This is a genomic window from Collinsella sp. An271, assembly GCF_002159695.1.
Classification (GTDB): Bacteria; Actinomycetota; Coriobacteriia; order Coriobacteriales; family Coriobacteriaceae; genus Collinsella; species Collinsella ihumii.
Genome location: NZ_NFJE01000001.1, coordinates 57672 through 173014 on the forward strand (window position 1 = coordinate 57672; position 115343 = coordinate 173014).

Sequence of the window (115343 nt, forward strand, 5' to 3'; positions counted from 1 at the left end):
TGTTCTTTTGTCGATACGGTCCACCATTGATGCGGAAGACCTATTCTATGCAGTACCGCGTCGTCTACACCAGCAGAGATCGCGGCGTTCATCAAGATAGCGGCAAACGGGTCCTCGGAGCGGTCGTGACCGAGCAGGATCACGCCGCAGCCGCGAATGGCGAGGTCCTGGCAGACATGGTAGCCGCCCTCGCCGCACACGATAGCCTGGGCACCCCATCTCATGGCGTCCTCTCCGAACGAGCCGAGAGATCCGCCGAGGAAGGCGACGCGCTTAACCGCGACGTCGGGGTCGCCCCATACGCGCGGCGCTCCGCCGAATGCGCCCGCGCAGGCGGCGGCGAGCTCGCCCAAGGTGCGCGGAGCGCACGTGCAGACCGACCCCAGCCCGCGTGCGGTCGGGTCGCCGGGATGCTCAAGAGAGGAGGCGGCCTGCATCCCCACGAGGGAGGGCAGCAGCTCGCGCACCTCATACGAACGGTCGAGGTTCGTGTGGAATGACAGGATGCTCACGCCGAGCCGCGCCGCCGTGTAGATCGCCGCAGAGCTCGAGGGGCGCATCGCGTCGGCGGGCGTGAAGGCATCCGGCGCCTTGATGTAGACGGGATGGTGCGTAAGCAGCACGTTGGCTCCCCTGTCGGCGGCCGCGCGCACGTTTCGCTCGGTCGCGTCGAGGGCAACCGCGACTCCCGTGACGGCAGCCTCGGGGTCGCCGACCGAAAGCCCCACATGGTCCCAGGATTCGGCATCCTGTGCGGGAAAGCGGTCGAACAGCGCCCGCTCCAGGTCTCGTACCAGCATATCGATCACCCTATCAGCTCGTCGAAGGCGTCTGCGAATCGGGTCAGGTCATCGGGGTCCACGCGGTCGTCGAACGAGACCCGCAAGGACCCGAGCGCGCGCTCGCGCGCGATCCCCATGGCGCTCAGCACATGGCTGGCGTCGAGGCTCCCGCTCGAGCAAGCGGAGCCGCCCGAGACCTCGAACCCCGCGGCGTCGAGATGCAAGACGAGCTCCTCGGAATCCATTCCGTCCACCGTGACGGAGACGATGCCCGGAAGGCGGTCTACCGCCCGCCAGTCCCCCATCGTCGCCTTGACGCGCCCGTGGGCGCAGAGGCGCTCGTAGAGCGAATCGGACAGTGCGGACAGGCGCACACGGTCCTCCTCGATATGGGGGTAGACGCTGCGGGCCGCTGCAACGAGGGCGAGCACGGACCGCACGTCCTGCGTTCCGGCGCGTCGGCCCGATTCCTGCCCGCCGCCGAAGACGCGGGGTCTCAGCGGTGTGCGGGTCTTGAGGTACAGGGCGCCTGTGCAGACCGGGCCCCCGATCTTGTGGCCCGCGATGCTGAGCGCATCGACCCCGAGGTCGGCCACATCGAAGGGGATGTGGAGATATCCCTGGATGGCATCGGTGTGGAACGGGGAGCCATGGGCATGGGCGACGCGTGCAAGCTCGCTGATCGGCTGCACGACACCGGTCTCGTTGTTGGCGAGCATGATGGAGACGAGCGCGACGTCGGGTCCGAGCAGCCCCTCGAGGGCCTCGGGCTCGATGCGCCCCGCAGCGGTCGGCTTGACGAGATCGACGGAAAACCCCGCTGCGCGCAGCAGCGGAAGGTTATCGAGAATCGCGTCGTGCTCGATGGCGCTCACGACGACACGGGTGCGGGCTCGGTCGCGCTCGCGTGCCCCCTCGGCGATACCGAGCAGGGCGAGCTGATCGGATTCGGTTCCCCCGGCGGTGAAGATGACCTCGCTTGCGCGCACGCGGGCTCCGAGCGTGCGGGCGAGGTCGCGGCGCGCGCCCTCAAGGGCCAGGGCGGCCTCGCGGCCCAGGCGATGAAGCGAGTTGGGGTTCGCGCCCGCGATCGGAGACGCGTCGTAGGCCGCTTGGGCGGCAACCGCCTCGGGGCGCATGGGCGTCGAGGCGGCGTAATCGAGGTTGACGGGTTGGGCTGCGATCGTCGTCAATGCGTCAGCCTTCCCTCGCCTGCATGCCGATGGTGCCGAGCTCGCGCAGCTCGCGCACGATCATCGAGGGATCTTCCGCTTTGAATACGGCGGATCCCGCAACCAGGACCGTGGCGCCGGCCTCTCCGAGCGCGCGGGCGTTGGAGAGGGTCACGCCGCCATCGACCTCGATGAGCGGGTCGACACCGTGGCGCTCGCACATACGGCGCAGCTCGCGGACCTTGTCGTAGGTGCCTTCAATGAAGCTCTGCCCCCCGAATCCCGGATTCACGCTCATGATGAGCACGATGTCGACGAGGTCGATGATGCTCTCGAGCTCCTGCACGGGCGTGGGCGGGTTGATGACCACGCCGGCGAGGGCGCCGCGCTCGTGGAGGCGGTTGATGATCGCGGGAAGGTCGTCGGCAGCCTCGAGGTGCACGGACACGATGTCGGCGCCGGCGTCGACGTACCAGTCGATCACCTCATCGGGATTCGTGACCATGAGGTGGACGTCGAGCAACGCATCGGTGCTGCGCTTGACGGCCATGAGGATGTGGGGGCCGAACGAGTGGTTGGGGACGAAATGCCCGTCCATGACGTCGAAATGAATGTAGTCGGCATCGCTCAAGCGGTCGAGTTCGGCATGGAGCTGCGTGAAATCGGCTGCGAGCACGGAGGGGGAAACTTTGACGCGGTCGAGCATGGGCATGCCTTTCTAGTCGTCCATTCCGTAGAACTCTTCGGTCGGGAATCGGTCGATGAGCTCGTTGAAGACGGTCTCCTTGGAAACGCCTTGCCAGAGCACCTTTTCGAGCGCGAACGTGATGGGCGCGTCGACGCCGATATTGCGGGCGAGCTGCGCGACGCTTTTTGCGGCCGCAGCGCCCTCCACGACCATGTGCGTGCGCTTCTGGTACTCCTCGAGCGTGCCGCCGTGCGCCAGGGACTCGCCGAAGGTGCGGTTGCGCGAGTGGTGCGAGGTGCAGGTGACCACGAGGTCGCCCATCCCGGCGAGGCCCATGCAGGTGATCGGGGATCCGCCACGCGCATGGACGAGCCGGCTGATCTCGGCGATGCCGCGCGTCATGACGAGCGCGAGCGTGTTGTCGCCATAGCCCATGCCGGCCAGATAGCCGCAGACGATGGCGATGACGTTCTTGACGGCGGAGCACATCTCGACGCCGATGAGGTCGCTGCCGACATAGATGCGGAAGTGGTCGGACAGCAGCACGGACTTGAAGAACTCGGCGACAGCCGGGTCCTCGGCGGCGATCACGGCGGCGGAAAGGCAGCCGCGGCAGACCTCCTCGGCGTGATTCGGTCCGGCGAGCACGCCGATGCGTTCGGGCGCCCCGATGCAGTCGGCGACGAGCTCGCTCATGAGGTAGCCGGTGCCGTCCTCGATGCCCTTGGTCAGCGTGAGGACGGGGGTTTCGGGCTTGATGAAGGGGGCGGCGCCCTCGAGCACCGAGCGGAGGAAGGCCGAGGGGACCGCGAGGATGATCCCGTCGGCGCCTCCTATCGCCTCCTCATAGGACGCGGTCGCCCAGACATTGTCGGGAAGCACGTAGTCGGTCAGGTAGATGTTGTTGCGATGATGCCCGTTGATGCCCTCGACGGCCTCGCCGCCGAACGACCAGACGCAGACCTCATCGACGTGGGCGGCGGCTTGACCGGCGATGGCGGTGCCCCAGGAACCGGAACCGATGACGGTGATCTTCATGAGGAGCTAATCCTTCTTGTCGGCGCGCTTCGAAAACGAGAGCTTGTTCTCGTTGCCCGCGCGCAGCTTCTTGATGTTGGAACGGTGGGCCCACACGACGGTCCAGCCCAAAAGCGCCCAGACGGCGAGCGAGAGCGGGCTCATGGACGGGAAGGCAATAAACACCGTGACGGGCACGACGGCAGCCGTCGCGATGGAGCCCACGGACACGTACTTGGTGATCGCGACGAGCACGATGAAGATGGCGAGGTGCACGAGGGCGAGCGGCCAGAAGAAGCCGAACAGGATACCCACGCCGGTCGCGATACCCTTGCCGCCGTGGAACTTGAGGTAGGGAGAGAAGATGTGGCCGTACAGGCAGGCGAGCGCCACGAGCGCGACCATCCAGTCGGCACCTCCCCCCGCTTCAAGCGACGCCGTGCCGGCGAGCGCCGAGCCGATCACGCTGCGGGACGCGTTGATGCACACGACGCCCTTGAGCACGTCGAACAGAAGCGTCGCCGCGGCGACCTTGGGCCCTGCGACGCGCAGGGCGTTCGTCGTGCCGATGTTGCCCGACCCGGACTTGCGGATATCCACATGCCCCATGAAGCGGCCCAAGATGAGGCCGAAGGGGATGCCGCAGATGAAATATGAGACGACCATGCACGCGACGAGGGAGAACAAGGCGGCCTCGTCGCCAGCGGGCAGGTAGAGGGAACCGAACGATACGCCGCCCATCACTTCTCCCCCTTCTCGCGCTGCTCCTTGCTGCGGAAGCGCAGGCGGATGGGCGTGCCCTTGAAGCCGAAGGCGTCGCGCATGCGGTTCTCGATATAGCGGCGATAGGAGTCGCTCACCAGGTCGGGGTGATTCACGAAGAACGTGAAGGTCGGGGGCTCGATGCCGGTCTGGGTCACATAGTGCATGCGGAGGCGGCGCTTGCCGTCCACGACGGTGTGGCCGAACTCGCGCATGTCGGTCAGCAGCTTGTTGAGCGCGGAGGTGGTGATGCGCGTGGAGCGGGAGGCGGCCGCGGCGTCGGCGAGCGCCCAGATCTTCTCGACCGAGCGGCCGGTCAGCGCGGAGATGCGCAGGACGCTTGCCCACGGGGCGAGCGTCAGCCTGCGGTCGACGGATTCCATGACGTGCTCGCGCGCGTTGTCGTCGGTGAGAAGGTCCCACTTGTTGAGCAGGATCACGAGCGCGCAGCCGCGCTCGATGGCGAGGTTCGCGACCTTCTGGTCCTGCTCGGTCATGCCGGTGGACGAATCGATCACGAGCAGGGCGACGTCGGCGCGGTCGATCGCGCGCAGGCCGCGGACCATGGAGTAGTACTCGATGTTCTCGTAGACCGTGCTCTTCTTTCGGATGCCGGCGGTGTCGACCATGCGGTAGAACGTGCCGGAGCGCTCGACGACCGTGTCGATGGCGTCGCGCGTGGTGCCGGCGACGTCGGAGACGATGGAGCGGTCGGAGCCGATCATCTTGTTGAACAGCGAGGACTTTCCGGCGTTCGGACGGCCGATGATGGCGATGGAGAGCATGTTGTCGGGCTTCTCCTCGTCTTCGAGCTCGGATTCATCGGGGAACAGGGCGACGACCTCGTCGAGCAAATCGCCGGTTCCGTGTCCGTGCAGCGCGGAGATGGGCAGCGGGTCGCCCACGCCGAGCGAGTAGAACTCCCACAGGCGCTCTTCCTCGCGGTCGGGGTTATCGAGCTTGTTGACCAGCAGGAAGACGGGCTTCTTGGAGCGCTTGAGCATGCGCGCGACCGATTCGTCCTCCTCGGTGACGCCCGTGGTGCCGTCCACGACGAACAGCACGGCGCAGGCCTCCTCGGCGGCGGCGAGCGCCTGGTCGCGAATGGGTACGGAGAAGACGTCGTCGCTCTTGAGGGGCTCGATGCCGCCGGTGTCGACGAGGGTGAAATCGCGGCCGTTCCACTCGGCGTCGTAGTAGGAGCGATCGCGGGTGACGCCGCGGCTCTCGTGCACGATGGCGTCAGAGGTCTGGGCTATGCGGTTGACAAGGGTCGACTTGCCGACGTTGGGGCGGCCGACAACGGCAACTACAGGCTTCATAGGCGCTGCTCCTTGACACTTAGGGCTCGGAAGATTCGAGCGCGGTTTCGAGGGACCTCACGAGTTCGAACGGCATGGTCGAGGCGACAAGCACCTCTGCCCCGCGACGATCGAGCTCGCGTATCAACGTATCTTGATGATACCCGTCAAGCGTCATGCCGTCCGCGTTGAACATGACGCTTGGCAGAATCAGTATATCGCCGTCAAGCGAATCGGAGAGCTGTTCAAGCAGGTCACAGCCGCAGATCAGCCCGGTTACATCGACGTTGCCGCCGAAATACCTGTTCTTTATGGGTATGACGCGGCCGCCGAGGGCGGGATCCTCGACGAAGCCGCGGACGGTGTCGGCGGCAGACGTACCCGAAACGACGCGGAGCGTACGCGAGCGCTCGGCGAGCGCGCGGCGGATGCGGCCGAGCACATCGACGAGATCGCCCAGGGCCGCATCCGTGTCGTCGAGATAGCTTCGGATCATACCGATGCCGTCGTAGTACTGCGGGTAGCCGTCGTACCAGTCCGCCGCGGGCACCTCGACGCCGGCGTCCAGGTAGAACTCGTCTGACATCTGGAAGGTGTGCCGGCCGAAGCGTCCGAAGGCCCGCTCCTGGTAGGGGCGCACGTGCTCGATGACGGCGCGCGCGGCGTCCGGGTCGTCGGAGTACGACGTGGTGAAGCGGTTCTGATGCTTGGTGAAGCCGAGCGGCACGATGCCCAGGCTCGTGATCTGCGGGTGCTCCTCGCAAAACGCGAGGGTGCGGTCGAGCTCGTCGCCGTCGTTGATGCCGGGGCACAGCACGATCTGCGCATGGATCTCGATGCCCGCGTCCATGAGGCGCCCGAGCACCTCCATGCCGCGCGCGGCGTTCTTGCCCATGATGCGCCGGCGCACGTCGGGGGTCACCGCGTGGAGCGACACGTTCATGGGCGACAGGCAGCGGCCGATGACGTTTTCGACGTCGTCGTCGGTCATGTTCGTGAGCGTCACGAAATTGCCCTGCAGAAACGAGAGCCGGTAGTCGTCGTCACGGATCGACAGGCTCTTTCGGCTGTCGGCGGGCAGCATCGTCATGAAGCAGAACACGCAGGCGTTGACGCAGGTCCTCATGCCGTCGAACACCGCGCCGTCGAACTCGAGGCCCCAGTCCTCGCCTTCGAAGCGCTCGAGCGTGGTTGCGCACACGGTGTCGTCGCTCGGGTCGAGGACCGTGAGGTCGACCGCGTCGTCATCGGTCTCCCACATCCACACGATCATGTCGGTCAGGTCCTGGCCGTTGACCGTAAGCACGCGCATGCCGGGTTCGATGCCCGCGTCGTCTGCGGGCGACTCGGGCGCCACGGCGGTCACGAGGGCACCGCGGCCGTCCGCGTGCTCGGTGGGGGCGTAGTTGGCGACCGTGCCGGCGTAGTCCGCGACCGTCGGCGCCCCGGTGACCGGTTCTTGAGCGGTGCGCATCTCAGCGGGCATCGACGGCCCCCGTGGTCTCCATGATGGCCTTGACGGCGCGCTCGATATGGGAGGACGGGGTAGAGGCCCCGGCCGTGATGCCGATGAGCCCGGCGCCCGTTAACCACGCCGGGTCGATCTCGCAGGCATCCTCGACGTGATGCGTGCGCTCGCACCGCTCGGCGCAGATCTGGGCCAGGCGGCGCGTGTTGCCGGAGTTCTTGCCGCCGACGACGATCATGACGTCGGCGCGCGAGGCGAGCTCCGAGGCGGCCTGCTGCCGCTCCTGCGTGGCGCTGCAGATGGTGTTGATGACGCGGACCTCGGACGCTCTCGTCAGCAGAGCGCTGACGACGCCTGCGAGGGTGGCTTGGGTCTGGGTGGTCTGCACGACGACGCCCACGCGGCTGGAGATCTCGAGGCCGGCGAGGTCGTCGGCGCACGAGACGACGCGGGCGGCCCCGTCTGCATGGCCCATGATGCCCTCGACCTCGGGGTGGCCGCTCTCCCCCACGACGATGAGCTGGTAGCCCTCGCGCACGAGCTTCTCGGCAGCCGCGTGGACGCGCTTGACATAGGGGCAGGTGGCGTCCAGGACGGTCAGGTTGCGGGCGCGCGCCTGCTCGATGACCGCAGGGACGACGCCGTGCGCGCGGATGATGATGGAGCCGGACGCGGCGTCGTCGAGCGTCTCGGCGAGGCCAACGCCCTGGGCCTCGAGCTCTTTGACGACCAGCGGGTTGTGGATGAGCGGTCCCAGCGTGTGGACGGGGGCGGGAGCCGACGTCGCGGCGTCGGCGGCCATGGACAGGGCGCGCTCGACGCCGTAGCAGACGCCGGCGTGCGCGGCGATCTCGATGCGTGCCATGGCCTAGCGCCTCCCCGGATGCTCGCGGCGCAGGGTGTCCCGGATGGCGTACATGCGCTCGATGGCCGCGTCCTCGACCCACTGGGTGCGTTCGCGGCGCTTGAGCTCTTTCGGCGCGTCGTCAAGGGACAGGGCGTCCCCGGTGCGCATCCAGCACGTCACGGGGCGCATGAGGTGCTTGCCGTTGGGCGTGATGTCGCGGAAGCCGCATACCGCCATGGGGACGACTGGGGCCTTGGCCATCTGGGCGATGATGGCGAAGCCGCCGTGGACCTCGACCGGCTGGTCGTCGGTGCGGATGCGCGTGCCCTCCGGGAAGATGAGGATGTCCTCGCCGCGCTGGAGCGCATGGCTCGCGCGGCGCAGCGACTTCATGTCTGCGGTGCCGCGGTCGACGGGGATGCCGCCGACGCGGGCGAAGAACCAGCGCACGATGCCGTTATGGTTGAACTCGGACTTGAAGATGGGGCGCAGGCGGCGCTTGCGGGCCCAGTACCAGGTGACGATGACCACGACCTCGGCCATGGAGGTGTGGTTGCTGATCACCACCGACCCCGTATCGCGGCCGGACAGAACCTTCTCGGCGTTCTCCATGCGGGTGCGCCACATGACGCACGAGAACGCGTACAGGATTGCGAGGATCACGTTGTATCCCCCGCGCATGATGAGCGGGTAGTCGCGCATGGCGTTGTCGTAGTAGTCCTCGGTCTTATAGTCGAGAAGCTTCATCACTACCTCCTGGCGTCGGCGAGCGCGACGATCTTGTCGACGATCTGGTCGATGGTGTGGGCGGTCGAGTCGATGTGCACGGCGTCGGCTGCCGCCTTGAGCGGGGCTGTGGCCCGGTGGGAGTCGATCTCGTCGCGACGCAGCAGGTCGGCAAGGGTCTGCTCGACCTCTCGGTCGATATCGACCCCGCCGGTCCCCTCGGGATGGCGCTGGAGCACGCGGCGGCGGGCGCGTTCGCGCGGGTCGGCGGTCAGAAAGATCTTGAGGTCCGCATGGGGGAACACGACCGTCCCGATATCGCGGCCCTCGGCGACGACGTCGCGGCCCTCGGCGAAGGAGCGCTGGCAGCCGAGCAGGGCGCTGCGGACGCCCGGATACGCCGCGACCTTCGAGACGATGCGGTCCGTCTGGGGCGTGCGGATCTCACGGGTCACGTCGCGGCCGTCGGCGAGCACGCGCAGCGGGCACGAGTCGCCGGCAAACGCGATGTCGAGTTTCCCCGCCAGATGCTCGACCGCCGTCTCGTCATCGAGGTCGATGCCGCGGTCGGCGCAGGTGAACGCAACCGTGCGGTACATGGCGCCGGTGTCGAGCTTGGTGAAGCCGAAGCGCTCGGCGAGGATGTCGGCGATGGTCGATTTTCCCGAGCCTGCGGGCCCGTCGATCGCGATGATCATGCATGAACCTTTCTCGTGTTCTTTGCGCGTCCGCCAGACGCTTCGTTCGTGCCGGCGCCTGCCTTTCGGCGCTTGGAGCTGGCGTCGGTCAGCTTCTGGACCTCCTGGTCGGTCAAAAGGCGCCAGGATCCCGGTTGGATGTCCGTGAGCTCGAGCGGGCCGAAGCGCGAGCGGTGCAGGCGCAGCACGGGATGATGGATCTTGCCGAGCATGCGCTTCACCTGGTTCTTGCGGCCCTCTCGGATGATGACTTCGACGGCGGTCGTGCCGCGCGGGATGCCATCGGGCGCGACGACGAGCGCCTCGCGCCCGTCCAGGATGCGGCAGCGCGCCGGCTGGCACGGCCCGTCGTCGAGCATGATGCCGCGGCGCAGGGGGTTCAGCTGCACATCGCTCATCCGCCCGTCGACGAGGGCGAGGTAGGTCTTCTCTACGTGCATGGAGGGATGCAGCAGGCGCTGGCCCATATCCCCGTCGGTCGTGAACAGCAAAAGGCCGGTGGTGTCCTTGTCCAGCCGTCCGACCGGGTACAGTCCCGGGTAGCGCTCAGTCGGCACGAGCTCCTCCACGCATGGGCGGCCCTGCGGGTCGCTCATGGTCGTGAGGTAGCCGGCCGGCTTGTAGAGCATCAGGTAGGTCGGGCGCTCGTTGAGCGACACGCGCACGCCGTCGACCGCGACGACGTCGCGCGCGGGATCGACCTTGCTGCCGAGCTGCGTGACGACCTCCCCGTTCACCGTCACGCGGCCGGCGGTCATGAGGTCCTCCGATCCGCGGCGGCTCGCCACGCCCGAGCGCGCAAGGAAGCGCTGCAGGCGAATGGGGACGATCATCTCGCCGGTCTTGGGATCGATGGGTGGAAGCTCGCGGGTCTCAGTCATCGTAGTCGTCCGATGCGTTTCCGATGATGTACAGGTCGTCGTCCTCCGACTCCGCGTCCGGCTCCATGAGGTCGCGCTCCTCGTCGAGCTCCTCGGTCGCCTCCTCGAGCGTAGAGGAGATGGAGCGGCCCGACAGCCGCTCGCGGATGAACTGACGCGTCTGCTCGTCGGGGGCGAACTGCTCCAGGTCCGGAAGGTCGCGGATGCTGCGCAGGCCGAACTTCTCGAGAAACGCGGTGGTGGTTCCGTAGATGATCGCCTGGCCGCGCTGCGGGTCGCGCCCCATCTCGCGCACGAGCCCCTTGTCGACCAGCGATGAGATGACGCCGTCGGAGTTGACGCCGCGGATGCCCTTGACCATCTCGCGGGTGACCGGCTGGTGGTAGGCGATGACCGCGAGCGTCTCGAGGGCCGCCTGGGAGAGCTTCTGGGTGTCCCACGACATCACGAAGCTCTCGACCTGGTCATGGAAGGCGGGGTGCGTGAACAGGCGCCAGCCTCCTGCGACCTCGCGCAGCTGGAAGCCGCGGTTGGCCTCCTCGTATTCCACCTTGAGCTCGGCGAGAAGCGATGCGGCCTCGCCGGGCGTGATGCCGAGCGCGGAGCCCAGGGCGCTCGCGCTCACCGGATCGCTCGATACGAGCAGCAGCGCCTCGAGCGCGCCCTTCAGCGACGACGGCTCAAGCGTCTCAAGATCGTTCATGTCAGCCCTCCTCAATCATCAGGGCGTCTCCGGGATGATACGCCGGGGCGCCTTCGACGCGGTCGATGGTGATCGTGCCGAAGTTCTCATCTTGGGCGAGCTGGATGGAGCCGCGCTTGGCAAGCTCGAGGATCGCCAGGAACGTCGCGACGATCTGCTCGGCGGTGGCTTCGCCGTCGAGCAGATCCCGGAAGGTCATATGGGGTCGCGAGATGGTCACGCGGTCGACCGACGCGACGGTGAGCTCCAGGGGCACGCGATGGGGAGCCACATGCTCGGCCTCGAGCAGGAACGTCTCGCGCCGCCCGTCGAGGTCGGCGCAGATGACCGCGAGCCCGCGCAGCGTGATGCCCGCCAGATAGTCCGGCACGAGATTCAGAAACTCGGGGTCGGGTCCCGCCACGCGAGGGTGCATGCGGCTTTCGGCCTCCATGCGCGCGCCGAGGGCGGCTGCGGCGCTGCGGAACTGCTTGTATGCGATGAGCCGCGCGATCAGGACCTCGCGCATGGCGTCGCCGTCAAGGTCGGCATATTCGTCGAGCTCGTCGTCCTCTGAGGCGCGGCGCGGCGCGTCGTCTTCCGGGACGAGCGATGCGGCCTTGATGTCGAGCAGGGTCGCCGCGACGAGCAGAAAGTCGCTTGCCACATCGAGGTCGAGTGCCTGAAGGCGTTCGACCTCGGCGAGGTACTGTTCGGCGACCTCGGTGATGGAGATGGAGCCGATGTCCACCTTCTGGCGCGAAACGAGCTGAAGCAGCAGGTCGAAGGGGCCTGAATATGCCTGCGTGCTCACGCGGTACGACAATCCATCCCCCAATCCGACCAAACGACGCAGATGGATTCATTCTATCTCAGCCGGATAGACGGAGACAGTCCTCAATGTGAGCATCCTCGGGAAAAGCTGAAACCCGATCCACCGCGGTCGCGTCGGTCGTGATCTCGGTCATGATCCCAGCGCAAAGGACAGAAGCAGGTCGTAGACGGGGTATAGCGTCAGCCGGAAGTACATCGAGACCAAATCGATATGAAGCACCGTCGGCAGCACGTAGAGCACGATGAGGAGAATCGGCATGGCGTACTGCTGGATGCGGTAGTAGGTCTGCAGCGCGCGACCGCGCAGGAACAGCACGAGGACCGACGAGCCGTCGAGCGGCGGCAACGGGATGAGGTTGAAGAAGGCGAGCGACAGGTTGACCGACATGAACGTGGTCAGGAAGTTCGTGAGGTACAGCACGTTCTCCCCCATGAACCCGATCACCGCGTCACCGTTCGACACCACGAGGCGCAACAGTACCGCGCCGGCCCCGGCGAGCAACACGTTGGAGACGGGCCCCGCGAGCGCTACGGCGACCTCATCGCGCTTGGGATTCTTGAGGTTTCCCAGATAGACCGGCACCGGTTTGGCGAACGCGAAGATGGGACCGCCGGCGACGAGCATGATCAGCGGCAGCAGCACGGTGCCAAACGGGTCGATGTGGTTGAGCGGGTTGAGCGAGATGCGCCCCCGCGAACGGGCGGTCCTGTCACCCAGCAGATAGGCTGCCAGCGCATGGGCGCTCTCGTGGATCACGATGCCGATGATGAGGGCCGCAGCCGAGGTGAGCAGGTAGAAGATGTAGTTCAGGTTGAGCATGTGCGTCCTAGAGCCGAGTCTGAAGCGTATAGGCGATGCGCTGGCACGCGTAGTCGAGCACGAGCAGGCCGACCATGGCGAGTGCGAAATCGAGGCGGAACACGCCGCCGAACGGCGAGGTGACAAGCCCGTAGCCCTCGATGATGTCGGGGAGCGCGTGCGAAAGGTCGAGCACGAATCCTGCGATGTTCAGGCGCTGGGCCATGCTCGGAAAGCACAGAAGGACCGTGAGCGCCCCGAAGACGATGCCGAGAACCCTGAACGCCACAGCCATGACGTTCAGGGCGATTGCCGCGGCTCTACGCAGTTGCACGTGCGGTCTCCTCTTCGATCGTCGTCGAGAGTTCGAGCCACTCGTCCTCCAACGGCGGGATTTCCTTCTTCAGGGCATTGTATTCCGCAAGTGCGTCGGAGAATTTCGCCTGATCGGCATAAAGCTCCTCAGACGCCATCAACTCCATGAGCTCATCATAGCGTGCGCGCTTGGTGTCAAGGAGCTTCTCGACCTCGCGCAGGCGATCTTTGGTCTTCTTCAGGCGCTTGTTGAGCGCCGCGCGTGCCTCGGCCTCAGCGCGCTTCTGCTCGCGCGTCTTTTTGCCTGCCGCCTCCGGCTTGGCCTGCGTTGGCGCCTCGTGCGTGCGGCGCAGCGTTCGGCCGCCCTCATGGGAGGGTGTTTGGGACTTGGCCGCGGGGGCGGAAGCGGCTTCGGCCGCAAGGGCTGCACGCTGGGCAAGGTCTTCGCGCTTGTACAGGTAGTAGTCGTAATCTCCGTCGTAGACGGTCATCTTGCCGTCTCGGATATCGACCACGCGGTTCGCCACGGCGCGCACGAGATGCTCGTCGTGGCTGATGAGCACGATGGTGCCGGGGAAGTTCTTGAGCGCGTTCTCGAGCATGTCGACCGAGTCGATGTCGAGATGGTTCGTGGGCTCGTCCAGGCACAGAAGCGCCTCGGGCGCGACGAGCATCTTCGCGAGCGCCAGTCGCGCGCGCTCTCCGCCGGACAGCACGCCGACCCTCTTGTCGACATCCTCTCCGGAGAACAGGAAGGCTCCGAGCAGGCTGCGCTGCTGAGGGGTGGTCCACGTGGGGGCGACCGAGTCGATCTCTTGCAGGACGGTGTTGCTCTCCTTCAGGCCCTCGAGCTGGTGCTGGGCATAGTAGGCGACGCCGACGTGCAGACCGAGCTCACGGGTGCCTGACGTGGGCTGCTCAACGCCGGTGATCATCTTGAGCAGGGTCGACTTGCCGGCGCCGTTCGGGCCGACGAGCGCCACGTGGTCGCCGCGATACAGCTTGAGGTCGATGCCGTCGTAGACGTGCTTGTCCTCGTAGCTCTTCGAGACGTTCTCGAGCGCGGTGACCAGGTCGCCGGAGCGCGGGGGGTCGGGGAACTTGAAGTCCACGTGCTTATGTCCCTCGGGCAGGATGACGAGCTCGCTTTTGATCTGCTCGATGCGACGCATGCGCTCCTGGGCCTGTGCCGCCTTGGTCGGCTTGTAGCGGAACTTGTCCACGAAGACCTGCATATGGGCGATTTCGCGCTCCTGGGCGGCGCGCTTGGCGCGCATCTGCTCGAGGTTGTCCTCACGCTGCTTGAGGTAGGCGCTGTAGTTGCCGGTATAGGTCGTGACGCGGCGGTTCTCGAGGGCGGCCACGTGGTCGACGCAGGCGTCCATGAACGCGCGGTCGTGGGACACGATGAGGACGGCCCCCTCATAGGAGGCGATGAAGCCGCGGAGCCATTGGACGCTCTCGAGGTCGAGATGGTTGGTGGGCTCGTCGAGCAGCAGCAGGTCGGGGCGGCGCAGGAAGAGCTTGGCGAGCGCGATGCGCATCTGCCATCCGCCCGAAAAATCCGAGCAGGCGCGGCTGAAGTCCTCGGGCTTGAACCCGAGGCCCGCGAGAATCTGGCGCGCGTTGCTCTCGAGCTCGTACCCGCCGAGATGCTCGAAGCGGTCCTGGACCTGTCCGTATTCTGCGAGCATGGCCTCGAGGTTCTCGTCGTCGGGGTCGGCCTCGGCGATCTTCACCTGAAGCTCCTCGGCGCGCTCCCCCATCGCGCGGATCTCGATGGCAGCGTCCATGACCTCGTTGATGATGGGCTTGTCGGAAGCGAGCTTGGTCTCCTGCTCCAGGTAGCCCACGTTGACGTCCTTGGCATACGTGACGGTGCCCGTATCCGGTGAGTCGATGCCCATGATGATCTTGAGCATCGTGGTCTTGCCGGCGCCGTTGGGTCCGACAAGCGCGTAGCGCTCCCCCGCGTTGATCTGGAAGGATGCGCCCGAGAACAGCGTGTGGGCTCCGAAGCTCTTTTCGACCTTATCGACCAGAAGAATCATGCTCATGTCCTTTATGCAAAGCAAAAGGGCTGCAGTTGCCTGCAGCCCTTGAGATTCGATGGTGGGCGTTACAAGATTTGAACTTGTGACCCCATCCGTGTGAAGGATGTGCTCTACCCCTGAGCCAAACGCCCGTGTGCCTTTCGGCGAAGAAGATACTAACACACAATGTCGGCCTCGCCAACTATAATTTTGGTTGTTGGGTCGATTCGTCTCACAATTTGTTCATCTTCGCAGGTCGGAGGGTCTATGGGCGATATCAGGCGTTCGTGCATCGATTGCGCGGTCAAGAATTGCAGCAGGATGCAGGGCACCTACCCGCAATTCTGCCTCACGACCCATATGGACGAAGACGTGCTCGCCGATGCCATGGCCCAGTATGAGGACGAGCTCATCAACAAGGTCGCGGTGGCGTCCGCAGAGGTGGAGGCTGAGCACTACTGCCGCTACACGCGTATCGAGGAGACCATGGCGTTCGCCGAGAAGATCGGGGCCCGCAAGCTCGGTATCGCGACGTGCGTGGGGCTGCTTGCCGAGAGCCGCATCTTGGCCAGGATCCTGCGCCGACACGGCTTCGAGGTAGTGGGTGTGGCCTGCAAGGCGGGCGCCCAACCGAAGGAGTCGATTGGGATTCCCGCGTATTGCACCGAAGTCGGTCCGAACATGTGCAATCCCATCCTGCAGGCGAAGCTGCTCAATAAGGGGAAGACCGACCTTAATCTGGTCGTTGGGCTCTGCGTCGGGCATGACAGCCTGTTCTACCGCTATTCCGATGCGCTATGCACCACCGTCGTGGTCAAGGACCGCGTGCTCGGACACAATCCCGTCGCCGCCCTGTACACGGCGGATTCCTACTACCGAAAGCTTGGGGCCTAGAACCCTTTCTGTTGTTTTATGCTACTATGTCCCTTGCATTCACGGGCTCATGGCGCAACGGTTAGCGCAGGGGACTCATAATCCCTGGGTTGCAGGTTCGAATCCTGCTGGGCCCACCCATCAGGACTTACGCCCCGCACCTGCGGGGCTTTTCTTATGCCGGCTTATCCCCTCCTGCGAGGTTGCGTCTACGCCGAGCAGTCGGCTTGTCGCTCCGCGGTATGTCACCGGTGGGGAAACCTCACTATAAAACTGCAAGTACGAGGGGGTTACCATTTGCTGGATACGAATTTGGTATCAATTCGGGAAGTATGAATGGAAAACGGTCACATCTGACAAGGCTGTGATCTGCGGTTTCTTTGCGGTGCTGATTGCGGATGCCCCGAGATAGGCCATTGTTCCGCCCTCGAACGGTCCTTATTATCCGCGATTTGATACCAAATTCAAAACGGGGCTCCCGCGATCCTTGGTAAAACCTTTTATCGGGGCGCCGTTTTGCACGTGGGCGGATACTACGACTTCTTCATTCGTTTCGGACGCAACCTGCTGCGGTGCGGCGCTTTTCGTACATGAATTCATGGCCCTTCGGCGTGTGCTCAGGAGTCCTCTGCTCGATGCGCCAACTACCTCAAGAATGAACGCAGATGTAGGGGCGTACGAAAAAAGCGCCCGAGGGAAAGCCTCGGGCGCACATCGGTCAAACGGCCTGTATTCTCCTAGGCGTTATGCCTTTTCGGAGAGGTTCATCAGGAGCGCAGCCATCTCTGCGCGCGTGCAGGCCCGCAGCGGCTGAATCTCGCGCGTGCCGTCTTCGAGCTCGAAGCCGTGAAGGATGTCACTCGCTACCGCCCATGCAAGAGATTCCTCTGCCCATTCGGAAACCTCGTCCGCATCCGGATATCCAGACAAGTGGGCACGGGCTGATGTGTCGATACCGACCCTGTCGGCGGAGTTCTTGAGCACGCAGGCCGCCTGCTCGCGGGTGAGCGGGTCGTCGGGTCCGAACGTCGATCCGTCACCGTATCCATGGAACACCTCTTCGGAAAGCGCCCATGCGACCGCCTCTGCGTAAAACGCCTCGGGATCGCAGTCTTCCGGCAGGTCGTAGGCCCTCTGAGGCTCATCGGAGATGCGCCATAGCACGGTTGCCATCTCGGCGCGCGTGATGGGGTTGTCGGGACCGAACGTGCCGTCATCGTAACCGACAAGCGTTCCCGTGGTGACGGCCCAGTCGATAGACAGGTGGTACCACAGGCTCTGGTCGACATCTTCCAGATGGGCGGACGGGCACAAAGGGCCGCCGTCGCACACGAACGTCACGGTGATCGTCACCTGGTCTGCAGGCTGCACATAGGTCCACGTCCCGTCGCCGTTGTCGACGAGATCAATCGGCTCTCCGTCACGGTCCACGACGGTGACCTCGTCGACCGTCATCCCCTCGTCGGGCACGGGGGTGATGGTGACCTTGTCGCCTTCAATCGGATACCGGGGGTCGATGGTGACGGCGCCGCCTCCGCCGGGAATCTCGACGTCGGGTTCATAGGTCGGTGGAGGAACGACCTCCAGGGCGAGCCCGTCTCTTTGCGATGTCACATAATAGGATCCATTGTCGCTCGTAAAGCTTGCGAGCGCGTTTCGGGCGGTATCTGCGTCAGAATCGGCGAATTTGCCAGAGCCGTTCTCCATGGTCACGCCGATATTGGTTCCTGATACGGGTGCTCCTTTAAGGTCGATCGTTTTCTCTGCAGGTACGTAGAGGTTGTCGTTCCTGTTCGCAGAGACGATGATGGCTTGAGGGGAGGTCGCGTCTGCGTTGACGGTGACCATGCCGCCGGCATGCACGCCAGCGCCCACAGGAGCCTGGTTGTTTGAAATGGAGCCGCCGAACAGGTTGAATGTTCCATCTGAGCTGTCGAACGATGCGGTGCCCGGCGTGCTCATGAGGTCGATGTCGAGCGACATCTCAGCGGTGATGTCTCCGCCGTCGACAATCTCCCAATCGTTGATCTCGGCATCTTCGATCTTCATCGGGTTCGGTGCAGGGGTCGTATCGTCGGCCGAGCGCACCGCGACGCCGCCGCCGAATGTGGTTGAGGAGTTGCCAGAGATCTCTCCCCCGTACATGTTGAACGTGCCGCCACCAAAGACGTAGACGCCTCCGCCGTAGCCCTCATCGCCTGTTGCCGTGTTGTTGGCAATCGATCCGCCATGCATGTTGAACGTGCCGTAGACGCCCACGCCTCCTGCGTAGGTGTAGGTTTTGCCGTCCTGTGTGTACGAAAGGCCGGTTTTGCCACTGATGGTTCCTACGTGGGAGTCATCGCCCGTGGACGAACTGCCCGAATCGTACAGGTTGAGCGTCGAGTCCTCGGACACGATGATCGCGCAGGTATCGGAGTTAAGTGCGTATCCGTTAAGGTCGAGATTGACAGTCGCGGCTTGCGAGTCGGTACCGATGTACAAGGCGTTGGTCATAAGCTCGACGTTATGCTGTTGCGCGATGTTGGCGACTGACAGGTCTTCGGTAAGCTCGTACGTACCTGTTTTGAGCGATACGGCATCGATGCTTCCTTGGGCATCATCGAACGCTTTGTCGAGCTGGCCGTTCAAGTCCTTGTCGTCGACGTCCCCTCCCGTTTCCTTTTGCTTGAATGAAGCCGTTACGGTGACTTCGGATGCGGGCATCTGGAAGGTGAAGCTGCCGTCATCCTGTTTTGCCATCGTGACGGATGTCCCGTTTACATCGGTGACGTTGACGGAATCGAGCTCGTAGCCTTCAGCCGGCGAGGTTGTGATGGTAACGAGGGTGCCCTCTTGCGCCTTTGTGGGGCTGATAGCGATGGAACCGTTTTCTATTCCTTCGGCGATGTTTACCGTGTATTCGGGTTCTTCCGGTTCGGGGAGGTCGATTGATACCGCGTTAGAGATCGCCGAGGCATCGTGGTTGTACGAGGTCAGCTGGAGCGTGTAGCTTGCGCCTTGGGTGAGTCCCGTCAGCTGATAGCTCGATTGATCGGGATTGATGGCAAAGGGAGATCCCTCGACATGCAGTCCGTCATTGGATGTGACGGCCATAGAATAGCTGGTGATCACGGCGCCGTTGCCTGTCGACTGGGTCCAGGTGACGTCGATTGTGCCCGGCTCCTCCCCTACCTGAGCGCTCAAGGTCGGAGCGTCGGGGGTAATGGCGGTGAACGTGGCTACAATGCGCACGTCAGCATCGGGCATGGTGAAGGTATAGGTGCCGTCGGGATTGGGCGTTGCGGACACGTTGGTGCCGTTGCTCGTGATGGCGAGCGCGTCCAGATTAAAGCCTTGCGTTGGGCTCGGCTTCACGGTGATGGTTTCTCCGGCGGTGGCATTCTGCACGACGGATACCGTACCGTTTTCGGTCTGCTCGATGACGATGGTGTGCGAGGCCGGCTCGGGTGCGGTGTACGCGATCGCATACCACGCGGAAGACCCCGTCGCAACAAAGGCGACGGCAGTATCGGATTTCGTCGCGTCGATCTTAGTGGCATCGCCCGTCTCAGGATCGATACGGTGCACAGAATAGGTACCGGTTTTGGTACCCGAGTCTCCAGGCAGCGTAAACGTGATGGTCTGGTCTGCGGCATCGGTGGCCGTGGTTCCTCCGATAGGATCGGTCGGCGTGAGTGCAAAGGCAGCCTCGAGCGCCGTGTCGCCATTCTCCGCGATGCCGATTGCCTGCTCGATTTGCTCCTGTTGCTCGTTGGTCAATGTGGACCGGACCCACAGGGTGCCATCTTCAGATTCTGCAAGCGCATCAATCACTTCAAGCTTGAGGTCGAGGAAGAGGTGATCCCCCTCATTAGGTTGCTGAGCCTCGACGCGGATGCTGGCGGACTCCCCTGCCTCCGTGGTCCATAATTGCAGGTTGATGGCAGATTGATTTTGAGAGTCCATGCCGCAGTGTTTAAGAATTCTGCTCGCATCGTCTATTGTTTGCACAGAAGAGATGGTTGCGCCGTTCAGCAAGCTTGTCAGATCGTATTGGCGCGAAACGGATGGACCGGCAGGGACCACGATGCGTCCTGTTTCTTCTACCGCCTTTTTCGTTGTGATGTCACGAGTCGTCTCTGCGGCGAACGAGCCTTTCTTCCCGTCTGTTGCCTCTACGGCCTTGAGGCGCTTGTAGAGGGTGTACGATGTGTCAGGTTTAAGCCCTTCCCACGTGATGGTGATGCGGGTTTCATCAGAGGTCTGGCTTGCCGGTTCGACAGTGTTTTCTCCAAGCTTCAGCTCGTAGTCGGCACCGTCGCTCGCCCGGTCAACGATGCGGATGGAGTTGTACGAGATAGTCGGTCTGATGAGATCGTCAAGGGAGACCGAAGGACGATTCGGGATGTCGATCTGTGTTACGGCCTCGGTGTCGTTGCCGGCAGATTCGTAGCGGGCATAGAGGCTTTGCTGCCGCTCGGATGCACCTGAGATGTAGTTTGAGATCGACACGGTACGATCTGCGCCGAGAGCGAGCAGCTCGGTGCAAACCTCATTTGCATACAGGTTGACACCCTCAGGCACTGTGAGTGTTTCTGCGGCGTATCCGATGGTGAAGGCGCTCGGATCGGGCAGCAGGTTAGGCAGCGTGATGGTCGCCGTATTGGAATTAACGGTCTCAAGTTCTGTACCGCCGCCGGCTTTCCAATGTACTTGGAGGGTCATCTCGTAGGTTTGTCCGGGTACGAGAGCGGTGTTGTCTACAGTATTCATTTCGTAGATCGATTGATCGGCTGCGACGGTGGCAACCTCAATGGAGCTTCCCGTAGCGTCAGCCGGCTTGGCGATAATCGTATAACTATCGATAGCGGCGCCGTTAGTGTCGGCCAACGTCCACGAGAAGCCGACAGTAACCGATTCGTATCCTTCTCCGTCACGTCGTGCGCTGGCAGAGAGCGCGGGCGCCTCGGGAGCAGCAGCGGTCGTGGTGATATCGATCGAGGAGATGGCTGAACGGAAGCTTCCGCAACCAGCGTTGTTGGCCTCGCGGCGTGCCTGGAGCGTGTAGGTCGTAGAAGGCTCGAGGTTGTCGAACGTGATGGCAAGGGCTCCATCTGCATCGATGCGTTTGACTTCTGCGCCATTCGCTAGCAGGCGATATGATACGTCTGAATCGCCGGTGAAGGAGATGCTTGTCGAAGTGACCGTGATGCCTGCTGCGTCAAGAGTGGGCCCTTCTGGGCGCGCGGGAATGTCGACTTCGGTCACGGACTGCAAATCGGTAGGGTCCGCCGTCGCATACCGTGTATAGACGCTCGTTGGGGTGTCGCTGATCAGATCGGAGATGCTGATGCTGAGCTTGGACGAGTTCTCGTTCAGCTGATCGGTGCAATCTCTGTCTGCATAAAGGTTGACACCGGCGGGGAACGACAGGGTTTCGTTTACATAATCGATGGTGAAGTCAGACGCGTCGGGAGACTCAGAAACCGTCATGAAGGTGGCGGGGGCGCTGAGAAGGTCCGAGGCGTTCTTCTGGACAAAGACGTACGAGGTTCCCGACTTCAGGTTACTGAACGTGGTGTTCGTCTGCCAAGCGGAGTTCTCCCCTACGAGTTGGTACTCATAGCCTTCGCCAGCGTCCTGAAGCGTGATGCTGGTCGTGGTGCGGCTTGCGAGCTTCGGGGCGGCAACCGCCGTTTCGCCCGATACAACAACCGCCTCGCTCGTGACGCTGCCCTTAAAGAAACCTGTGCCGGAAACAACGCAGTTGATGATGGCGTCCTTGTCGCTATCAGTCAGCGAGTAGGTGTTCTTTAGCGCGCCGTTGATGGGCTGCCCATTGCGATACCACGTAAACGTCAGGCCATTATAAGATCCGTCATACGCAGTCTGCGCTGCTTGAGACGGTTTCAATCCGTTCGGGTCGACCTTAAGCGTCGTGCCAGGTGTGACGGTGCCCTCGAGCGCTAAACCACTGGAGTCCGTCAGCTCGATGCTGCCTGAGATGCTGAGCGTGGGTGTTGCGTAGAAGCTTTCGATGCCCGATCCGGTAATGGTGAAATCTTTGCTTCCAGTGTCGACATTCGTCAGCGCTTCACCTGCATAGTACAGAGCTCCAACCTGGGCGCCGATATCCGTTGTGGCCACAGACGCGTACCCGTAGCCGAGCTCACCGATCTTGCTTCCGTTTGAGGTCGTCACGGCCCCGGGCGTCTCCATCGCGTACGGCGCGTACGTTCCGGAGGCGTCTGCGAGTACCATCGTCGTCTGGACCACGTTGGTGTCGGGAGATGATACTGTGCCCGCATAGATGGCCATGGAACCCGACTTCGCGTTGATGATCGGCGTACCGGAAATGGTGACCGAGCACTCATCGCGCAGACCGGAAGCCTCAACGATATGGGTTTCAGCTTTCGACGCGCTGTTGATACCGAAGAGATCCAGCATCGAGCTGAGCAGGCTCAGGCTCGAAGTCCCTCCCCATGTGATATCTCCGGCGCCCACCTCAATCTCGACGCCGTCTTCAGGCACCTTGTTCGTATAAACTTCCGCCCCCGATCCGATGGCAGCGGATGCGATACTCGTCGCGGTGACGTTGCTCGATCCGGAGATAGAAATGCTGAGATGACACGCGTCGTCTATCGCTGTCGAATTGCTCGGATTGATCCAAGGCATGCCGATGGCTGAGCCATACGTGCTTGCCGCCTCGACAACGCTGTTCTCGATTATGATGGACGGGTTCTCGATGCCCATATCTTCATATCGGCCGTACAGCGAATCGCTCGGGCCTATTGCCGCGGATCTCTTGCTCTTTGCATGAACCTCAGAGTCTTTGATGATGATCTCCTGGAAGGTTCCTCCGAGGCATCCGGTGAGGTTCGCGTTGATTCCGTATACCGTGCTGCCCTCGATGTTGATGGTGTGCGAGTTGCCCAAGACCGCGGTTCCGGCGTTCCCCTCGAACACGTTCGCGTTGAACGCTATCGTCGAGTTCTTGATGGCGATGGACGACGTGGAGAGTTCGTCCCGAGATTCATCGCTTGTCAGGTAGTCAAATGAGGTAATCGAGCTGATGCCGTCAATCGATGAATCTTTGATATGGATCTGGTTGGCGACGAAGTTCCGATAGTCGTTGCTTACATCGGTCTCTGTGCACTCGATCGCCGCATCGTGGACGGTGAGTTTGTCGCACGTAATCGAGCCATCGAGCGTAATGCTGCCTGACAAGGTCAAATCGATCTCGTTATTAATGAACCAGAGGTCGAGATGCGAGATCTGGCTGGAGGCGGAGATATTCAGGGAGTCACAGGCTGGGTCAACAACCAGCTGGTCAATCGCACACATGCCGTCGTATACCAGTGAGAGTGTGCCTGTCGCGTCTCTGAAGTTGATATTGGCGGAGTTGTTGAAATCTTTCAAGATGAGGCGGGTGTTACAACCTTCAACGGTAAGGGACACCCTATTCGTGACGTTCGGATTGCCTACGACCGTAACCGTTGAATCCGCAGCCTGCGGTCTGACAGTCACATACAGAGTGTCTTCGGAAAACTCATTGAGTTTTGTGAAGTCAAGGATCGAATCACCTTCGAGATCTGCAACGACTGAATTGACGTCGTCAGTTCGGGTAAACGAATACGTTGTGGTACCCGAGACCCAGTCTGTCGAGACGGTGTACCCTTTGTCGGAGCCGTCTGCGGCAAACGCAAGGTTCGGAACACAGACGATCATCGTCAGCACAATGGCGAGCGTACGAATGATTCTGCGTATCGACATGCCCATTTCGTCATCCCCCTCGAACATGGTGATTGTCGGTAACATTTTCACGCCCACAACGCATTTGCGCATCACCCGTTTATCAATTGATATGGGTGATGCTGTGAAGGGCGAAGAGGGGGTCAATGACACAAAGTGGGCAAAATGGCACGCTAACAGCTTCTACGGACCCCCTTTAGCGTGCTAAATTGCCCACTATGTGTCATTGACCCCCTGTTGGCACGGGTATGGTTAAGCTTCATGTCGTCGATATTAAAGCCGCCCCGACCGGACAGCTCGATCGGGGCGGCGGAATCGCAATATGGCGTTGGTAGAGACGTTACTCGCCTGCGAGCAGGTTCATCATGAGGCCTGCAAGCTCCGCACGGGTGCAGGCGCGGCCGGGCTGGAGCTCACGGGTGCCATCCTCGAGTTCATAGCCGTTGATGATGTGGGAGGCCACGGCCCAGGACAGGGAGTCGGCCGCCCAGTCGGACACGGCGTCCGCGTCAGGGAAGGCGCTGAGATCCGTGCGCGGGGTCACATCGACACCGAGTATCGCCGCGGCGTTCATCAGGACGCATGCGGCCTGCTCGCGCGTGAGCCACGCGTCGGGGCCGAAGGTGCCGTCGTCATAGCCGTTGAATACGTGGACGGTGAGCGCCCAGGCTACGGGTGCGGCGTACCATTCCTCGGGGTCGCAGTCGTCGGGCAGGATGGAGGTGTCGACGGCAGGTTCGCCGGCGATGCGGTAGAGCACCGTTGCCATCTCGGCACGGGTCATGGGGTTGTTGGGGCCGAAGGTGTTGGAGCCGTCGTCATAGCCGGTCATGGTTCCGGTGGCTGCGGCCCACATGACGGCGTTATAGAACCATTCGCCTTCGGGGACATCGGCAAAGCCGACACCGGGCTCCGGATCGGGGTCTTCAGGCGTGAGAATATCGATGGCGGCATTCACGGCTGCGGCGATGAGCTGATGGCCGTAAGCGTTGGGGTGGATGTCCAGATTGAAGTCGGTCATGGAGGCGAACGACGCGTTGAACGGATTGTTCTGGGAATCGCTCAGGACTCCGTACACGTCGACTACGGTGTACGTGCTCGAGCCCGCTCCGGCGGAGATGAGGCCGTTCAGGGCATTCGCGGCGGTCTCGAAAGCGGTGTTGACGGGTTTGACGTCGGGGTTATCGATGAAGCTGAAGGGATTGTACTGATTGAGCACCAGGATGGTCGCATCGGGATTCGCCGTTTTGACCGCACCGATGATACCGGTGAGGTTCTGGGAGAACGATGCAAGTGCGTCGGCAGCCTGCTGAGAGGTTGCGAACTGCTCGATAAGGGGGAGCAGCGCTTCGACCATGTCGGGATCGGGGTCCTCGGCGGCAAGGGCGGTTGCGATCAGCTCAGGGGTGACGGGCACGCCGAGTATGGTGCTGTACTGGTCGGCAAGATACATATACAGGGCGTTCAGCAGATCGTTGCCGCCAACGGAGATGGTGATGACGTCGGCTCCGGCAATCGCAGGGTACGAGGCGTTCTCAACGTCGGTGACAAGGGCCAGCACCTCATAGGACGCGGCGCCGTCGACAGCGAGGTTGGTGGTGTCATACCCCTGCTGATCGGCAACGAGGCTCACAAAGCCCTCGGCGGCGGGGTCGGCCAGGCCGTAGCCGGTGGAGATGCTGTCACCGAGCGCGACATAGCTCTCCGCTTCTGCTGCTTGAGCGCGAGCCGGCATGAAGCCGACTGCAAGAACCAGGGCGCACAGCACGCTGAGCAATCCGAGGAACCGTTTTCTCATGGGTTACTCCTTCCGTGTCGATATGACGGGAGGCCCTGCGCAGCCCGACTGCAGCGCTGGGCTCCTCAACAATATTTTCATATCTGGAAGAATCCTCCATCACCCATTTGAGAAGAAAAATGGGTGGGTCGGTTGTGGCGCAATCTGCCGGACAAACGGCCTAGGCAGCTTCTCGGGCGGCGTGCCTGTAGCGTACCGTCGGTAGTGCAAATCGGGGACGTACCTTCTGCGTGCACAAATGCACGCAGAAGGTACGTCCCCGATTTGCATTCGTCGCTAGCGGAGGAGGTGGGCGGCGAGGTCTTGACGCCTTTTGACGCCGAGCTTTCTCAATACGATTGAGATGAAGCTCTTCACCGTGTTGGGGGAAACGCCCAGATGCTCTGCTATCTCCTGATTGGTCCAGCCGCGCGCTGCGAGCATGGCCGCAGCGAACTCCGTGGTCGTGAGGTTGTCCGCCACCTTATCGCCGGTATCCGGGTTGTGGATCCGTCTCCAGCCGGCGGAGAAGCGGTAGGTGATCTCGATGATGCGCCGGAAGTCATCCGGCCAAGAGGGTTTGATGACCGCTTCAAGCATCCCGCCCAGCAGGCCGTGATGCTCGCCCAGCGGTTCGATGAGGTCGTCGGGTCGGGCAAGGTTCCATGCGGCAAGCAGATGACGCTTCGCATCCTCGACGCGACGTAGGGCCATGAGGTCCATGACGGCGATAAGGTGCAGGTAGATGGTCGGAATGGGATAGACCTCGTCCATCATGGCAAATGCTCCGAGGGCAAGACCGAGACTTGTCTCGTACTGGCCGTCCAGGTAGAGCCGGTGTGCTTCGACATAGCAGGAGAACATGCGCAGACCGGACGGGAGAAGCGGAAGCGTTTCGCGGGCGGAGGGAAGTCCCTCCGGGTCGGGAAGGTGCAGCAAGACGCAGGCGGTCCGCGTGATGAAGGCGGCCGAGGCGCTCAAAGATCCGTCCTGGCCTTTCTCCTTGCTTGCGGCCAGAGATTTCATCGCGTGCTCCAAGACGGTTCGCGCCTCATCGATCTCCCCCAGCGCAAGGCTTGCATACGAGAAGATCAAGCAGCACGAAAGCCTGATTTCGAGATCTGGAGATGAAAGGTTCTTGCGGGCGAGCTCGGCTGCGCGCCTGGCGTCCCCGGTAAAGTAGGCGAGCTCGGTGAGCGCGACGTCCCGGCGCTCCCCCGCTTCGAGAGAGTCTGCATATGAGCGCGCGTGGCCGGGTTTGAACGGAGCGTTCATCAGAGGCATGAGGTTGGCGCACGTGCTCGGGGTTCGACGTTTGGGCACGGGTTGCGGGTCGATCGAGGCGCTGCGCGGGTCTCCTGGCTTTACCGTGCCCTCGGGGATGCGCCAGGTGCGGGAGAAGCGCTCAGCCCCATCGATGCGGCCCTGGGCGCAATAGCGTTGCACGAGCCGCTCGGACACACCCCATCGGCGCGCGGCCTCGCTCACCGTCATGTATTTCATGATGCCTTCCCCCTTACGGCCGCCACGAACATGCGCGACCGCTCTCTTGTCTGGAAGAAGCATAGCAAACTCCGTTCGTACGAACGAACACTTTGCCGTTAACGGAATGCGCGGGTTGTCTATTGGGGCGAACTTGTGCGCGTGTGAGATGCTTGCGCCCGGGCTTGCGGTCGCGCCCGCGCCCCGAACGGGGTTCGATCCACCGAGGGCGGTAACAAAAGAGCCCCTACCGAAGTAGAGGCTCATAAAATTCCGAGGGTGGAGACGAGGGGGATCCGCGGTCGCCTGCGCGACCGCACCCGCTTCGGCCGCTCTCGCGGCCTCGCGCGCTGCGCGGCGAACGGCTCCGCCGTTCACACGCTCCGCGCCCCGAACGGGGTTCGATCCCCCGAGGGCGGAAACGAAAAGAGCCCCTACCGAAGTAGAGGCTCTTATAATTCCGAGGGTGGAGACGAGGGGGATCGAACCCCTGACCTCTTGACTGCCAGTCAAGCGCTCTCCCAGCTGAGCTACGCCCCCGTGGTGCGAGAGATACTATACGGGACGCGCGCGGCGAATGCAAGCGGAAATTTCAACTTTTTCTTGTGCGCTGGGAAACGCCGTCGGAACACGTCGAGAAGCAGATGACAATCCCGCTTGTCCTCACCTACTGCCGACGCCTGCGGTCATGTAGCTTGGAGCTATAGAATGCGCTCTTATCGCGGTACATGAGCCTGTCCGCCTCGTCGAATTGCTCGAGGATGCTGCACGGCTTGCTTCTCCAAGAGCAACCGACGGCGATCTCGATGTCATCGTCGTGCATGAGCTTCAGCGATAGTTCGACCTGACTCCTGAATTCGTTTTCGTCGGATTCGGAGTCGATGACCACGAACTCGTCACCTCCGATGCGGAAGGTCGACCCTGAGAACGCCTCAGAGATATGGCGCGCGGTTCGGCAGATAAGATCGTCGCCTGCCGCATGGCCCTTCTGATCGTTCATGGCTTTGAGGCCGTTGATGTCGAAGTACGCGATGCCGAGTTGCTCGACGTCGGCATAGCTTTCGCCATCGAGCTCCTGGCTGAACTTAGTGCGGTTGTAGAGATGCGTCAACCCGTCCTCGTAGCTCATACGCGCAAGAGACTTCTCGACCATGATGCGCTCGGTGATATCGAAGACGATTTTTTGGATGATGTCGCCCCGCTCATCGGACGAGATAAACGTGTTGACGGAGTTTACGTAAATGGAGTCGCCTCCCTGGCGCCTCACCTGGCAAACGGCAGACGCCTGGTCGCCCGGGACACGGAGCCCCTCCATAAGGTCAGCAAAACGTTTTGCATCAGCTTCGTCCATGAAGGGGCAATACCCCGCGCTCCAATCGATGTGCTGTACATCGTCAACAGAAATCCCCATGAGGTCGGCGGTGCCGCGATTGGCGAACAGCAGCTCGTATGCACCGTCGTGTTTGCGCGCGAATCGAATGATCGAACATGGGACGGTGTCATAGATGCTGTGGAGGACCATGGACTGGCTGTCGATCTCGCGCTGCTTCTCCTTGAGGCATTCTTGGAGGTAATCGTAGGAATGTTTCGCCATGGCGGTCGGAAAGCCGACGTCACCGGGGACCATCTCGACATACGGGTTCGAGAGGTGCAGGTGGTTGCATTTGAGCTCGCCGTTGATCTTGCGGAACACGGTCGTGATGCGCTGGTGAACGCGAAGGTAGATATTGGTCGATGGGTCGGTTGTTACCCAAAGTCTACCTGAGCAGACGTAGATGCCATCAGCGACCTCGATGACGTCGTAATGCTCGTCGGTCAGGTTGCATTTAGGCACCTTCCCGGCGAATTGACGAAAGACGTTCAATACGTTCTCGAGGCCGGTGCAGTACTCCTCCTCCCCTGCTCCGACCCAGCTGAACGGGTCGGCGAACGAGGCGGTCACGGTATCGACATCGTTCTCATCGTAATGTTTATGCAGCATGGCGCTCGTAAGGCGAGCTGCCGCTTCTTTGTCGCGCTGGATCTCAGATTCGCGGGATTCCATCGGGACCTTTCATTCACGTGTACACATACGTTTGTCGGTACTATCTACCATACCAAAGCGCACGCGCCTTTCGCAGCAAGTCGCTTGAGGGTGTCGAGAAATCCACGCGAAGATACGTTTTGTGACGGGGTCGTTGTTGCCCATGCCGACGCAGGGGAACGTCATGGGCAACAATGACGACCGGGCTAGACGACCATACGGCTGAGCGCGTCGATGACCTCATCGGTGAACTGGGTTGTGCCCACGGCGCCATCATATGAGCCGGTTAAGGCGCGGCGGACGTCCTGCGTGACCGAGGCCCCAGAGCTCAGCGTCACGCGCACGGCGGCGCGGATGCGCGCGGCAGCGGTGGTCTCGCCAAGGTGGTCGAGAAGCATGCATGCGGATAGAATCTCCGCCGTGGGGTTCGCCACGTCATGTCCAGCGATATCGGGCGCGGAGCCGTGGGTTGCCTCGAAGATCGCGCACCCGTCGCCGATGTTGGCTCCCGGGGCCATGCCGAGTCCGCCGATCAGCCCTGCGGACAGGTCGCTCACGATGTCGCCGTACAGATTGGGCAAGACGAGCACGTCGAAGTCTTCGGGATGCATGACGAGGCCCATGCACGCAGCATCCACGATCTTATCCTCGAAAGCGATGTCCGGGTACTCTGCGGCAACGTCGCGGGCGACGTGCAGATACAGTCCGTCGGTGCACTTCATGATATTCGCCTTGTGCACCGCCGTGACCTTCTTGCGACCGTTCGCGCGAGCGTATTCGAACGCATAGCGCACGATTCGTTCCGAAGCTGCGCGGGAAATGGGCTTGATCGAAATCGCCGTTTGGGGTCCGAGCTCCTTGCCGGTTTGCTCCTTTAGGGTATCGGCGATGGCGCTCGCCCCCACGGAGTCAGCGTCGAACTCGATGCCTGCGTAGAGATCCTCGGAGTTCTCGCGGATGATGACGAGGTCCACGTTGTCGTAGCGCGATCCGTCTCCTGGCATGGAGGCGCAGGGGCGCACGCAGGCGTAGAGGTTGAAAGCGTGGCGAAGCGCGACGTTGACGCTGCGGAAACCGTTCCCACGGGCGTCGTGATCGGGCCTTTAAGGGCGACGCCGTAGGTGCGGATCGCGTCGATGACGTGGTCGGGCAGAGGGGTTCCGTATTGATCGATGACACCTGCACCGGCTTGGACTTCATGCCAGCTGATGTCAACACCGGCGGCGGCAATAACGCGCTGGGCGGCGCGCGTGATTTCTGGTCCGATACCGTCTCCTGGAATCAATACGACTTCGTGCGTCATGTCGACCTCCTCTGGCTTCAGTCCTTGTTGTTCATGCTGTTCAATGCGTGAGATAGCTATATGCATCTTATTCGAGCTGAACAAGGGGCTGCAAGCAATGTAACAGGCTGTTTGTTGTTTCTCTTGTGTTCGAGTGCGGAGTGCGAATGTAGCATCTTCCTACGCCGGGCACGTAGATGCGACGGAATGGTTGGGCTCGAAATTTGGGAAGGTTGAATATGGGCAAGGCGATAACGCATTCACAAAACGTGGAGGCCTCTTCACATTTTCAAAATTGGGTCTTGCGCCGAATCTGATTTTGGGCCATTATATCTCTCGCACCACGGGGGCGTAGCTCAGCTGGGAGAGCGCTTGACTGGCAGTCAAGAGGTCAGGGGTTCGATCCCCCTCGTCTCCACCCTCGGAATTTTATGAGCCTCTACTTCGGTAGGGGCTCTTTTCGTTTACGGGTTGTTTGGGGACGGGTTCGTTTCAACCCATCGGGGCACGAAGCGTGCGAACGTTCGCATTCCGGCCTAATTGATGCTTCTTTGAACAATGAGGAATGGGCCGCGCCCCATATGAAATGGAGCGCGGCCCGGTTGTTATCTGTGAGCTGAGCCTACTGTGCGAGTACGCCCGCGTTCACGGTATTCTCCATCATTGCAGCCATCTCGGAACGAGTGATTTCTCGGACTCCCTGAAGCGAACGGGTGCCGTCCGGGTTCTCCACGCCGTTGACGACGCCCTTCTGGACCGCCCACGCAACGGCCGGGCGGGCCCATTCGGATACGGACTCGGCATCAGCAAAGTCATCGAGGACCGAGAGGTCGACATCGGACAGGTCGGCAGCCATGGCCTTGGCAACCACGGCGCAGAACTGCTCGCGGGACAGCGCGTCGCCGACGCCGAATGAGCCGGTTCCTTCGTAGCCGGTCATGATGCCGTTGGCTACCGCCCAATTTACGGCGTCGGTGTACCAGTCGTCGGACACGTCGGAAAGGCCGGAGTCAGAAGCCCCGGGCTCGCCGCCAAGGTAGTTGTAGAGGACCGCAGCGGCCTGCTCTCGGGTGAGGATGTCATTGGGACCGAAGTCGCCATTGTCGTACCCGTGGAAAACCCCGTTGTCGATCGCCCAGTCGACGGAGTCGTGGTACCACTCATCTTGGTCGATGTCGGGGAACTGATGCGTGGTGCAAAGGTCTCCACCGTCGCAGCCGAAGACGACCTCGACCGTGACGCCGCCCTCAGGCATCTCGAACGTGACGTTGCCGTCCTCATCGGTCGCCGTCTCGACGCGGTTGCCTTCGGAGTCAGTCACAACGACGTCGCGGACCTCCTGGCCGGGCTCGGGCTCGGTGACGATCGTGGCGGTGTCTCCAACAGGGACGGGCTCAACGGAAACAGATCCGCCGTCGGCTGCGGGTACCTCGACGTCCTCAACCGGGTCAGGCTCAGGCGTCGGCTCGGGGTCGGGATCCGGGGTTGGCTCCGGGTCAGGATCGGGGGCGGGCTCTTCGGTTTCGTCAACAAGCCTGATTACTGCGCTCAGCCATGGTTCAACAGAAGCTGAACCGGACATATTTGCGCATATCGAGGCATAACCTTCAGGTGTCTTATGGTCTGCACCTCCTGTTGACACGCCGTTGTGGTGTGTTTCCCAGTAACGATATGTTGCAAAATCGATGGTGTACGTACCATCTTCATTCGGAGTCGCTTCAATCCAATTCAAATCGCTTGGGGTTGTTCCAGGGGTGATGGAGCTGGAGATGTCGAAACGCGATTCTCTGCTAAAGATAAACTCATCTTTATTTCCAATATCATCAGCCAGCGCGTAAACCTTTTTTCCTGCAGGAACTTCAAATGTTGCCGTTACGTGATAAATCGCATAGCCTGGAATGTCTGCAGGAAGCATCGTAGTGCTAACAGCGTAGTTATTTGTATACAGGTAATCAAACGTGCCATCATCGTTCATGGCAGCAAGCTGCATACCGGTATCGATGCCGAAGACCAAAGGAACGTCTTTGGGGATGCCAACGAGCGCAAAGCCGTCCTGAACATAGCGAGTCACATCGAGATTATCAGTCGAATAATGCTCGGTGTGGAAACCGGTAATATCATAGCCTTGTATATAGACGCGTTGATCGTCCGTTAGCATGGGAATCGATGTGGAGTCCACCATGATCCCAACGACTTCAGAGGTAAATGCTCCGTAATCGACGGTCCCAAAACTTTTACAAGCCAGAATGGTTGTCGTATCAATTTGTTTCTTGGGGTCGTCCCATGCTTGCGTAGTAGCGACATTGAGGTTGTCTTCGTATCCTGTTGACCCATTCTGGCTATCGATATATACCTCCATGGAATCGGTTGCGTCGGTCAGATGGTACTGAGGCAACACGTACACAGGTTGGAGTACCACGGAGTAAATTGTTTTAGGCAAAGTGTTGCCGATGAGGGTGCCATAAGGAAGTGATGCGGCTCCATTGGCAATCTCTTCAGATGTAACAATGGCCGTTCCAAAATGATCACATTCAGGATCTTCCTGCGGGTACACAATGTAGTAAGCAGGGGCATGCCCTTCAAATTCCGGTACCTCGAACGATTCGATTTGGAAGTGTTTGCCGTCTTCCTGGACAGTCAGCTGATAGGTCTCAACTACTTTACCGCAGTAGTTTCGCATCTCGGCAGCATGCTCCGTCTTAGCCGCCTCATCTGCGATGGCGTCCTCTGCATATGCCGTGACAGGGAGTGCGGGCTGCATACCAAGCGTCAGCCCGAGTCCTGCTGCGATGAATGCAGGTATTGCTCTTCTGATCACCTTGCTTGATGTTGCCCAGTTGTTTCGTTTCTGCATTGTTGCTCCTTCTTTCCGCAATGGACGAAGTGAGCGATCCGGCCGTTTGGAACTTTCGGACTCCTCACGGCATACATGAGAAACTAATTTTCGCTGAAGTTGTTGCGCAACAAAGACAGATGGGCGATTTAACTGCCCTAGCGGGCGGTTCTCTCCCCTAACAGCCCCCTACCCCGCCTCGTACGGGGTAACGCTGTTGCCCTTTACCAGAAACGCCTTCTTGGCATAGCGCATCATCGGCAGATCAACCAGGTTGTCGGTGTAGTACTCGTCCGGGACGGCGTCGTCCCCGAAGACCTCTTTAAAGGCCTTGACCTTGTTGTCGCCGAAGTTGAGGTGGATGAGCTCCAGCGTTTCGTAGTCAATCGTGGAGCATATGCAGCAGGAAATGCCGGTGCGCCTCATGAACTCATCCATCGTGTAGTTGAACGAGGCCGTGATGATCACATCGTCGGGCCTCGGCGTGTACCAGGGCTTGATCTTGTGCATATGGCTGTCCCAAAACGCGTTCACGACGGTCGGGATGTCGTCAAACGATGTCAGGAACTGATGGATGTACTTGTTGATAGCCTTCTCGATATCCTCGCGGGAAGACTTCGACCGCTGGTAGCGAATCAGGTGATAGATCACGGGAAGGATGTAGCGGATGTTGCGGGGCGCAAACCTGAGCGAGAACAGGTAGAAATCAAGTGGGCTCTCGCCATCGTAGATGGTGTTGTCGAAATCGAGCACGCGCATGCGAAGCCTCGACCCCTCTCCTTGATATGCTGAGCCCCCGCCCCGTTATGATACGGCTCGGAGCGATGCGCGCCGCTGAGTGCGCATCGCTCCTGACACAGTGTTTACAATGCCCGCCGGTCCATCCTACCGAAGGGCGCTTCGCTTATCGACGCTCGGAGCGAACCGTCTCCGCGAGCTTCGCGACCACCTCGTCGATGGCGACGTCCTCGCGCTCGCCGGTGGCACGGCACTTCAGCTCGACGGTGCCGTTCTTGATGCCGCGCTTGCCCACGATGAGCTGATACGGGAAGCCCATGAGGTCGTTGTCGGCGAACTTGACGCCAGGCCGCTCGGCGCGGTCGTCGAACACGACCTCGACGCCCGCGGCGGCCAGCTCGTCGGCAAGGCGCGCGGCCTCGTCGAACGCCTCGCCCTTCTTGTCGAGCGCGATGACGCTAACCTCGAAGGGGGCGATGGAGGTCGGCCAGATGATGCCGTTCTCGTCGTTGTGCTGCTCGACGACGGCAGCGAGCGTGCGCGAGATGCCAACGCCGTAGCAGCCCATGAGGAACGGCTTCTCCTCGCCGTTCTCGTCGGCGAAGGTGGCCCCCATGGCCTCGGAGTACTTGGTGCCGAGCTGGAAGACCTGCGAGACCTCGATGCCGCGCGCACCGGCCAGCGGCTTGCCGCAATGGGGGCAGGGGTCGCCGGCGTGCACGGTGATGAGGTCCGCCCACTCGTCAACGGTGAAGTCGCGATCGGGGCAGGCGCCGGTGAAGTGGTAGTCGACCTCGTTGGCGCCGCAGGCCCACTTCTTGGACGTGCGGAGGTTCTCGTCGACCACCAGGCGGATGCCCTCGGGCAGGTTGACCGGCCCGATGAAGCCCTTATGCAGGCCATGGGCCTCGAGCTCCTCGTCGGACATCATATGATAGGCGCCGAAGAGGTGCTCGGCCTTGCACTCGTTGAGCTCGTGATCGCCCGGGACGATGCACACGACTGGGGTCCCGTCCTCTGCGATGAGCGCGAGCGACTTGCGGGTGCCGTTCTCAGGGAAGCCGAAGAACGCGGCCACGGCCTCGATCGTGCCGAGGCCGGGCGTGTGGACCTTCTGGAGCGTACCGTCGCCGGGGCCCTCGGTGACCTCGACGGAGGTCGTTGCGGCCTCCTCGTCGGCGGCAAAGCCACAGTCGTCGCAGTAGACGAGGGCTGCCTCGCCGGCGTCGGCAAGCGCCATGAACTCGACGGAGGTGTCGCCGCCGATCTGCCCGGAGTCTGCGACCACCGGCAGCGCGCGCAGGCCGCAGCGCTCGCAGATGTTCGCGTAGGCTTGCTTCATGTCGTCGTAGATCTCCTGCAGGGATTCCTGGGTGGCGGAGAATGAGTAGCCGTCCTTCATGATGAACTCGCGCCCGCGCATGAGGCCGAAGCGGGGCCTCATCTCATCGCGGAACTTGTCCTGGATCTGGTACAGGTTCACGGGAAGCTGCTTGTAGCTGCGCAGCTCGTTGGTGATGAGGTCGGTCACGGTCTCCTCGTGCGTGGGGCCGAGGGCGAACTCGCGGTCATGACGGTCGGTGACGCGCATGAGCTCGGGGCCGTAAGCGTTCCAACGGCCGGACTCGCGCCAGAGCTCGGCGTCGGTGAGGATCGGCATGAGGAGCTCCTGCGCGCCGGCCGCATCCATCTCGTCGCGCACGATGGCCTCGATCTTCTTGAGCGACCGCCATGCGAGCGGCAGATAGGAATAGAGGCCGGCTGCCTGCTTGCGGATCATGCCGGCGCGCAGCAGCAGGCGATGGCTTGCGAGCTCGGCCTCGGCAGGATCCTCCTTGAGCGTGGGCGCATAGAGATTCGACATCTTCATGACGCGTTTGGTGGCAGACACGTTTAATCTCCTCACGATGGTCGTTATATACACACGGCATGCATCTTACCGCACGTGGCGGGCATGCGGCTATGCAATCGGGCACTCTCCCCTTTTGCGCATATTACGGGCATTACAGGCGTTCGATCTCCGCCATGAGCTCGTCGACGATGTTCTCCTCGTCGATCTTGCGGATCACCTCGCCGTGGCGGAACAGCAAAGCGCTGCCCTTGCCGCAGGCGACGCCGACGTCCGCGTCGCCCGCCTCCCCCGGTCCGTTGACGACGCATCCCATGACGGCGACGGAGATTGGCTTGGTCACGGTCTGCAGCCTGCGCTCCACCTCCTGGGCGATGGGGATCAGGTTCACCTGGGTGCGCCCACAGGTGGGGCAGCTCACGAGCTCCGGTCCACGGCGACGGATGCCGAGGCATTCGAGGATTCCCCATGCCACCGGCGGCTCTTCGACGGGATCGGCCGTGAGGGATACGCGAAGGGTGTCACCGATGCCCTCGGCAAGCAGGATGCCGAGCCCTACGGAGCTCTTGATGGTCCCTTGGCGAATCGTCCCCGCCTCGGTCACGCCGAGATGCAGCGGTACGTGGGGCAGCTCGCGCGAGAGGGCCCGATACGTCTCGATGGTCGTCGGAACGCTGTGCGCCTTGGCGGAGAGCACGATGTTCTCAAAACCGCGCTGCTCGAAATGCTCGACGAATCTCATGGAGGAGGCGACGAGCTTTTCCGGCTGGGTAAGGTCCTGGCGCTCGGCGATATCGCGCTCGAGCGAGCCGGCGTTCACGCCGATGCGGATGACGGCTCCAGTTTGACCCGCGGCGTCGATCACCGCGTCGACCTTTTCCCATGAACCGATGTTGCCGGGGTTGATGCGCAGCTTTGCGGCCCCGGCCTTGACGGCACCTATGGCCAGTCGGTAGTCGAAGTGGATATCGGCCACGATGGGCACGGGGCTTTCGGCGCAGACCTCGCGAAAGCTGTCGAGCGCATCTTCGCGCGGCACGGTCACGCGCACGATATCGCAGCCGGCGGCGGCAAGGGCACGAACCTGATCGAGCGTTGCGGCGGCATCGGCGGTGTCGGTGCACGTCATGGACTGCACGACGACGGGTGCGCCCCCGCCGATCGGGACCGACCCGACCATGACCTGACGGGTGTTTTGGCGCGGTAGCTTGGTATCCATGGGTCTCCTTATCTCCTGCGAGCGGGCGAGGGCGAACGCGCGTCTCCCTTGTCGCTCATCACGAGAGCCTGCTAGAAGAAACGGGTGATGTCCTGTTGGAGCATGTAGACGAACAGGGCCATGAACAAGGCGACGCCCACATAGGACAGGATCGACCTGATGCGCAGCGGTACCTTGCGACGGGTGATGGCCTGCACGACCTCGATTACCAGTTTACCGCCATCGAGCGGGGGAATAGGCAGCAGGTTCATAAGGCCGACGGAAAGCGAGATCAGCGCGGCGAACGTCAGGTAGATCGCCGGGCCGCTTGCGGCAGCCTGGGCGGACATGACCGAGATGCCCACGATTGACGTCGAGCCGCTGAGGACCTCCATGGTCTGCGTGGGCACGAGCAGGGAGATGACGCCGGAAACCGTCTGGTAGATGTAGTCCGCGGAGACGAAGAACGAGTCGATGGGGTTGAGCGTGAAGTTCTCGTAGGGAACGTTGATGCCGATGAGGCCCTCTTCGTCGGGGGTGATCTCGACTGTGCGCTGGGAGCCGTTCCGCTCGACATCCAAGGAGATGGTCGCGCCGGGATCGGTATCTCCGGCAGCCTGAAGCGCGGTCACGAGCGCCGTCCACGAATCGGTCTGCTCTCCGTTGACCGAGATCACCACGTCGCCCGATTCGAGACCGGCAGCATCGGCGGGAGAGCCTTCCACGACCGATCCGATCCGGTTGACATCGACGGGAACGTCGAAGCCGATGATCGAGTACACGCTCATGAGCAGGAGAAACCCGAACACGACGTTGACGGCGATACCGGCGACGAGCATGAACGCGCGCTTGAGGAACCCGACGCCGGCATAGGTCCGCGACCGCTCGTGCTCAAAGAACGCGTCTTGTCCCATCGGGGGCTCCCACGCCTCGCCCTCCCCCGTCGCATGGGCGGCATCGAATGCCCGGCCGTCGTAGACGGTGTTCCCTGCGGCATCGCGCGGCAGGGCGGCGAAGGTGCCCGCCTCGTACTTATCGCGCTTTCGGTCGTCGTCGGCGAAGACGGGGGCAATGGACCCCCACCCCATGAGCTGGATGCAGGCCTCCTGAACGTCCTCCGCGTCGATTCCGAGCTCGAGGGCGAGTTCCTCCACGGTGACGGTTCCATGGCGGTGGATGGAGGCGAGCACGTCGGGGGTGCTCGGGATATCGAGGTCGTCCATGCCGCAAATGGCGGCGTATCCGCCAAGCAGGATGGGAGTGACGCCGATCTTGGTACCCGATCTCCTCAACGTGGTATGGAGGTTGAACCGGCAGGGCATGCCGAGAAAGAATTCGGTCACACGGATGCCGCAGGCGCGCGCTGCGAGAAAATGGCCGCCCTCATGGATGAAGATGAGGATGGAGATGGTGACCAGGCCCCAGAAGACCGTTGATACGACACTTATGAGCATATCCATATGAGACGCCTATCGACGCGTATGCCTTACGATCGCGCGGCACAAGCCTCCGCCGCACGGCGCCGCGCCCACCGATCGATGTCGGCAAGCTGCTCGAGCGATTGGACGGGCTGGACATCGTGGTCGTCCATGCAGGACTCCACGATGCGGTCGATATCGGTAAACGAGCACGTCCCGTCCAAAAACGCCGCAACGGCGACCTCGTTGGCCGCGTTGAGCACGCACGGCAGGGTGCCCCCCGTACGACCCGCGATCTCTGCGAGATGCAGGCACCGGAACGCACTCGTATCGGGCTCGCCGAAATCAAGGGAGCCGAGCGTGCGGAAATCGACGCGTGGCGCCGGCGTCGACCACCGATCGGGATAGGAGAACGCATACTGGATGGGGATGCGCATGTCCGAGGCGCCCAGGTGGGCGATAACCGATCCGTCTTCGTATTCCACCATGGAGTGGATCTTAGACTGGCGCTGGATGAGCACGCGGACAAAATCCATATCGACACCGAACAGATGGCACGCCTCAATGCGCTCAAGGCCCTTGTTCATGAGGGTTGCAGAATCGATGGTGATCTTGGCCCCCATGTTCCAGGTGGGATGAGCGAGCGCGTCGGCGACGGTGACCTTCTCGAGCTGATCTCGGCTGTATCCGTAAAACGGGCCGCCGGAGCACGTCAACCAGATGGCATGGGCCTGATCCGCGCGCTCGCCGAGATAGCACTGGAAGATCGCGGAGTGCTCGGAGTCGACGGGTAGGAGCTGACCGGGTTGAGCCATCGGCATGAGCAGGTCGCCGCCGACGACCAGCGACTCCTTGTTGGCCAGGGCAAGCTGTTTTCCGGCCTGGAGAACGGCTGCGCTCGCCGCGAGGCCCGCGGCGCCGACGATCGAGACGAGCACGCAGTCGACGTCGTCGGATACGGCAAGGTCGACTGCGGCCTGCGCCCCGAAGGCGCATGCGCAGCCGTCGGGCAGATCCTGCAGCGCAGGGTCGCCGTCGCGGCGCTCATCGGTCACGGCGACGCGCTCGACGTCGAATTCCCGTGCTGCGGCGACGAGTTCGGTCACCCGGCTATGGGCGGTGAGGGCGACGATCTGGAGCTTGTCGGCATGCTGGCGGCACACATCGAGCGCCTGCGTGCCTATGGATCCGGTGCAACCGAGGATTGCGATGCGCTTGCGGCCGTCTTCACCGCACGTTGCTGTAAAGCTCATAGGACGCCTCCGATGTGAAGCAGCAGGTACGCGGTGATGCATCCGAAGATCAGCGAGTCCGATCGGTCGAGCATGCCGCCGTGCCCGGGAATGAGGTTGCCGGAATCCTTGACGCCGACGCCCCGCTTGATACGGGATTCGATGAGATCGCCGAATACGCCGAGGACGGAAACGATGAGGGCGGTGACGATGGCGAACCACAGCTCGAGGTCGTACAAGCCGGTCGCCCATAGGATGAGCCAGATGATGACGGAACCGAACAGGCCGCCGACAAAGCCCTCCCAGCTCTTGTTGGGAGAGATCTTGGGAACCATCTTGTGCTTCCCGATACGGCTGCCCACGAGATAGGCGCATGAGTCGCTCACCCACAGCGAAGCGCAGACGCCGATCGAGAGCAAGGCGCCCTCGAAGCCCGGGAGCGCGTCGCGGGTGAGAACGATGGCGGACATCATGAACCCGGTATAGATGGGCCCGAACGCCGTCACGGCCACATCGGCGATGCGCGTGCGGGGCGAGTAGACGTACCAAAGGCCCATCGAGAGCACGAGGATGAAGATGAGGGCGGTGAGCCACAGCGGGTCGACGAGCGCGGACAGCGGGAACAGGAACGCGGCGGCAAGGCCCAAAAGCTCGTTGGGAACCTTGCCGTCGAGCCGCATCATGCGGTAGAACTCGAAGCAGCACAGCCAGCTCATCGCGGCGACGAAGATGGCCGTCGGCATCGTGCCGAGCATCAGGCAACCTATGAACAGAGCGGCATAGATGAGGCCGAAGCCCGTACGGACCAGAAGGCCGTGCAGCCTGCCGCCCTTGGTCGTTTGAGAGACGGAGCCGCCCTTTGCGGACGGCTCACGGTCGGTGTTGTCGTGGATCTGATCCAACGGTACTCCTCATGGGTCAGGACGCATCAGTTCGTCTTGGAGAGGCCTCCGAAACGCCTATCGCGTCCTTGGAACGCCAGGATCGCGCGGACGAGCTCCCAGCGGTCGAAATCGGGCCAATACGTATCGGTGATGTAGAACTCCGAGTAGGCGATCTGCCAAAGCAGGTAGTTGGAGACGCGCATCTCGCCAGACGTCCGGACCACCAGCTCGGGGTCGGGCAGGCCCGCGGTGTAGAGCTGGTTCGCCACGCAAGACTCATCGATGGCGTCGACGTCGAGATCTCCGTTTTGGACGAGCCGGGCGATGGAACGCGCGGCGCGGGTGATCTCCGCCCGGCCTCCGTAGTTCACCGCGAGCGCCAGCGTCATGCCGGTGTGGTCGCGGCAGGCCTCCAGGCCGTACTCGAAGACCTTCCGCGTGCGCTCGGGCAGCGCGGAGATGTCGCCCAGGAACATAACGCGGACGTTTTCGCGCTTGAGGAGCGGAAGCTCATCGATAAAGGTCTTGGCGAACAGGTGCATGAGCACGTTCACCTCGTGCTGGGGGCGGTTCCAGTTCTCGGTCGAGAACGCGTAGGCGCTCAGCACGTCGACACCCAGGCGCACGGCGGCGGTGATGACTTCGCGCAGGGAGACGATGCCCGCCTTGTGCCCCTCGGTACGAGCGAGGCCGCGCGCGGTCGCCCAGCGGCCGTTGCCGTCCATGATGCAGGAGATATGGCGCGGGATGCGCGCCATATCCAGCTGGGCTATATCGAGATCCGCCGGAGCGTCGCTGAAGTACTCAGCGAACTTGGCTTCATCGTAGTGCACTTAGATCTCCATGACCTCTGCTTCTTTGGCCTTCAGCATCTCGTCGATCTTCTTGACGTAGTCGTCGGTGTGCTTCTGGACCTTGGCCTGCTCGCGACGGACATCGTCCTCGGTGAGGTCCTCGTCGCGCTCAAGCTTGTTGTTGGCGTCGCGACGGATGTTGCGGATGGCGACCTTGGCCTGCTCAGCGAGTTCGCGGCACTCCTTGACCAGCTCGCGACGGCGCTCCTCGGTGGGAGCGGGGAACGGCAAACGGACGATCATGCCGTCAGAGGAGGGCGTGATGCCCAGGTCGGAGGCGGAGATGGCCTTGACGATGGCGTTGACGAGCGCCTTGTCCCAGGGCTCGACGACAAGCATGTGGGCCTCGGGCGTCTTGACGGCGGCGACCTGCGTGATCGGCGTGGCGACACCGTAGTAGTCGACCGTGATGTCGGACAGGATGTTGGCGTTGGCGCGACCCGTGCGCACCTTGGCGAAGTTGTGCTTCAGGTTCTCGAGGGTCTTGTCCATGTTGTCGGTGATATCGGCCATGATTAATCCTCCTGAACGACGACGGTTCCAACAGGCTCGCCCTTGAGGGCGTTTTTGATATTATCCTCGCCCTCGATGTTGAGAACGATGATCGGCATGCGGTTGTCCTGGCACAGGGCGGCTGCGGTGGAGTCCATGACCTGCAGGCCGCGAACGAGCACCTCGTGGTAGGTGATCCGATCGAAGCGGACGGCGTCGGGGTTGGAGACGGGATCCTTGTCGTAGACGCCGTCGACCTTGGTCGCCTTGAGCAGGCACTCGGCACCGATCTCGCATGCGCGCAGGGCGGCGGCGGTGTCGGTCGTGAAGTACGGGTTGCCCGAACCGGCGGCGAAGATGACGATATCGCCCTTCTGGAGATGATTGATGGCGCGACGGCGGATGTAGGGCTCGCACACCTCGTTCATCTGGATCGCGCTCATGACGCGGCACGGCGCGTCGAGGCGCTCGAACGCATCCTGCAGCGCAAGGGCGTTCATCACGGTCGCGAGCATGCCCATGTAGTCGGCCTGGGCGCGATCCATGCCGTTGGCAGAACCGGCGAGACCGCGGAAGATGTTGCCGCCGCCGACCACGATGCCGACCTGAACGCCGTCGTCGTGGAGCTGCTTGACCTGACGGGCAAGACGCTCGGTGACTTCGGGGTCGATGCCGTAGCGGCCCTCCCCCATCAGCGCTTCGCCGGAGAGCTTAAGCAGCACGCGTTTGTAGAGGTACTCAGACAAGATGTCCTCCTTCAATCGTCAGACTGCACCCATTCTAGCGAATAATGGGTGCCGCGCCCACAAAAAAGCAGGCCACAGGTCGAAACCCATAGCCTGCTCGGTCATCATGAAACGATGAACTAGTTAGCGGCTTCGCCGGAAACCAGACGGTCGAACGCGACGACGCGGACGTTGTCGCCGACCTCCTTGGAGACCTTCTCGGCGTACTGCTTGATGGACATGCTGGAATCCTTGATGAACTCCTGCTCGTTCAGGACGAAGCCCTTGAAGAACTTCTCGAGACGGCCCATGGCCATCTTCTCCTGAATGGCCTCGGGCTTGCCGGACTCGGCGGCCTGAGCCTTGTAGATGGAGACCTCGTGCTCGACGACCTCGGCGGGCACGTCCTCGCGAACGGCGCTGATCGGGGCCGTGGCGGCAACCTGCATGGCCACATCGTGAGCGAAGGACTTGAAGGCCTCGGTGGAAGCGGTCTCGGGCTTGTCGAAGGCGAACTCGACGAGAGCGCCGATCTTGCCGCCCATGTGGATGTAGCTGGCGACAGCGCCGTTGGCCGGCTTGCGGATGGCGAAGCGGGTGATCTTCATGTTCTCGCCGATGATGTGGATCATCTCGGTGAGGGCGTCCTGGACGGACTCACCGTTCATGTCGCACGCGAGCAGGGCGTCGACGTCGGCGGGCTCGGTGGCGCAGGCGACCTGGGCGACATTGGCGACGAAGCCGGTGAACTTGGGGTTGGAGGCGACGAAGTCGGTCTCGCACGCGACCTCGGCGAGCGCACCCTCGGTGGCGTCGTCGGAGATGTATGCGGCGACAGCGCCCTCGTTGGTGTCGCGACCGGCCTTCTTGGCGGCAGCGGCAAGACCGTTCTTGCGCAGGATGTCGACGGCGGCATCCATATCGCCATCGGCCTCGACGAGAGCCTTCTTGCACTCCATCATCGGGGAGTCGGTCATCTCGCGGAGCTGCTTGACCATAGCGGCGGTGATCTGAGCCATGTCTGTTCCTTTCGAACTCAATGATGAACGAACGTTAGGCTATAGGGTACTTACTCGGCAGCGGCCTCGGTCGCGGGCTCGGCAGCCTCAGCGGCGGCCTCGGGCTCGGCGGTGCCGGCCATCTCGGCCTCGGAGATCTGCTCCTTGCCGGTGCCAGCGAGGCAGGCGTCGGCGAACAGCTCGCACATGAGGGAGACGGCGGAGATGGCGTCATCGTTGCAGGGGATGCCGTAGTCGACCTCGTCCGGATCGGAGTTGGTGTCGATCAGGGCGACGACGGGGATGTGCAGGCGCTTGGCCTCCTTGATGGCGTTCTCCTCGCGCTTGGTGTCGATGACGAACAGAGCGGCGGGCAGGGACTTCATGTCACGGGCGCCACCCAGGTTGGTCTGGAGCTTGGTGAGCTCCTTGCCGAGAACGGCCTGCTCCTTCTTGACGCGCAGGGCCATGGAACCGTCGGCGACCATGGCCTCGAGCTCCTCCATGCGGTTCATGCGGGAGCGGATGGTCACGAAGTTGGTGAGCATGCCGCCCAGCCAGCGCTGGTTGATGTAGGGCATGCCGGCGCGTTCGGCGGCGGACTTCACGGCCTCCTGGGCCTGCTTCTTGGTGCCGACGAACAGGACCTTGCCGCCGTGGGCGCAGGTGTTCTTCAGGAAGGTGTAGGCGCGGTCGGCCTCGACGATGGTCTGCTTGAGGTCGAGGATGTAGATGCCGTTGCGCTCGCCGAAGATGTAGGGGCGCATCTTGGGGTTCCAGCGACGGGTCTGGTGACCGAAGTGGCAGCCGGCCTCGAGAAGGGTGCGGATATTGATCTTGGTAGCCATGGATAACCTCCTGTGGTTCGCCTCCGCGCAGGCATCCGACCTCGCTGGCCACCTGGGAAAATGCTACCGTGCCCCCAGGCACCACGGCTCAGCGAGTAGCCGCGCGTGTGTGATAGATACGTTGCCCAGTTGAGCAACCCGCAGAATAATAGCAGGGAACGGCTGCGGTGTGGAGGGGAAATTCTCCCCTGCCCCATTTTCCCACGCGACATGCACAACGGACGGGTTGACGGAGCGGGCGGCCTGCGGTCGTCTCCTTCATTTGAGTCAGCTTCGGGGGTGAGCCTGCTTGAGGGCGCCCTTGAGCCGCTCAGGGGTGAGGTGCGTGTACAGCTGCGTGGTCGACAGGCTCGCATGTCCGAGCAGCTCTTGGACGCTGCGCAGGTCCGCGCCGCCTTCCAGCAGGTCGGTCGCATAGGTGTGGCGCATGGCGTGCGGCGTGATGTCGGAGGGAAGGCCCGCGCGGCGCACGAGCGTCTCGAAGCGGTATCGCAGCGAGTCCGCGCTCATGGCCCGTCCGCGCGACGAGACGAACAGTGCGCGCTCCGTCTGCAGATCGACCGTATTTGAGCGCTCGAGCAGCTGGGGGCGCGCATCGAGAAGGTAGCGGTCAATCGCCTCCCATGCGCGGCGATACAGCGGGACGATGCGCTCTTTCGAGCCCTTGCCGAACAGCCTGACCGTGGCGTCGCCTCTGTTCAAGCTGTCGAGCGTGAGGCCCGCGAGCTCGGAGATGCGCGCGCCCGAGGCGTAGAGCACCTCGAGCATCGCCCTGTCGCGGATGCCTTCGGGTTTGGAGCCGTCGGGGATCGCGAGCAGCTTGTCCATCTGCTCGGAGGTTAGCGCATGCGGGAGGTTCTTGGGGATCTTCGGGGACGAGATGGCGGCTGCGGGGTCGGATTCGATCACGTCCTCGGCCGCGAGCCATGCGTAGAGGGAGCGGATGGAAGACAGGTGCGCGGCGATCGTCTTGGGGGCGTAGCGCGCCTCCCTCAACTGCGCAAGGTAGCGCCTCAGGTCGCGAACGGAGACGCGCAGGCCGTCGAGGCGCGACCGCTCGACCCATGCCGCATACGCGTCGAGATGGGATGCGTACGCGCGCACGGTTTGCGGGGACATGCCTTCCACGCGCTCGATATGCGCGCAGAAGGCCTCGACGGCGCCGCGGATGTCCTGAATCCGCTCCATCTAGCGGACGGGCCCTCGGCCGAACAGATCGGGCCTGCTTGCGCAATAAGCGAAAAGGTCGTTTGCGGCCCGCTCGGCATAGGCGGCGTAGCGTTCTCGCTTGGACCTGCGGCAACCGTCCTCAAGCGGCGGCACAAGGCCGAAGTTGACGTGCATGGGCTGATAGCCCGACGTGGCCGGGTCCGTCGCATAGGCCACGAGCGCGCCGAACGCGCCGGTGACGGGAAGCGAGACCCCGTCGATCCCCTCGAGGTCCGCATAGGTGTTGAGCGCGGCGAGCAGACCCGATGCGATCGCCTCGGTGTAGCCTTCGGTTCCCGTGATCTGGCCCGCCAGCCGTACGGAGGTCCCGGGGATGCGGAAGGTCCGGTCGAGCACGTGGGGCGCATCCACGAAGGTATTGCGGTGCATGACGCCGTAGCGGAAGAACTCCGCGCGCTCGAGTCCGGGGATCATGCGGAACACGCGCTTCTGCTCGCCGAACGTGAGGTTCGTCTGAAAGCCCACGAGGTTGTAGGCGGTGCCCTGCGCGTTCTCCGCGCGCAGCTGGACGGCCGCCCAAGGACGCCTTCCCGTGCGCGGATCGGTGAGGCCGACGGGCTTCATGGCGCCGAACCGGATGGCGTCCTTGCCCGTGCGCGCGACCTCCTCGGCGGGCTGGCACGCCTGGAACAGGTCCCCTCCCTCGAAATCCTTGAGCACGACGCGCTCGGCGTTGACGAGGGCGTCGATGAAGGCCTCGTATTCCTCTTTGTTCATGGGCGCGTTCAGGTAGTCGCCCACCTGGGCGTCATCGTAGCGGGACTGCCTGAACAGGACGTCCATGTCAAGGGTCGATGCGTCCACGATGGGCGCCGCCGCATCGAAAAACGAGAGGGAGTCCCCGCCCACAAGGTCGATCACCTTGGAAGAGAGCGCCGGCGAGCAGAGCGGGCCGGCAGCGATGACCACCGCGCCCTCGGGAATGTCCGTGACCTCCTCGTGCACGACGGTGATCAGGGGGCGCGCGGCGACTTCCTGCTCGACCAGCCGGGAGAACTCGGTCCGGTCGACGGCGAGGGCGCCTCCTGCGGGAACGGCCGCGCGCTCGGCGCACGAGAGGAGAACGGAGCCCATGCGGCGCAGCTCGTCTTTGAGCAGGCCTGCAGCGGAGTCGGGTCGGGTCGATTTGAACGAGTTGGAGCACACGAGCTCGGCGAGATGACCCGTATGGTGTGCGGGAGAGGAAACCTGGGGGCGCATTTCGTACAGGCGCACCGCTATGCCCCGATCGGCAAGCTGGCAGGCGCACTCGCTGCCCGCGAGACCGCCGCCCACTACCGTGACCATCTTGTTCTCCATTGCGCTCCCATCGATCGTTCATGATGGCGCCCGCTTGCGCGGGCGCGGGTTCTACCTATTGTGCATGATGGCACCTCGAGCGTGAAGTGCGCGTTTTGTGGGCGCGAATCTCCCATCGATGATGCGCTCGATCCTTCCTGTCATCTGAAGCCCGCTCAAGACGTTCAGGCAGCTGACGGCATCGACGCCGAGCATCGCCGCGATCTCGTCGATCCGCATGGGGTTTGCCACCAGGGCATCCAGTATTCGACGCTCCGTCTCCGACATCCCCGGCTCCTCCGCGGGGCCGATGCGCGAGAACCTCAGGGTTTCGAAGATCCGCGAGACGGCGACCTCGAGAGACTCCTCATCGACGATGATGGTCGCTCCGACGGAAATGAGGTAGTTGGATCCGCGCGATTCGGGCGACAGGATCGAACCGGGCACGGAAAGGATCTCCCTGCCGAGCTTGTTGGCCGCATCGGCTGTCGAGAAGGTGCCCGACGGCATGCCGGCCTCGGCGACGAAGACGGCGCGCGCGAGTGCGGCGATGATGGCGTTCCGCTTGGGGAACGCGTAGGGGCGCGGCTGCGTCCCCCATCGCTCGATCGAGACGACGGCGCCCCCGGTCTCGAGGGTCCGCTCGATCAGGCGGGCAGACGATGGCGGATAGGTGACGTCCGCCCCTGTTCCGAGAACGATGACGTGACGTCCTTTTTCAGCGAGGGCGGCCTTTCCCGCCGCTTGGTCGCATCCCCGCGCGCCGCCCGAGACGACCGTGATGCCGGATTGCGCCGCCACGGTTGCCGCCATCTCGGCGACGGCGATGCCGTAGGGCGTCGGCCTGCGCGACCCGATGACCGCGAGGCCCATACCATCCAGGACGTCGAGGTTTCCTCGGACATAGAGCGTCTCGGGAGGCTGCGACAGATCGAGCAGGCTTCTCGGGTAGCGCGCATCCGATGGGTGGAGCTCATAGCGCGAATCAGCCAACTTCGTCACCGGTCCTTCCTCTGAACATCGATGCCTCGAGGACGTGCGTCTGCTTGACGTCCTCGGACTCCTCGATGTCGGCAATCGTTCGGGCGATCTTGCTCAGGCGCATGATGCCTCGTCCCGTGAGATGGGCGGCTCGCGCGATCTGGATGAGCGTCGTCTCTCCCCCGCCGTCCAGTCGGTAGGCGGCGACCGCGCCGTCAAGCGGCCGTTTGCTCCGTCCGAGGTCCTCCGGTTTCCCCTCACGGCCTTCGCGCCAGGTCCTGAACGCTCGTCCGCGCTCGACGATTTTGCGAAGGTCGGCAGACGACATACCCTCTGCCCCCTTCACGACCAGCTCCGGGTCCGGACGCATGACGTCGATGCACAGGTCGATACGGTCCGCCAGGGGGCCCGAGAGCTTCGAGCGGTATCGCTCGATGGCATGCGGCGTGCAGGCGCAGTCGATCTCCCGGTCACCGAGGTATCCGCACGGGCACGGGTTGCTTGCCGCCAGCAGCTGGAACCGCGATGGGAAGGAGTATGCTCCCTCCGCGCGCACCAGCCGCACGACACCCGCCTCTATCGGCTGGCGCAAGGTCTGCAGGACGCCCGTCGAGAACTCTGCGAGCTCGTCCAGGAACAGGACGCCTCCGTGGGCAAGGCTGATCTCCCCGGGGTGCACGGGCCTGCCGCCCCCGATGAGGCCCGCCGCAGAGATGCTGTGATGAGGGCTCCTGAACGGACGGACTCCCCTCAGGAGGCCATCGACCGCCTCCCCCATGACGGAGTGGATGCAGAGCGCCTCCTGCTTCTCCCGCTCCTCGATGGGCGGAAGGATGCTTGTCATCCGTCGCGCGAGCATGGTCTTTCCGGCTCCCGGGCTGCCGACCATGAGCAGGCCGAGCTCGCCCGCGGCCGCTATCGCCATGCCGCGTTTCGCGACTTCCTGTCCCACGACATCGGAAAAATCGGGCTGCGCCCCGGGATGCTCGCTGCCCGGCATGCCGTGCGGATGCCTCTGGACGGCTTCGCGAACGCCGATTCGCAGCGACCCGATGTGCGAAAGCGTGAAGTGGTCGACGGAATCGAGCGGAACGTGCTGCTCGTTGATCGCGGTCACGAGCGCCAAGCCGGACGCGCGGGCGAGCAGCTGATAGGCGACCTCTCCGCGCACCGAGCATACCGAGCCGTCAAGCGCGAGCTCTCCAACGAGCAGCGCGTCGTCCAGCCCGACTTCGGGAATCTGGTGAGACGCCGCGAGAATCGCCACGGCGATGGGAAGATCGAAGCCGGACCCGCTCTTGCGCATATCCCCCGGCGCGAGATTCACCGTGATGCTCTTTCGGGGAATCTCGAAGCCCGCGGCTCGCAGCGCGCACCGGATGCGTCCGCGGGCCTCGAGAACGCCCGAGTCGGCCATGCCGACAAGCGAGATGCCCGGCATCCCTTCGGCCATGGAGACCTCGACGGTCACCGGGTACGCCTCGACGCCGCGTATGCAGGCCGCATGCACCGCGTAGACGCCCGAGCCGCTCATTGCTGGCAATCCCATTCAAATGCGGAGACCAGATGCTCGATCTCCGCGAGGAACCCGGGGCGAAGCGTGACCGCTATCACGTCGAAGCGCAGCGCGAACACGGGGAAATATTCCATCTGGTAGCGTGCAGCGATGCGCTCGTAGCGGCGCTGTTTGCGCTCGTCGACCGCGAGCTCGGGGTACAGGCAGTCGTCGTCGGTGTGGTTTCTCCTGGTTTTCACCTCGACGAGCACCACCTCCTCGCTATCCGGGTCGAACATGACGAGGTCCGCTTCGCCTTCCGGACAACGGTAGCCCTGGCACATCGCATCGTACCCCTGGGCCTCTAGATAGGAGCAGGCAAGGGCTTCTCCTAGATAGCCGAGCTCCTTCGCGGTGAACGTGTCGATCATCTCGGGATCTTCGGCGCACGCGTTGATGAACTCCTCATGCGTCTTGAATCTGTTCTGGATCCGATGCTTTCGTTTGCCCATGGCTGCTCCTTTCTATCAAGAGGTGAAAGGAGTATGGAGACGGGGGCGCACCCGCCGTCCTGTTGACGTTGACGAGCGAGCCGACGAAACCCTATCCGCATCGTACAGACGGCCAACGATCGAGGTCGCAGCGCGATTGAGGTCTCATATTCAGTTGCTGGGCTTCACGCAGCCTTCTAGAAGAGCCGCGCGGTCTCGAGAAAGTTTCCGCAGAAGCTGACGCGATGAATGGGGCTGAGCCCATATTCCTTGATGGCGGCGATATGTTCAGGCGAGGCGTACCCTTTTGACTGGGCAAGATGGTAGCCGGGGTATTCGCCGTCGAGCTCGACCATCATCTCGTCACGGGTGACCTTTGCCACGATCGATGCGGCGGCGATGCAGGCGACGGTGGCGTCCCCGTGCACGACATCGCGCTCGTTAGGTACGGCATCGAGCGGGTTTCCATCCATGAGGACGCAGTCGGGCGTGACTCCCGTATCTTCAACCGCCCCCGCCACCGCGCGCCGCAGGCAGCGTGCCATCCCGAGCTCGTCGATCTCCGCTGGTGGGATATGACAGATGCCGATGGCCGTCGCGACCTCTGCGATACGGGCGGCAAGCAGCTCGCGCTTGGCGGGCGTCAACTGCTTGGAATCTTTGAGTCCCCAGATAATCGGCTCTTCGGGTAGACAGACGGCGCACACGGTCAGCGGGCCTGCGACCGATCCTCGGCCCACCTCGTCAACGCCTACGACAACGCCGCTGCCCCCGAGTTCGCGCATGGAGCGGTACATGTCGATGACACGCTGCTGCTCGGCAAGCGTCTTCTCGCGACGGCGGGCGGCGCGCTCACAGGCCTTCTTGACCTGGGTGCGGGGGTCGTCACGATAGCGATCGAGCAGCACGGGGATCTCGTCGATCGATGCGCTCGTGAGCTCAGCTGCAATCTTGGTTGCTGGAAGCGAGCTTGTCATATTTGCCATGGGATTCCCTTCTGTCGGCAATCCCATTGTAATAGCTTGCGAAAGGGAAATCCCCCCGACTCGACCATGACGGCGCCGCCGAATGGGTTGAAACGAACCCGTCCCCAAACAACCCATCTAACAAAAGAAGGCCATCCCGGAGGATGGCCTTGCGAGATGCTGGGTTGCAATAATCCCTAGCGCTTCTCGGGGATGCGAGCAGCCTTGCCGACCTTGTCGCGGAGGTAGTACAGCTTGGCACGACGGACGCGACCGTGACGGACGACCTCAAGCTTGGCGATCTTGGGGCTGTGCAGGGGGAAGGTACGCTCGACACCGATGCCGAAGGAGATCTTGCGGACGGTGAAGGTCTCACGGGAGGAGCCACCGCTCATGCGGATGACGTCACCCTGGAAGACCTGGATACGCTCGCGGTCGCCTTCCTTGATGCGATAGTGAACCTTGACGTTGTCGCCAACGCGGACCTGCGGGATGTCCTCGCGGATGTCCTGACGCTCAATTGCGCGGATGTAATCCATCTTCTCGATCCTTACTCTTACCAGAGGTGCCGCTGAGTGACGACACATGGGTTGAACAAACGAAATTATTATACGCAAGCATGTGGTGAACGCAACTCAAATTATGTGGGGCTTCGATGGTGACGAGACGCCCCGGCACGTCGGTTTGCCGCGGAAAGTCGCAGACATCTCGCTTACGCTCGCACGAATGTAGGCCATACTGTACATGAATGACTTGATGAGCGCTCCGACTGGAGGAACTATGGCACAGCAGAAGACGCGGGTCCGCAGTATCCGCATCGGTTCGGTCATCCTCTTAGGGATCGCTCTAGTTGCGGCGATCGTGTGGGGATCGGTGCTTATCCGCACCCAGATGCTCGAGAACGCAAAAGAGCTCGCGACGCGCCTGGCGACCAGCTATGCCCAGCTTGCTCAGACGCGCCTGAGCTCGTTTGAGCAGTTCTTGAGCTACAGCGCGAGCCGAATGGACGAGTTGATCAGTGACGGCGCCGACGACGCTCGGATGCAGCGATGGCTTGAAGGGTTCAACAGCGGCATGGCTTCCACGATGGATTCGGAGATGGCCGACCCCTACGCGGTCATCGACGGCACCATCATCGCCGCGAATCCATGGGAAGGCGACGAGGACTTTGATTACAGCCAGGCCTCTTGGTATCAAGGTGCCTTGAAAGCGCGTGGCGCGGTATATGCGACGGATGCCTATACGGATACGATCACGGGCGGAAGCATCATCACGCTCTCTATCGCCTTGAGCGGCTCGGGCAATGTTCTGGCGTTCGATATCCAGCTCGACGAGTTAGGGGCCGTTGCGGCGCAAAGGGCGGCTGACAGCAGCATGGGCTACGCCCTTTTCGACCGAAACGGCGAGCCCGTCGTGAGCAGCGGGTTGCTGAGCACGGAGTCCCCCGAATCGTCAGAATTCCTCAATCGGTTGAGAGAAGAGATCGATGCCGGCTTCCTCGACCAAAGCGACGCATCCATCGCGGGGCCGGACGGCACGAACCTGAGCGTCTTTTTCACGGAGCTCGATCCGGGCTGGCTCTCCGTGGTCACGATACCCACGATGTCGCTTCTCATGAACGGGATCACGCCGGGGTTCTTCGCCCTCATCGCGCTGTGCGCGCTGCTGCTCGGGGTCGTGATCTATACGGTGCTGCGCGAGCGCAAGAGCTCGCGAGCCATGCACGAGTCCGAGGACATCATCCGCATCCTCGGCAACACGTATTTCGGCATCTACCGCATCAACTACCTCGATCAGACCTATACGACCGTCAAGGCCTCGCCTGATACGGCGGCCGCCATGGGAAAGTCCGGAACCTACGCGCATTTCATGGATGAGATGCGAAAGGTGGTCCAGGAGGAGACCTTCGAGCGGTTCGCCGAGAGCTTCTCGTGCGAGAACATCCGTCGTCGCGAGCAGGAGGGCGTCACCGAGTTCGGGGGCCGCTACCTCAGGCGATTCGGCGACGAGTATCGCTGGGTGAGCGTCGCGAGCATCACGAACGCGGAGATCTCCAACGGCGAGGCCATCATCTGCTTCCGTGCTGTGGACAACGCCATGCGCGAGGAGATGCAGCGCCAGGAGCTCCTCGAAAGCGCGTTGGAGACGGCGCGTCAGGCGACGAGCAGGCAGCAACGGTTCTTCAGCAACATCTCGCATGACATGCGCACCCCGCTCAACGCGATCGTGAACCTCACGCAGATGATTCGGAGAAACCCGGATGATCGCGAGCAGACGATGCGCTGCCTTGCGCTTCTCGAGGAGGCCGGCAACCAGCTCGTGACGCTCGTGAACGACATCCTCGACATCTCCCACATTCAAAACGCCGAGCAGAGCACGCTCGATCTGGCGACGGTCGACTTGGTGGAATGCGCGCGGACGTCGGTCGAGCTCGCTCGACCTCAAGCCGAGCAGGGCAATAAAGTCATAGAGCTCCATTCCGCCTGGCAGTCCCGTTGGGTGCGCGCCGATTCGAAGCGACTGGGGCAGGTACTCAACAACCTCATATCGAATGCCTTGAAGTACAGCCTGGAAGGGGCTCGCGTCGATGTGACCCTGAGCGAGCCCGACGCGCGCGAGGACGATTCGCGCAAGGCGCGGCTGTTCCAGATTGAAGTTGCGGACACCGGGATCGGTATGACCGAGGAGTTCCTGGGCCGCATCTTCGACCCGTTTGCGCGCGAGACCATGTTCGCGCCGCGTGGCGTGGTGGGCACCGGATTGGGCATGCCGATCGTCAAGAACCTCGTCCAGCAGATGGGCGGAGAGATCTCCGTCTCGAGCAAAGTCGGCGAGGGCAGCGTGTTCACCGTGACGATTCCGCTCGAGGTCGCATCATCTCCCGAGCAGAAGGCCTCCGATGAGTCGGCGGTGCGCGGCAAGGCGGCAGACGAGGGCGCCGTGTCGTTTGAGGGCAGGCGCGTGCTGGTCGCTGAGGACAACCTGACGAACCAGATGATCGCCGAGGCCCTGCTCGGCGCTCTCGAGATCGACGTTACCTGCGTCGACAACGGCAAGCTCGCTCTTGAAGCATTCCGTGATGCCGATGCCGGCGCATTCGACGCGATCCTCATGGACATGAAGATGCCCGTGATGGATGGAGTGGCCGCCACGCGAGCGATCCGCGCACTCGAACGCCCCGATGCGAAATCGATTCCCATCATCGCGGTGACCGCGAACGCGTTCGCGGAGGATGCCGCCGAGGCGCGCGGCGCGGGGATGGACGGTTACGTGACGAAGCCGATTGACGCTGCCGCGCTCGCGCATGCACTCGAGGAGGTGTGGTCATAAACTATGAATCCGCTCTGCCTTTCGCTCTGTTGCGCGTTCGTGAAAGAACCGACCCATCCGAAATGCACCATTGAGGAACAGGCAGAGCGAGTAAAATGGTATATGCGCATATTTCCAGCGTGTTCCAGCTGCCAACATGCGCCGGATGAGTCCGGTTCTGATCTCGGAGGTGCATACTGTTGGCAGGGATAAACCCTCACATTAATCTCGAGAATCCCGAAATCCTGCGTTCATGGCTCGAGATGGCCTTGATGAGGACCGATAGCGAGCTGTGGGTCTATACGCCTTCCGATAAGCATCTAGACGTGTATGGGTTCAACGAGCAGGGAGAAAGCGTCCATTCTGTTTTTGAAGATGCCCCTGCTTCGTGCATAGATGGCGGCCATGTACACCCTGATTCCATCGAGGACCTGAACTCCCTTTTCCGGGCTATCGATCGGGGGCATGAGCGTGAAATCGTATCCGTTCGCCTGAAGCAGCCGTCGACGGGGGATTTCGCGTGGTGTTCCCTCTCCTATCAGCTTCATGTATCTGAGGATGGCACTGTCGACTATGCGGTTGGCATGCGCTCGGCGCCCCGTTCGGCATTTGAGGATCGTTTTCCCGTAAAGGGAACGTTTCCCGAAGTGTTGTACCCTTACCTCATGCGTTTTGGTCAAGCGAACATCTCGCGTGGCAGAATGCGTTTATTGTTGCGTCGCGACGAGCGTCGGGTGCGCTTGCTTCGCGAGATTCCTTATGCCAACGCGATTGAAATGGGTGCCGCCACGCTCTTCTCTTCGAATGATCAGACATCGTATCGTGAGTTGTTGGATCCCTGCCGTCTTGTTGAGCGGTACCAGGCAGGAAGACGCTGGTCGGTCGCACGCTATCGCATGGTCGGCGCCGGCAGCACCATAATGAACGCGCGCATTGCCGTATGCGTCAGCATGCCAGAACAGGGCGATGACCTTATCGCGTCGATCTATGTGAACGCATGCGATTCGCGTTCGAACTGGGAGGCCAAATCCGAGATTTCCGCTGTTCGGGATCGGGAAACGCAGCTGTACTCGCAGGGCTATGCCAAGCTGCTCATCAATTCGTTGATGGGCGACGAGTCGCAAAATGATGTGTGTGCCATTTGCGCAATTGTGCTGGATGGAGCTAGCGGTATTTCAGAGAACCTGCGGGCGGATCTCATAACGGCAATCGGCGTCTTTATGAACACCGATTGCATCGCGTATTTGTACAACGAGACCACGATCGGTATCTTCTTTCCCAAGATTCCGTCCTCTTCGGCGGTCAAACGTCGACTGACAGGCGTGTTCAAGGCGGTGCGGGACAGCTTCCGTGATGCAGATGCCACCTCTTCAGAGGCGCTCGCGTCAGTACGGCTGATCGCATCGACGGTTTTCGGTTTCCTACGCACCTTCGATTTCAACGTCGCAACACTCAATGCATACGAAATGGCGTTGAAGCACACGGCTGAATCAGCTAGTGAAGATGGGGATGTCGTCGATGACCCGTTAGCGCTGCGCGACCTGACCATGGTGCAGCAAACGGTGCGAGCGGACATGTCCGATATTCCCGATATCGACTCGCTGAGCCGCGAGGAGCTTGTCGCCTACGCGGAGACACTGCGCGCCATGCAGGATGCTGAGGCTCCCTCGCAGGCAGTCTACGTTGCACTGAGGGCCGCGGGGTTGTATTACCGGGCTCGCAGAGCCTATGTGCTCATGATGCCCAAGGATGACGAGACCATGACGGTGCTCTACGAGTGGACGGCGCCTTCAATCATGAGCATCCAAAGCCTGTTCTCTAAAACGCCTGTCTCGCGCTTTCCGTTCATTTTAGCGAATGTGGGTTCCGACAGACCCGTATTCGTATCGCACAGGCACTCGGCCTCTCACCCTGATGGCTCCGAGAATCAAGATCCATGGAGGTTCTCCATCATCCCCATCTCCCATGCCGCAGCCTGCGCGATGGCGCTGTGCATCGATGGCCCTTCAGACCATCTCAATTCCTGGTCGCTCGCTTCCTGTCTCGGCGGCCGCATCTTGCATGAATGGATCAGGTTGACGCGGGCGTCTCGATCGAAAGACCCGATGGTTCTTGCGTCTGATTTCTCCTTGCACGATGACCGCGATCTCGAGATGATGCTTGCTCGATCCAATCGCAACCTTTGGGGCTCCGCAGGCATGCTTGTCGTTACCCTCGCGGATTTACAGGATGTATCGAACGAAATTGGATTCAAGGGCGTATTCGATCTGTATATCAAAGTCCGCATGCTGCTCACCTCACTGTTTGGAGAGGAGCTTGTCTTCCATACAAGCGATATCGAGTTCGTCGCGCTCTCCCCTAACCAACCTTATAACAGCTTTATCCAACGATGCGGTCAAGCGCGGCTCGCCTTGCACAGCCTGCATCCGGACTGGTTCTCACTGGGAAGCTCGTGGTCGGATAACTCGCGCGACGTCTACGGAATCCTCTCGGAAGCGCGCGCTGTCGCAAAACGGGACAACTCCCACAAGGTGAGGATGGGACATCGAAACGATCATGGGGCGAACGATACCGAGCAGACGTCATTCCCCTTGCCCTTCACTTCGCCCCGTCCACTTCAAGGCGGATATACCATCTATCTGCAGCCAAAAATTGATATGCGCACCGGAGCCCTTGTTGGCGCAGAGGCGCTTGCCAGGTCTATCGGCAGCGACGGTGTGGTCAATGCCCCGGCGAGCGATATTCGTCGACTAGAGGAAGACGGAACGATAAGCGAGCTCGATTACTTCGTGTTTGATGCGATGCTTGCCACCATGAGCTCTTGGAAAAGCCGGGGCATTACCGTTGTGCCCATCTCGAGCAACTTTTCGCGCAACACGCTGCTTGGCTCCACGGCGTTGGCGTCGGTGCTTGCGATTCTAAGCAGGTATCCGGAGATACCCGTCGACAAGGTTGAAATGGAGATCACCGAGGCCGCGATCGACCTGGGCAACCATACGCTCTCTGAGGTTGTCGAGCGATACCGTTCTCTAGGTCTGCGCGTCGCTCTCGACGATTTCGGGTCGCATTACTCAAACGCATCGGTGCTCGCAAACGTGCATTTCGACACGATCAAGCTCGATCGCAGTCTCATCGACGACCTGCCGGGCAACGAGGTGAGCCGCTTGCTCGTTCGAAACATCGCGGATATCTGCAAGAGCCAAAACATGTGCTGCATAGCGGAAGGCATCGAGTCGATTGACCAAGCGCGAGCGTTGGTCGAAGAGGGCTGCAACGTCTGCCAGGGCTTCTACTACGATCGCCCGATGCCTGTCGATCTATTTGAGCGGAAGTATTTCGAAGTGTAAGGGTCGCTGTCCCGTACGTGCGGCGCCGTCAACGAAGTCCTGCTTTGCAGTGGAGGCTCGGAAGGTGATTTTTCGGCAATTCTCGGGGCCGGAGCCTCCACTAGAGAGCGTGGGACATGGATCAGATGCATCCATGCTCAACCATGCCAAATGAATGGGCCCGGGAAGCACATGCATCCCGGGCCTTTGCTATGCGTGCGCTCGCGCTTCGCTACCGAGGCTGTCGATGATGGTGATGACCAGTCCCTTGATGGTGTTGTCCGTCGTGCGGTAGGGCGCGATGCGCAACGTGTAATGACGGCCGTTCATCGCTGTGATCTCGCGGTCGATCGGCGTGAGGTTCTTGAGAACGGTTTCCGCGTCTCCCACGATGTCCTCATCGGGGAAGCTATGGGCGAAGATCTGTATGGGCCTGCCCACATCGTGATCCATCAGTTGGAACTCACGACCAACGTACTCGGTGAACTTTCGAATGTTGAAGTTCTCGTCGATGAACAGGATGCCGATCATCGTCGAGGACAGGAAGTTCGAAAGGTCGTTCGTCGTCATGGTGAGCTCGTCGACTTTTTGCTGGTACTCGGAATTGACCGTGTAGAGCTCCTCGTTGACCGACTGCAGCTCCTCATTCGAGCTCTGCAGCTCTTCGTTTGCGGTGAGCAGCTCCTCGTTTGCCGCCTGAAGCTCCTCATTGACCGTCTCGAGCTCACCGATGGTGGACTGCAGGTCGCTCTGCGATTCGCGCAGCTCGCTCTCAAGATCGGCGATGCGGCGCGCGGCTGTCGCCTCGATATCGTATTTCTCGATGATGCCCTCCTGATGCTGAGCGTCCGCTCGCTGCTCGATAAACAGCATGACGACAAGATCGGCATCAAGGTTTCCGGGCATGGGGATAGGCTGCGCCACAAGGTCGATGACCTTCGGTCCGGAAGGGCAATCCACGCGGATCCCCTCGTAGGTGACCGATTCATGATCGGAGCGGCAGCGTGACAGAGCGGTGGAGGCGGCGAGGCTCAGGTCCCTGTTCACGATGGTGAACAGGTTGAAGGTGGCCTTTCCGGGCGCGATGCTCACAAAATCGAGGTAGTTTCCGAAGAAATGGATGACGTCGTTGTTCTCGTTGATGATGACCGATGCGGGCAAGAACCGCTCAAGGTAGTTCGTGTAGATGCTCTCCAGGCCATAATCGACCGAGCGCGCGGAGTCGGGAATGGTGTGGCGCGTGGGCACCGCCTGGACGGTTGGAATGTTGAACGACGTGGGCGCGGGGCTGTCGATTTTACCGGCGCCGTTGTGGATATAGATCTTCTCGGTGGAGCAAGCGGGCTGGAATACGTTCGGGTATTCGTTTGCCGTCTCGCTTTTGCCCAAGAACAGGTAGCCGCCGTTCTTGAGCGCGGTATGGAAGATGGCGAACAGGCTGCGCTGTAGCACGGGCTGGAAGTAGATCATGACGTTGCGGCAGCAGATGAGGTCGAGCTTGCCGAACGGCGGGTCGGACAGCATGTTGTGCGGCGCGAAGATGACCATCTGGCGCACGTCTTTGATGATGTGGTAGCGCCCCTCGCGCTTCACGAAGAAGCGCGCAAGGCGCTCGGGCGTCACGTCCTCAATGATGCTCTCGCCGAAGACGCCCTTGCCGGCTTTCTCGATCGCCTTGACGTCTATGTCGGTGGCGAAGATCTTGACGTCGCGCTTGATCTGGAGCTCGTCCATGACCTCGCGGAACAGGATAGCCACCGAGTAGGCCTCCTCGCCGGTGGAGCAGCCGGCGCTCCAGACGCGGATGGGCTCGTTCTCGCCGGCGTTGCGCACGATGCTCGTGATGACACGGCTCTTCAGGACCTCGAAGTAGGCGGGGTCGCGGAAGAAGCTCGTGACGCCGATCAGGATCTCCTTGGCAAGCGTGGAGATCTCCTCCGGGTCGTCGTCCAGCACATCGGCGTACTCGGCGAGCGAGGAGGTGTGGGTGACCATGAGGCGGCGCTCGATGCGGCGCAGGATGGTGGAGCGCTTGTAGTAGGTGAAGTCGATGCCGACCTCCTGCTTGAGCGCAAGGTAGATGCGCGAGAGGCTCTCCTCGTCGCTGAAGGCGCCCAGGTTGTCCTCGGGCATGAGGTCGATATGGTAGCGGGCGAAGTTCACGATCTCGTCGGCGATCTGGCGCGGAGGCAGGACCCAGTCGACGAGCCCGGTGCTGATGGCGCTGCGCGGCATGCCGTCGAACTTGGCGCTCTCGGGCTGCTGGACGATGGTGAGGCCGCCGCTCTCCTTGACGGCGCGGATGCCGCTCGTGCCGTCGGTGCCGGTACCGGAGAGCACGACCGCCACGGAGCGCTCGCGGTACTCCTCGGCAAGGGAGGCGAAGAAGATGTCGATGGGGTGGTTCAGCACCGCATGGTCATAGTCCGACAGGCGCAGGCGGCCGCCGGCGATGGTGAGGTTCTTCTTGGGCGGGATGAGGTAGACGGTGTCCGCCTCGATCTCCGTGTCCTGCTCGACCTGCAGAACCGGCATGTCGGTCTGCTTGCCCAGGATGTCCGCCATAAGGCTGCGGTGGTCCGGCGAGAGGTGCTGGATGACCACGAAGCCCAGCCCGCTGTTGGGCGGAAGCGCTTGGAACAGCTCCTGCAGCGCCTCTACCCCACCGGCAGATGCACCGACTCCCACAACGAACGAGGCGGCGTTACGGTCCTTGCGTTTCCGTTTATCTTGCGCCATGAGCCCGACCTTTCTGACTGTATGACGTGTGCGGGCGAGTTCGGTACCGTCGAAGCAGGCATTCGTACACGTAATGACGTATTTACGGTTACTACCACTATACCTGTTGATAAAGCAACAACCCTCCGCAATTCGCCGATATCCGGTGGGTGGTCGCTCCAATCTTGATCCTGCTTCGCATACTTTATCGCTGCAGCAGTGATGGGGTTCAACCAATTCATGTCCCGGTGAGCATGGGAATTGGTCTTCTACGATGTCCACATCAATCAATTATCTTCGAAACCGAAGATTAACTACCTGTTTGAACACATGTATTCGTTCTGCTTTTGGTACCGTTATACTGTCATGTTGATATTAGAAATCGGTAAAGAGGAGGCGAATTAATTGCAGACCTGGATTTTGGCGCTCGTTGGCGTGCTTTTGGTTATCTGCATCGTATTGTGCGTCCTTCTTATTCGGGTGCTTCTCGTACTTAAACAGGTTGATTGGCGTCTGAACGTTATTGACGGCAAACTGATCGCTATCGATTCTCATTCAAATGGGCAGAATGGCGAACATCCGAAGCGCAATGATACGCAGAGGGAAGCGAATAGGGGCACCACACCCCGCAGCGGATCTGCCGCGGCACGAAAGCAGGCCATCGAGCAGGCGCAGCACGAGCCAAAGACCAACAACCAGTATGTCGACCCTCGTCCTGATGTCGTTCTTCGCGAAGGCGGTTCGGTTCAGACCGCACAAAAGGATGTACGAACCTCACGTATCATCAGGCGCGGCGGCAAACCGATCTACGACAAGAAGACGGATTCGATTGTCATTGAGACCATATCGAAGTAGCACCCCTAATTAACCAATCGGGCCCGAAGTACGGGCCCGATTGGTTCTACTATCTGATAGCTATGCAGCTATATCCCGACAGAATCGCATCATCATGGTTGCAAGCTGAGCCCTATCGAGAGTAGCCCTTGGAGCCAGATCTCCCGAGTCCATTCCCGTAAGAAGCACAACATGCGTAGCCCATGTCATGGACTGTACCGCCCAATTGGATGTATCTTTATAATCGGGATACGAAGTGAATTTGCTGGAAGAGCAGGCCATGGAAACACCAAGCTTCTCTGCATACCTGTAAAGAATTACAACCATTTCCTCGCGAGTTATCGCACGTTCTGGCTCAAAGATTCCCTCCCCTATACCGGCAAGAACACCATTTTGAGCTGCCCAATTCAAGGGATTGTAATACCAAGCATCCTTCGGAACATCCACCATGAAAGCCTCGGAGCTTTCGACGGGGCTGCCCTCCAAACGATACAGAACCGTAGCTGCCATCGCTCTAGAAGCCTGAGTGAACGGTTCGAAGGTTGCAGGAGTTGTGCCGCTTAGAATGTTGTTGACGTAAGCATAGTAAACGGGACCCGCATACCAAGACTCTGGATCGACATCGTCATATGATGTGTAGTAACGAGCGATTTCCGAGCATTCAGAATCAGTTAATGCGAAGGTATCTACCAACCGGTTTACTCCGTTAGATACATCCTCAACAATTGCTTGATCAAGATACTCTTTTGCGGGGACACCGTCTAGTCGACAAGGCCTACTCATCAATCGAAGCTGAAACTCCGGAGAAGTCCCGTCAACGAAATAATTCAATTCGGTCTTTCTCGCGCCTGCACCAGCCATCAAGATTTCATAGTCTGTATTTGCAAGAATAATTCGGTCAGTTGTGCTGCTTCTTCTTGAATAAGGATAAGCCATGGTAGTGGGCCTAACGTGAGTCCAGCCCTCCATACACCTCAAAACAAGCTCATAATCTTCTTTAATTACTTCAGTGTATTCCTCTTCAGTCTCCCCTTCGACCATGTTTGCACCGTGCCTACCACCGTCGATAAAGTAATGAAGACCGTAGGTATGGGAGCACATATTGATTGTGCCACTTTCCTGCATCTCTTTGATTTCGTTCCACTCACAATATGGATCATCGTCATGGATACGGTCGCCACCAGATTGGACAAAATCCCAACCATCATCAACGCGTTTGCCGATGAGATTAAAATCGGCCTTCATTCGATATTTCGTAAGCAAGGGCCAGCAATGTGTATACACACCCCATGATCCATCATCAATTGAAATAATCAAAGGTTTAGCTGGTAACGGCTTAGATTTGTAAATGAAGTCAATTAAATCTCGAGAAGTTATGGTCGTATAACCTTGTTCTCTAAAGTAGTTCAAGTCCTCTTCGAAATCTTCAGGATGACATGAGTACTTATCATACGTCCAGCCGTTATCAATATCCTGTTCGGAGATAAAGTTATGGTACATGAGAACAGCCACAGGGAAAACCTTGCGAGCGTTCGTACCAGATTTAATAGCAGATGTCTCCCTACTTTTTTGACCTCGAGAATCAAGCTCACGAACCTTGTAATAATAGATATCAGGGTAATCGGCATCGTCGTCTCTATAAGAGTTCGACTCGGAAGATCCTATAATATCGAAAGGCCCGTTCGCGGATTGACTTTTATAGATTTCATAAGAATGGTCAGAACGAGATTCCCAGATAAGCACGAGATTATTGGGATCCTGCCACGTTGCACTTACGCTTTGGGAGAATGCGTCCACTGCAATTGCGGGCTTAGGAAGTGCTGAAGCTAGAGTGGCATAGCCAATTCCGGCAAGCACCGCCCTGCGACGAACTGGGATTTCTTTCATAGTTCTTCTCCTTCCATATTATATTTACGTATCAATGATTACGAAGCGCGCAGCTCGGTTCGGTCGGCGCGTTCCCATACGTTCTTGCGTTTACGATAGCCAACAAGTGCCAGCATGCGGACGACCGCAAGAATGAATCGCATGATGGTGACCTCGAAAATCGACAGGACGACAGCGCGGATGACGTCGGGCACCGTCAGACGCAAGTCCCTCGTCTGGACGCGTGAGAAGAACGCCGTCAGCGACATAACCGCTCCAAAGACCGCGTAGATCATGAAGAACACGATCATGAACGGAACGTTGATGAAATTGAACAGGAACGCGATGATGACCGTCAGGATACCGAACAGCTCGATTACCGGTGACAGAAGCTCATAGATAAGGAAGTACGTATATGAAAGCGTCGCGATGGTGCCGAACTTAAAGTTGGCAAACAGGCGCGCATGCTTCGTCATGACCTCAAATAGACCGGTATGCCAACGCCTACGCTGGCGGATAAGACCGCTGAGGTTCTCGGGAGCCTGGCTCCAGCAGATGGCATCGGGGGCATAACGGATTCGATACGGGATATCGTTGCCGCGGCAGAACACATGCAAGCGTGTGACGAGCTCCATGTCCTCGCCGACGGTCGTCGGGTCGTAGCCACCGATAGCGACGACCATGTCCTTCCTGAACATGCCGAATGCGCCGGAGATGATGAGGTTGCCGTTGAACTGATCGAGCAGGATGCGGGCAGAGAGGAACGAGCGGTCGTACTCGAGCACCTGCATGGCAGGGATGAGCTTGTGCGGCAGCGAGTAGGTCTGGATTCGACCGTCTTTCAGCGTGATGCCGTTTGCGGGACGGATAAGGCCGCCAACGGCGACCACGGTGTCGTCCTCGATGACAGGGGCGACGATCTCGCGCAACGAGTCGCGCTGCAACGCCGAATCGGCATCGATGCAGATGAAGTACGGATACTTGGAGATATTGATACCGGTATTCAATGCATCGGATTTACCGCCGTTCTCCTTGGAGACAAGCGTGATGGGAATGCCGTTGGCCTCCCCCACCCAGATACTCTTGATGGGTTGCGTCTTGATGCGGAGCTGGACCGGTCGCTCCATACGTTCGAGGAGGAACTCCTCGATGACCTTCTCGGCGGTATCATCCGTTGATCCATCGTCGACCACGATGATCTCATACAGCGAGTAATCGAGCTTCAACAGGGACGTTACCGAACTCGCGACGGTAACGCCCTCGTTGTGCGCGGGTACGATGATGCTGATAGGGACAAAGCAGTCCTTTGCGATATGGCTGCGGTACCGGGCCTCATGCTTGCGCTGGTTGAGCAGGGTTGAACCCACTGTTACCGATAGGAACAAGAAGGTTGCGTAGCCGATGAGATAGATGACGAAGAATACGCCGACTGCCCAAAGAAAGCCTTGTACAAATGCTGCAGCGGGACTCATGCGGCACCTCCGATGGAAACGGCGTCTCCCGACGCGGTGGGTTCAGACGATTCCGCCTCAGCCTGCTGCTGGGAACGGCGGCGCTCATTGTATTCTTTGCGCCTCTTTTCCATCTCCCAACGATAAAGCAGCATGTCGCGAGCATATCGGTCGGGGCCGTTGAGCACGTCCGCCAGGTCGGTCTCGAGATTCAGACCGAGCTTATACAGGCTCTGGGCGGCATTGAATCGAACATGGTAGACAGGGCTTCGCAGACAATTCTTGAGAGCGCGGATTGTCTTCGGGCATGGATACGATGCAAGCACAAGAGCCGCAACCGCAGCGTACTCCCAAAGGGCAGCAGAATCGGAGCGCGCAAACCTGAGGAGAGTAGCAAGTGCGGGGTTCCACGGGTTGTGCATGAAGTAGCGAGCGCATGCCAAACGAAGATCAAGTTCCTCATCTTCGTCATCCATGATGTTCTTGATAAAGCGATAGCGATCCTCCGGGGCCCCTTCCTGGCCGATTCGCCTGGAGTCGGAAAGGCGTAGGAAGTTGATGAAGCAGACGCGCATCTGAAGTGAGAACGAATCGAATTCGGAGAGCAGCGCATCCGCGAGGTCGTCGCGATCGCCGGGGTACATGAGCAGCGTCTCGGAGACAAGTCGAGAGCTATGCTCCGACTCGATGCTGTCGAGCACGTGGACGGCACGCGAGATGTCCCTGGGCAAACCGATTTCGACAATCGCCTCAAGAGCATTCTGACGCGTGTACAGCGCATGGGAAGTAATGAAACCGGTGAACGCATCAATAAGTTTAGGATTGCAAGGCCGCGCTCGATACCAGCGCTTCGTGATGGCTGCAAAATATGCCCTACGAAGCTGATCTCCTTTCGAGAAATAAGGTACAAGGTCCTCGAATACCGTTGATATGCCGTTGAGATAATGCTCGGAGGCCTTTGGTGAATCTTTATACAATTGCTCCATCGTGTAGTCGAACGACTCCATACCGGGAAGTCGCCTGAGCTTCTTGCGAAGCATGGCGCGATGCTCATCGGTTGGAAAATCGAGGTTACGAGCAATCTCCTCCTGCAACTCTTTACTGAGATACATCGTCTGCCGAGATAAATACCAGCTACGAATGCTTTCAATCTGAAGATACGACAGATTGAAGATGATCATCATCAGACAGATGATAGCGTAGAAGCCAATGATTACCTGAACACTCATGATTCATCACCTGACACAGCCTCAGCAGCGGCCTTGCGCGCCGCCTCCTCGGCGGCGGCGACTTCCGGACTGTTTTCTGCGAGCAGGGCCTCTGGGCTCACATCGTTAGCCCAAAGCTGCTGCATGATGAAATAGCTTTCCTTAAGGCGCTCGTGGTAGGTAACGGTTTCTCCCCAGCCGACCATCTTCTTGCTGAACAACGAGATGGTGTCATCCCCATCACCAATACCGATATACATGGTGTCGAGCGACATGTTCTCTACACCGTAGTGCTCGTAGTAGTCATCATGAATCTGCATATCCGACGGGTTCGAGAAGTTCAGCAGCTGCCAAGGGATCTTGATCTCGACGAAACCGCCTCCGAAACAAAAATCAGCAAGAGAGTTGTAATCTTTGTTAGCAGGATTAGCGTTGCCGTACGTCAACTTTCCGGTTTCATACGACTTGTAGAAGTACTTATCCGTGACAGGAATCTTGTCATCCGGAACGGCGTTCTTAATGACTGACGTGTCCGTCAACGTCTGGAGCAGCAAATCGATATGCATAAAGTTCGATGAATCGGAAGCCGGGATGTCGATATATGGGTCCTCACCGGTCATCGCACGAAGCTGCATGGCTCGGAGAACTTCGTATCGCTCTTGGACAAGGACACGGCTGTTATTCTTCCCATCGAGAACGATAAGGAAGTCTGCCGCTCTATCAAAGGTGACATGGGGGTTAATGGAAGTTTTCGACCCGCTCTTCTGTGTCGTGTCGATAGGCAGATAGAGCTTGGTGCCCTCGTTTACATCTGAGCCTTCGACCATGAAGTAGATGAACTTCTCATCGTATTTCATCGACAAGGTTCGCCCGTCGGAAGTACCGATGATGTCGTCTTCAGTCCACTCTTCCCTATCCTCATCGACATAGCTTTTGCTGCGATCGTTGCCCGGATCGAAGGACATCAATCCGAAGTACTGCTCATTCGTTTGGTAGTCGCTCCAGAACGGCGTTTCAAGCAGATCGACATTCGCCATGGTGTTCCATGTACGCTTGAACCATTCATCCTGCCAAGCGAACACGCAGCAACCCGAGCAGCCTGCAGTCATAATGTCGTCGTAGCAGCGAACCAGAGCCAAGCCCTGGTCGGACTCGCTCATGCTTCCCTGATTACGGTTTGTGTTTGCGTCTACCTGGGCCGAACCGCGCGCGCTCGGAATTCCGAACTCCGAGATTACCACTGGCATAGTGTGGTAATCGGCAAGAGTCTCAAGATAGGCGAGATACGTGTTGTTGTCACCGTACTTATCAACATAATTGGCGTACTGCGGCAGATACTGTAGATAATCGGGATAGTAGGGATAGATGTGGTACGAAGCGAACATTCCCGAAACGAGAGCATCTTCAGCAACGATGTTCTCCACATCGACCTTCGTGTACTTCTCGAAAAACACCTCGATGGCGCGAGGGTAATCGAAGGGGTCCGTGGTGGCCCAGTTGCTGAAAGCAAGCAGTCGCTGCTCTTTATACCGCGCCGCCTCGTAGTTCAACATGTCGTCGCCGACTTCGGCAAGCATGATCTCGAACGCGCTCGCATCAGACGTGGTGCTGATGTATTTGCCATGGTAGGAGCCAATGAGCTCGTTCGAGTTGTCGGTATAGGCGACAGTCGGTGCTTCCCACTCGACGCCGATGATATAGCCGAGAACCCACTCTGAGACGTCATATACGAACATACCCGATGCCGTAAGTCGGCCGAGCTCAACCCAGCGACGTCCATGAATGACGTCTACGACGGTTCGGCAGTCGGAGATGAAGCGGTCCTTGTAATCGGGATCGAATCCGTCCATATGGGAATTCTGGTTATAGTCGTCAATCCAGACGCCATGAATCAGATAGAGCGGGTCAGGGTTGTCAGTGTTATATTCCAGCAAGGCCTCATAGAATGATGGACTCTGGAGAATGTAGACGCGAACGGTATTCGCGCCCATCTCCTTGATGAGCTTGAACCACCTGAGATACGTATCCTTATCGATAGCATAATCGGTCGCGAAGTGACCCGGGATACCGATGCCCATATCGACGCCGCGAATCTCAAAGTCTTCCCAGCCGTCACCGGTGTTTATCTGGATTGTTTTATCCTCGGTCCGAGACCATGTTTCCAACGGGGCATTAGGATTGAGATCGATCACGATAGTGGTGCCGAAATACAGGAATGCGAGGAACATCGCCACGACCGTCATAACGGCGACCGAAATAATAAATCGTTTCACGGCACCTCCTTAGTGGTTGAATTTCTTAACAGCCGATTCGTGCGAATACTGACGAAGGTTCTCGATGTACCTATCAAGCCAAGCACCACGTGAAGTAATAAATGTCTTAAGATCTGAGACTGCTTCTTCAAAATTCTTTGGGCGTCTAGATTCAGGATCGATGGCGGTATCTTCAGGGGACTCCATCGCCCATCGATTAGCATCTCGCTGAACAGCGGGTCCAAGATAGTCAGCGACTTCATCGATCATTTGGAGCCAACTTTGATCAGACATGACACCTTCACGAAGGTCTCTATATCTGTCAATGACAAGCTTGCAGAACTGCTCATCTTTAAACAGCATATAATACCAATTGCGTTCAATGAGATAAAACTCATTAACAGGGGTTGGGTCTTGGTAGTTATTAAAAGTATTGTCGTAATCCCAAACTGGACCAAGAGTCACAAGGCCACGAATGTCTTTAAATAAGTAAGTGGAATACGCGCTGAAATCATCGTTAATTACAAACTCATTGAGCACGAACAGGTCAACGAAGCTTTCAACGTCAAGAGTTGTCCAATACCCGTATTGGGCAGTATCGTAGTCATATGAATACAGAGCCTTCTCCCAATCGCTAACATCTTGTTCAATGTACCTTCGCTGCGCCTCTGTCAATGTGGTTTCATTAGGATAAATAATATCCAGATAGTTGATAGACCTACGCGTATACAGGAGAAAGTCAGAAATTGTGGTGCTTGATGAGGCTGTTTCGTCAAGCGCAATGATATAGCTGGTTTCAGCTTGATTCGGATCAGATTCATTTATCTCAACACGACCTTCCTCCATCTTGATGGTGGAAACCGCAAGGTAAACGCCCTGATATTCATTATTAAGATAGAGTTCAAAGTATCGTACATCAGGAACATATTCACTCATGTATTGTCCTGCAATATTGTATGCAATATAGTTCCTCATTAACGACTTATCGACCGCTGGTCCATGCAAGGCCCAAGTTTCACTCTCCTGCATTCCCAAGAGGGGTAAGTTGTTGTCAGTCCCGTCTTCATTAATGAGAGTAATTGCAAAATTATGCTTATCAAACAATCGCGAGGAATTGCCTCTGACGCGAATAAGACAGTTGCTAGTCAAGTTAGGTTCATCGGACAGCCTATTCGCTGAACCTTCTGAATCAAATTGTTGTAAAGATGCAACAACCGTATCAGATCCATCAGCAGCAGGTTCAGGGACCGCGATCTTGTTTTCATCACGAATGACACGGCCGTCCGCATCGTACATCGGGCCGCCGGGAATCTTCTGGCCACCGGTGTCAATCGAGATGATGGGTAAATGCGTAGCGAAGGTGGCAGGGTCGGTATTCAGCGACGAGGCAGCAGCCTGATCCTCGGCAGAAAGATCAGAAAGCTGCTGCGACGTCTTATGCTGCAGCACGCGATTCTCGTATTCATTTCGTTCCGCAATCTCCCAGGTCGCGAAATGGGCGAAAACCGCTACGGCGATCAGCGCGAAACTGGAAAGAATGACAATGATACGTGTACGCATATAACCCCTGATATCTTAGCTGCCGATCTCGTCGTTCTGCGCGACGATGTTCACGTAATCGATGTTCTCGAGCTCATACAGACGGTCGGTGAGCGACGGTCCGCCGGGCTTCTGGGCGCGATCGAGTGCGCCCTTGCTGATCTCGTAGATGAGCTCAACGGAATCTTCAGTCGTATTCTTGACGCGCAGCGAAGCCTTGTTGCCGAGATACTCGTAGATACGACCCTGGACCTCGACCTCGCGGATCCGGGCGGCGCGCACGATGATCAGCGTGCGGACGTCATTGCGGATACGACCGAGCAGCAGCATAAGCAAGAACACGACGGCGCTGCCGACGGCAGCGGCCAGGAACTGCGCGACACCGCAGCAGATGCCGCAGATGATCGCCCAGAAGATATAGGTCGTGTCGCGGGCGTCCTTGATGGCAGTGCGGAAACGCACGATGGACAGGGCACCGACCATACCAAGGGACAAAGCGATGCTCGAGCCGATGACCATCATGACGGTGGTGGTCAGAACGGTCAGCGTCACCAGGTTGACGTTGAACTTCTGAGAGTAGATCGTTCCCGCATGGGAAACCCAGTACGAGAAGAAGATGGCGAGGCCCAGGCATGCTGAGATGATCACGCGTAGCGCGGCGTCCTCGAAACCGATTACTGAGGCGGAGCCCTCAAGCAGCTGATAAAGTTCCTGTCTCACGTTGTTTCCTCCCTAGAATTGATAACCCATGGTGATGTCACGGCTCAGACAGTACTTGCTCACTGAAAGCGGTCGCTTTGAGACCGAATTGATGGCGTCTTTGATGTAGCTCAGTAAGAACCCGTTGTACTTGACCTCGAGAATCACGTTGAACGGGTCGAGCACCGGATGCAAGCAGAGATTCTCATCGAACGGGTTGACGTTGGCCTCCGTGGCCCGCACCTCGGTATCGAAGGTAATGCGGATGCGGTTCTCCTTCGCCACAAACGCCTGGCGCTTGTACTCGACGATGGCCTTCGGCTTGTACCCATTGATGGTGATAAGTGAGTACATCTCTGACGCGAAGGTCTCGGGGCGCTGAAGCATCCAGCCCATATCTCCCTTGACCAGGGCCTGAGCCTCTTCACGATTGAGCGGAAGCGAACGCTTCATCTGGTCGTCACCCTGCTTCTGCTTGCATTCGAGCAGGGCGAAATCGCCTGCAGGATCGTACAGGCGCAGACGCACCTTACGGCGCGGATCGGTACCGAAGAGCTTCTCGACAAAATCCCGATCGTGCAGCGTGTCGAAGTACAGCGAGCGGATGCGGTACCCGCAGGAGCCGTTGTGCTCGTCTTCCTGCATGATGGCACCGAGCCGCCGCCTCAGCTTGACCGCGGTGACGGGATCGATGAGAAATTTCTTTTCCTGTCGCGTTACCTGGCGCAACGTCACTCCCCTATCCGGGGATCCGTTCAGGAGGTGCAACAAAGGGAGCATGCAGCCGATGCATGCCCGCAAATGACTTAATTGTCCGTGCATTCGGAGTTGGGCGCTTGGTCAGGGGTGCCGTCCCGCAACCTAGCGTACCTTGAGACTCCTGAAGGGAACCCGACCTATCCTTCCTCACATTTACCGTTGTACCTATAAAATATAGCATTGGTTGAGCGCCCTCACACCAGATATGGGGACAATTTAAGTTTCAAACCCCATCGCTTGAGGGATACTATGTTGGTATCCCTGCCCATTCCGGCTTTCGTTGCCAAAAGAGATGCTTTCATGAAAGTTTCGGACTACATATTCAGTTTCCCGTTCGCACGCCTGAAGACCTACTTCCGTGAGGCGCGCGATGAGATCGTCGAGGCGAACCTGAGCTATCTTCGGTTCGCCTCGACGGCCACCTTGGTCCTGCTTATCCTGAACCTCTTCCTGGCGTCTCGCCTTATCCGAAACTGGACGCCGAGCGTATACCATATCGCGTTTCTGCCGGCCATGCTCGTGTTCAGCATCGTCACTTGGTTGCTGAAGAATAAGCGGGGCCTCTCGTCACGCGCCATCATGGTGCTCACCGTGGTGTTCGAGGTCGTCCTGTATGGATTCGTCATCGCTATCGACACGATCGGCTCCCCCGATGCGCCGAGCATCTTCGTGCAGCTGGTCTGCGTGGCGCTTCCCGCCGTTTTCATCCTGCCGCCGTGGATCTCATACGGCCTTGTGGGGTGCGCTGAGCTCGCCTGCTTCATCATGACGCACTTCAAGAACCCCTTTATCGCGCAGTACGACGTCTTCCAGCTGTTCGTGGGGCTGCTGTTCTCCATCTGCGTATCTCAGCTCGTGATGAGCTACAGGCTCGACACCTATGACATGAGGGCGAAGTACGAGGGCCTGAGTGTGCGCGATACGCTGTCCAACCTGTACAACAAGCGCGCGTTCTACGAGAAGGCGCATGCGTACCTGGAGCGCACGAACCCCTCCTCCACCTGCGCGATCGCGTTTATCGACCTCGACGACTTCAAGGCCGTGAACGACACGCTGGGCCACCGTGCGGGCGACGAGATCTTGATCGGCATGGGCAATATCCTAAGCGAGCTGTTCCGCCCGAACGACATCATCTGCCGGTTCGGCGGCGACGAGTTCCTGATCCTGTTGGATGGACTCGTCGATGAGCGGATCATCCGGCGCCGCTTCAGCTTGGTGCTCGACCGGTTCGCCATGAAGAGCCGGGAGCTCGCGGGCAGAAAGCTCACCTGCAGCGTCGGCGTCGTGTGCGCCGAGAACATCGACGTGAAGCTCGACAACATGGTCGCCATGGCGGATATCGCCCTCTACGAGGCGAAGCACGCCGGCAAGAACAACATCGTCATCACCTGGACCACGTCGCTTTCCAACTAGCGATCATTCGGGGACGGAGTAAATCTGATCACAGCAGCGCTGTGATCAGATTTACTCCGTCCCCGAATGATCAGCCCAGGGCCCCTCTGTGGGGCCCTGGGCGAAAAGGGGGAAGGCTAGCGCTTCAGCTTCGCGTGGGCGGCGGCGAGACGCGCCACGGGCACGCGGTAGGGTGAGCAGGACACGTAGTCCACGCCGGCCACGTTGAAGAACTTCTCGATGGACGCCGGGTCACCGCCGTGCTCGCCGCACACGCCGAAGTGCATATCGGGGTTCGCCGCACGGCCCTTCTCCACCGCCATGCGGACGAGCTCGAGAACCGCGTCGTCGATCGTCTCGAAGGGGTTGGCCTTGAGGATCTTGCGGTGCAGGTAGATGGGGATGAACTTCGCCTCGGCATCGTCGCGGGAGAACCCGAACGCCGTCTGCGTGAGGTCGTTGGTGCCGAAGCAGAAGAAGTCGGCGTGGCGGGCGATATCGTCGGCAACCAGGCAGGCGCGCGGAAGCTCCAGCATGGTGCCGACCGGGATGTCGAGCTTGACGCCGCAATCCCGCTCGACCTCTGCGATCACCTGTTCGATGATCTCACGCGTCTGCACGTGCTCTTCGGTGATGGCGACCAGCGGGACCATGATCTCGGGCCGCGGATCATAGCCATCCTTGATGAGCTGAGCCGTGGCCGTCGTGATCGCGCGCACCTGCATGAGCGGCAGATCGGGATACACGACGGACAGGCGAACGCCGCGAAGGCCCAGCATGGGGTTAGACTCCGACATGGCGTCGATTCGACGCAGACGGTCGCGAAGAGCGGCCAGCTCCGCCTCATCGGCTCCATCGGATTCGCGCTTGGCTATCGAGATCTCAAGCGCGCGCGGATCATCAAGGAACTCATGCAGGGGCGGGTCGATGAGTCGGATGACCATCGGGCGCCCGCTCATCGTCTTGAGCATCTGGACGAAGTCCTCCGTCTGCACGCGCAGCAGCTCCTGGAGCGCCTCGGCGCGCTCGGCATCATCATCGGAGAGGATGTAGGTCTGGATGATGTTCTTCCGATCTCCGAGGAACATGTGCTCGGTGCGGCACAGGCCGATGGCCTCGGCACCGAAATCGAGCGCGAGCTTGGCATCTGCGGGGTTGTCGGCGTTGACGCGAACATGGCAGGGACGTCCGCCATCCTCGGACAGGCGAATCTCGTCCGCCCACGCGAGAATTGTCTCGAGGTCTCCGGTCATCTCCGCGGAGACCAAGGGAACGGCCCCGGCAACGACGATACCCGTCGCGCCGTCGATGGAGATGGTGTCGCCCTCATGCAGCACGATTTCCGTGCCGGAGACGCGAACCTCCTTCTTTGCGGCATCAATCTGGAACGCCTCGACACCGCAGACGCACGGCGTGCCCATGCCGCGCGCGATGACGGCGGCGTGGCTCGTCTTCCCGCCATGGCTCGTGAGGATGCCCTCGGCCGCCACCATGCCCTTGAGATCGTCGGGATTGGTCTCCCAGCGCACGAGCACGACGGGATGTCCCTCGGCAGCGCGGGCGACGGCATCATCGGAAGAGAAGACGATCTCGCCCACGGCGGCACCGGGGCTTGCGTTCAGGCCGCGCGCCAGGATGTCGAGCTCGGCGCTCGCATCGAACTGCGGGTGCAGCAGCTGATCGAGCTGCGCGGGATCGACGCGCCCGACAGCCTCCTCGCGCGTGATGAGCCCCTCGTCGACCATGTCGATGGCGATCTTGAGGGCAGCGGTCGCCGTGCGCTTGCCGACACGGGTCTGGAGCATCCACAGGCGCCCCTGCTCGATGGTGAACTCGATGTCGCACATGTCGCGGTAATGGTTCTCCAAGACCGTGAAGACGCGCTCGAGCTCCGTACCCGCCTGCTCGAGGCCTTCAACCGTCTTCAGGTCGGAGATGGGCTCGGTGTTCCGGATGCCTGCCACGACATCCTCGCCTTGAGCGTTGACAAGGAAGTCTCCGTAGAACTCACGTGCCCCGTTGGCGGGATTGCGCGTGAAAGCGACACCGGTCGCAGAGGTCGCTCCCTTGTTGCCAAACACCATGACCTGGACGTTGACGGCCGTGCCGAGGTCGTCGGGGATGCCGTTTTGCTTGCGGTAGAGGATGGCGCGCTCGTTCATCCAGCTGCCGAAGACGGCCTGGATCGCCAGGCGGAGCTGCAAAGCGGGATCTGCCGGGAAGACGATCTGGCCGTCGACGAGGAGCTCCGGATGGTCGGTCGCGTCCACATGCTCGGAGAAGATCTGCTTGAACTCGGCGACGAGCTCTTCGAGATCCGCGGCGGAAAGCTCGGCATCGCTTCGTACCCCTGAGATGAGCTTCTTCTGCGTGATGGCGTTCTCGAACAGCTCGGCATCGACGCCGAGCACGACATCGGAGAACATCTGGATGAAGCGGCGATAGGAGTCCCAGGCGAAGCGCGGGTTTTCGGTCTGCGCGATGAGACCCTGGACGGATGCATCGTTGAGTCCGAGGTTGAGGACCGTGTCCATCATGCCGGGCATGGAGAACGGCGCGCCGGAACGGACGGAAACCAGCAAGGGGTCGGCCGGATCGCCCAGGCGCTTGCCCATGCGGCGCTCGAGATCCGCCTCCGCCTCGGCGATCTCATCGAGAGCGCCCTCCGGCCACGTGTTGCCGGCAGTTGAATACTCCACGCAGGTCTGGCAGGTGATGGTGAATCCCGGAGGCACGGGGAGCCCGATGCGGGCCATTTCGGCCAGGTTGGCGCCCTTGCCGCCTAGGATGTAATTCATGCTTGAGGAGCCCTCGGTCACATCGCGTCCATGCTCGTCCGTGCCAAAGCGATAGATCCGCTGCTGTGCGCTCACGATAATCCCCTTTCTCGCGTACCCCCGTACGCACTATCGTGGTAACTGCCGGACGCCCATCCGCATCCGGTACCGGATATCCTAGCCGTTCGAGGGGCTGCGCAATACGGCACGACGCACGTTTAGCCAACTGCGTAACTGGTTTAGTACCAGTCGATAACGGTAAAAGGTTTAAGCATGGAGTCTTAGTATGTGTACCATGGTGATACCATGCAGCGATTGTTTCACAATGGTTTCCGTACCTTCCCAGGCAATGCAAATCAGGGGACGTACCTGTTTCTTGCATACATGCAAGAAACAGGTACGTCCCCTGATTTGCATGCATGATGGTTAACGGTTGCGGCGTTTCGCTCGGGCTTCCTGGACCGCTTCCAGGTGCCCGATGATCTCGGCGGCGGATTCCTCGATCGCCTTGTTGTCCGTTCTAACGACAAAGCAGCCGAGGCGCTTCATGAGTGCCCGTGCCTCCTCAAGCTCATGCGCGATGGCCTCTGGGTCCGCATAAGACGAAGCGACGGCCCGGGTCATGTTGTCACCGAGCCGGCTGTCGCGGATGCTCGCGATGACATCGGTCGTCGACAGCAACCCGAACAGCCTCATGGGGTCGACGGCGTAGATCGAAGACGGCGGCTCCATACCGTGCGCCAAAGGGATGTTCGCGACCTTGTAGCCCTGGAACGCGAGGTACATGGACAGCGGCGTCTTCGAGGTCCTGGAAACGCCGAGCAGCACGATGTCGGCATCAGAGAGATCCTCGGCTCCGCGACCATCATCATGTTCGACGAAATACTCCATCGCCTCGATGCGATGGAAGTAGCGCTCGTCGGTCCGATGTATGGTGCCGGGGGTACCGGCGGGATCCATGCCGAGCAGATCGGAGATGGTGTTGAGCGCCGATCCCAGCAAGTCGACCGATGGCACCCCGAGATGCTGGAGGGTGAAGGCGAGGTTGTCTCGCAGGCCAGGGTCGACGATCGTATAGAAGACGGCTATGGGCTCACCCGAAGCGATACATGGCGCGATATAGCGTTCAACCTGGCCGATGTCCGAAACTTTGGGTAGACGGGCGATCCGTATCGATCCTTCGGGAAATTGGCCCGCTGCGGCGAGCACCATCTCGCAGGCGGTGTCTCCGAGCGAGTCGGAGATGACGTGGACGGTGACGGATCTCGTCGGCTCTGTTCCCATGGCGCTTCCTTTCCGAAAACCAGTGGACCACCAGTATCGCACGGCCGGAAAGAAAAACGCGGCGGACACCCGCGAAGGGTATCCGCCGCGCTGGGAGGATTCGTGCCGAGGCGCTTACTTCTTCTTGGCAAGCGCGCCCATGTCGGCGATGTCGGTGAAGACGGCCTCGAAGCGGTTCAGCAGGCGCAGGCGGTTCTCGCGGAGGGCCTGGTCGTCATCCATGACCATGACGTCATCGAAGAAGCGGTCGATGGGCTCACGCAGAGCGGCGAGCCCGGAGATGACCTCCTTGAAGTCCTTGTTGCCCAAGGCGATTCGAACGTACTCGAGCGCAGCGTCGGTGGCATGCATGAGCGTGCGCTCGGCATCGCCCATGATGGACTCGTCGACATCGATGCCAAGGTCCGAGTCGGCGAGGTGGCTTGCACGCGCGTACGCGGTGGCAAGGTTCTCGAACGTATCGGGATCGCTCTCGCGCGCGTTCTCAAGCTCATGGGCCAGGGCGAAGTAGTCGACAGGCGCCGACACGGATCCGGCGGAAACCGCGGCGACCGTATCGGGGGCGATCTTCTCGTCACGAGCCATCTGCTCCATACGGCCCTTAATGAAGGCGCACACGGCGGCGCAGACGGCGTCCTTGTCGAAGGCGAGGCCCTGTTCGGCGTAGGCGTCGAGCGCGGGGCCCACAAGCTCCTCGTAGCCGCAATGCAGGCGCTCGCGGAGGATGTTCAGGATACCGATGGCACTGCGGCGCAGGGCGAAGGGGTCCTTGGAACCGGTCGGCGGCTCGTCGATGGCGAACATGCCTACGATGGTGTCGAGCTTGTCGGCCACGGCTACGATGCAGCCCGCGATGCCCTCGGGCAGGTCGTCGCCGGCGAAGCGGGGGCGGTAGTGGTCACGGATGGCGGAAGCGACCTCATCGCTCTCCCCTGCGGCCTTGGCGTAATAGCCTCCCATGACGCCCTGCTGGCTAGTGAACTCGACGACTGCGGAGCTGACGAGGTCGGCCTTGGCGAGATGGGCGGCGCGCTGGGCGTCGGATGCCGCATGGGCCCCGATGTGGGCCGCGCTGGCGATGGCGAGCGCAAGATCCTCCATGCGCTCCGATTTCTGCAGGACGCTGCCGAGCTTCTCCTGGAAGGCCACGTTCGCGAGGCGCGCGCGGAACTCCTCCATCGGAACCTTGAGGTCCTCGTCGTAGAAGAACTTCGCGTCGTACAGGCGGGCGCGGACCACGCGCTCGTTGCCGTCGACGATGCGCTCGGCGTTCTCGGGCCGGCCGTTGCCGACGACGACGAACTCGCGCGTCAGCTGGCCCTGCGCATCGTAGATGGGGAAATAACGCTGGTTGGACAGCATGGACTCGCAGATGATCTCGTGCGGGACGTGCAGGAACTCCTCGTCGAAGGTGCCGACGAGCACGGTCGGCCACTCGCAGAGGTTCACGACCTCGTCGAACACCTTCTTGGGCATGTCGACGCGCGCTCCCCCGCGCTCGGACTCGATGGCCCGGACGCCCTCGAGGATGACCTCGCGGCGGCGCTCCTCGGACAGCACGCCGTTCTCCTCGAGCACCCGCTCGTAGGACTCGGGATTCAAGACGACGTGGTCACCGGGGCCGAGCACGCGATGGCCGCGCGTCGTGTTGCCGCTCTTCACGTCGGCGTAGCTCACCGGGACGACCTCGTCGCCCAGCAGGGCGCAGATCCAGCGGATGGGCCGCACGAACGTCTCGTGGGTGGAGCCCCAACGCTGGCTGCGGTAGTTCGGCCACTCAAGGTCGGAGATGATGGAGCGGCAGAGATCGGAGAGCAGCGGCAGGGCCGGCGCGGCGGGAATGTCCTTCTCGGCGAAGACGTACTCGCGGCCGTCGGTGTCGACGCGGCGCGCGAGCTCAGAGGCGGCCAGCCCGCACTTGCGGGCGAAGCCCTCGGCGGCCTTCGTGGGGTTGCCGTCCGCGTCGAAGGCGATGTTGGCGGCAGGGCCGCGCTTGACCTCGTGGATGGCCTCGGTCTCGGTCGCGACGGTGGTGAGGATGGCGAGGCGGCGGGGCGACGAGATGACGCGGATGTCGCCGTGTGCGAGCCCGGCTCCGTCAAGCCCGGAGGCAGCCAGCTTGGGAAGCTGCTTGACCGCGTTCATAAGCGGCGCCGAGGGCATTTCCTCGGTGCCGATCTCGAACAGGAAACTGCGGGTTTCAGCCATGTTAGGCGACCTCCCCTTCCGTAGTGTCGGCGCCGGCGACCTCGGCGAGGTACGCCTCGCAGCAGGCCTTGGCGACCGTGCGAACGCGCAGGATGTAGTTTGCGCGCTCGACGGCGGACAGCGCGCCGCGCGCATCGAGGATGTTGAACGCATGGCTGCACTTCATGACGCAGTCATAGGCCGGAAGCGGGAGCTTGGCCTCAAGGCAGCTGTGGCACTCGCGCTCGTAATCATCGAACTTCTCGCGCATCATCTCGACGTTGGCGACCTCGAAGTTGTATGCAGAGAACTCACGCTCGTTCTCGAGGAAGACGTCGCCGTAGGTCATGGGCGTGCCGTCGGGCAGATAGCTCCAGACCAGGTCGTAGACCGAGGTGACGTTTTGGACGTACATCGCCAAGCGCTCGAGACCGTAGGTGATCTCGACGGGAACGGGATCGACTTCGATACCGCCGACCTGCTGGAAGTACGTGAACTGCGTGACCTCCATGCCGTTCAGCCAGACTTCCCAGCCGAGGCCCCAGGCGCCGAGCGTCGGGCTCTCCCAGTCGTCCTCGACGAAGCGGACGTCATGGTCCGCAGGATCGATGCCGATGGCCTTCAGGGAGTCCAGATAGAGCTCCTGGGAGTTGGCGGGACTCGGCTTGATGAGGACCTGGAACTGATAGTAGTGCTGCATGCGGTTGGGGTTCTCGCCGTAGCGGCCGTCAGCGGGACGGCGGCAGGGCTGCGCATAGCAGGTGCGCCACGGCTTGGGACCGAGGCTGCGCAGCGTCGTTGCGGTGTGGAACGTGCCGGCACCGACCTCGGAATCGTAGGGCTGCATGATGACGCAGCCATGGCTTCCCCAGTACTGCTGGAGACGGAGGATAATCTCCTGGAAGGAGAGGGCGGAATTTTCCATCCTTACATTCCCCTCGACGATACTGTTCATACGGTCAAGATGATAGCTTATACGCCTGGCTGTAGATGGAAAAATAGGAGCTGGCACCTTATTCCCACGCGTTCGGGTTCTAAGGCGGAGCCGATCAACGGTACCGTCCTTCCTTCTATGGGGCCGGAAGGCCACCGGATGCCTGCGCCCCCGAGGAAAGTGGCTGAAAATTTCTGTTTTGCTGTAAGCAGGCTCAGCTGAAGTCGTTCGTTCTGGCCGTAATGCCCACATTGGCCGCTTATGACGAGGGCGCCATGACTCAGAATGACTCATATGCGGCATCGGCAAAGGGTAGGATGGCCCCAACGACGGGTTTCAGGCCCGATCGCACGGCATCGCTACAGCAAAATAGAAATATCTAGCCACTTTTGCCCGAAGGAGGGATCTACGCGGGGCGGGCAATCGCTGCGCATCGTGGGGCCAGGCCTCTGTGGCAAAGCTCGATCACCGCCTTTACCAGGCCACCCGCTAACAGGGCCCAGTAACAGTACCCCGAACTGCGAGAGAGGGCCGTTCAAGGGGCCCTCTCTCGCAGTTCGGGGTACTGTTACTGGGTACCGTTGCCGGGTAATCCCATAGATTTACCGATGGCCGGGGCACATCGGAGCATTAATCAACAGTTCTACAGGGTGCCGATGCGGTTGAGCGGCCAATAGCGGAAGACGACGACACCGATGACCTCGCTTTGCTCAACGGGCCCGAAATACCGGGAATCGGCGGAGTTCTCGCGGTTGTCCCCCATCACCCAGATGCAGCCGTCGGGCACCGTATAAGGATAGGACAGCTGGACGCCCTCCGCCTGGCTTGCGAGCGGGTAGGACGAACCCTGCGTGTAGGACTCGTCGAGCTGCTGCCCATCGACGTACACGCGCCCCTCGATCAAATCGACGGTCTGGCCCGCCGTCGCGATGACGCGCTTGACGAGGATGTCGTGGTCCGAGCTCGCATCGGGGTTCGAGAACACGATGATCTCACCGGGCTGCGGCATCTGGCCGAGCTCGGTGGTGACCTTTTGCGCAAAGACCTGGTCGCCGATCTCGATCGTGTTCTCCATCGATCCGGTGGGGACCATATAGGGCTCGATGACAAACGTGCGGACGAGCATCCACGCTGCGAGCGCGATCGCGAATACGACGACCCATTCGATGATGTCGCGGACTGTTGAGTTGGCGTGCGGTGTCACGAGCGCTCCCTACTCGGTAGATGTTGGTGCTTTCGCACTATGATAGCGTTCGATGCACTCCTGCGCGAAAGCGCGTTCCTTGTCAGTGAGGCCGGCGCCTTCGATGAGGTCGGGACGCCACCGACAGGTGCGCTCGATCGCGTTCGCGCGTCGCCATGCGTTGACCTTGGCGTGGTCTCCCGAGAGGAGCACGTCGGGAACGCCCTTGCCGCGGAAGTCGGCGGGCCTGGTGTACTGGGCGTACTCCAAAAGACCGCCCTCGACGCCGCCCGAGAACGATTCGTCGACGTTGGACATCTCGTCACCCAGCGCACCGGGAAGCAGGCGCACGACGGCGTCGGCGACGACCATGGCGGCGAGCTCGCCGCCGGTCAGCACGTAGTCGCCGATCGAAATCCGCTCGTCGGCATAATCGTAGGCCCGCTCGTCCATCCCCTCGTAGCGGCCGCAGACGAGCAGGATGCGATCGTGTGCGGCCAGGCGCTCGGCGGTGCGCTGCGTGAACGGCTCGCCGCAGGGCGTGAAGAAGATCGTATGGGGATGAGGCCCCGTCGATGCGATGTCCTCGATGGCCTCAGCGAGGGGCTCGACCTTCATGAGCATGCCCTGTCCCCCGCCGTAGGGCTCGTCATCGACGGTGCGATGGCGGTCGTGCGTCCAATCGCGCAGGTTGTACGCCTCGAACTCGAAAATGCCCGCCCGGCGGGCGCGGCCCAGGATGGAGGTCGACATGACGGGCTCGAACATCTCGGGGAACACCGAGAGGGTCTCTATGCGCATGGGTCGTCCTTTGCCAGGGGTGCGTCGGAGTCGATCAGGCCGTCCATGATGCGCACGGAGATAGAACCCGTATCGGGAAGGCCGACGATGACATCTTCGATGGCGGGGATGAGCACTTCCCCATAGCGACCGCCTTGAACGACCCACACGTCGTTCGCGGGCGTCTCCATGACCTCGCTCAGCGTACCGAGCTCTCCGTAGCGCTCGTCGACAACGGGGCGTCCCACAAGGTCGTCAAACGCGCGGTCGAGCAGCCCGAGGTCCAAGTCGTCCTCACGGGCGAGCACGTAGCAGCCGGCAACCCCCTCCGCAGCGTCCAGGTCGTCGATGCCCGAGAACTTCGCGAGGCCGGATACCTCGTCGGCCTTCTCGATCGTGCAGAACCTGTCGCGCTTGAGCGCGGGCGGGGTAAGGGCGACGGTCATATGTTCATGTAAAAGGAAGGGAAGGCCCCGCAGAGCTTCTACGGAAACCTCCCCCTTGATGCCGTGCGGAGATACCACACGGGCGATGTTCCTATATGCGGTCGTCAAGGTTATCCCAGGACCTCCACCTCAACCGACGTGCCCAGTCGCGCTGCAAGAGCACGGGCGAGCGTGCGGATGGCCTTGATGGTGCGACCGTGACGGCCGATGACCTTGGCGACGTCATCGGTGGCTACGGAGACCTCGATGGTCGAGGATGCCTCACCGTCAATAACCTCAAGGCTGACAGCATCGGCGTCATCGACGATGTTGACAACAAGGTACTCGACCAGATCTGCGATGCGGTCGGAGATCATCTCCTCGCCCTCGAGATCTGTCATCTCATCGTCGATGCGCTCAGTGAGCTGATCGGACAATGTTACTCCTCGGTGGCCTCAGCCTCGGCGGCAGCAGCCTCAGCAGCACGCTTGGCCTCCTCGGCCTCCTTGGCAAGCTGCTTCTTGGACTTCTTGACCACGGTCTCGGTCTTGGGACCGGCCTCGGCGGCGCGAACGAGAGCGGCGACGGCGTCGGTGAGCTGAGCGCCCTTGGACTGCCAGTCGGCGATCTTCTCGAGGTCGAGGTTGATGGTCTTGGGGTTGGTCAGCGGGTTATAGCGGCCGACCTCCTCGATGAAGCGGCCGTCGCGGGGCGAACGGGCGTCGGCGACGACAACACGGTAGTACGGACGCTTGTGAGAACCGTGACGAGCGAGGCGGATCTTAACAGCCAATGAAAACTCCTCCATCTTATGCAGCACGTGCTGCACCAACAAACAAACAGTATGGAATAATACGCCAACAGCCCGAGCAGGTGAAGCCCGTGAGAGCGACTTCTTCGGTATGGCCGCAGGCAAATTCATATTTTGACCACTCAATCGAATAATGCAAGCCCTCCATGCAAAATCAAGATGAAACCGCTCGAAGTGAACTTTTGGGGACAGTCCCTTTTGATTCGCGATGGCGCATGTGCGCCATCGCGAATCAAAAGGGACTGTCCCCAAAAGTTCACTCGCACGGTATACTGAATCCATGAAAGGCGAACAGACATACGATTCCGAAGCGTTCGCCTCCGCGCTGTTCGGCGCCTGGAGGGGACCGGCTATCGGGTTGCTCGACCTCGATGCGTTCTTTGCAAGCGTGGAGCAGCTCGATCATCCCGAATGGCGCGGAAAGCCGGTCATCGTGGGCGGCAGCCCCGAGGAGCGGGGCGTGGTCTCGACGGCCTCCTATGAGGCGCGGCCCTATGGCGTGCACTCCGCCATGCCCTCCGCCCAGGCCAAACGGCTCTGCCCCCATGCGATCTGGACCCGGGGGCATTTCGATCGCTACCGTGAGATGAGCTCGAAGGTCATGGCGATCCTGTCCGACGAGACGCCGTTTGTGGACCAAGTCTCCATCGACGAGGCGTTTTTCGACATATCCCCGGGAAGGTACTCGTCCGAGAGCCCCGTGGAGATCTGCCGGCGCATCTCGCGACGCGTCAGCGAGCTCGGCGTGACGTGCTCGATCGGGCTCGGCTGCAACAAGACGGTGGCGAAGATCGCAAGCGAGCGCGACAAGCCGCGGGGCCTGACCGTCATCGTCCCCGGCACCGAAGAGGGATTTTTAGCCCCCTTGCCCGTCCGGGCCATGAGCGGCATCGGCAAGTCGGCGGAAGCGTCGCTAGCGCGCATCGGCATCCATACCCTCGGTCAGCTCGCGCGCGCCGACGTCCGCATCCTTCATCAGGTATTCGGCGTCAACGCGGAGATGATGCAGCTTCGCGCAGCCGGTAAAGAGCACAGCTCCGTAACCCCGATCGATGCGCCCGACGAGGTGAAATCGGTCAGCAACGAGCGGACCTTCGGCGAGGACCTGACCGATCGCGCCGACGTGAACGCCGCGATCGCCCTGCTCGGGGAGTCGGTCGGAAGGCGTCTTCGCAAGCGCGGGCTCGCGGGGCGCACCGTGACGCTCAAGCTCAAGTTCTCCTACGGCAAGGGCAGGACCATCCAGCGCAAGCTCCCCCATCCCACCGACGACGAGAACGTGTTCGTCCCCGTCGCTTTAGAGCTGCTCGATTCCATCTGGACGCCCGGCATGCATATCCGCCTGGCCGGCTTGGGCCTCAGCGACTTCGATATGTCGGGAGGCGTCCAGACGGACCTGTTCTGCCCGGTCGACGAGCGCGGCGTCCAGACCAGCGATCGGCGCGAGCTGTCCGTGACCATGGAGAAGGTGCGGGAGAAGTTCGGCAGGGACGCCGTAGGCTTCGGTCGCGCCGCCCGCTTCCACGACGCTGTCGTGCGCAGGGACAAGTAGCGCGGGGACCTTCCGGACGATGCGCATCCACGAAGGGCCCGCGGCACGAATAATGCAAGGGTTGCGCCAACTCAGAAAAAAGGCCGGCTCGTGGCCGGCCATGAATCAGTCCTCGTAACGGGTGATGGGTGCATCGCCCCAAAGCTTTTCCAGGCGATAGTACTCGCGCGCCTCGGGCGTGAAGACGTGCACGAGAACCGAGCCGTAATCCATGAGGATCCATGTGCCCTCCTCACGGCCCTCGATGGAGAACGGGTGCTCGCTGAACGCCTTGGCAACCTTCTCCTCAACCTCATCGACGATGGCGTCCACGAGACGGTTGTTCGAGCCGGTGGCGATCACGAAGTAGTCGCACACATCGGAAAGCTCGGTGAGGTCGAGGACGCAGACGTCCTCGCCCTTCTTATCGGAAGCCGCCTGGGCGGCGACGGCGGCAACCTCCGCCGCCTCGATACCGGAGGAAGAGGCGGAAGCGGCCGTGCGGTCGGAGGACAGGCCGAAGCCCTCGAGCATGGCGTCGGCGTCGGCCGCAGACGCGGCCTCGGGCGTATCGATGATCTCGGTGTCAGACATACCGTGCCTTTCTAGCGCGCCAATTCAAGCGCATAGTGGTTGTAGATGGTGATAGCCGTCGGATACAGATATCTCCTCGTATCAATAACATACACGAGACCGCCGGCAAAGCACTCAAAGAACAGATGCGCAAGATCGAGTTTTCCGACCTGGGCGCGAAGCCTCTCCGCGTACGCGCCCTTGCGCATGGGCTCGATGGCGTCTGCCACGAACACGACCATGTCGAGGTCGGTCATGTCCTCGGCGCCGACGGTGTGCCGTGCAATCGCCTGGAACACGCAGGGAGGCAGCTCCCCGAACAGCTGGGGAAGCTCGATCGCGGCGACGGGACCGTGCAGGAGGGCGACGCTGTTGGCGGGAGAGCCGGCGACCTCGATGCCGTACTGAGCGGCGCGCGCGAGCAGTTCGGCCTCGTCGAGCACCTTGTCCCAATCGTGCACAAGGCCCGCCGCCTCGGCGAGAAACGGATCCACACCGTAGGTCTCGGCAAGGGACGCCGCCGTGCGCGCGACGCCGAGCGAATGGTTCCGGCGCTTGCGGTGGTCGGCCATGCGAACGTCAAGCATCTCGCGCATGCGGGCAAGATACGCCTGACGGTCTTCGATCTCGTAGAACTCTGATGAGGACAAGGCCCCTCCTCTTTTCCTTACATCTTCGCCACGCCGTCGACGCGCTCGACGACATGCCTATTGTACAGGCCGTTTTTCCGGATATACCCGATGACGGACTCGCTCGTCAGATATCGCACGCTCTTTCCGCGGCTGACGCGCTCGCGGATGTTCGACGAGCTGATAGCGAGGGCCGGGATCTCGATGTAGCGGACATCGAAGGGCACGCCCGAGGCGGATATGCGGGAGCGCGCCGTATCGATATCGTACCCGGGGCGCGTCGCCGCGATGAACGTCGCGAGCTCGGCCATCTCGGATGCATCGTGCCAGGTGACGAGATCGGCCACGGCATCGGCGCCCGTGATAAAGAACAGCTTCACGTTGGCCGGGTAGTGCTCGCGCAGCGCACGAAGCGTATCGATCGTATAGGTGACACCCTCCCGGTCGATCTCGAAGCGACTCGCATCGAACGCCGTGTTCGCCGCGGTCGCCAGCACGGTCATGGCGTAGCGGTCCTCGGCATCGGTCACGTCGAGGTCCTGCTTGAACGCCGGCTTGCCCGCGGGCATGAAGAGCACGAGATCGAGCGCGAGCGCTTCGCGCGCCTGCTCGGCGGTGACCAGGTGCCCGTAATGGATGGGGTCGAAGGTGCCGCCCATGATGCCGAGACGGTACTCCCGCTCGGGGTCGGCACCCATCTCGGGCAGGCGCGGCAAAGCGCTTTGAACCATGTCGCTACTCCCCTGCCAGCTCGTCGTCCTCGTACTCCTCGTAGACGCTCTCGTCCGCCCCCTCGTAGGCAAAGGAGTACCCCGAGATGCGCACCTCGTCTCCGGCTTCGCAGCCCGCGTCCTCGAGCGCCTTGTCGACGCCGATGCGCGAGAGGCGATGCTGAAGGTAGATGACGGCCTCCTCGTTCTCCCAGTCGGTCTGCACGCAGAGGCGCTCGACGCCCGTGCCCATGACGCGCCAGATTCCAGGACCCTCGCCGACCACCTGGAACTGGCGGTCGCGCTGATGGCGCCTGCGCTCCCACAGCTCGCTGAAATCCTCGGTGGGCTCGTCGGTCTCGGCGAGCTCGCGGCGCAGCTCGGCAACGCGTTCGCCGACGGCGAGCATAAGGGTCTGCAAGCCGGCTCCGGTCAGCGCCGACACCGCGAAGAACTCATGGCCGTCTTCCAGCACCGCCTCCTTGAGGCGCGCGACGCGCTCGGTCATGCCGCTCATGTCGCACTTGTTGGCGACGACGATCTGCGGGCGCTCGGCAAGCGCGGAGGCGTATGCGGCCAGCTCGCTGTTGATGATGCGGTAGTCCTCGACGGGATCGCGGTCCTCAAAGCCGCCGGCGATGTCGATGACGTGCATGATGAGCGCCGTGCGCTCGATATGGCGCAGGAACTGGTGCCCCAGGCCGCGGCCCTCCGCGGCGCCCTCGATCAGGCCGGGGACGTCGGCGACGACATACGAGTAGTCGCCGGCGCGGACGACGCCGAGATTGGGCACGAGCGTGGTGAACGGGTAGTCGGCGATCTTGGGGCGGGCGGCGCTCATGCGCGCGATGAGCGACGACTTGCCGACGCTCGGCATGCCGACGAGCGCCGCGTCGGCCATGAGCTTCATCTCGAGCTCGATCCAGTGCTCCTCGGCGGGCTCGCCCTTCTCCGCGAACGCGGGGGCGCGCCTGGTCGGCGTCACGAAATGGGTGTTACCTCGTCCCCCGGTGCCGCCGGGAGCGACGATGACGCGCTCGCCGTCATGCGTGAGGTCCGCGATGTCGAACATGACCTCCTGCGTGTCGGGATCGAGCTCGCGGACGACGGTGCCCATGGGGACCTTGAGGATCAGGTCCTCACCGTTTTTGCCGTCACGCCTAGAACCCTGGCCGTGCGTGCCGCGCTCGGCACGGAAATGGTGCTTGAAGCGGTAGTCGATCAGCGAGGAGAGCTGCGCGTCCGCCTGGATGACGACGTTGCCGCCGCGACCGCCGTCGCCGCCGTCAGGACCCCCTTTGGGCACATAGGCCTCACGGCGAAACGACATGCAGCCGGCACCGCCGTCGCCGCCTTTGACGTTGATGCGGCAGATATCTGTGAACTGGGACATCGCGGCCCCCTTTCGGGTCGATCTATCGATGCGTAGGTGCGCCGCGCGCCCGCGCGGCAGAAGCTGACACCATGATAAAAGAAGACCCTTGGAACTCAGTCCAAGGGCCTCCCTGAGATGCGTGATAATGAAGGGCAGCGGTTACGCGGTGACCTCGGTCGGACGGACGCTGACGCGGTGCTTGATGCCACGCGTGTACTCGACGGTGCCGTCGACGAGAGCGAACAGGGTGTCATCCTTGCCGCGACCGACGTTGGCGCCCGGGTGGATGTGGGTGCCGCGCTGACGGACGAGGATGGTGCCGGACGTCACGACCTGGCCGGCATAACGCTTGCAGCCAAGACGCTGGCCGCGGGAGTCACGACCATTACGGGACGAACCAAGGCCCTTTTTGTGTGCCATGTTGAACTACCTTCTTTCTACAGTTCGCGACTGCGCTACTCAGCCGTGGCCTCGGTCTCGGCAGCCTTCTTGGCGCGCGAGGTGGCCTGGACCTTCGTGATCTTGATACGGGTCAGCTGCTGGCGATGGCCCTGGGTGCGACGATAGCGCTTACGCTTGTGGAACTTGAAGACAAGCACCTTCTCGCCCTTGAACTGCTCGACGATCTCAGCAGTGACCTTAGCCTTCGCAAGCTTGGCAGGATCCGTGATGATCTTCTTGCCATCGTTCAGGAAGAGCACGGGGAGCTCGATCTTGGTGCCGACCTCGCCCTCGATCTTCTCGACGTTCAGAACATCATCGGTGGCGACCTTATACTGCTTGCCGCCGGTTGAAACGATTGCGTACATTGTTTTGCCCTTCATGCATCAGTTAGTGCAACAGCCGAATATCCTAACAGGTGGTGTATTGCGCGTCAACAGAGCACGTCAAGATATGCCCTGCTAATTCACAAGGACGGCACAGACGAGACGGTCAGAGGAGCAGCGGGTGTCTCGTCGGTACGTATCGGACTCAAGAGGGATCCGTCAGAATCTTCAACGTACTGGGCAGTCCGGCAGATAGCATAGCGCGAAATCGCCGCCAAATCCTGGATTCCCGTCGAAACGATAGGACCTTCACGTTTAACCTGAGGTGTAAGGCTTCTATCGAGCGCCGCGAGCAGGATCTCGGGCCGCAAGGACCCCTCGTTGCTGATACGCGTGTCGAGGAGAAGCTCGATGCCCCCTCCCTCGAGGTCGACGCAGGTGAATCCGACGAGCGTTCCGGCAAGATCGAGCACCTTGCGCTTCTTGCCGCGGGCGTAGGGGATCTCGCCGAGCCCGACGATGCCGTCGAGAAGCGCACGGACCTCGTCGGCGTCGAATGAGAACCCGTCGGCGCGCGTCAGCTCGATGCGGTACATGGCGCGCGTGATCTCCGCGGTCAGCGCGGGGGCGCGGACGTCGAGGTAGCATGCGCGCTGCGCGGCCAGGTCCGCAGGGGCCGACGCCGTCAGACGGGCGAGCGCTTCTCCGGCCGGCACGTACTCCGTCATGAACAGGTCGAAGTACTCCGCCTCGGACGAGGTGCCCACCGGCAGCGCCGAGGTGACCCCCAGGCGCATATGGGGGGAGAAGCCCTGCGTGACCGCATAGGGCAGCTGGGCGCGCCGGACGATGCGCTCGAGGGTGTGGAGCACCTCGAGATGGCCGAGATAGGCCAGGCGCCCGCGTTTGACATATTCGGTGCGAAGCCTGAACAGGCTCGCGGCGTTGGGATCGCTCATGCGCGCTCACCTGCCAAGATGTTGTCTGCGTGCAGGGTCTGGCAGACGCCGCAGCCCGTGCAGGACGTGCGCGAGCAGTCTGCCGTGGTCGTGCCCTCGAGGGCCTTGCGGTACTCGCGGAGCAGGTACCCGCGCGAGACGCCGGGGCTCACATGCTCCCACGGCAGCCGGGCGTCCAGATCGAACGGCTCGGTCGCCACCTCGCGCAGGTCGATGCCCGCCTCCGCGGCAGCTTCCTCCCAGCGGGAGAGGTCGAACTGCTCGGTCCAGGCGTCGAAGCGCGCACCGCGCCTCCAGGCGCCCAAGATCACCGGCGCGATATCGCGTCCGCCGCGCGAGAGGACCGCCTCGAGCAGCGAGGTGTCGGCGTCATGGTAGTGCACGCGCACGGCGCGGTTGCGCACGCTGCGCAGAAGCAGCTGCTGGCGGCGCTTCACCTCGTCGTCGGGGGTCTGCGCGCACCACTGGAACGGCGTGGCGGCCTTGGGGATGAAGACCGAGCAGGAGATGGACACCGAGACGCCACCGCGCTGAGCAGGCGGAACGACTTCGCGGGCGATCTCATAGGTGCGGTCCGCGAGGTTCGCGATGGCCACGATATCCTCATCGGTCTCGCTGGGAAGCCCCATCATGAAGTAGAGCTTCACGCGGCGCCAGCCGGCCTCGAAGGCCGCGCGCGTCGCGCGCTCGAGGTCGTCCTCGGTGACGTTCTTGTTGATGACGTCGCGCAGACGCTGGCTTCCCGCCTCGGGCGCGAACGTCAGGCCGCCCTTCTTCTCCCCCGCCACCTGCAGCGCCATATCGATGCCGAAGGAGTCGAGGCGCTGGGAGGGTATGGAGATGCGGATGCCCGTGTCGGCAAGCCGGCGGTTCAGGCGGGAGAGGACCTCGGGGCAGCACGAATGGTCGGTGGTGGACAGCGAGGTCAGCGACACCTCATCGTACCCGGTCATCTCCAGGCCGCGCATCACCGCGGAGACGATCTGGTCGGGCGTGCGCTCGCGCACCGGGCGGTAGGTCATCCCCGCCTGGCAGAAACGGCAGCCGCGCGCGCAGCCGCGCAGGACCTCGATGGACAGGCGGTCGTGGACGAGCTGGGCGAAGGGGACCACGGATTGGGGAACCGGGTCGGTGGCGCCGAAATCGGCGACGACGCGCTTGTGGACGACCTCGGGAACATCCTCCCCTGAGCGCGGGACGGTATAGCCGTGCGGGGTGCAGGCCTCGTCGTGCCGCACCTCGTAGAGGCTGGGGACGTACGTGCCGGGGATCTTGGCGAGCTCGCGCAGGATCTCGAGGCGCGTGGCGCCCGCGTCGCGCAGGCGCTCGTGGGCGCGGCACACCTCGACGATGTGCTCCTCGCCCTCCCCGATCAGGAACGCATCGATGAAGGGGGCGAGCGGCTCGGGGTTGTAGACGGAAGGGCCGCCGGAGATCACCAGCGGGTCGTCCTCGCCGCGGTCGGCGGCGTGCAGCGGGATGCCCGCAAGATCGAGCGTCTCGAGCATGTTCGTGCAGGCCATCTCATGGGGAAGGTGCAGGCCCACGACATCGAACGACGACAGCGGCGCCGCGCCCTCGAGGGACAGCAGCGGCACGTCGGCCTCGCGCATGGCGTCCGCCATGTCGATCCAGGGAACGTATCCGCGCTCGCAGGAGATGCCCTCCTGCTCGTTCAGGACGGCGTACAGGATCGCGATGCCCTGGTTGGGCAGGCCGACCTCGTAGACGTCGGGATACACGAGGCAGACGCGGTAGTCCGCCTCGGCAGACGAGCGCGTACCCCACTCGTGATCGATATAGCGGCTCGGCTTCTCCACGCGCGCGAGCAGGGGCTCGAGCTCAGGGAAGCGGTTCTCGTACGGTGTTCTCACGCGACCTCCGGATTCCAGTCGGTATCGATGTCAGATGCATCCGCACCCGTTCCAGCGACCCCCGAAACGACGCTGCGCGCGCCGCTGACGATCTTGCCCATGAGGTCGTTGACGGGCGTGTAGTCGACATCGTGCTCGTAGACCGCCATGAGCGCACGGCCGATGGCGACGGTGCCTCCCGCGGCGACAAGGCCCTTGACGACAAACCCCATGCGCGGCACCTGCTTGGTCGCCGCGCGCGCGGCGGCGCGCAGGATGAGCCCGGAACCGAGGACGCCCGCGACCTCGTAGGCGCGCTCGATGCGCAGCGGCTTGCCGAACACGGAGGCGAGGTCCAGCAGCATGCCGATCTGGGCGAGCGTCATGACCGGATAGTCGGCGCCGGGAATGAAGACGAGCGCGCCGGTGGCGAGGTTCGTCAGGGCGCAGGAGGTGATGATGCGGTTGGACGCGGCGACGCGCATGAAGGCGAAATTGGAGGCGAACGCCGTCATCTTCTCGGTGCGGTCGAGGATCCAGCGCGCGAGCGTCTCGAGCAGATGCGTCTTGTTCGTGGACGCGATCATGCCGAGCATGGGCGTGTCGGCCTGGATGAAAGGCGCCTCGACGCTGGACTCGCACACCACGACGGTCGGCGCGCCGGCGACCACGATCGCCTGGACCGCAGCCTGCAGATCGGCCGAACCGCACGTCAGCACGATGGAGATGTCCGTATCGGACTTGACGGACGTGGAGCCGGCGGAAAGCCTGGAGACGCGCACGATGGCGGACGTCGTCTGGGGAACGAAGGCCTCGCGGATCGTATCGATCAGAAACGGCGTCGCCGTGTCGTCGACGAAAACCGATACGCGCACCGGCTCATCGGAATCACGCAGGGTCGACACCCCCATCTTGAGCGCCTCTCCGATTCGATTGATGGGAAGGTGCATGCTTAAACCTCCTTATTGGTCTAGGCGGCCTTTGAGCGGGTACGCCAAATGGACTGGACGATGCCGACGTTGGCCATCTGCATGAGCATGGAGCTCGAGCCAAAGCTGATGAACGGCAGCGGGATGCCGGTGATGGGCATCAGGCCGATGCACATGCCGATGTTCTCGAGGATCTGGAACAGCCAGATGCCCACGATGCCGACGGCGGCCAGCTTCAAGAATAGCGAATCGGTGCGATAGGCGACGCGGATAGTGGAGAAGATGAGGACCGCGAACAGGGCGAGCAGGATGAGCGCGCCCACGAAGCCGAACTCCTCGGAGAGCAGCGCGAACACGAAGTCGGTGTGCGCTTCGGGCAAGAAGCCCTCGCCCGCCTGCGAGGCCGCGCCGATGCCCTTGCCGAAAAAGCCGCCGGAGCCGACCGCGATGAGGGACTGCATGAGGTTGTAGCCGGCGCCGGAAGTGTCGGCGGTGGGGTCGATGAAGACGAGCAGGCGGTTCATCTGGTACTGCTTCAGCAGCATGTCACGGCCGAAGATGCTGTCGACCACGGAGTCCGCGGCAAGGAGCAGCGCGACCAGGCCGATGAGGATCGCTATGGTCGACAGGACCCATTCCTTCTTGGGACCGCTCATCATGATGACGACGGCACCCGAGAAAAACACCACGAGTCCGCTGCCGAGGTCGCCGGCAAGCAGGATGCAGCCGAAGGGCACCGCGAGCATGCCGCAGAGCTTGACGTATTCGCGCACCGAGTCGATCTGGCCGTTGTACTGCGCGCCGAGCGCCGAGATGATGAATACCGTGAGGATCTTCGCAAGCTCGACGGGCTGGAACGTGAGGCCGATGAACGGGATCTGGATCCATCCGGTCATGCCCATGGCGTTATAGGACAGGCCGGGGATATAGGGAGAGAAGATGATCGCGATGTCGAGGACGAGCAGCGCGGTCGAAAGGTTCGCAAACCCCCGGAAATCGAACTTCCAGCATATGATGCCGAGGACGGCTCCCAAGCCGATACCGAGCAGATGACGCGAGAAGGACGCGTCGGCGATGGTGAGCGAGGCGGTCCAGATGACGACCGCTCCGTAGGCGATCAGGGCGATCGCAGAAAGCAGCACGGGGATGTTGATGGAGCGCTGAAACGAGCCGCGGGTCGCCGTCAGCGACTTGTTCACGCGCTTCAGGGATTCGGTTGAGGTGGCAGCCTGAGCCATAGTCCCTCCTTACTCGTTAGCGTGAGCCGTCGCCGGCGGTGGCGGCCGCCGTATCGGGCTGGTCGTATATGGCGCCGAGCACGTCGCGCACGCCGTACAGCGAGGAGTTGGAGCCGAAGCCGCCCTGCTCGACGAGGCAGGCGACGACGTATTTCGGGTTGTCGGCGGGCGCATAGGCAACAAACCAGCCGTAGTCGTCCTCACCGGTCTTCTGGCCGGTGCCCGACTTTCCCGCGACCGTCACGCTCAGGTTCGTGAAGTGGGAGGCCTGGGACGCGGACTCCTCGTAGATGACGCCGACAAGGCCGTCTTGCACGAGGTCGAGATCGGACTGCTGGCGGAACTCGCCCGTCAGGCGCTCCCTGGGCTCGTAGGTCACCGCGTCTCCCGAGCCGTCGCGGCTGACGGCGGACAGGAACACATGCGGCACGAACTCCTTGCCTCCGTTGGCGATGCCCGCGTAGGCGCAGGCGATCTGCAGGGGCGTCACGAGGATGTCGCCCTGGCCGATGACGATGTTGCACATGTCTCCGGGGTTCCAGGTGCGGTCGGCATCCTCCCAGTTGGAGAAGTAGTCGTACTTCCACTGCGCATCGGGGACGCGCCCGGAGCTCTCGCCGGGCAGGTCGACGCCCGTCGACTCTCCGAAGCCCCAGCGGCGGAACACCTCCTGCAGGCCCTCGGAGTTGTTCTCGGAGTAGTAGAAGCCCTTGCCGATCTCGTAGAACACCGTGTCGCACGACATGACGATGCCGTTGCGCAGGTTAATGGTGCCGTGGCCCGAGTGGTCCCAGCACCAGCGGCCGTTGCCCTCGCCCATGCCGGTCCACCAGCCCACGCAGTCGGTCGTCTGCGTCGAGGTGAAGATGTCGTACTCCAGCGCGGCGAGCGAGGAGAAGGGCTTGATGGTCGATGCGGACATGTACTCGCCGGCGATGGCGCGATTGATCATGGGGTGGCCGCCGTCGTCGCTGTTGAGCGCGCTCCAGTCGTCGTTGGACACGCCGCCGATGAAGACGGACGGGTCGAACTTGGGCGCGCTCGCCATGCCGAGGATCTCGCCGTTCGTGCAGTCGAGGCACACGCAGGCGCCGCGGGTACCGTTCTCGTTCCCGAACTGCTTGGCCATCTCCATGGCGTGCTGGAGGCCGTCCTCGCACGCCTGCTGGATCTTGAGGTCGAGGGTGAGCTTGATGTCGCTGCCGGGCTCGGGGGGCACGGCGCCGGTGGAGCCGGTCACGTTGCCCGAGGCGTCGACCTGGACGGTCTGCTCACCTCGGATGCCCTGCAGAAGGCTCTCGTATTGGATCTCGACGCCCGCCTGGCCGACGATATCGCCCGATTCGTAGGTGATGGTCCCGGGCGACTCCTCGCCGGCCTCCTGCGCCTCCTGCTGTGCGGCCAGCTGCTCTTGCGTAATCGTGCCCGTGTAGCCGAGCACGTGCGCGGCGAGTTCGCCGTGGGGGTACAGGCGCTCGGTGCGCTCGACAACCTCGACGCCGGCGAAATCCGCCGGATGCTCCTGGATGTAGGCGACCGTGGAGCGGCGCACGTCGGAGGCGATGGTGTGCAGGCTCTGCGCCCCCTGGTTGTAATCCTGGATGTTGCGGCGCACCGCGATGTAGGGCATGCCGAGGACGTTGGCGAGGTGACGGACCAAGACGGTGTCGTCGGCAAGGTCGCGGTAGGCGGCGACCGTCAGGCTCGCGCGGTTCGTGACCAGCGGCTCCCCGTTGCGGTCGAGGATGCGCCCGCGCGGGGCGGGCGTGGTGACGGTTCGGGTCTGGTTCTGGACGGCGAGCTCCTCGTAGTAATCCGAGGAGACCATCTGCATGCTCCACAGCTTAGCGATGATGGTGGTGAAGATCGCGCCCGCTCCGGCGGCGAGCATGGTGAAACGGCCCTTGAACGCCGTTCCCTGGGTGTTGCCCTCCCCTTCCGTGGCGCGCGGCCGCGTGCCGTGCTGGGTGTCATAGGTGAATTTGCCGCCGGCGCTCCTCAGATACAGCAGCGATGCGATGATCACGACGAAGAGGATGATTCCGGCGATGATGACAACGATCTGCGCATCCATCGCGAGGTCTCCTTACTTCAGTACCTTGTAGCGCGTATTGCGGCCGGGACGCGTGCGGGCCGAGAACCCGCGCTGGGAGGACCCGGATCCGCTCGCCATGAGAAAGAGCACGGCGACGAGGGCGTCGAGCACGGTCGAGGCGATCCCGTGCCCGAAGAGCGCCCAGATCAAATCGGTCTGCACGCCCATGAGAAACAGGCAGAGCCCGTAGAGAAGGTTGACGGCCATGATCGCGATGACGGCGAAGCGCACCGATTCGCGCGTGAAGCCGCCGAGGGCGCCATGCGCCGCGGAGGATACGCCGAAGCTCGTGACCGTCAGCAGCAAGGACATGAGGCCCACGGGAGCCGACGAGGTCAGGTCGAAAAACAGGCCGGAGAAGAACCCGATGAACACGGCGCTGTGCGGCTCGAAGGTGAGCGAGAGCACGATGGCGAGCGCCAGCATGAAGTTGACGGTGCCGCCCGCAATGCTGATCTGCGGGGCGAAGGCGATCTGCAGAAGGACGGCCACGACGGCGAGGGCGCGATAGCGCGAGGGCGAATAGGAAGATTCTCTCAGTTGCATCGTCGCGCCTCCCTACTCTTCAGTCGATCTGTCCGTGGTATCTGAGCTATCTTGCCCGTCCGTGGAGCCATCTTCCCCTGTCTTGTCGGACTCCTGAGAATCACCATCGCCCGTGCTCGTCTGGACGCTATCGATGTCGTTGGCGGCGGCGATGTCCTCGTCGGTGGCGCGCTGGTCGTCGGACAACGCGGTGATGACGAGCACCTCCTCGTTGTTCTCGGTCGATGCGCTCGTGCGCACGACGATGTCGTAGTACACGTCGTTGTCGCGCCGCTCGACCGAGGAGACGGTGCCCAAAGGCAGGCCCTTGGGGAAGACGCCGCCGAGTCCGGAGGTGATGACGATGTCGCCCACCTGGACGTCGTAGTCAGTCGAAACGTATTCGAGCCGCAGGCTGCCGTCGGCCTGGCCGCGCAGCATGCCCTGAGCCCGAGAGCTCTGGACCATGGCGGACACGCCGGACGTCTCGTCGTTGATGAGCAGGACCGTGGAGGAAGACAGCGCGACCTCGGTGATCTGGCCGATGACGCCGTAGGCGTTGCAGACGGGCATGCCGATCTCGAAGCCGTCGAGAGATCCCTTGTCGATGGTGACGGTCTGCGACCACGCGTCGGAGGAGCCGCCGATGATGCGCGCCGCGGTAGACTGCAGGTTGTAGGTCGACTGCAGGCCAAGCAGGCCCTCGAGCCGCTCGGCGGTCTCCTTGGCCTCCGCAAGCTGGGCGACCTGCCCGGTCAGCTCGGCGTTCTGCTGCTTGAGGTCGCTCAAGGTCTCCTGCGACGCCGTAAGGTTGGAGAAGATGTTGCCGAGGGCGTTGAACGGGGAGGCGACGACTGAGCCGACGTAGCGCACGGGGCTCGTGGCGGTGACGACGCCGGAGCGGACGGCGTGGATGGGCCCCGTCTCTCCCTCACGGATGTAGAACGTGAGCAGCAGGACCGACAGCACGCAAAAAACAATCAACGGGGCGAGTCCCGTTGATTGCTTCTTCGTATTCAAATGGGATGATGGGTACTTCTGAGTACGGGGCAAACGAAGTCAACCTTCCGACGTTAAGCGTTGCTCTGAACAAATCCGCCATCGAACGCGTTGGCCTCAAGCACGCGCGCGCAACCGTTCACGACGTTGTCGAGGGCGGTCGGGCTCACGTTGACGGCGACGCCGGTCTCATCGCGCAGCCGAACGTCGAGACCGCGCAGCAGCGCACCGCCGCCGGTCAGCAAGATGCCGTAGTACATGAGGTCGCTTGCCAGGTCGGGCGGCGTGGCGTCGAGCGCCTCCTTGACCGCCTTGGTCATCTCGTCGAGCGGCTTGTTGAGGGCGCGGCGGATCTCCTCGCTCTCGATGCGCACCGTCTTGGGAAGACCGGAGATGACGTCGCGACCGTTGACCTCGACGTCGAGCTCGTCTTTGAGCGGCACGGCGGAACCGACCTTGATCTTGATATCCTCGGCCGTGCGCTCGCCGATGGCGAGATTGTAGGCGTCGCGGACGTGGGACAGGATCGCCTGGTCGAACTCGTCACCCGCGATGCGGATGGACTGGGACACGACGATGCCGCCCATGGCGATCACGGCGACCTCGGTCGTGCCGCCGCCGATGTCCACGACCATGGAGCCGGTGGGCTCTTCGACGGGCAGGTCGGCGCCGATGGCTGCTGCCATCGGCTCCTCGATGAGGTATGCCTGGCGCGCGCCGGCCGAGATCGTGGCCTCGAAGACCGCGCGCTTCTCGACGCTCGTCACGCCGGACGGCACGCACACGACGACGCGCGGACGGGGCGTCCAAGGATAGCGCTTCTCGCTCGCCTTGTCGATGAAGTAGCGCAGCATGGCCTCGGTCACGTCGAAGTCGGCGATGACGCCGTCCTTCAGGGGTCTGACGGCGACGATATTGCCCGGCGTGCGGCCGAGCATGCGCTTGGCGTCGATGCCGACGGCCAAGATGCGCTCGTCGTTCTTATCGATGGCGACGACGGACGGCTCGCGGATGACGATGCCTTTGCCGCGCACGGATACCAGCGTGTTGGCCGTGCCCAGGTCAATAGCGAGGTCTCCCCCGTACTGACCAAATAACATGTCCATCAAAGAAAACAAAACCGCTCCTGTAGGTCTTGTGGTACGTGCAGTGCCGTGGCACACGTTGTATGAAGTGTAGTGCAGAGCGGCGCGTGCTCGGGGGCACAGACGCCGCTCTAGCAAATATTACATGGTATCGGCGGTGCCGTCCGCGGCGTCTCCGTCGGTCGTGCCGGCGGTGTCGTTGGCGGACTGATCGGTCGAGGAGGAGTCGTCGGTGCCGGTGGCGTCAGGCGCGACGTCGGTGGAGTCCAGGTCGGTGGACAGAGAGCCCGTATCCGTGCCGGTCGCATCTGCGGCGGTGCCGGTCGTGTCGACCGCCTGCTGGTCATCGGTGCCGAAGTCCATGGTGAGCGACTCGACAGCCCATCCGATGTGGTTGGAGCTACGGACGAAGTGGACCTGATAGGTCACCGTTCCGCCCTGGGGCATGGTGACGTCGACCGTGGCGTCGCTTTCGGTCATGCCGGCATCGAGGCCCGTGACGGTCGCCGTCGCATCGCCCAGGCCCTCAAGGGACGAGGTGATCATGGACTTGGCGTCATCGGACAGGTTCGGCGAGAGGTACTGGTTGGCATCCTCGCCGCTGTTGACCGCCTGCAGCAGACCGGAGATGGCGCCCTGCTGCGAGGGGAAGCCGAAGCCGCGGGTGTAGGCGAAGCCAAGGCCGCCTGCCGCGATGATGATCAGCAGGAGCAGGACGACGAAGACCTTCAGGCCCGTGTGGCGCTTCTTGCGGCGGATCTTGGTCTCGCGACGGTCCTGCTGGATCATCTCGGACTCGGTCATGGTGAAAAAGCCGGTGTCTGAGGGGTCGGGCATGAAGCCGCCGGTGCTCCCCGTGGGATCGAGCGGATCAACGGGCTGCGGCGCACCGTAGCCCGTGGCCGGGGCTGCAGCCTGCCTCTGCGCCACGATGGCGGCGCGGTTGGCGACGTCCTCCTTGGCCTGCTCGAAGGCGGCCTGCTGGTCGGAATCGAGCTGATAGATGCCATCGGATGTCGCGCGGTTGAACGCATCGACGGCGTCGTTGGAGCGACCGGCCGCGGCGTACGCGATGCCGAGGCCGGCCTCGATGGCACGCGGGTCGTCATGCGGGCTCACGTAATCGAGCGCCGTGAGGTAGGACTCGACCGCATCGGCGGGACGGCCCAGCTTGACGAAGCAGTCGCCCAGGCTCGCCAGGGCGGAAGCCGGGGCGGGATTCGCCCCGTCGATGGCAGCCGACCGGAACGCGACGCCGGCATCGGTCACGCGGTCAAGCTTGAGCAGCGCGTTCGCAAGACCGAGGTAGGCCTTGTACGGGGTCGCGTAGGAGGCGTCCTTGGTCGCGGCGGTGAAGGACTCGACGGCCGCCTCGTAGTCACCGCGGGCAGCCTGGGCCTTGCCGCGGTTGGTGAGCAGCGCGCCCGCTTTGCCGTATGCGGCGTCCTCGAGAGCCTCGGTGTAGGCGGCCTCGGCATCGGCGTACAGGCCGAGCTTCATCAGGGCGTTGCCGCGAAGGTGGTCGACCTCGCCGGCCACCTCGCCGGGCTCCTTGCATGCCAAAAACATGCTCGCTGCCGCGGAATAGTCACCCGAGCGCAGTGCTGCACGGGCGCGATCGAAATACTGTGCGTTCACTAGAGCTCCTTATGGACGATGTCGACGTGGACGATCTCGTCGCCTGCACGCAGCTGGGAAATGACCTCAAGGCCCTCGAGGGTCTGGCCGAACACGGTGTAGCCCGAGTCGAGCCCGTGCTGGGGACCAAGGCAGAAGTAGAACTGGGACCCGGCGGAATCGGGATCCATGGAACGGGCCATCGCAAGCGCACCGTCATCGTGGCTGTTGTTGGGATTGGTGGTGAACTCGCCTTTGATGCAGTATCCGGGGCCACCCGTGCCCGGGCGTCCGGAGGGTCCGGCCTGGCCGGCGGCGACCTGCTCGGACGTCATGTCGCGCGTGTTGGGGTCTCCACCCTGGATGACGAAACCGGGGACATAGCGGTGGAACTTCAATCCATCGTAGAAGCCACCATGCGCGAGCTCGCAGAAATTGGCGACGTGGATGGGGGCGCCGGCGCCATCAAGGCGAACGCGGATAGTGCCCTTGGACGTCTCGATCACCGCTACTTCGTCACCAGCAACTTCGTAAGCGGGGGTATACAGCTTCTTTCCGAACATACGGAGACCCCTTCTGCTCAAATTGACAACGTATCCCGTCAATTCTAGCAAATACCGCTGGATTCATAACAATGGCAAGGAAATTGTGAGGTTCAGGGTCGCGCGGAGGCGGACCGAAGCGGCCATCGCGCGGCAACGATGCGTGCATCGGAGCCTCCACTCATACTAAAAAATGCACCCCGGCGAATAACCGGGGTGCTGCGAATCACTCGTTTGAGGCCTCCTCGGGCGGGAGGGGACGCCATTCGTTGACGTAGGCATCGAAGTTCTCGAGGTCCTCGTTGCCGGCGCGGCGCATAGGCGCCAAGATCTCGTCTTGCTGCGCGGTCGTCGACTCCCCTTCGGGTATCGCAAGCGATACGTCCCAGGACTCGCAGATCTGGTTGACGCGGCCGTACATCCATTCGGCGAGCTGGCGCAGATGGTCGATCTCCTCAGTGTAGACGGTCGTCTCGGACACGTTGAGGTTGTCGAGCTCATCGATCGTGGCCTGGATGGAATCGCGCAGCGAGTATGCGGATTTCGAGCGCTGCTGGCGAACGGACAGGTCGGGATCGAGATACCATCCGTTGAACGCATCGATCACCTCGCCGATCGCCTCTGCGGAATCGTAGGAGACGATGCGCTCGTAGATCGTCGTCAGCTGGATATACACCTCTTCGTCGGTCAGCGTGCGCTGCTCGGAAGCGTCGTCGCCCGCGGCGTCCCCCACCGTATCGGTCGGCAGCTCGCCGTTCTCGCCCACCTGCCTGCTCGGGAACGTATCGCTTGCGGCCTGTTGGAACGCATGGTAGAACCCGGGCATGACGCCCAGGGGGTCCTTGATGATGAAAACCGCCGCGCCGCCGATCAGGGCGAGCACCACGAGGGTGATGATGAGGCCCTTATACGAGCGCTTATGTGGATGATAGGGGTCCTCATCTGCGGGACGGGCCTTCTTGGCGCGCCGTTTGCCCTGCGCCTCCTCGAAATCGCTCCTGTTGAGCACGTTCGTCTCGGAGGGGTCGACCGAATCGTCGAGCGCGCGCGCGACGGAGACCGGCTCGGCCCCCGGAACCTCGGTCTGGATGAGGTTTTTCGTCAGACGGGGGAAGCTCGCCGTCTTGCCGGCGGCGAGGTCGGATGAGGAGGACTCGGTGGACAGGATGCCCGGGGCCGGACGGCCGCACTTGGGGCACGTGCGGTCATGGACGGACAGGCGGGCGCCGCATCCCTCGCAGAACACGAAATCGGAGCTCGATGATCCGCCGACATACCCATGGCAGTGCGGGCAGAACGTCTCCCCGTCATCGATTGTCTTCAGGCAGTGCGGACAGATCACAGCATCCCCATTTCGCGTACGTTCATCAGGTGATCAGGCGTCGCGCATCGGCGCGACTGTGTACTAGGATACCACCTCGTTGTGCAGACCTTGAGCCGGCGGGAGCATGCATGAAAGATATGTTACCGGCCGGCTTGCGACGTATCGTCGCGCGACGCCGGGCGCGAGCGCTTCCCCATCGAGACCTTGATGCCCGAGGAGGATTGCACGACGCGACGCTGGCGCTTGCGGCGCGCGGCGTCAGACTCCGATTTGACCGCCTTCGAGGCGGACACCTGGGCACGAGACAGGTCGCGCTGCTCGCGATGGCGCGAAACCATGCTGGTCACGGTGCGAATCCCCCTGCGCGCGCTCGACCCGGTCGATGTCACCCTGTGGGAACCGCGGCCCAGCGACATCTTGACGCCGCGCCCGAACCCCGTGGCGGAACGGCTGCGCTTGGCGGCCGCCCGGTCGACGACGCGCGCCACGGTGAAGAACAGGACGATGCCGACGAGGGCTGAAACAAGCGTTGAGGCGATGATGGGCACCGAGAGCGCCGCGATCGAGAAGAACTCGGGGAACAGCACGATGGCGCACGCGAGGCCCACGACGACGAAGATGAAGACCGCGAGGCGCAGCCGCGTGAAGGGATAGGAGATGCGCCAGATCAGGCTGCAGCCCACCGCCGCCGTCGAAATGAGGCACATCGTCGAGAGCGCCTGCTCGCCAAGGCCGAAGTTGCCGGCGACGAGCATGCACAGGCAGCACGAGACGAGCACGGCGAGCGAGGCGGGACACGCGCGCTTGAGCACGTTCGTGAGAAACTTGCCCTGCACGCGCGCACGGTTGGGCTCGAGGGCGAGCACGAAGCTCGGGAACCCGATGCAGAAGAAGTTGATGACCGTCATCGTGATGGGCTGGAACGGATAGGGCGGGAAGAAGATGCAAAGCGCCGCGAGGCCCATCGAGAAGAGCGTCTTGGTGAGGAACAGCGCGGCGGATCGCTGCAGGTTGTTGATGGAGCGGCGGCCTTCCGCCACGACCTCGGGCATCGAGGCGAAGTCGTTGTCGACGAGCACGATCTCGGCGACGTTGCGCGCCGCGTCGGAGCCGGCGGCCATCGCGACCGAGCAGTCCGCCTCCTTCAGGGCCAAGACGTCGTTGACTCCGTCGCCGGTCATCGCCACCGTGTGGCCGCGCTCCTTGAGGGCGACGACGAGCTCGCGCTTCTGCTGGGGCGTCACGCGCCCGAACACGTGGTATCGATCGATCGCCGCCTCGATCTTGGCGGGGGTGTCGAGCGAGGTGGCGTCCACATACGACTCGGCCCCCGGCACGCCGACCACCTTGGCGATAGAGGACACGGTGCGCGGGTCGTCGCCGGAGATGACGTTGAGCGTGACGCCCTGCTGGCAGAAATAGCGGATCGTGTCCGCGGCGGAGGATCGGATCTCATCGCGGATGGTGACGAATCCGATCGGCTGGGCCTCCCCGATCATATCGCCCTCATCCGTGAAGCCGTCGACCCTGGCGATCACCAGAACGCGGCAGGTCTCCGCGAGGGCGAACACCGCGTCGCGCACGACGCCGAACGCGCGCTCGGGCAGGCAGAACTGCGCGGCGCCCATGATGTAGGCCCCCTCGGCAAAGGAGGCGCCGCTCCACTTCTTCGTCGACGAGAACGGAACTACGGCGAGGGCCTGGAGCTCGCCGGACGTGCGCTTGGCGTAGTAGTCGAGGATGGCGCGGCAGGTCTCGTTCGCGTCGGCAGATGTCGCGCGCGCGATGCCGGCAAGCGCCGCGTCGATGCCGGCGGCGCGCTCGGGCTCGATGTCGGCGAGCGGGACCGCCTGGCCGTTGTCGCCCACGGCGTAGACGCCCTCGACCTCCATGCGCCCCGACGTAATGGTGCCGGTCTTATCGAGGCACAGCACGTCGACGCGCGCAAGCGTCTCGATGCAGTACAGCTGCTGCGCGAGCACGTTCCGCCTCGCGAGGCGGAACGTGGCGATGGCGAGAACCGAGGAGGTGAGCAGCACGAGGCCCTGGGGAATCATCCCGAGAAGGGCGCCGACCGTGGAGAGGATCGCCGCGCTGACCTCGCCCCAGGCCGCCGAGCCGGAGAACAGCCAGGTCAGGATGGAGGCAGCAGACCCTCCCGCCGCCGCGGCCCAGCGCGCGTACGACTCGTAGGCGCTCGACAGGAAGAGCGCGATGCCGAGCGGGAGCATGATGGCGCTCGCGAACCGCACGATGGCGTTCAACGCGTTCATGATCTCGGAGTTGACCTTCTTGACGTACTTCGCCTCGTTGTTGATGCGCGCGACGTAGTTGTCGGCGCCGACGTGCTCGACACGGGCGCACACGACGCCCGAGTCGACGAAGCTGCCGCTCATGAGATGGCTGCCGGGGACCTTGCGGATCAGGTCGCTCTCGCCGGTCAGCAGGCTCTCGTTGACCTGGGCCTCGCCTTGGACCACGACGGCGTCCGCGGGAATCTGGTCTCCGCGCCCGAGGCGGACGATATCGTCCTTGACGATCTGCTCGAGATCGATCTCGGACTCCTCCCCGCCGCGGATGACGCGGGCCCGCTTGCTCACAAGCAGGGTGAGCTTGTCGACCATCCGCTTGGAGCGCAGCGACTGGAAGATCCCGATGCCCGTGTTCAGAATCACGATCAGCAGGAAGGTGAGGTTCTTGAACGACCCCGTGATGATCACGAGCACCGCGAGAATCACGTTGATCAGGTTGAACAGAGTGAGCGTGTTCTCGATGATGAGCTCGCGGACCGACTTGGTCTTGAGCTCCATGTTGACATTCACCTGTCCGGCATCGATGCGCTGCTGGACCTCGTCGAGGGAAAGGCCGGAAAGCGGCTCTCCCGCCGCCGCGGCGTATGAGTCGGGATCGTGGGGTGCCATGGCGCTCCTTGAACATCACGGTCGGCCAATATAAAAAGAGAACCAGCGCCGTCATCCGACGCGGTTCTCAACAGAATCGCTTGGTGCCCCATGTTGGATTCGAACCAACGGCCTTCTGCTCCGGAGGCAGACGCTCTCATCCCCTGAGCTAATGGGGCGCAACGCAATCGATTATAGCGACCGAGCGCGGGGCGCGCCACTATCCACACAAGTCCCATGCGTGAACTTCCGGCGGCGAACTTTTAGGGACAGTCCCCTTTGGTTCACGGCGGCGCACGTGCGCCGCCGTGAACCAAAGGGGACTGTCCCTAAAAGTTCGCCCAGGAGGCTACGAACGGGTTAAAGTTGAACACTGCAGTGCAGCAGAGCGAACGTTTGGTATACACTGCCCTATTACCCTGACCGGAAAGGAGCGCCATGATCGCCATTCTGCGCAAAAGCGCATCTGACGACGCCGTCAACCACCTTGTCTCGTGGATCGAGAAAAAGGGTCTTCAGACCAACGTGTCCTATGGTGAGAACGAGATCGTTATCGGACTCGTCGGCGACACGACCAAGATCGACCCGTTTCTGCTTGAGTCCATGGACATCGTGGAGCGCGTTCAGCGCGTCTCCGAACCGTTCAAGAAGGCGAACAGGAAGTTCCATCCCGCCGACACCGTGGTCGACTGCGGGCACGGCGTGAAGATCGGCGGGGGCAACTTCCAGGTTATCGCGGGCCCCTGCTCCGTAGAGGGCAAGAACCTCCTGACCATCGCCCGGCGCGTGAAGAAGGCGGGCGCCACCATGCTGCGCGGCGGCGCGTTCAAGCCCCGCACCTCGCCCTACGCATACCAGGGCATGGGAGCCGAGGGTCTCGATTTGCTCATCGAGGCGGCAGGAGAGCTCGACATGCCGATCGTGACCGAGGTCATGGACCCGCGCGACGTCCAGCTGTTCGTGGACCGCGGCATCGACGTCATGCAGATCGGCGCGCGCAACGCGCAAAACTTCCCCCTGCTCAAAGAGGTCGGAAAGACCACGACCCCCGTCCTTTTGAAGCGCGGCATGTCGGGCACGATCGACGAGCTGCTCATGGCAGCCGAGTACATCATGAGCGAGGGCAACGAGAACGTGATCCTGTGCGAGCGCGGCATCCGCACGTTCGAGACGCGCACGCGCAACACCTTCGACCTGAACGCGGTCCCCGTCCTCCACTACCTGTCCCACCTGCCGGTCGTGGCCGACCCGAGCCACGCGACCGGCTACACCCGCTACGTGGAGCCCATGGCGCTCGCCGCGTGCGCCGCAGGTGCCGACGGCCTCGAGATCGAGGTGCACGACTGCCCCGAGAAGGCGTGGTCGGACGGCTCCCAGGCGCTCACCCCGGATCAGTTCGACCGCACGATGGACCGCATCAGGGCCATCCGAGCCGTCATCTCGACGGGCGATGATCAATCATGACCACCCGGGCGCAGGACATGCGCATCGGCATCGTCGGCCTGGGTCTCATCGGGGGCAGCTTCGCCCGCGCCTACCGCGCGGCCGGAGCGACGGTCTTTGCATACGACACGAGCGCCGACACCATGGACGCCGCGCGCATAGAAACGATCGCCGGCGAGCTCGACGAGCGGACCATCCCCGAATGCGACCTGATCGTGCTCGCCGCCTACCCCGGCGCCTGCACCGCATGGCTTGAGGAGCACGCCGAACTGCTCGGATCCTGCTCCGACCCGGCTGCCGGAACGGGCCCAGTGGTCATCGACACCGCCGGCGTCAAGACCGCCGTCTGCGAGCGCGCCTTCGAGCTCGCGCGCGACCATTCGTTCGCGTTCGTGGGAGCCCACCCCATGGCAGGAACCGAGAACTCGGGTTTCGCCTTCGCGCGCGCCGACCTCTTCTGCGGGGCCCCCATGGTGCTCACGCCGCCGCCCGTCGACGACATCTCACGCCTGACGCTTCTCGACCGCGTGAACACGCTGCTCGTGCCGCTTCGCTTCGGCACGTTCAGCGTCACGACGCCCGAGGCCCACGACGCGGTCATCGCGTTCACGAGCCAGCTCGCGCACGTCGTGTCCAACGCGTACGTCAAGAGCCCGACCGCGCAGGTACATCATGGGTTCTCGGCGGGGAGCTATCGCGACCTCACGCGCGTCGCCCACCTGAACCCGTCCATGTGGGCAGAGCTCATGTGCGACGACGCGAAGAACCTGAGCCAGGAGATCACCTGGCTCATCGATGCGCTCTCCGCGTATCGCGACGCGCTCGATGCGGGCGACCGGGACCGGCTCCGCATGCTGCTCGCCGAGGGCGACCGCATCAAGCGGAGCCTCGACGACGCCAACGAACGCGCATCGTAATCCACCGAAAGGCCGAATATGTATATCCTCGACATCGATACCAAGCAGCCCTATCGCGTCTATATCGGCACGATGCTGCTCGAGCAGACCGGCACGCTGACGCGCGAGGCGTGCGGCGGCGAGCGCGCCGTGATCGTCACCGACACGAACGTGGGCCCGCTCTATGCGCTGCCCGTGCGCAAAAGCCTGGAAGAGGCCGGCTACGCGGTCGACGTGTTCACGTTCGAGGCGGGTGAGGAGCACAAGCGCGCCGACACGTACGTCTCGATCCTCGAGTTCATGGCCCGCCATGAGATGACCCGCTCCGATGTGGTCGTCGCCCTGGGCGGCGGCGTCACCGGAGATATGGCCGGCTTTGCCGCGGCAACCTATATGCGCGGCTGCAGCTTCGTGCAGGTTCCCACCAGCCTGCTCGCCATGGTCGACTCCTCGGTCGGCGGCAAGTGCGCCATCGACCTCGCGGCGGGAAAGAACCTCGCGGGCGCCTTCTGGCAGCCCAAGCTCGTCATCGCCGATATCGGCTGCCTCGCCACGCTCGAGCGCGAGCAGTTCGCCGACGGCTGCGGCGAGGTGATCAAGCACGCGGCCATCGCCGACGCCGACCTGTTCGAGGAGCTGGAGCGCACGCCGCTCACGCTCGACCTGCTGATGGAGGACGTCTCGCGCGTCGCTTTGCTCGTTGCGCGCAACATCGACATCAAGAGGGCCGTCGTGGTGGCCGACGAGCGCGAATCGTCCGTACGCAAGCTGCTCAACTTCGGGCACAGCATCGGCCATGCGGTGGAGGCGTCCGAGAGCTACCGCCTCGGGCACGGCACGTGCGTCGCCATCGGCATGAACCTCATCGCGTCGGCGTCCGCGCACCGCGGGTACTGCGATGCCGAGGTGCCTTCGCGCATCCGCTCCCTGACTGCCGCCCATGGGCTCCAGAATACCTGCAGCCGCAACGTCGAGGAGATCTACGCCGCGGCGCTCCATGATAAGAAGCGTCGCGGGGATTCGATCGACCTGGTCATCCCGCATGCCATCGGCGCGTGCTCCATCGAGCCCACCGATCTGGAGGAATTCCGCTCGATCATTTCCGAAGGACTCGAGATGCAGGAGGGTGACATCGCATGCTAGCCCGCATTACCCCGACCCCGCTCGCCGGATCCGTCCCGGCTATCGCCTCGAAATCCATGGCGCACCGCCTCATCATCGCGGCAGCGCTGTCGAGCGGGACGACGCATGTCGTCTGCAACACCACGTGCGCGGACATCGACGCGACCGTGCGCTGCCTCACCTCGCTCGGGGCGCGCATCAACGTCGTCGACGACGGATATGAGGTCCACCCCGTTCCCAAGAGCATCGAGCTCGGCATCCTCAAGGCGTTCCAGGGCGCCAAGCTCGACTGCGGCGAATCGGGAAGCACGCTGCGCTTCATGCTGCCCGTCGCCTGCGCGCTCGGGGCGCAGGCGACCTTCGTCGGTGCCCAGCGCCTCGGCGAGCGCCCCCTCACGCCCCTCACCGACGAACTCATGGCGGCAGGCTGCACGCTGTCCGCCGACGGCGGCTTCCCGCTCGTCACGTCGGGACGGCTGCGCCCGGGACGTTTCGTGCTTCCCGGTACGGTGAGCTCGCAGTTCATCTCGGGTTTGCTGCTGTCGTTCCCCCTGCTGCCCGGCGACTCGGAGATCGAGGTGCACGGCCGCATCGAGAGCAGGCCGTATATCAACCTGACCGTGCAGGCGCTCAAGCTGTTCGGCGTCGACATCGCCATCGAGCGCATGACGGCTCCCAACGGGATCGACGACATCACGCGCTTCCGCTCGAGCGGCAACGTCTACCGCACGCCCGGCGAGGTCAAGGTCGAGGGCGACTGGTCGAACGCCGCCTTCTGGCTGTGCGCGGGAGCGCTCGGAAACGAGCCCGTCGAGGTCCGCGGGATCTCCCTGACCTCCGCCCAAGGTGACCGCAACGTGCTCGCCGCCCTCTCGCGTTTCGGCGCGCGCACGAAGCGCGCATCAGAAGCCGCCATCGTGCAGCCGGACAACCTGCACGCCTTCTCGATGAGCGCGCAGGACATCCCCGATCTGGTGCCCGTCATCTCCGCCGTCGCGGCATGCGCCGACGGCACGACCATCATTCGCGACTGCGCCCGCCTGCGCATCAAGGAATCCGATCGCCTGGCCACGACGGCATCCGAGCTCGCCGCGCTCGGCGCGCATGTCACCATCGATCATGACAGCCTCGTCATCTACGGGCAGGAGCGCCTGTCCGGCGGCGAGGTCGATTCGCACAACGACCACCGCATCGCCATGATGGCCGCCATCGCCGCCATCCGCTGCGACAGCGAGGTGCTCATCCATGGCGCCGAGGCGGTCCGCAAGTCGTACCCGGCGTTCTTCGACCACTACCGCATGCTCGGCGGACGCGTCGAGCTGACCGAGGAGTAGCGCATGGCATCGGTATTCGGCAACGCGATCACGCTCTCCATATTCGGCCAGTCGCACTCCCCCGCCATCGGGTGCTCCCTCGACGGCATCCCCGCGGGGATCCCGGTCGACGCGGACGAGCTGCAGCGCTTCCTCGATCGGCGCGCGCCCGGCCATGCGCCGACATCGACCGCGCGCAAGGAGGCCGACCGGCCGGAATTCATCGCCGGCATCACCGACGGGCACACCAACGGCGCCCCGATCGCGGCGATCATCCGCAACACCAACACGAGATCGGTCGACTACGCCGAGCTCAGGCGCATCCCGCGCCCGGGGCATGCCGACTATCCGGCACGCATCAAGTACGCGAACAACCACGACGTCTCCGGCGGCGGCCATTTCTCCGGGAGGCTGACCGCCCCGCTGTGCATCGCGGGCGGCATCGCCCTGCAGGCGCTCTCCCTGCACGGCATCCGCATCGTCGCCCACATCGCGAGCCTGGGACCCGAACCTGTCGTGGACATGCCGCTCGACCCGATGAAGCTCAACGAGGCCCAGACGACCCTGATTTCGGCCAATCCGCTGCCGTGTATCAGCTCCATGGCGGCAAGCCGGATGCGCTCGTGCATCCTGGAGGCGAAGCAGCAGATGGACAGCGTCGGCGGCGTGATTGAATGCGCGGCCTACGGGGTCCCCGTGGGAGTCGGCGACCCCATGTTCGACGGCCTGGAGAACCGCATCGCCCGCATCGCGTTCGGCATCCCCGCCGTCAAGGGCGTCGAATTCGGCGCCGGATTCGCCGCCGCGCGGATGCACGGCAGCGAGAACAACGACCCCTACCGCATGGAGGGGGCCGAGGTGCGCCCCCAGACCAACAACGCCGGGGGCATCCTGGGCGGCATCTCCACGGGAGCGCCCGTCATCTGGCGCATGGCCGTCAAGCCGACGCCATCGATCGGAACCCCGCAGCGCAGCGTCGACATGGACGCGGGCGCGGACGCGGACCTTACCGTCCGCGGGCGCCACGACCCGTGCATCGTGCCGCGCGCCGTACCCGTCGCCGAGGCCGCGTGCGCCCTCGCCCTGCTCGACGCCATGCTGGAAGACGGCTTCCGCTTTCCTGCCTGATCGAGCCCGCTTCCCGATCCGCCCCCATCTACCGTACCGTTGAGGAACAACCATGGAACTAACCGACATTCGCGCCCGTCTCGATGAGATCGATGCCGACATCCTCGATCTGTTCGTCGAGCGCATGGGCCTTGCCGCCGAGGTGGCCGCGTCAAAAAAGCGCACCGGCAAGGCGGTGTTCGACCCCGCCCGGGAGCGCGACAAGCTCCACACGCTGGTCCATGCGGCGCCCGAGGAGCTCGCCCCCGAGGTCGCGAGCCTGTTCTCGCTGCTGATGAGCATGAACAAGGCGGCTCAGCTCAAGATTCTGCACGAGGGCGACCCCGAAAGCGTGACGTCGCGCGCCCTCGCATCGCTCATGCCGGTCGACCAGCCGTTCCCCACCACAGCCACCGTCGCCTGCCAGGGCGTCGAGGGAGCCTACAGCCAGATCGCTGCCTGCAAGCTGTTCAAAGTGCCCAAGATCACGTTCATGACCTCGTTCGAGGGCGTGTTCCGCGCGGTGCGCGACGGCCTGGTCGAGTTCGGCGTCCTTCCCATCGAGAACTCCACCGCCGGATCGGTGAACGCCGTCTACGACCTGCTCGCGCAGTACCGGTTCTCCATCGTGCGCTCCCTGCGGCTCAAAATCGATCATCAGCTGCTCGCAAAGCCCGGCGTGCGTCTCGAGGACATCCGCGAAATCTATTCCCATGAGCAGGCCCTCGCGCAATGTTCCGACGCGATCGAGGAGCTCGGCGTGCGCGTGCACGTGTGCGAAAACACCGCGAAGGCGGCGGAGCGCGTCGCCACCAGCGAGCGTCGCGACATCGCCGCGCTCTCCTCTCGAGACTGCGCCTCGCTGTACGGGCTCGATGTCCTGCGGGAGGACATCCAAAACGAGGGGAGCAACTTCACCCGTTTCGTCGTCGTGTCCGCAACCCCGCGCATCTACCCCGGCGCCACACGCACGTCGCTGATGCTGACCCTGCCGCACGCCCCCGGCTCGCTCTACCGGGTGCTCGAACGGCTCTACGCGCTCGACATCAACCTCGTCAAGCTCGAGAGCCGCCCCATCGGCAACCGGGACTTCGAGTTCATGTTCTACTTCGACCTCGACTGCCCCTTCGGCACGCCGGCGCTCAACACACTGCTCGACGCCCTCGACGACGTGTGCGAGCGCTACACCTACATCGGATCGTACACGGAGGTGGTCTAGATGGCGACGCGCCCCTACGGCGTGCTCGGACGCACGCTCAAGCACAGCTACACCCCTGCCATCTACCGCGACCTCGCCGATATGGACTACGTGCGCTTCGAACGGGAGCCCGAGCAGCTCGAGGAGTTCCTGCGCGGAGACGAATGGGAGGGCGTCAACGTCACGATCCCCTACAAGCGGGCCGTGATGCCCTATCTCGACGAGCTCGCAGAAGCGGCCGAGCGCCTTGGGAACGTGAACACGATCGTGCGCCTTGCTGACGGGCGCCTGCGTGGAGACAACACCGATTACTTCGGGTTCAAGTTCCTGGTCGAGTCTCTGGGCATCGATGTGGCCGGAACGACCGCGCTCGTGCTCGGGGGCAGCGGAGGAGCCGGGACGACGGCGCGCACCGTCCTGTCCGATATGGGCGTGCGCGCGATCACGGTCGGACGCAGCGCTCAGGTGACCTACGACGATCTCGACGCGTACCGCGACGTCGAGCTCATCGTCAACTGCACGCCCGTGGGGATGTACCCCAACTGCCCCGCCTCGCCCCTCGATCTCGAGCGCTTCGGCAACCTCAGCGCCGTCATCGACATCGTCTACAACCCTGCGCGCACCGGCATCATGATGCAGGCCGAGCGCCTCGGCATCGCCACCGCGGGCGGCCTGCTGATGCTCGTCGCGCAGGCGGCGCAGGCCGTCGAGCGCTACACGGGCGCGCATATCGACGACGCGCGCATCGTCGAGGTGACCGAGCGGCTCTCGGCCTCGACGCAGAACATCGCCCTGATCGGCATGCCAGGCAGTGGGAAGACTCGCGTCGGGCAGAACCTTGCGCGCATGCTCGGTCGCGAGCACGTCGACGCCGATGCCGCGTTCGCCGAACGCACCGGCCGCAGCTGCGCGGAGTTCATCACCACGTCGGGCGAAGAGGCCTTCAGGCAGGAGGAGACCGCGTGCCTGCGGGAGCTGGGCGCACGGTCGGGCCTTGTCATCTCGTGCGGCGGCGGCGTGGTCACGCGCCCCGAAAACTACGAGCTGCTGCATGAGAACAGCCGTATCATCATGCTCGACCGTCCACTCGGCGAGCTCTCGTCCGCAGGCAGGCCGATATCCGCACGCGACGGCGTGCAGAAGCTTGCCGACCAGCGCATGGACCTGTACCGCGCCTGGGCGGACCTCATCGTCAAGTCGCGCGATTGCGCCGAGCGCACCGCCGAGGCCGTCATTGACGAGCTCGGGCTTGCGAACTGAGCCCCATCGAACGCAACGCGTAAGGAGGAAGCGCCGTGAAAGCACTTGTCCTGAACGGACCGAACCTGAACATGCTCGGTGTGCGCGAGCCGGAAATCTACGGTCGCGAGACCTATGAGGACCTGGTCGCCCTCTGCAAGAAGGCGGGGTCGGACGCCGGATTCGATGAAGTCGCGGTATACCAGTCCAACCACGAGGGAGACCTCATCGACCAGATCCAGCAGGCGCTCGGCACCTACGACGGCATCGTCATCAACCCGGCCGCCTACACGCACACGAGCGTCGGCCTCCTCGATGCGGTGAAGGCCGTCAGCCTGCCCTGCATCGAGGTGCACATCTCCGCGGTCGAGGATCGCGAGGAGTTCCGCCAGATCTCGTATGTGCGCGCGGCCTGCATCAAGACCATCACCGGCGAGGGCCTGCAGGGGTACGCCCATGCGCTGAGGCTGCTCGCCGACCACCTGCAGCACGGCTGACGGCGGCGAACGGGCAGCGATGGTCGACATACGGCATGCGGGACAACAGGCCAAAGAGCGCCTCTCGGATGCGCTTTCATCCGGCGCGCTCTATACGCTGCTGTTCGCCTCGATCATCGCCCTGTTCGGCAGCACCTACACGATGATCATCTCGCCCATCATCGTGATCTTTCGCACCAAGCGCAACGTCGCCTTCTCGACGTCCCTGCTGGGGCGCATCCTCATCACGCTCCCCTTCTTGAACATCCTCTCCTACCTAGCGACGCTCAACATCGTCTGCTGCATAGCGCTGAACATCATCGTGCCGTTCCTGCTCGTCGTGATCCAGTCGAACCAGTTCGACCAGAAGGCGTACTTCGGATACGTCATGGCCTTCGTGTTCCTCGAGCTGATCCCGCACACGCCCGACGAGTTCTTAATCCAGCTTGCGTCCACGGTCTACGCCACCGTCGTGCTGATGGTCGTGCTGTATTTCACGCGATGGTGCAAGGGCCGCTCGCGCGATCCGGAGCGCGAGCTCGATGAGAGCCTCGGGCACCTGGCGGAGCTGCTCGACCGTCTCGCTGACGGGGAGTCGCCCGCCCTGCTGTCCCAGGAATTCCTCAAGCTCGAGAAGACGTTCGACCGGCTCTGCTTCAGCAGCCGCAAGCTGTTCCAGGAGCCGAACCGCACGACGCTGAAATACTATCTGTACGCCACGCTCTTCCAGCGCGCAATCTACCTGCTTTCGGACCCCGCCTGGCGCTCCGGCCGCGAGCACGATGTCAATCTGTCCGTCTTCCATCACGTCACCGCGATGGTCAGGCAGGTGCGCGCCGCGTCGACGCCGGCCGAATGCGCGGCGGTCCACCGCATGCTGAAGATGATTCTCAGCATGGTCGACCTGCCCGAGGGACGGACGCGCATCTTCTTCCACAGCGTGCTGCACACGCTGATGCTCATCACCTCCCAGGCCCCCGAGCGCCGCCGGCATCTCCCCTGGCGCGTGGCCCCGCTGCGCGACATCGCGGCCAACTTCATCCACCACCTCGACAGCGATTCCTTTGAGTTCCGATTCGCCACGCGCCTTTCGGTCGTTCTGGTCATCACCTGCTCCATGAGCATGCTGTGGGGCGCGAACCATGTCTACTGGGTGCCCCTGAACGCGTTTCTGCTTCTCATGCCGAGCTACGAGGAGAGCACGCATCGCATGCGCACGCGTCCGCTCGGCACCGCCATCGGCTGTATCGTGGTGTTCGCGGCGTCCCATATCATCCACGACCCGCTCGCCGTATACTGCTTCTGCATGGTCATGATCCTGCTGGTGTACGCCTGCACGCCGGGAAGCTGGGTCCAGGCCATCTTCGCCACCTCGTTCGCGCTGATGATGACCTCGCTGACAATCGACGAGACGACGGCGATGGCGCTGCGCCTCTTCTATGTGCTGATGGCCGTCGGCATCGTGCTCGTCATCAACTACCTCGTGCTCCCCTCCAAACGGGAGAAGATCTTCGAGTGCAACAAGCGCCAGCTGAACGGCATCATCAAGGCGTACTGGGGGTTCGTCGAGCGCAGCGTGACCGAGCATGTGGAGCTCCGCATCTCAGGCGAGATGCTCTCGGCCTATCATCTCGTCTACGACGAGGCGATCGCGTACGTCCGCGCCCTCGATGACGAGGTGGTCCGCGATTACGAGGAATCGCGCCTGGTGACGCGCTGGCACATGTTCTCTGAACTCGAGCAGATCGAGTACCTTGTCCAAGCGGGCGAGCTCGATGACGAGGACCTGGCCCTCATCCGCCATATCGCGCTGACGCTCAAGGACCGCACGATGCCCATGTCGCGCAGCTATCTGCCCGGCAAGCTCATCCCGCAAATCCACTCCGAGGATCTGCGCTACGCGCTCGAGCACTACATGGCCAACCGCATCAAACTCAAATAAGCTCGCATGGTCTTTTAGGGACAGGTGATTTTTGTTCATGCCGGTGCCTTCGCACCGGCATGAACAAAAATCACCTGTCCCTAAAAGACCTATCGGGCAAGCATCTCCCGTGCATGGTCGAGCGAGGCCTGGGTGGCATCGCCGGAAAGCATGCGGGCGATCTCCCGCACGCGGTCCTCCCCCTCGACAGGAATGAGCTGCGTCTCGGGAACGTCATCGCCCGTTTTGGAGACGACGTAGTGGCGATCGCTCATGACGGCGACCTGGGCCAGATGCGTCACGACGATTACCTGGTGCGTCCGGGCCAGGTCGGCGAGCACGACCGCCAAAGCGCGTGCGGTGGAGCCGCCGACGCCGGCATCGACCTCATCGAACACGAGGGTGTCGACGCCGTCCGCCTCGCCGAGCACGACCTTGGAGGCGAGCATCACACGGGAAAGCTCGCCGCCCGAGGCGATGCGCCTAAGCGGACGAGGGGTCAGGCCGGCGCCGCTACGATACAGCAGCTCGCAGGCGGCAGGACCCGCCTCCGTCCAC

The 115343-nt window shown here is 62.2% G+C and carries 91 protein-coding genes, 5 tRNA genes and 1 pseudogene (2 of these 97 cut by a window edge); 18 read left to right on the forward strand and 79 right to left on the reverse strand.

The window, feature by feature from the left end; genetic code table 11:
• From B5F74_RS00265 to B5F74_RS00345, 17 genes are all read right to left on the reverse strand, one after another.
• Positions 1-800, reverse strand: the 5' portion of a protein-coding gene (locus B5F74_RS00265; protein ID WP_087199458.1) for a Nif3-like dinuclear metal center hexameric protein. The gene continues 13 nt to the left of window position 1, outside the view; only the first 800 of its 813 coding nucleotides appear in the window; its start codon is at positions 798-800; its stop codon lies beyond the left edge, outside the window.
• Between the two features lie 5 nt (positions 801-805).
• On the reverse strand, positions 806-1921 hold the full coding sequence (locus B5F74_RS00270) for a cysteine desulfurase family protein (RefSeq protein ID WP_087199460.1): 1116 nt from the start codon (positions 1919-1921) through the stop codon (positions 806-808).
• A 58-nt stretch (positions 1922-1979) separates the two neighbouring features.
• Positions 1980-2660, reverse strand: a complete 681-nt coding sequence (gene rpe / locus B5F74_RS00275) for a ribulose-phosphate 3-epimerase (protein WP_066832064.1) — start codon at positions 2658-2660, stop codon at positions 1980-1982.
• A 12-nt stretch (positions 2661-2672) separates the two neighbouring features.
• A complete protein-coding gene (locus tag B5F74_RS00280) occupies positions 2673-3680 on the reverse strand; it encodes an NAD(P)H-dependent glycerol-3-phosphate dehydrogenase (RefSeq protein ID WP_087199077.1) in 1008 nt (335 codons plus the stop codon).
• Between the two features lie 6 nt (positions 3681-3686).
• The gene (plsY, locus tag B5F74_RS00285) at positions 3687-4400 is read right to left on the reverse strand and encodes a glycerol-3-phosphate 1-O-acyltransferase PlsY (protein WP_204212363.1); all 714 of its coding nucleotides are present in this window, start codon (positions 4398-4400) and stop codon (positions 3687-3689) included.
• Positions 4400-5743: a ribosome biogenesis GTPase Der gene (gene der / locus B5F74_RS00290; RefSeq protein ID WP_066832069.1), complete on the reverse strand. Its 1344-nt coding sequence runs from the start codon at positions 5741-5743 to the stop codon at positions 4400-4402. Before der ends, plsY begins: the two co-directional genes overlap by 1 nt.
• A gap of 19 nt (positions 5744-5762) precedes the next feature.
• Positions 5763-7208 carry a DUF512 domain-containing protein gene (locus B5F74_RS00295; RefSeq protein ID WP_239283295.1) on the reverse strand — a complete coding sequence of 482 codons (1446 nt, stop codon included), beginning with the start codon at positions 7206-7208 and terminating at the stop codon, positions 5763-5765.
• Positions 7198-8055 (reverse strand): 4-hydroxy-3-methylbut-2-enyl diphosphate reductase, encoded by an 858-nt coding sequence (locus B5F74_RS00300; RefSeq protein ID WP_087199079.1) that lies wholly within the window; start codon positions 8053-8055, stop codon positions 7198-7200. Before B5F74_RS00300 ends, B5F74_RS00295 begins: the two co-directional genes overlap by 11 nt.
• 3 nt (positions 8056-8058) lie before the next feature.
• Positions 8059-8784 carry a lysophospholipid acyltransferase family protein gene (locus tag B5F74_RS00305; protein WP_087199080.1) on the reverse strand — a complete coding sequence of 242 codons (726 nt, stop codon included), beginning with the start codon at positions 8782-8784 and terminating at the stop codon, positions 8059-8061.
• A 2-nt stretch (positions 8785-8786) separates the two neighbouring features.
• On the reverse strand, positions 8787-9461 hold the full coding sequence (gene cmk, locus B5F74_RS00310) for a (d)CMP kinase (RefSeq protein WP_087199082.1): 675 nt from the start codon (positions 9459-9461) through the stop codon (positions 8787-8789).
• Positions 9458-10342: a pseudouridine synthase gene (locus tag B5F74_RS00315; protein WP_204212365.1), complete on the reverse strand. Its 885-nt coding sequence runs from the start codon at positions 10340-10342 to the stop codon at positions 9458-9460. The genes cmk and B5F74_RS00315 overlap by 4 nt, the downstream gene beginning before the upstream one ends.
• Positions 10335-11045, reverse strand: a complete 711-nt coding sequence (gene scpB / locus B5F74_RS00320; RefSeq protein WP_066832076.1) for an SMC-Scp complex subunit ScpB — start codon at positions 11043-11045, stop codon at positions 10335-10337. The genes B5F74_RS00315 and scpB overlap by 8 nt, the downstream gene beginning before the upstream one ends.
• Before the next feature lies 1 nt (position 11046).
• On the reverse strand, positions 11047-11850 hold the full coding sequence (locus B5F74_RS00325) for a segregation/condensation protein A (protein ID WP_087199084.1): 804 nt from the start codon (positions 11848-11850) through the stop codon (positions 11047-11049).
• Positions 11851-11988: 138 nt separating this feature from the next.
• The gene (locus B5F74_RS00330; protein ID WP_087199085.1) at positions 11989-12678 is read right to left on the reverse strand and encodes a site-2 protease family protein; all 690 of its coding nucleotides are present in this window, start codon (positions 12676-12678) and stop codon (positions 11989-11991) included.
• Between the two features lie 7 nt (positions 12679-12685).
• A complete protein-coding gene (locus B5F74_RS00335; protein ID WP_079989164.1) occupies positions 12686-12991 on the reverse strand; it encodes a hypothetical protein in 306 nt (101 codons plus the stop codon).
• Complete coding sequence (locus B5F74_RS00340) at positions 12978-15023, reverse strand: ABC-F family ATP-binding cassette domain-containing protein (RefSeq protein ID WP_087199087.1); 2046 nt, start codon at positions 15021-15023, stop codon at positions 12978-12980. The genes B5F74_RS00335 and B5F74_RS00340 overlap by 14 nt, the downstream gene beginning before the upstream one ends.
• A gap of 59 nt (positions 15024-15082) precedes the next feature.
• A tRNA-Val gene (locus B5F74_RS00345) sits at positions 15083-15157 on the reverse strand.
• A gap of 115 nt (positions 15158-15272) precedes the next feature.
• On the opposite strand from B5F74_RS00345, the gene B5F74_RS00350 reads away from it, so the two are divergent.
• Entirely contained in the window at positions 15273-15899 is a 627-nt protein-coding gene (locus tag B5F74_RS00350; RefSeq protein ID WP_087199089.1) for a DUF1847 domain-containing protein, read from the forward strand.
• Between the two features lie 43 nt (positions 15900-15942).
• Positions 15943-16015 (forward strand) — tRNA-Ile (locus tag B5F74_RS00355).
• A 607-nt stretch (positions 16016-16622) separates the two neighbouring features.
• Here B5F74_RS00355 and B5F74_RS00360 read toward each other — a convergent pair.
• The 6 genes and pseudogenes from B5F74_RS00360 to B5F74_RS00385 form a co-directional block, all read right to left on the reverse strand.
• Entirely contained in the window at positions 16623-23639 is a 7017-nt protein-coding gene (locus B5F74_RS00360) for an S-layer homology domain-containing protein (RefSeq protein WP_158095645.1), read from the reverse strand.
• A 313-nt stretch (positions 23640-23952) separates the two neighbouring features.
• Positions 23953-25410 (reverse strand): S-layer homology domain-containing protein, encoded by a 1458-nt coding sequence (locus tag B5F74_RS00365; protein ID WP_087199093.1) that lies wholly within the window; start codon positions 25408-25410, stop codon positions 23953-23955.
• Between the two features lie 276 nt (positions 25411-25686).
• On the reverse strand, positions 25687-26892 hold the full coding sequence (locus B5F74_RS00370) for a helix-turn-helix domain-containing protein (protein ID WP_158095646.1): 1206 nt from the start codon (positions 26890-26892) through the stop codon (positions 25687-25689).
• Positions 26893-27338: 446 nt separating this feature from the next.
• Positions 27339-27411 (reverse strand) — tRNA-Ala (locus B5F74_RS00375).
• Between the two features lie 127 nt (positions 27412-27538).
• A complete protein-coding gene (locus B5F74_RS00380; protein ID WP_158095647.1) occupies positions 27539-28852 on the reverse strand; it encodes a diguanylate cyclase in 1314 nt (437 codons plus the stop codon).
• Positions 28853-29100: 248 nt separating this feature from the next.
• A pseudogene (locus B5F74_RS00385) lies at positions 29101-30149 on the reverse strand (isocitrate/isopropylmalate family dehydrogenase).
• Here B5F74_RS00385 and B5F74_RS12745 point away from each other — a divergent pair.
• Positions 30060-30248 carry a hypothetical protein gene (locus tag B5F74_RS12745; protein ID WP_343217541.1) on the forward strand — a complete coding sequence of 63 codons (189 nt, stop codon included), beginning with the start codon at positions 30060-30062 and terminating at the stop codon, positions 30246-30248. The pseudogene B5F74_RS00385 and the gene B5F74_RS12745 sit on opposite strands and share 90 nt — an antisense overlap.
• A 273-nt stretch (positions 30249-30521) precedes the next feature.
• Positions 30522-30594, forward strand: a tRNA-Ala gene (locus B5F74_RS00390).
• A 204-nt stretch (positions 30595-30798) separates the two neighbouring features.
• On the opposite strand, the gene B5F74_RS12315 is transcribed toward B5F74_RS00390, so the two are convergent.
• The 19 genes from B5F74_RS12315 to rplS all read right to left on the reverse strand — a co-directional run bounded on the left by B5F74_RS12315 (position 30799) and on the right by rplS (position 51224).
• A complete protein-coding gene (locus B5F74_RS12315; RefSeq protein ID WP_158095648.1) occupies positions 30799-33030 on the reverse strand; it encodes an S-layer homology domain-containing protein in 2232 nt (743 codons plus the stop codon).
• Between the two features lie 168 nt (positions 33031-33198).
• Entirely contained in the window at positions 33199-33768 is a 570-nt protein-coding gene (locus B5F74_RS00415; protein ID WP_087199105.1) for a haloacid dehalogenase-like hydrolase, read from the reverse strand.
• Positions 33769-33913: 145 nt separating this feature from the next.
• On the reverse strand, positions 33914-35617 hold the full coding sequence (locus tag B5F74_RS00420) for a proline--tRNA ligase (RefSeq protein WP_087199467.1): 1704 nt from the start codon (positions 35615-35617) through the stop codon (positions 33914-33916).
• 133 nt (positions 35618-35750) lie between these two features.
• Positions 35751-36815 (reverse strand): flavodoxin-dependent (E)-4-hydroxy-3-methylbut-2-enyl-diphosphate synthase, encoded by a 1065-nt coding sequence (ispG, locus tag B5F74_RS00425; RefSeq protein WP_087199106.1) that lies wholly within the window; start codon positions 36813-36815, stop codon positions 35751-35753.
• 71 nt (positions 36816-36886) lie between these two features.
• A complete protein-coding gene (locus B5F74_RS00430) occupies positions 36887-38254 on the reverse strand; it encodes a site-2 protease family protein (protein ID WP_087199108.1) in 1368 nt (455 codons plus the stop codon).
• A 26-nt stretch (positions 38255-38280) separates the two neighbouring features.
• The gene (gene dxr, locus B5F74_RS00435; RefSeq protein WP_087199110.1) at positions 38281-39465 is read right to left on the reverse strand and encodes a 1-deoxy-D-xylulose-5-phosphate reductoisomerase; all 1185 of its coding nucleotides are present in this window, start codon (positions 39463-39465) and stop codon (positions 38281-38283) included.
• The gene (locus B5F74_RS00440) at positions 39462-40346 is read right to left on the reverse strand and encodes a phosphatidate cytidylyltransferase (protein WP_239283297.1); all 885 of its coding nucleotides are present in this window, start codon (positions 40344-40346) and stop codon (positions 39462-39464) included. Before B5F74_RS00440 ends, dxr begins: the two co-directional genes overlap by 4 nt.
• A 26-nt stretch (positions 40347-40372) precedes the next feature.
• Positions 40373-41161, reverse strand: coding sequence for an isoprenyl transferase (locus B5F74_RS00445; protein WP_087199112.1), 789 nt, complete (start codon positions 41159-41161; stop codon positions 40373-40375).
• Positions 41162-41695: a ribosome recycling factor gene (frr, locus tag B5F74_RS00450; RefSeq protein ID WP_066832108.1), complete on the reverse strand. Its 534-nt coding sequence runs from the start codon at positions 41693-41695 to the stop codon at positions 41162-41164.
• 2 nt (positions 41696-41697) lie between these two features.
• The gene (pyrH, locus tag B5F74_RS00455) at positions 41698-42420 is read right to left on the reverse strand and encodes a UMP kinase (protein WP_087199114.1); all 723 of its coding nucleotides are present in this window, start codon (positions 42418-42420) and stop codon (positions 41698-41700) included.
• Between the two features lie 119 nt (positions 42421-42539).
• Positions 42540-43418 (reverse strand): translation elongation factor Ts, encoded by an 879-nt coding sequence (gene tsf / locus B5F74_RS00460; protein ID WP_087199116.1) that lies wholly within the window; start codon positions 43416-43418, stop codon positions 42540-42542.
• A gap of 50 nt (positions 43419-43468) precedes the next feature.
• Positions 43469-44245: a 30S ribosomal protein S2 gene (gene rpsB / locus B5F74_RS00465; protein WP_066832114.1), complete on the reverse strand. Its 777-nt coding sequence runs from the start codon at positions 44243-44245 to the stop codon at positions 43469-43471.
• A 267-nt stretch (positions 44246-44512) separates the two neighbouring features.
• Complete coding sequence (locus tag B5F74_RS00470; RefSeq protein WP_087199118.1) at positions 44513-45433, reverse strand: tyrosine recombinase XerC; 921 nt, start codon at positions 45431-45433, stop codon at positions 44513-44515.
• On the reverse strand, positions 45434-46774 hold the full coding sequence (gene trmFO / locus B5F74_RS00475; protein ID WP_087199120.1) for a methylenetetrahydrofolate--tRNA-(uracil(54)-C(5))-methyltransferase (FADH(2)-oxidizing) TrmFO: 1341 nt from the start codon (positions 46772-46774) through the stop codon (positions 45434-45436).
• A 51-nt stretch (positions 46775-46825) separates the two neighbouring features.
• A complete protein-coding gene (locus B5F74_RS00480) occupies positions 46826-47755 on the reverse strand; it encodes a DNA-protecting protein DprA (RefSeq protein WP_087199122.1) in 930 nt (309 codons plus the stop codon).
• A complete protein-coding gene (locus tag B5F74_RS00485) occupies positions 47739-49268 on the reverse strand; it encodes a YifB family Mg chelatase-like AAA ATPase (protein ID WP_087199124.1) in 1530 nt (509 codons plus the stop codon). The genes B5F74_RS00480 and B5F74_RS00485 overlap by 17 nt, the downstream gene beginning before the upstream one ends.
• Positions 49265-49741: a YraN family protein gene (locus tag B5F74_RS00490; protein WP_087199126.1), complete on the reverse strand. Its 477-nt coding sequence runs from the start codon at positions 49739-49741 to the stop codon at positions 49265-49267. The genes B5F74_RS00485 and B5F74_RS00490 overlap by 4 nt, the downstream gene beginning before the upstream one ends.
• Positions 49742-49917: 176 nt before the next feature.
• A complete protein-coding gene (locus B5F74_RS00495) occupies positions 49918-50706 on the reverse strand; it encodes a ribonuclease HII (RefSeq protein WP_087199128.1) in 789 nt (262 codons plus the stop codon).
• Between the two features lie 176 nt (positions 50707-50882).
• On the reverse strand, positions 50883-51224 hold the full coding sequence (rplS, locus tag B5F74_RS00500; protein WP_066832135.1) for a 50S ribosomal protein L19: 342 nt from the start codon (positions 51222-51224) through the stop codon (positions 50883-50885).
• A gap of 241 nt (positions 51225-51465) precedes the next feature.
• Between rplS and B5F74_RS00505 the strand changes: the two genes are divergently transcribed.
• Both B5F74_RS00505 and B5F74_RS00510 read left to right on the forward strand, forming a co-directional pair.
• Entirely contained in the window at positions 51466-54015 is a 2550-nt protein-coding gene (locus B5F74_RS00505) for an ATP-binding protein (protein ID WP_158095649.1), read from the forward strand.
• A 179-nt stretch (positions 54016-54194) separates the two neighbouring features.
• A complete protein-coding gene (locus B5F74_RS00510) occupies positions 54195-57341 on the forward strand; it encodes an EAL domain-containing protein (protein ID WP_087199132.1) in 3147 nt (1048 codons plus the stop codon).
• A gap of 189 nt (positions 57342-57530) precedes the next feature.
• On the opposite strand, the gene B5F74_RS00515 is transcribed toward B5F74_RS00510, so the two are convergent.
• Positions 57531-60059, reverse strand: a complete 2529-nt coding sequence (locus B5F74_RS00515; protein ID WP_087199134.1) for a chemotaxis protein CheB — start codon at positions 60057-60059, stop codon at positions 57531-57533.
• Positions 60060-60443: 384 nt separating this feature from the next.
• On the opposite strand from B5F74_RS00515, the gene B5F74_RS00520 reads away from it, so the two are divergent.
• Positions 60444-60893, forward strand: a complete 450-nt coding sequence (locus B5F74_RS00520; RefSeq protein WP_087199136.1) for a hypothetical protein — start codon at positions 60444-60446, stop codon at positions 60891-60893.
• A 60-nt stretch (positions 60894-60953) separates the two neighbouring features.
• Here B5F74_RS00520 and B5F74_RS00525 read toward each other — a convergent pair whose 3' ends face one another.
• The 7 genes from B5F74_RS00525 to B5F74_RS00555 form a co-directional block, all read right to left on the reverse strand.
• Positions 60954-62759, reverse strand: a complete 1806-nt coding sequence (locus B5F74_RS00525) for an S-layer homology domain-containing protein (protein ID WP_087199138.1) — start codon at positions 62757-62759, stop codon at positions 60954-60956.
• Positions 62760-62797: 38 nt separating this feature from the next.
• On the reverse strand, positions 62798-64105 hold the full coding sequence (locus tag B5F74_RS00530; protein ID WP_204212367.1) for a glycosyltransferase family 2 protein: 1308 nt from the start codon (positions 64103-64105) through the stop codon (positions 62798-62800).
• A gap of 101 nt (positions 64106-64206) precedes the next feature.
• Positions 64207-65418: a hypothetical protein gene (locus B5F74_RS00535; RefSeq protein WP_087199140.1), complete on the reverse strand. Its 1212-nt coding sequence runs from the start codon at positions 65416-65418 to the stop codon at positions 64207-64209.
• Entirely contained in the window at positions 65415-67670 is a 2256-nt protein-coding gene (locus tag B5F74_RS00540; RefSeq protein ID WP_187119127.1) for a hypothetical protein, read from the reverse strand. The genes B5F74_RS00535 and B5F74_RS00540 overlap by 4 nt, the downstream gene beginning before the upstream one ends.
• 9 nt (positions 67671-67679) lie before the next feature.
• Positions 67680-69209, reverse strand: coding sequence for a CotH kinase family protein (locus B5F74_RS00545; protein WP_087199142.1), 1530 nt, complete (start codon positions 69207-69209; stop codon positions 67680-67682).
• 15 nt (positions 69210-69224) lie between these two features.
• Positions 69225-69908 (reverse strand): DUF4956 domain-containing protein, encoded by a 684-nt coding sequence (locus B5F74_RS00550; protein WP_066832162.1) that lies wholly within the window; start codon positions 69906-69908, stop codon positions 69225-69227.
• A gap of 12 nt (positions 69909-69920) precedes the next feature.
• On the reverse strand, positions 69921-70616 hold the full coding sequence (locus B5F74_RS00555) for a polyphosphate polymerase domain-containing protein (protein WP_087199144.1): 696 nt from the start codon (positions 70614-70616) through the stop codon (positions 69921-69923).
• A 330-nt stretch (positions 70617-70946) separates the two neighbouring features.
• Between B5F74_RS00555 and B5F74_RS00560 the strand changes: the two genes are divergently transcribed.
• The gene (locus B5F74_RS00560; protein ID WP_066832172.1) at positions 70947-72059 is read left to right on the forward strand and encodes a GGDEF domain-containing protein; all 1113 of its coding nucleotides are present in this window, start codon (positions 70947-70949) and stop codon (positions 72057-72059) included.
• A 116-nt stretch (positions 72060-72175) separates the two neighbouring features.
• On the opposite strand, the gene ppdK is transcribed toward B5F74_RS00560, so the two are convergent.
• The 9 genes from ppdK to rpsP all read right to left on the reverse strand — a co-directional run bounded on the left by ppdK (position 72176) and on the right by rpsP (position 82401).
• Positions 72176-74911: a pyruvate, phosphate dikinase gene (ppdK, locus tag B5F74_RS00565; protein WP_087199145.1), complete on the reverse strand. Its 2736-nt coding sequence runs from the start codon at positions 74909-74911 to the stop codon at positions 72176-72178.
• 330 nt (positions 74912-75241) lie between these two features.
• On the reverse strand, positions 75242-76099 hold the full coding sequence (locus B5F74_RS00570) for a pyruvate, water dikinase regulatory protein (protein WP_087199147.1): 858 nt from the start codon (positions 76097-76099) through the stop codon (positions 75242-75244).
• A gap of 114 nt (positions 76100-76213) precedes the next feature.
• Entirely contained in the window at positions 76214-78307 is a 2094-nt protein-coding gene (glyS, locus tag B5F74_RS00575) for a glycine--tRNA ligase subunit beta (protein ID WP_087199149.1), read from the reverse strand.
• A gap of 1 nt (position 78308) precedes the next feature.
• Positions 78309-79211: a glycine--tRNA ligase subunit alpha gene (locus tag B5F74_RS00580; protein WP_087199150.1), complete on the reverse strand. Its 903-nt coding sequence runs from the start codon at positions 79209-79211 to the stop codon at positions 78309-78311.
• Positions 79212-79863: 652 nt separating this feature from the next.
• Positions 79864-80424 carry a signal peptidase I gene (gene lepB, locus B5F74_RS00585; RefSeq protein WP_087199152.1) on the reverse strand — a complete coding sequence of 187 codons (561 nt, stop codon included), beginning with the start codon at positions 80422-80424 and terminating at the stop codon, positions 79864-79866.
• A 9-nt stretch (positions 80425-80433) separates the two neighbouring features.
• On the reverse strand, positions 80434-81204 hold the full coding sequence (trmD, locus tag B5F74_RS00590) for a tRNA (guanosine(37)-N1)-methyltransferase TrmD (RefSeq protein ID WP_087199154.1): 771 nt from the start codon (positions 81202-81204) through the stop codon (positions 80434-80436).
• Complete coding sequence (gene rimM, locus B5F74_RS00595; protein ID WP_239283298.1) at positions 81195-81707, reverse strand: ribosome maturation factor RimM; 513 nt, start codon at positions 81705-81707, stop codon at positions 81195-81197. Before rimM ends, trmD begins: the two co-directional genes overlap by 10 nt.
• A 32-nt stretch (positions 81708-81739) precedes the next feature.
• Positions 81740-82045, reverse strand: a complete 306-nt coding sequence (locus B5F74_RS00600; RefSeq protein ID WP_229254255.1) for a KH domain-containing protein — start codon at positions 82043-82045, stop codon at positions 81740-81742.
• A 2-nt stretch (positions 82046-82047) separates the two neighbouring features.
• Entirely contained in the window at positions 82048-82401 is a 354-nt protein-coding gene (rpsP, locus tag B5F74_RS00605; RefSeq protein ID WP_066832190.1) for a 30S ribosomal protein S16, read from the reverse strand.
• 298 nt (positions 82402-82699) lie between these two features.
• Here rpsP and dinB point away from each other — a divergent pair, with 298 nt between their 5' ends.
• Complete coding sequence (gene dinB, locus B5F74_RS00610) at positions 82700-83971, forward strand: DNA polymerase IV (protein WP_087199158.1); 1272 nt, start codon at positions 82700-82702, stop codon at positions 83969-83971.
• Positions 83972-84076: 105 nt separating this feature from the next.
• On the opposite strand, the gene rsfS is transcribed toward dinB, so the two are convergent.
• The 19 genes from rsfS to B5F74_RS00705 all read right to left on the reverse strand — a co-directional run bounded on the left by rsfS (position 84077) and on the right by B5F74_RS00705 (position 104249).
• Positions 84077-84484: a ribosome silencing factor gene (gene rsfS / locus B5F74_RS00615; RefSeq protein ID WP_187119131.1), complete on the reverse strand. Its 408-nt coding sequence runs from the start codon at positions 84482-84484 to the stop codon at positions 84077-84079.
• 71 nt (positions 84485-84555) lie between these two features.
• Positions 84556-85173 carry a bis(5'-nucleosyl)-tetraphosphatase (symmetrical) YqeK gene (gene yqeK, locus B5F74_RS00620; RefSeq protein ID WP_343217532.1) on the reverse strand — a complete coding sequence of 206 codons (618 nt, stop codon included), beginning with the start codon at positions 85171-85173 and terminating at the stop codon, positions 84556-84558.
• 17 nt (positions 85174-85190) lie between these two features.
• A complete protein-coding gene (gene nadD / locus B5F74_RS00625; protein ID WP_066832201.1) occupies positions 85191-85883 on the reverse strand; it encodes a nicotinate-nucleotide adenylyltransferase in 693 nt (230 codons plus the stop codon).
• Positions 85884-85887: 4 nt separating this feature from the next.
• Positions 85888-87255, reverse strand: coding sequence for a GTPase ObgE (gene obgE / locus B5F74_RS00630; protein WP_066832203.1), 1368 nt, complete (start codon positions 87253-87255; stop codon positions 85888-85890).
• Positions 87256-87396: 141 nt separating this feature from the next.
• Positions 87397-87657 (reverse strand): 50S ribosomal protein L27, encoded by a 261-nt coding sequence (gene rpmA / locus B5F74_RS00635; protein WP_087199162.1) that lies wholly within the window; start codon positions 87655-87657, stop codon positions 87397-87399.
• Positions 87658-87692: 35 nt separating this feature from the next.
• Positions 87693-88046, reverse strand: coding sequence for a 50S ribosomal protein L21 (gene rplU, locus B5F74_RS00640; protein WP_066832210.1), 354 nt, complete (start codon positions 88044-88046; stop codon positions 87693-87695).
• Positions 88047-88144: 98 nt separating this feature from the next.
• Positions 88145-88963 (reverse strand): TIGR03936 family radical SAM-associated protein, encoded by an 819-nt coding sequence (locus B5F74_RS00645; protein ID WP_087199164.1) that lies wholly within the window; start codon positions 88961-88963, stop codon positions 88145-88147.
• A complete protein-coding gene (locus B5F74_RS00650; protein WP_087199165.1) occupies positions 88960-90837 on the reverse strand; it encodes a TIGR03960 family B12-binding radical SAM protein in 1878 nt (625 codons plus the stop codon). The genes B5F74_RS00645 and B5F74_RS00650 overlap by 4 nt, the downstream gene beginning before the upstream one ends.
• The gene (locus B5F74_RS00655; protein WP_066832219.1) at positions 90834-91766 is read right to left on the reverse strand and encodes a hypothetical protein; all 933 of its coding nucleotides are present in this window, start codon (positions 91764-91766) and stop codon (positions 90834-90836) included. The genes B5F74_RS00650 and B5F74_RS00655 overlap by 4 nt, the downstream gene beginning before the upstream one ends.
• Before the next feature lie 20 nt (positions 91767-91786).
• Positions 91787-92983: an FtsW/RodA/SpoVE family cell cycle protein gene (locus tag B5F74_RS00660; RefSeq protein ID WP_087199167.1), complete on the reverse strand. Its 1197-nt coding sequence runs from the start codon at positions 92981-92983 to the stop codon at positions 91787-91789.
• A gap of 16 nt (positions 92984-92999) precedes the next feature.
• Positions 93000-95057 carry a penicillin-binding protein 2 gene (mrdA, locus tag B5F74_RS00665; RefSeq protein WP_087199168.1) on the reverse strand — a complete coding sequence of 686 codons (2058 nt, stop codon included), beginning with the start codon at positions 95055-95057 and terminating at the stop codon, positions 93000-93002.
• A 12-nt stretch (positions 95058-95069) separates the two neighbouring features.
• Positions 95070-95624, reverse strand: a complete 555-nt coding sequence (locus tag B5F74_RS00670) for a hypothetical protein (RefSeq protein WP_087199170.1) — start codon at positions 95622-95624, stop codon at positions 95070-95072.
• A 12-nt stretch (positions 95625-95636) separates the two neighbouring features.
• Positions 95637-96587, reverse strand: a complete 951-nt coding sequence (gene mreC, locus B5F74_RS00675; RefSeq protein WP_087199172.1) for a rod shape-determining protein MreC — start codon at positions 96585-96587, stop codon at positions 95637-95639.
• A gap of 89 nt (positions 96588-96676) precedes the next feature.
• Positions 96677-97708: a rod shape-determining protein gene (locus B5F74_RS00680; protein ID WP_066832225.1), complete on the reverse strand. Its 1032-nt coding sequence runs from the start codon at positions 97706-97708 to the stop codon at positions 96677-96679.
• A 120-nt stretch (positions 97709-97828) separates the two neighbouring features.
• The gene (locus tag B5F74_RS00685) at positions 97829-99325 is read right to left on the reverse strand and encodes a tetratricopeptide repeat protein (RefSeq protein ID WP_087199174.1); all 1497 of its coding nucleotides are present in this window, start codon (positions 99323-99325) and stop codon (positions 97829-97831) included.
• Complete coding sequence (locus B5F74_RS00690) at positions 99325-99867, reverse strand: peptidylprolyl isomerase (protein WP_087199176.1); 543 nt, start codon at positions 99865-99867, stop codon at positions 99325-99327. Before B5F74_RS00690 ends, B5F74_RS00685 begins: the two co-directional genes overlap by 1 nt.
• A 205-nt stretch (positions 99868-100072) precedes the next feature.
• A complete protein-coding gene (locus B5F74_RS00695) occupies positions 100073-101188 on the reverse strand; it encodes a zinc ribbon domain-containing protein (protein WP_087199178.1) in 1116 nt (371 codons plus the stop codon).
• Positions 101189-101310: 122 nt separating this feature from the next.
• Positions 101311-104091, reverse strand: a complete 2781-nt coding sequence (locus B5F74_RS00700) for an HAD-IC family P-type ATPase (RefSeq protein ID WP_087199180.1) — start codon at positions 104089-104091, stop codon at positions 101311-101313.
• A gap of 81 nt (positions 104092-104172) precedes the next feature.
• A tRNA-Arg gene (locus B5F74_RS00705) sits at positions 104173-104249 on the reverse strand.
• Between the two features lie 259 nt (positions 104250-104508).
• Between B5F74_RS00705 and aroF the strand changes: the two genes are divergently transcribed.
• The 9 genes from aroF to B5F74_RS00750 are packed head-to-tail and all read left to right on the forward strand — an operon-like array spanning position 104509 to position 114806.
• Positions 104509-105534 carry a 3-deoxy-7-phosphoheptulonate synthase gene (aroF, locus tag B5F74_RS00710; protein WP_087199182.1) on the forward strand — a complete coding sequence of 342 codons (1026 nt, stop codon included), beginning with the start codon at positions 104509-104511 and terminating at the stop codon, positions 105532-105534.
• A complete protein-coding gene (locus B5F74_RS00715) occupies positions 105531-106430 on the forward strand; it encodes a prephenate dehydrogenase/arogenate dehydrogenase family protein (RefSeq protein WP_087199184.1) in 900 nt (299 codons plus the stop codon). The genes aroF and B5F74_RS00715 overlap by 4 nt, the downstream gene beginning before the upstream one ends.
• An 18-nt stretch (positions 106431-106448) precedes the next feature.
• Positions 106449-107552, forward strand: a complete 1104-nt coding sequence (gene aroB, locus B5F74_RS00720; RefSeq protein ID WP_087199186.1) for a 3-dehydroquinate synthase — start codon at positions 106449-106451, stop codon at positions 107550-107552.
• Positions 107546-108865 carry a 3-phosphoshikimate 1-carboxyvinyltransferase gene (aroA, locus tag B5F74_RS00725; RefSeq protein ID WP_087199188.1) on the forward strand — a complete coding sequence of 440 codons (1320 nt, stop codon included), beginning with the start codon at positions 107546-107548 and terminating at the stop codon, positions 108863-108865. The genes aroB and aroA overlap by 7 nt, the downstream gene beginning before the upstream one ends.
• A gap of 3 nt (positions 108866-108868) precedes the next feature.
• The gene (aroC, locus tag B5F74_RS00730; RefSeq protein ID WP_087199190.1) at positions 108869-109972 is read left to right on the forward strand and encodes a chorismate synthase; all 1104 of its coding nucleotides are present in this window, start codon (positions 108869-108871) and stop codon (positions 109970-109972) included.
• A gap of 52 nt (positions 109973-110024) precedes the next feature.
• The gene (locus B5F74_RS00735) at positions 110025-111170 is read left to right on the forward strand and encodes a bifunctional chorismate mutase/prephenate dehydratase (RefSeq protein ID WP_087199192.1); all 1146 of its coding nucleotides are present in this window, start codon (positions 110025-110027) and stop codon (positions 111168-111170) included.
• Positions 111171-112409 (forward strand): shikimate kinase, encoded by a 1239-nt coding sequence (locus B5F74_RS00740; RefSeq protein ID WP_087199194.1) that lies wholly within the window; start codon positions 111171-111173, stop codon positions 112407-112409. It begins immediately after the preceding gene.
• Positions 112410-112444: 35 nt separating this feature from the next.
• Positions 112445-112885 (forward strand): type II 3-dehydroquinate dehydratase, encoded by a 441-nt coding sequence (gene aroQ / locus B5F74_RS00745; protein WP_087199195.1) that lies wholly within the window; start codon positions 112445-112447, stop codon positions 112883-112885.
• A 19-nt stretch (positions 112886-112904) separates the two neighbouring features.
• Positions 112905-114806, forward strand: a complete 1902-nt coding sequence (locus B5F74_RS00750) for an FUSC family protein (RefSeq protein ID WP_087199197.1) — start codon at positions 112905-112907, stop codon at positions 114804-114806.
• Between the two features lie 89 nt (positions 114807-114895).
• Here the strand turns inward: B5F74_RS00750 and recN are convergent, their stop codons facing one another.
• Positions 114896-115343 carry the 3' end of a DNA repair protein RecN gene (recN, locus tag B5F74_RS00755; protein WP_087199199.1) on the reverse strand. It continues 1172 nt past the right edge of the window, so only the last 448 of its 1620 coding nucleotides appear in the window; the start codon falls outside the window, past its right edge; the stop codon is at positions 114896-114898.

Bases quoted from the DNA above. Each gene is read 5' to 3' on its own strand.
- aroC (WP_087199190.1), top strand. From the start codon at position 108,869: ATGGCATCGGTATTCGGCAACGCGATCACGCTCTCCATATTCGGCCAG.
- rplS (WP_066832135.1), bottom strand. From the start codon at position 51,224: ATGGATTACATCCGCGCAATTGAGCGTCAGGACATCCGCGAGGACATC.
- B5F74_RS00750 (WP_087199197.1), top strand. From the start codon at position 112,905: ATGGTCGACATACGGCATGCGGGACAACAGGCCAAAGAGCGCCTCTCG.
- aroF (WP_087199182.1), top strand. From the start codon at position 104,509: ATGATCGCCATTCTGCGCAAAAGCGCATCTGACGACGCCGTCAACCAC.
- B5F74_RS00680 (WP_066832225.1), bottom strand. From the start codon at position 97,708: ATGGACATGTTATTTGGTCAGTACGGGGGAGACCTCGCTATTGACCTG.
- B5F74_RS00315 (WP_204212365.1), bottom strand. From the start codon at position 10,342: ATGACTGAGACCCGCGAGCTTCCACCCATCGATCCCAAGACCGGCGAG.
- B5F74_RS00350 (WP_087199089.1), top strand. From the start codon at position 15,273: ATGGGCGATATCAGGCGTTCGTGCATCGATTGCGCGGTCAAGAATTGC.
- B5F74_RS00430 (WP_087199108.1), bottom strand. From the start codon at position 38,254: ATGGATATGCTCATAAGTGTCGTATCAACGGTCTTCTGGGGCCTGGTC.
- dxr (WP_087199110.1), bottom strand. From the start codon at position 39,465: ATGAGCTTTACAGCAACGTGCGGTGAAGACGGCCGCAAGCGCATCGCA.
- dinB (WP_087199158.1), top strand. From the start codon at position 82,700: ATGAAAGGCGAACAGACATACGATTCCGAAGCGTTCGCCTCCGCGCTG.
- B5F74_RS00535 (WP_087199140.1), bottom strand. From the start codon at position 65,418: ATGAGTGTTCAGGTAATCATTGGCTTCTACGCTATCATCTGTCTGATG.
- B5F74_RS00370 (WP_158095646.1), bottom strand. From the start codon at position 26,892: ATGAAATACATGACGGTGAGCGAGGCCGCGCGCCGATGGGGTGTGTCC.
- B5F74_RS00470 (WP_087199118.1), bottom strand. From the start codon at position 45,433: ATGGAGCGGATTCAGGACATCCGCGGCGCCGTCGAGGCCTTCTGCGCG.
- trmFO (WP_087199120.1), bottom strand. From the start codon at position 46,774: ATGGAGAACAAGATGGTCACGGTAGTGGGCGGCGGTCTCGCGGGCAGC.
- glyS (WP_087199149.1), bottom strand. From the start codon at position 78,307: ATGGCTGAAACCCGCAGTTTCCTGTTCGAGATCGGCACCGAGGAAATG.
- B5F74_RS00655 (WP_066832219.1), bottom strand. From the start codon at position 91,766: ATGCACCTTCCCATCAATCGAATCGGAGAGGCGCTCAAGATGGGGGTG.
- B5F74_RS00415 (WP_087199105.1), bottom strand. From the start codon at position 33,768: ATGCGCGTGCTCGATTTCGACAACACCATCTACGATGGCGAGAGCCCA.
- B5F74_RS00300 (WP_087199079.1), bottom strand. From the start codon at position 8,055: ATGGCACGCATCGAGATCGCCGCGCACGCCGGCGTCTGCTACGGCGTC.
- B5F74_RS00495 (WP_087199128.1), bottom strand. From the start codon at position 50,706: ATGGCAAATATGACAAGCTCGCTTCCAGCAACCAAGATTGCAGCTGAG.
- scpB (WP_066832076.1), bottom strand. From the start codon at position 11,045: ATGAACGATCTTGAGACGCTTGAGCCGTCGTCGCTGAAGGGCGCGCTC.
- cmk (WP_087199082.1), bottom strand. From the start codon at position 9,461: ATGATCATCGCGATCGACGGGCCCGCAGGCTCGGGAAAATCGACCATC.
- B5F74_RS00360 (WP_158095645.1), bottom strand. From the start codon at position 23,639: ATGGGCATGTCGATACGCAGAATCATTCGTACGCTCGCCATTGTGCTG.
- B5F74_RS00340 (WP_087199087.1), bottom strand. From the start codon at position 15,023: ATGATTCTTCTGGTCGATAAGGTCGAAAAGAGCTTCGGAGCCCACACG.
- B5F74_RS00570 (WP_087199147.1), bottom strand. From the start codon at position 76,099: ATGGGAACAGAGCCGACGAGATCCGTCACCGTCCACGTCATCTCCGAC.
- B5F74_RS00700 (WP_087199180.1), bottom strand. From the start codon at position 104,091: ATGGCACCCCACGATCCCGACTCATACGCCGCGGCGGCGGGAGAGCCG.
- B5F74_RS00270 (WP_087199460.1), bottom strand. From the start codon at position 1,921: ATGCGCCCCGAGGCGGTTGCCGCCCAAGCGGCCTACGACGCGTCTCCG.
- B5F74_RS00380 (WP_158095647.1), bottom strand. From the start codon at position 28,852: ATGCTGCATAAACATTACGATGAGAACGATGTCGATACCGTGACCGCC.
- B5F74_RS12315 (WP_158095648.1), bottom strand. From the start codon at position 33,030: ATGCAGAAACGAAACAACTGGGCAACATCAAGCAAGGTGATCAGAAGA.
- nadD (WP_066832201.1), bottom strand. From the start codon at position 85,883: ATGGTTCAAAGCGCTTTGCCGCGCCTGCCCGAGATGGGTGCCGACCCC.
- frr (WP_066832108.1), bottom strand. From the start codon at position 41,695: ATGGCCGATATCACCGACAACATGGACAAGACCCTCGAGAACCTGAAG.
- B5F74_RS00420 (WP_087199467.1), bottom strand. From the start codon at position 35,617: ATGAAGATGTCGAATCTCTATGCGCCCACGCTCAAGGAGGATCCTGCC.
- B5F74_RS00740 (WP_087199194.1), top strand. From the start codon at position 111,171: ATGGCGACGCGCCCCTACGGCGTGCTCGGACGCACGCTCAAGCACAGC.
- rplU (WP_066832210.1), bottom strand. From the start codon at position 88,046: ATGTACGCAATCGTTTCAACCGGCGGCAAGCAGTATAAGGTCGCCACC.
- B5F74_RS00485 (WP_087199124.1), bottom strand. From the start codon at position 49,268: ATGAGCGGCTCGGGCGTCTACGCGGTGCATGCGGCCTGCATACGCGGC.
- B5F74_RS00660 (WP_087199167.1), bottom strand. From the start codon at position 92,983: ATGGCTCAGGCTGCCACCTCAACCGAATCCCTGAAGCGCGTGAACAAG.
- B5F74_RS00525 (WP_087199138.1), bottom strand. From the start codon at position 62,759: ATGAAAGAAATCCCAGTTCGTCGCAGGGCGGTGCTTGCCGGAATTGGC.
- B5F74_RS00580 (WP_087199150.1), bottom strand. From the start codon at position 79,211: ATGGAAAATTCCGCCCTCTCCTTCCAGGAGATTATCCTCCGTCTCCAG.
- rpe (WP_066832064.1), bottom strand. From the start codon at position 2,660: ATGCTCGACCGCGTCAAAGTTTCCCCCTCCGTGCTCGCAGCCGATTTC.
- B5F74_RS00715 (WP_087199184.1), top strand. From the start codon at position 105,531: ATGACCACCCGGGCGCAGGACATGCGCATCGGCATCGTCGGCCTGGGT.
- B5F74_RS00365 (WP_087199093.1), bottom strand. From the start codon at position 25,410: ATGAGAAAACGGTTCCTCGGATTGCTCAGCGTGCTGTGCGCCCTGGTT.
- rsfS (WP_187119131.1), bottom strand. From the start codon at position 84,484: ATGCTCGAGGGCTTCGGCCTGTCCTCCGACCGCACGGCCGCTTCCGCC.
- B5F74_RS00490 (WP_087199126.1), bottom strand. From the start codon at position 49,741: ATGGGCAAACGAAAGCATCGGATCCAGAACAGATTCAAGACGCATGAG.
- aroB (WP_087199186.1), top strand. From the start codon at position 106,449: ATGTATATCCTCGACATCGATACCAAGCAGCCCTATCGCGTCTATATC.
- B5F74_RS00690 (WP_087199176.1), bottom strand. From the start codon at position 99,867: ATGTTCGGAAAGAAGCTGTATACCCCCGCTTACGAAGTTGCTGGTGAC.
- B5F74_RS00305 (WP_087199080.1), bottom strand. From the start codon at position 8,784: ATGAAGCTTCTCGACTATAAGACCGAGGACTACTACGACAACGCCATG.
- B5F74_RS00505 (WP_158095649.1), top strand. From the start codon at position 51,466: ATGGCACAGCAGAAGACGCGGGTCCGCAGTATCCGCATCGGTTCGGTC.
- rpmA (WP_087199162.1), bottom strand. From the start codon at position 87,657: ATGGCACACAAAAAGGGCCTTGGTTCGTCCCGTAATGGTCGTGACTCC.
- B5F74_RS00645 (WP_087199164.1), bottom strand. From the start codon at position 88,963: ATGAGCGATCCCAACGCCGCGAGCCTGTTCAGGCTTCGCACCGAATAT.
- B5F74_RS00560 (WP_066832172.1), top strand. From the start codon at position 70,947: ATGAAAGTTTCGGACTACATATTCAGTTTCCCGTTCGCACGCCTGAAG.
- trmD (WP_087199154.1), bottom strand. From the start codon at position 81,204: ATGCGCATAGAGACCCTCTCGGTGTTCCCCGAGATGTTCGAGCCCGTC.
- B5F74_RS00280 (WP_087199077.1), bottom strand. From the start codon at position 3,680: ATGAAGATCACCGTCATCGGTTCCGGTTCCTGGGGCACCGCCATCGCC.
- B5F74_RS00295 (WP_239283295.1), bottom strand. From the start codon at position 7,208: ATGCCCGCTGAGATGCGCACCGCTCAAGAACCGGTCACCGGGGCGCCG.
- tsf (WP_087199116.1), bottom strand. From the start codon at position 43,418: ATGGCTCAGATCACCGCCGCTATGGTCAAGCAGCTCCGCGAGATGACC.
- B5F74_RS00545 (WP_087199142.1), bottom strand. From the start codon at position 69,209: ATGCGTACACGTATCATTGTCATTCTTTCCAGTTTCGCGCTGATCGCC.
- plsY (WP_204212363.1), bottom strand. From the start codon at position 4,400: ATGGGCGGCGTATCGTTCGGTTCCCTCTACCTGCCCGCTGGCGACGAG.
- aroA (WP_087199188.1), top strand. From the start codon at position 107,546: ATGCTAGCCCGCATTACCCCGACCCCGCTCGCCGGATCCGTCCCGGCT.
- B5F74_RS00735 (WP_087199192.1), top strand. From the start codon at position 110,025: ATGGAACTAACCGACATTCGCGCCCGTCTCGATGAGATCGATGCCGAC.
- der (WP_066832069.1), bottom strand. From the start codon at position 5,743: ATGAAGCCTGTAGTTGCCGTTGTCGGCCGCCCCAACGTCGGCAAGTCG.
- rpsB (WP_066832114.1), bottom strand. From the start codon at position 44,245: ATGGCTACCAAGATCAATATCCGCACCCTTCTCGAGGCCGGCTGCCAC.
- mrdA (WP_087199168.1), bottom strand. From the start codon at position 95,057: ATGGATGCGCAGATCGTTGTCATCATCGCCGGAATCATCCTCTTCGTC.
- B5F74_RS00515 (WP_087199134.1), bottom strand. From the start codon at position 60,059: ATGGCGCAAGATAAACGGAAACGCAAGGACCGTAACGCCGCCTCGTTC.
- ispG (WP_087199106.1), bottom strand. From the start codon at position 36,815: ATGGATACCAAGCTACCGCGCCAAAACACCCGTCAGGTCATGGTCGGG.
- B5F74_RS00670 (WP_087199170.1), bottom strand. From the start codon at position 95,624: ATGCAACTGAGAGAATCTTCCTATTCGCCCTCGCGCTATCGCGCCCTC.
- obgE (WP_066832203.1), bottom strand. From the start codon at position 87,255: ATGTCCCAGTTCACAGATATCTGCCGCATCAACGTCAAAGGCGGCGAC.
- B5F74_RS00330 (WP_087199085.1), bottom strand. From the start codon at position 12,678: ATGCTCAACCTGAACTACATCTTCTACCTGCTCACCTCGGCTGCGGCC.